General features: G+C 45.2%; 80 protein-coding genes (2 of these 80 cut by a window edge). 63 read left to right on the top strand and 17 right to left on the bottom strand.

Annotation, left to right across the window (positions count from 1 at the left end; translation table 11 throughout):
• On the top strand, positions 1-540 hold the 3' portion of the coding sequence (locus MKY63_RS02735; protein ID WP_038569477.1) for a class II aldolase/adducin family protein. The gene continues 111 nt to the left of window position 1, outside the view; only the last 540 of its 651 coding nucleotides appear in the window; the start codon falls outside the window, past its left edge; it ends in the stop codon at positions 538-540.
• Between the two features lie 11 nt (positions 541-551).
• Entirely contained in the window at positions 552-980 is a 429-nt protein-coding gene (fucU, locus tag MKY63_RS02730) for an L-fucose mutarotase (RefSeq protein ID WP_036675675.1), read from the top strand.
• A 75-nt stretch (positions 981-1,055) separates the two neighbouring features.
• On the opposite strand, the gene MKY63_RS02725 is transcribed toward fucU, so the two are convergent.
• The gene (locus tag MKY63_RS02725; RefSeq protein ID WP_076215884.1) at positions 1,056-3,047 is read right to left on the bottom strand and encodes a beta-galactosidase; all 1,992 of its coding nucleotides are present in this window, start codon (positions 3,045-3,047) and stop codon (positions 1,056-1,058) included.
• Positions 3,048-3,311: 264 nt separating this feature from the next.
• Between MKY63_RS02725 and MKY63_RS02720 the strand changes: the two genes are divergently transcribed.
• From MKY63_RS02720 to MKY63_RS02680, 9 genes are read left to right on the top strand one after another with little or no spacing between them, the layout of a single operon-like run.
• Positions 3,312-4,283, top strand: coding sequence for a sugar ABC transporter permease (locus tag MKY63_RS02720; RefSeq protein ID WP_036675672.1), 972 nt, complete (start codon positions 3,312-3,314; stop codon positions 4,281-4,283).
• Between the two features lie 17 nt (positions 4,284-4,300).
• On the top strand, positions 4,301-5,185 hold the full coding sequence (locus tag MKY63_RS02715; RefSeq protein ID WP_076130713.1) for a carbohydrate ABC transporter permease: 885 nt from the start codon (positions 4,301-4,303) through the stop codon (positions 5,183-5,185).
• A gap of 34 nt (positions 5,186-5,219) precedes the next feature.
• The gene (locus MKY63_RS02710; protein ID WP_076215887.1) at positions 5,220-6,806 is read left to right on the top strand and encodes an extracellular solute-binding protein; all 1,587 of its coding nucleotides are present in this window, start codon (positions 5,220-5,222) and stop codon (positions 6,804-6,806) included.
• Positions 6,807-6,857: 51 nt separating this feature from the next.
• Positions 6,858-9,284 carry a helix-turn-helix domain-containing protein gene (locus tag MKY63_RS02705; protein WP_081388181.1) on the top strand — a complete coding sequence of 809 codons (2,427 nt, stop codon included), beginning with the start codon at positions 6,858-6,860 and terminating at the stop codon, positions 9,282-9,284.
• Between the two features lie 37 nt (positions 9,285-9,321).
• Positions 9,322-11,949 carry a hypothetical protein gene (locus MKY63_RS02700; protein WP_076215890.1) on the top strand — a complete coding sequence of 876 codons (2,628 nt, stop codon included), beginning with the start codon at positions 9,322-9,324 and terminating at the stop codon, positions 11,947-11,949.
• A 27-nt stretch (positions 11,950-11,976) separates the two neighbouring features.
• Entirely contained in the window at positions 11,977-12,684 is a 708-nt protein-coding gene (locus tag MKY63_RS02695; protein WP_256721533.1) for a DUF1961 family protein, read from the top strand.
• A gap of 21 nt (positions 12,685-12,705) precedes the next feature.
• Positions 12,706-13,515 carry a polysaccharide deacetylase family protein gene (locus MKY63_RS02690; protein WP_076215894.1) on the top strand — a complete coding sequence of 270 codons (810 nt, stop codon included), beginning with the start codon at positions 12,706-12,708 and terminating at the stop codon, positions 13,513-13,515.
• Between the two features lie 27 nt (positions 13,516-13,542).
• Positions 13,543-14,814: an FG-GAP repeat protein gene (locus tag MKY63_RS02685; RefSeq protein ID WP_076215897.1), complete on the top strand. Its 1,272-nt coding sequence runs from the start codon at positions 13,543-13,545 to the stop codon at positions 14,812-14,814.
• 15 nt (positions 14,815-14,829) lie between these two features.
• The gene (locus tag MKY63_RS02680) at positions 14,830-17,049 is read left to right on the top strand and encodes a glycoside hydrolase family 88 protein (RefSeq protein WP_179086399.1); all 2,220 of its coding nucleotides are present in this window, start codon (positions 14,830-14,832) and stop codon (positions 17,047-17,049) included.
• A 595-nt stretch (positions 17,050-17,644) separates the two neighbouring features.
• Here the strand turns inward: MKY63_RS02680 and MKY63_RS02675 are convergent.
• Complete coding sequence (locus MKY63_RS02675) at positions 17,645-18,472, bottom strand: helix-turn-helix domain-containing protein (RefSeq protein WP_076214006.1); 828 nt, start codon at positions 18,470-18,472, stop codon at positions 17,645-17,647.
• Positions 18,473-18,619: 147 nt separating this feature from the next.
• Between MKY63_RS02675 and MKY63_RS02670 the strand changes: the two genes are divergently transcribed.
• A complete protein-coding gene (locus tag MKY63_RS02670) occupies positions 18,620-19,909 on the top strand; it encodes a Gfo/Idh/MocA family oxidoreductase (RefSeq protein ID WP_076214009.1) in 1,290 nt (429 codons plus the stop codon).
• 189 nt (positions 19,910-20,098) lie between these two features.
• On the opposite strand, the gene MKY63_RS02665 is transcribed toward MKY63_RS02670, so the two are convergent.
• The gene (locus MKY63_RS02665; protein ID WP_076214012.1) at positions 20,099-21,361 is read right to left on the bottom strand and encodes a TraB/GumN family protein; all 1,263 of its coding nucleotides are present in this window, start codon (positions 21,359-21,361) and stop codon (positions 20,099-20,101) included.
• A gap of 258 nt (positions 21,362-21,619) precedes the next feature.
• Here MKY63_RS02665 and MKY63_RS02660 point away from each other — a divergent pair, with 258 nt between their 5' ends.
• From MKY63_RS02660 to MKY63_RS02600, 13 genes are all read left to right on the top strand, one after another.
• Positions 21,620-22,741, top strand: a complete 1,122-nt coding sequence (locus MKY63_RS02660; protein ID WP_076104903.1) for a glycoside hydrolase family 88 protein — start codon at positions 21,620-21,622, stop codon at positions 22,739-22,741.
• Positions 22,731-24,893 (top strand): alginate lyase family protein, encoded by a 2,163-nt coding sequence (locus tag MKY63_RS02655; RefSeq protein WP_339811451.1) that lies wholly within the window; start codon positions 22,731-22,733, stop codon positions 24,891-24,893. Before MKY63_RS02660 ends, MKY63_RS02655 begins: the two co-directional genes overlap by 11 nt.
• A gap of 67 nt (positions 24,894-24,960) precedes the next feature.
• A complete protein-coding gene (locus tag MKY63_RS02650; RefSeq protein WP_076184730.1) occupies positions 24,961-26,682 on the top strand; it encodes a histidine kinase in 1,722 nt (573 codons plus the stop codon).
• The gene (locus tag MKY63_RS02645; protein WP_076224472.1) at positions 26,682-28,265 is read left to right on the top strand and encodes a response regulator; all 1,584 of its coding nucleotides are present in this window, start codon (positions 26,682-26,684) and stop codon (positions 28,263-28,265) included. The genes MKY63_RS02650 and MKY63_RS02645 overlap by 1 nt, the downstream gene beginning before the upstream one ends.
• Before the next feature lie 169 nt (positions 28,266-28,434).
• A complete protein-coding gene (locus MKY63_RS02640; RefSeq protein WP_051490863.1) occupies positions 28,435-29,364 on the top strand; it encodes a sugar ABC transporter permease in 930 nt (309 codons plus the stop codon).
• Positions 29,365-29,379: 15 nt separating this feature from the next.
• On the top strand, positions 29,380-30,216 hold the full coding sequence (locus tag MKY63_RS02635; protein ID WP_339811447.1) for a carbohydrate ABC transporter permease: 837 nt from the start codon (positions 29,380-29,382) through the stop codon (positions 30,214-30,216).
• Positions 30,217-30,357: 141 nt separating this feature from the next.
• The gene (locus MKY63_RS02630) at positions 30,358-31,755 is read left to right on the top strand and encodes an extracellular solute-binding protein (RefSeq protein WP_076192894.1); all 1,398 of its coding nucleotides are present in this window, start codon (positions 30,358-30,360) and stop codon (positions 31,753-31,755) included.
• Positions 31,756-31,870: 115 nt separating this feature from the next.
• On the top strand, positions 31,871-33,145 hold the full coding sequence (locus MKY63_RS02625) for an alpha-L-fucosidase (RefSeq protein WP_339172434.1): 1,275 nt from the start codon (positions 31,871-31,873) through the stop codon (positions 33,143-33,145).
• A gap of 25 nt (positions 33,146-33,170) precedes the next feature.
• Positions 33,171-35,003 (top strand): beta-galactosidase family protein, encoded by a 1,833-nt coding sequence (locus MKY63_RS02620; protein ID WP_339811445.1) that lies wholly within the window; start codon positions 33,171-33,173, stop codon positions 35,001-35,003.
• Positions 35,004-35,044: 41 nt separating this feature from the next.
• Positions 35,045-43,012 (top strand): polysaccharide lyase family 8 super-sandwich domain-containing protein, encoded by a 7,968-nt coding sequence (locus MKY63_RS02615; protein WP_339811443.1) that lies wholly within the window; start codon positions 35,045-35,047, stop codon positions 43,010-43,012.
• A 162-nt stretch (positions 43,013-43,174) separates the two neighbouring features.
• A complete protein-coding gene (locus MKY63_RS02610; protein ID WP_339811439.1) occupies positions 43,175-43,882 on the top strand; it encodes a DUF421 domain-containing protein in 708 nt (235 codons plus the stop codon).
• 108 nt (positions 43,883-43,990) lie between these two features.
• Entirely contained in the window at positions 43,991-45,487 is a 1,497-nt protein-coding gene (locus MKY63_RS02605; RefSeq protein WP_339811437.1) for an alpha-N-arabinofuranosidase, read from the top strand.
• A 12-nt stretch (positions 45,488-45,499) separates the two neighbouring features.
• Complete coding sequence (locus tag MKY63_RS02600; protein ID WP_339811436.1) at positions 45,500-45,781, top strand: DUF6171 family protein; 282 nt, start codon at positions 45,500-45,502, stop codon at positions 45,779-45,781.
• 49 nt (positions 45,782-45,830) lie between these two features.
• On the opposite strand, the gene MKY63_RS02595 is transcribed toward MKY63_RS02600, so the two are convergent.
• From MKY63_RS02595 to MKY63_RS02585, 3 genes are all read right to left on the bottom strand, one after another.
• Entirely contained in the window at positions 45,831-46,745 is a 915-nt protein-coding gene (locus tag MKY63_RS02595; RefSeq protein WP_076100540.1) for an ArsR family transcriptional regulator, read from the bottom strand.
• 191 nt (positions 46,746-46,936) lie between these two features.
• Positions 46,937-51,808: a LamG-like jellyroll fold domain-containing protein gene (locus MKY63_RS02590; RefSeq protein WP_339811433.1), complete on the bottom strand. Its 4,872-nt coding sequence runs from the start codon at positions 51,806-51,808 to the stop codon at positions 46,937-46,939.
• 480 nt (positions 51,809-52,288) lie between these two features.
• Entirely contained in the window at positions 52,289-53,194 is a 906-nt protein-coding gene (locus MKY63_RS02585; RefSeq protein ID WP_076126270.1) for an ArsR family transcriptional regulator, read from the bottom strand.
• A 276-nt stretch (positions 53,195-53,470) separates the two neighbouring features.
• Between MKY63_RS02585 and MKY63_RS02580 the strand changes: the two genes are divergently transcribed.
• The 4 genes from MKY63_RS02580 (at position 53,471) to MKY63_RS02565 (ending at position 57,688) form a co-directional block, all read left to right on the top strand.
• The gene (locus MKY63_RS02580) at positions 53,471-54,715 is read left to right on the top strand and encodes an extracellular solute-binding protein (RefSeq protein WP_339811430.1); all 1,245 of its coding nucleotides are present in this window, start codon (positions 53,471-53,473) and stop codon (positions 54,713-54,715) included.
• A 79-nt stretch (positions 54,716-54,794) separates the two neighbouring features.
• Positions 54,795-55,673 (top strand): sugar ABC transporter permease, encoded by an 879-nt coding sequence (locus MKY63_RS02575; protein WP_038569498.1) that lies wholly within the window; start codon positions 54,795-54,797, stop codon positions 55,671-55,673.
• A gap of 54 nt (positions 55,674-55,727) precedes the next feature.
• Positions 55,728-56,624 carry a carbohydrate ABC transporter permease gene (locus MKY63_RS02570; protein WP_036675639.1) on the top strand — a complete coding sequence of 299 codons (897 nt, stop codon included), beginning with the start codon at positions 55,728-55,730 and terminating at the stop codon, positions 56,622-56,624.
• Positions 56,625-56,728: 104 nt separating this feature from the next.
• A complete protein-coding gene (locus MKY63_RS02565) occupies positions 56,729-57,688 on the top strand; it encodes a family 43 glycosylhydrolase (RefSeq protein WP_076184723.1) in 960 nt (319 codons plus the stop codon).
• Between the two features lie 334 nt (positions 57,689-58,022).
• On the opposite strand, the gene MKY63_RS02560 is transcribed toward MKY63_RS02565, so the two are convergent.
• Both MKY63_RS02560 and MKY63_RS02555 read right to left on the bottom strand, forming a co-directional pair.
• A complete protein-coding gene (locus MKY63_RS02560) occupies positions 58,023-58,835 on the bottom strand; it encodes an ABC transporter permease subunit (protein ID WP_076281115.1) in 813 nt (270 codons plus the stop codon).
• Positions 58,835-59,719 carry an ABC transporter ATP-binding protein gene (locus tag MKY63_RS02555; RefSeq protein WP_339191141.1) on the bottom strand — a complete coding sequence of 295 codons (885 nt, stop codon included), beginning with the start codon at positions 59,717-59,719 and terminating at the stop codon, positions 58,835-58,837. The genes MKY63_RS02560 and MKY63_RS02555 overlap by 1 nt, the downstream gene beginning before the upstream one ends.
• Before the next feature lie 165 nt (positions 59,720-59,884).
• Here MKY63_RS02555 and MKY63_RS02550 point away from each other — a divergent pair, with 165 nt between their 5' ends.
• A complete protein-coding gene (locus tag MKY63_RS02550; protein WP_076126280.1) occupies positions 59,885-60,478 on the top strand; it encodes a TetR/AcrR family transcriptional regulator in 594 nt (197 codons plus the stop codon).
• Positions 60,479-60,515: 37 nt separating this feature from the next.
• On the opposite strand, the gene MKY63_RS02545 is transcribed toward MKY63_RS02550, so the two are convergent.
• Positions 60,516-62,012: an amidase gene (locus tag MKY63_RS02545; protein ID WP_339811426.1), complete on the bottom strand. Its 1,497-nt coding sequence runs from the start codon at positions 62,010-62,012 to the stop codon at positions 60,516-60,518.
• Positions 62,013-62,160: 148 nt separating this feature from the next.
• On the opposite strand from MKY63_RS02545, the gene MKY63_RS02540 reads away from it, so the two are divergent.
• Positions 62,161-62,628, top strand: a complete 468-nt coding sequence (locus MKY63_RS02540; RefSeq protein WP_076126284.1) for a MarR family transcriptional regulator — start codon at positions 62,161-62,163, stop codon at positions 62,626-62,628.
• 74 nt (positions 62,629-62,702) lie between these two features.
• Here the strand turns inward: MKY63_RS02540 and MKY63_RS02535 are convergent, their stop codons facing one another.
• Entirely contained in the window at positions 62,703-64,298 is a 1,596-nt protein-coding gene (locus MKY63_RS02535) for an MDR family MFS transporter (RefSeq protein ID WP_339811423.1), read from the bottom strand.
• Positions 64,299-64,551: 253 nt separating this feature from the next.
• On the opposite strand from MKY63_RS02535, the gene MKY63_RS02530 reads away from it, so the two are divergent.
• The 5 genes from MKY63_RS02530 (at position 64,552) to MKY63_RS02510 (ending at position 69,485) form a co-directional block, all read left to right on the top strand.
• Positions 64,552-65,073, top strand: a complete 522-nt coding sequence (locus MKY63_RS02530; RefSeq protein WP_076126288.1) for a MarR family transcriptional regulator — start codon at positions 64,552-64,554, stop codon at positions 65,071-65,073.
• Positions 65,074-65,142: 69 nt separating this feature from the next.
• Positions 65,143-65,889 carry a metallophosphoesterase family protein gene (locus MKY63_RS02525; RefSeq protein WP_339811420.1) on the top strand — a complete coding sequence of 249 codons (747 nt, stop codon included), beginning with the start codon at positions 65,143-65,145 and terminating at the stop codon, positions 65,887-65,889.
• A gap of 80 nt (positions 65,890-65,969) precedes the next feature.
• Positions 65,970-67,007, top strand: coding sequence for a helix-turn-helix domain-containing protein (locus MKY63_RS02520; protein WP_339811417.1), 1,038 nt, complete (start codon positions 65,970-65,972; stop codon positions 67,005-67,007).
• A gap of 3 nt (positions 67,008-67,010) precedes the next feature.
• Positions 67,011-68,273, top strand: coding sequence for an FAD-dependent oxidoreductase (locus MKY63_RS02515; RefSeq protein WP_076184718.1), 1,263 nt, complete (start codon positions 67,011-67,013; stop codon positions 68,271-68,273).
• A gap of 294 nt (positions 68,274-68,567) precedes the next feature.
• Positions 68,568-69,485 carry a DUF5692 family protein gene (locus tag MKY63_RS02510; protein WP_076134042.1) on the top strand — a complete coding sequence of 306 codons (918 nt, stop codon included), beginning with the start codon at positions 68,568-68,570 and terminating at the stop codon, positions 69,483-69,485.
• An 84-nt stretch (positions 69,486-69,569) separates the two neighbouring features.
• Here MKY63_RS02510 and MKY63_RS02505 read toward each other — a convergent pair whose 3' ends face one another.
• Positions 69,570-70,430: a type II CAAX endopeptidase family protein gene (locus tag MKY63_RS02505; protein WP_339813425.1), complete on the bottom strand. Its 861-nt coding sequence runs from the start codon at positions 70,428-70,430 to the stop codon at positions 69,570-69,572.
• A 519-nt stretch (positions 70,431-70,949) separates the two neighbouring features.
• Between MKY63_RS02505 and alaS the strand changes: the two genes are divergently transcribed.
• From alaS to MKY63_RS02440, 13 genes are all read left to right on the top strand, one after another.
• The gene (alaS, locus tag MKY63_RS02500) at positions 70,950-73,583 is read left to right on the top strand and encodes an alanine--tRNA ligase (protein ID WP_076104917.1); all 2,634 of its coding nucleotides are present in this window, start codon (positions 70,950-70,952) and stop codon (positions 73,581-73,583) included.
• A gap of 315 nt (positions 73,584-73,898) precedes the next feature.
• Complete coding sequence (locus MKY63_RS02495; protein WP_036675601.1) at positions 73,899-74,174, top strand: IreB family regulatory phosphoprotein; 276 nt, start codon at positions 73,899-73,901, stop codon at positions 74,172-74,174.
• Positions 74,171-74,590, top strand: coding sequence for a Holliday junction resolvase RuvX (gene ruvX / locus MKY63_RS02490; protein ID WP_036675598.1), 420 nt, complete (start codon positions 74,171-74,173; stop codon positions 74,588-74,590). The genes MKY63_RS02495 and ruvX overlap by 4 nt, the downstream gene beginning before the upstream one ends.
• A gap of 13 nt (positions 74,591-74,603) precedes the next feature.
• Complete coding sequence (locus MKY63_RS02485; protein WP_038569507.1) at positions 74,604-74,912, top strand: DUF1292 domain-containing protein; 309 nt, start codon at positions 74,604-74,606, stop codon at positions 74,910-74,912.
• Entirely contained in the window at positions 74,905-75,213 is a 309-nt protein-coding gene (locus tag MKY63_RS02480; RefSeq protein ID WP_076104918.1) for a DUF1292 domain-containing protein, read from the top strand. The genes MKY63_RS02485 and MKY63_RS02480 overlap by 8 nt, the downstream gene beginning before the upstream one ends.
• A gap of 174 nt (positions 75,214-75,387) precedes the next feature.
• Positions 75,388-76,437 (top strand): endolytic transglycosylase MltG, encoded by a 1,050-nt coding sequence (gene mltG, locus MKY63_RS02475; protein ID WP_254924546.1) that lies wholly within the window; start codon positions 75,388-75,390, stop codon positions 76,435-76,437.
• A gap of 56 nt (positions 76,438-76,493) precedes the next feature.
• Positions 76,494-77,426, top strand: coding sequence for a peptidase U32 family protein (locus MKY63_RS02470; protein ID WP_036675589.1), 933 nt, complete (start codon positions 76,494-76,496; stop codon positions 77,424-77,426).
• 99 nt (positions 77,427-77,525) lie between these two features.
• On the top strand, positions 77,526-78,857 hold the full coding sequence (locus tag MKY63_RS02465) for a U32 family peptidase (protein ID WP_076214032.1): 1,332 nt from the start codon (positions 77,526-77,528) through the stop codon (positions 78,855-78,857).
• A 319-nt stretch (positions 78,858-79,176) separates the two neighbouring features.
• Complete coding sequence (locus tag MKY63_RS02460) at positions 79,177-81,363, top strand: methyl-accepting chemotaxis protein (protein ID WP_256721464.1); 2,187 nt, start codon at positions 79,177-79,179, stop codon at positions 81,361-81,363.
• Between the two features lie 169 nt (positions 81,364-81,532).
• The gene (locus MKY63_RS02455; RefSeq protein ID WP_036675579.1) at positions 81,533-83,413 is read left to right on the top strand and encodes a sensor histidine kinase; all 1,881 of its coding nucleotides are present in this window, start codon (positions 81,533-81,535) and stop codon (positions 83,411-83,413) included.
• Between the two features lie 22 nt (positions 83,414-83,435).
• Positions 83,436-84,746, top strand: a complete 1,311-nt coding sequence (locus MKY63_RS02450; RefSeq protein WP_051490861.1) for an ABC transporter substrate-binding protein — start codon at positions 83,436-83,438, stop codon at positions 84,744-84,746.
• A 45-nt stretch (positions 84,747-84,791) separates the two neighbouring features.
• Positions 84,792-85,856 (top strand): LacI family DNA-binding transcriptional regulator, encoded by a 1,065-nt coding sequence (locus tag MKY63_RS02445; protein WP_339811410.1) that lies wholly within the window; start codon positions 84,792-84,794, stop codon positions 85,854-85,856.
• Between the two features lie 40 nt (positions 85,857-85,896).
• Entirely contained in the window at positions 85,897-86,457 is a 561-nt protein-coding gene (locus MKY63_RS02440; RefSeq protein WP_036675574.1) for a GNAT family protein, read from the top strand.
• Between the two features lie 62 nt (positions 86,458-86,519).
• Here the strand turns inward: MKY63_RS02440 and MKY63_RS02435 are convergent, their stop codons facing one another.
• The 4 genes from MKY63_RS02435 to MKY63_RS02420 all read right to left on the bottom strand — a co-directional run bounded on the left by MKY63_RS02435 (position 86,520) and on the right by MKY63_RS02420 (position 91,276).
• On the bottom strand, positions 86,520-87,422 hold the full coding sequence (locus MKY63_RS02435; protein ID WP_036675571.1) for a manganese catalase family protein: 903 nt from the start codon (positions 87,420-87,422) through the stop codon (positions 86,520-86,522).
• A 495-nt stretch (positions 87,423-87,917) separates the two neighbouring features.
• Positions 87,918-89,090, bottom strand: coding sequence for a glycosidase (locus MKY63_RS02430; RefSeq protein ID WP_038569513.1), 1,173 nt, complete (start codon positions 89,088-89,090; stop codon positions 87,918-87,920).
• Positions 89,090-90,304 (bottom strand): AGE family epimerase/isomerase, encoded by a 1,215-nt coding sequence (locus MKY63_RS02425; RefSeq protein ID WP_038569515.1) that lies wholly within the window; start codon positions 90,302-90,304, stop codon positions 89,090-89,092. Before MKY63_RS02425 ends, MKY63_RS02430 begins: the two co-directional genes overlap by 1 nt.
• A gap of 21 nt (positions 90,305-90,325) precedes the next feature.
• Positions 90,326-91,276 carry a 1,4-beta-xylanase gene (locus MKY63_RS02420; RefSeq protein ID WP_038569516.1) on the bottom strand — a complete coding sequence of 317 codons (951 nt, stop codon included), beginning with the start codon at positions 91,274-91,276 and terminating at the stop codon, positions 90,326-90,328.
• 296 nt (positions 91,277-91,572) lie between these two features.
• On the opposite strand from MKY63_RS02420, the gene MKY63_RS02415 reads away from it, so the two are divergent.
• From MKY63_RS02415 to MKY63_RS02380, 8 genes are all read left to right on the top strand, one after another.
• Positions 91,573-92,352: a response regulator gene (locus MKY63_RS02415; RefSeq protein ID WP_036675560.1), complete on the top strand. Its 780-nt coding sequence runs from the start codon at positions 91,573-91,575 to the stop codon at positions 92,350-92,352.
• 319 nt (positions 92,353-92,671) lie between these two features.
• A complete protein-coding gene (locus tag MKY63_RS02410) occupies positions 92,672-94,039 on the top strand; it encodes an extracellular solute-binding protein (protein WP_038569518.1) in 1,368 nt (455 codons plus the stop codon).
• Between the two features lie 128 nt (positions 94,040-94,167).
• Positions 94,168-95,049 (top strand): sugar ABC transporter permease, encoded by an 882-nt coding sequence (locus MKY63_RS02405; protein ID WP_036675555.1) that lies wholly within the window; start codon positions 94,168-94,170, stop codon positions 95,047-95,049.
• A gap of 3 nt (positions 95,050-95,052) precedes the next feature.
• Positions 95,053-95,886: a carbohydrate ABC transporter permease gene (locus tag MKY63_RS02400; RefSeq protein ID WP_036675551.1), complete on the top strand. Its 834-nt coding sequence runs from the start codon at positions 95,053-95,055 to the stop codon at positions 95,884-95,886.
• A 76-nt stretch (positions 95,887-95,962) separates the two neighbouring features.
• Positions 95,963-96,994: a glycoside hydrolase family 130 protein gene (locus tag MKY63_RS02395; protein WP_038569519.1), complete on the top strand. Its 1,032-nt coding sequence runs from the start codon at positions 95,963-95,965 to the stop codon at positions 96,992-96,994.
• Between the two features lie 1,517 nt (positions 96,995-98,511).
• The gene (locus MKY63_RS02390; protein ID WP_143767773.1) at positions 98,512-99,474 is read left to right on the top strand and encodes an alpha/beta fold hydrolase; all 963 of its coding nucleotides are present in this window, start codon (positions 98,512-98,514) and stop codon (positions 99,472-99,474) included.
• A 47-nt stretch (positions 99,475-99,521) separates the two neighbouring features.
• Complete coding sequence (locus MKY63_RS02385; protein ID WP_052096882.1) at positions 99,522-101,594, top strand: methyl-accepting chemotaxis protein; 2,073 nt, start codon at positions 99,522-99,524, stop codon at positions 101,592-101,594.
• Between the two features lie 164 nt (positions 101,595-101,758).
• Positions 101,759-103,576, top strand: a complete 1,818-nt coding sequence (locus MKY63_RS02380; protein ID WP_076141366.1) for a penicillin-binding protein 2 — start codon at positions 101,759-101,761, stop codon at positions 103,574-103,576.
• Here MKY63_RS02380 and MKY63_RS02375 read toward each other — a convergent pair.
• Positions 103,534-104,727, bottom strand: a complete 1,194-nt coding sequence (locus MKY63_RS02375; RefSeq protein WP_038569524.1) for an AI-2E family transporter — start codon at positions 104,725-104,727, stop codon at positions 103,534-103,536. The genes MKY63_RS02380 and MKY63_RS02375 overlap by 43 nt on opposite strands.
• A 210-nt stretch (positions 104,728-104,937) precedes the next feature.
• Here MKY63_RS02375 and MKY63_RS02370 point away from each other — a divergent pair, with 210 nt between their 5' ends.
• Positions 104,938-106,338 carry a polysaccharide deacetylase family protein gene (locus MKY63_RS02370; RefSeq protein WP_038569525.1) on the top strand — a complete coding sequence of 467 codons (1,401 nt, stop codon included), beginning with the start codon at positions 104,938-104,940 and terminating at the stop codon, positions 106,336-106,338.
• A 177-nt stretch (positions 106,339-106,515) separates the two neighbouring features.
• Here the strand turns inward: MKY63_RS02370 and ilvD are convergent, their stop codons facing one another.
• Entirely contained in the window at positions 106,516-108,201 is a 1,686-nt protein-coding gene (gene ilvD, locus MKY63_RS02365; protein ID WP_036680967.1) for a dihydroxy-acid dehydratase, read from the bottom strand.
• Positions 108,202-108,695: 494 nt separating this feature from the next.
• Between ilvD and MKY63_RS02360 the strand changes: the two genes are divergently transcribed.
• The 5 genes from MKY63_RS02360 to MKY63_RS02340 all read left to right on the top strand — a co-directional run.
• Positions 108,696-109,649 carry a glycoside hydrolase family 43 protein gene (locus MKY63_RS02360; RefSeq protein ID WP_036680969.1) on the top strand — a complete coding sequence of 318 codons (954 nt, stop codon included), beginning with the start codon at positions 108,696-108,698 and terminating at the stop codon, positions 109,647-109,649.
• A 405-nt stretch (positions 109,650-110,054) separates the two neighbouring features.
• A complete protein-coding gene (locus MKY63_RS02355) occupies positions 110,055-111,800 on the top strand; it encodes an extracellular solute-binding protein (protein WP_036680971.1) in 1,746 nt (581 codons plus the stop codon).
• 11 nt (positions 111,801-111,811) lie between these two features.
• Entirely contained in the window at positions 111,812-112,783 is a 972-nt protein-coding gene (locus tag MKY63_RS02350; RefSeq protein ID WP_036680973.1) for an ABC transporter permease subunit, read from the top strand.
• 15 nt (positions 112,784-112,798) lie between these two features.
• Complete coding sequence (locus MKY63_RS02345) at positions 112,799-113,734, top strand: carbohydrate ABC transporter permease (protein ID WP_036680976.1); 936 nt, start codon at positions 112,799-112,801, stop codon at positions 113,732-113,734.
• A gap of 58 nt (positions 113,735-113,792) precedes the next feature.
• Positions 113,793-115,343: the 5' portion of a sugar-binding domain-containing protein gene (locus MKY63_RS02340; RefSeq protein WP_326047054.1), read on the top strand. It continues 231 nt past the right edge of the window; the window shows 1,551 of its 1,782 coding nt (coding positions 1-1,551); the start codon lies at positions 113,793-113,795; the stop codon falls past the right edge of the window.

Here is a 115,343-nt window from a genome sequence, read left to right as displayed (position 1 = left end):
GAGAATGTAATTCTGACTACCCCCAGAGCGGTGAGTAAGGGATATTTAGAGCCTCATATGCTTGTGAAAGTGAATTTGCAAGGTGAAGTCCTTGAAGCAGCTGAAGGCTACAGACCCTCAACGGAAGCGAAAATGCATCTAAGAATTTATAATGAGCTGCCAGAGATGAAGGGTGTGGTCCATGCACATCCCCCGTATGCTACTGCATTTGCCATAAAAGGTGAGGCGCTCGACAAGATGATGATGCCAGAGTCGGTGATCATGATCGGAGATATTCCATTGGCGGAATATGGAACACCATCGACGGAAGAAATTCCAGATTCACTGATGCCTTTCCTGGGCAAAAAAACTGCGGTCCTGCTCGAGAATCATGGAGCCCTTACTTGGGGAGAAGATGTTATGGAAGCATATCTGAACATGGAGCGGCTTGAGTATACCGCCAAGCTCACCTTCATTACCCGGATGATTGGCGGGGAGAGAGAATTGCCGCAGCATCGGATTGATGAGCTGGTAGCGTTGCGATCATTTTATGGGAAGTAAAGAGGTGCCTTATGTTAAAAGGAATTCCTAAGCTGCTGTCTCCGGAGCTGGTGCGCATTCTGATGGAAATGGGTCATGGGGATGAGCTTGTATTGGCTGATGCGAATTATCCCGGACATTCGTTGAATCCGAGGGTACTGAGATATGATGGCATCGGTATTCCTGACCTGCTGGATGCCATCTTAGAGTTGTTACCTCTGGATCATTATGCAGAGCAACAGGTGGCTTTTATGGCAGTGGTGGCTGGAGATCCAACTGTACCGGTCATCTGGTCCACATACGAGACTATCATTGCCAAACATGATGCTGAAGCGACGATTAAACATGAGGAACGTTTTGATTTCTATAACCGTTCTAAGCAAAGTTATGCGGTTATAGTTACTGGTGAAGAAGCATTGTATGGGAATGTTATTCTTAAAAAAGGCGTTATTAAAAGTTAAAATAACGGAAATGAAGCCGCTAACCGCTTGGGTGACCAAGGAGTTAGCGGCTTTTTATGCTGTAAGGATAAGTATTTATAACCGGATTACTCTGTACTCATATGCACCAAGGGAGAGGGGGCCGCAGGCCACGGATTTGCCTGAGAGAACATCATGTCCGTCCCGCGGGAGTGTGAGACTTCCCCCGTGTCCATCCATATTTACAATGGTCCACACTTCGGCACCTTGGTCATTGCTTCTAGGGCAGACAAGGGTTCCCTTAGTGACATCACTGCGTACGGTAACACCAGTACGTTCTGCATAATGATCAATAAGTTTACATAACATTAGGTCACCTTCTTCACCGGCAGGCATTGAACCCAGCATAACAATAGTACCTTGTCCGTAAGGCTGCTCCGTCAGGAAGGACAAACCCGGCGTCACCCCCTCCGTAATCATTCCGAGACTGGAAGCGGACTCTGAAACGGGTTCAAAAACAGAACTCCACATGGACAAGGGAGCAGATACCCCAAAAGCGTGTCCAATCGTGCCTGTTAATTCCAGCGGATAGATAAACTTAGTTTTGACTCCTGCTAATCGCTCCAATTCCCCAAGTCCGGCATTCCTATGAAGGGTATGCTCCTTCGTTCGTCCTCCGGTAAGAGGACCGACAATCCAAATCCCGCCAGCTGCTGTGAAGGCCAGCGCACTTTCCACATACTCGGGGGACAAATAATGTACGAATGGAGTGAATAACAGCTTGTATCCGGTTAAGTCACCGCCTTCGGGCAGCAGATCCCGGTGAATACCCATATGTAGAATTCTTTTGTAGAAATCGCCCAGCAGACTACGATAATTTAGCTTTCGATGAGGTTCAGTTGCGAGATAAGCTTTGGTTCTGTCCGAATAGGTAATCGCAACATCTGCCCGAAGGGGCCGGGTGGAGAGCATAATTTGTTCAATTTCTTGCCGTGCTTGATTGGCCTCCAGCACATTATCGTACCCTAGAGCGGGTTCTCCCCAGGCACTAAGGATCGAGCTATGTGTTTGTTCACTTCCGGAAGTATGCTGGCGCCAGAGCCAATAGCAAAATGCACCTGCACCCAGCGCATAGGCGGCAACCGCTTCTGCCTTCAGATATCCGTTCGGATGTGGCACACCAAAACTTACTAGAGATGCGGCAAACGAGGGTCCTGTCTCCATTATCCAGAAATCTTTTCCCGGCTTGAAATTTCGCCATAGATCACAGTTAAGCAGATAAGCATGCATATTTTCCTGTGAGGCATAAGTGTCGTAGGCGGCAAAGTCGAGATTCTGAAATAGCCGCTTATTATCTAGATGAAAAGCGACACTGCTGTTGTGGGTAATTGGTGCAGAGGAGTGGCGGCGGATAATATCAGCCTGCTCATCGGCGAATTCAGCGATTTTTTCCATTGAAAATAAGCGGTACATCGTCCGCAGAGATGAATTGTGGAGGAAAGGTGCGGGTCCTGGCTGTGGCACCTGATCAAAACGTTGATAAGTTTGGCTCCAGACAGCTGTTCCCCATGCCTCATTCAACTTTTCAATGGAGCTGTAGCGCTGCTGCAACCAGATATGCCATAAGCCTTTACAGGTCTCACACATGCACTCCGCCACATGCGCTTTGAATTCGTTATCGAGCTGCCAGGCGGTTAACCCCGGAAGTGCTCCGGTCTCCTTGGCAATATGCTCCGTAATGATGGCAGCCCGCTCACGAAAATAAGGATTGTTCGTACAGATATGCTGCCGTGCTCCATGTCCCATTACCGTTCCGCTCTCATCCACATAACAGCGCTCAGGATGTCCATGGGTAAGCCAAATGGGGGGTGTAGGTGTCGGCGTACACATTACTGTGTCAATTCCGTTTCTATGTAACCTTTCGATATATTTCACGACGGGACGGATATCAATCTTATCTTCTTCTGGCTCCAAGGCAGACCAAATGAATTCTCCGATTCGTACGATATTAATCCCCGTTTCTTTCATTAGAAGGATGTCCTGCTCAAGCACCTCTTCACTCCATAGCTCGGGATACCAAGCAGCACCATAGTATAACTTGTTCTTCAATTCAGCTCCCCCTTTAAGGCAAACATTTGCTGGAAATCATCACTTGGAATCATAGGTTGTTAGGGTCTTGCGGGCAATAGTAAACTTTTGCGCGGTTTGGACTTTTTAGATAAAATGGGATTTTTAGCTTATATAGAGCGTTCAAAAAAGTCCGATTGCTGGAAAAAATCACTAGCAGCATAATAGGAGTCGCAGTAAGGGTGATTGCAGTAATCCATGGCTACAGTAATCGCGAGCTGTACATGACAAATGGAGGTGAACAGGATGAAGCACGTAACAGTTCCGGGAACTGCAGAACAACAGCCAAAGCCGCAGACCTATCGAAATATCCGGGTAAGAAGATGGAAACGTTTTAAACGTGATAAATGGTTATATATTCTGCTGCTCCCTGGAGTCCTTTATTTTCTTGTTTTCAAATATGTTCCGATGTGGGGCGTACTGTTGGCTTTTAAGAATTACCAGCCGTTTCTTGGTTTTCAGAAAAGTGAATGGGTAGGTTTTGAGCATTTTCGTGTTTTTTTCCAGAATCCCGATTTCTTTATGCTGCTGCGCAATACGTTATTGTTATCTTTTTATAATTTGATTTTCTTTTTTCCGGCGCCGATTATTCTGGCACTGCTTCTAAACGAAATACGGCTTTCCTTCTATAAAAAGACGATACAAACGATGATTTATGTTCCGCACTTTATATCCATGGTCATTGTGGCCAGTATGAGCTATGTATTTCTAACTACGGAAGGCGGGACTGTAAATGAGTTTTTGTATACGTTTACAGGCAGGAAAATAGACTTTCTAGCTAATCCCGACTGGTTCCGTCCATTGATTATTCTCCAGACGATCTGGAAGGAGTGCGGTTGGGGGACAATTATATTCCTGGCAGCGCTGGCCGGTGTAGATGTGGAGCAATATGAGGCTGCGGTAGTAGACGGTGCGAACAGGTGGCGGCAGATTTGGCATATTACGTTGCCTGCTATTCGCAGTACAATCGTTATTTTACTTATTCTTCGGATGGGAACGATTTTGGATAACGGTTTTGAACAAATTTATTTAATGATGAATGCTCTTAATCGTGAAGTAGGGGAGGTGTTCGATACCTATGTATACGCACTGGGAATCACCCAGGGAGCTTTTAGTTACAGTACGGCTGTTGGATTATTCAAATCAATAATCGGTGTGACGCTTGTGCTCGGGACGAATTGGATCGCCAAAAAATTTGGTGAATCCGGACTTTATTGAGAAGGGAGAAGCTTGCTGTGGCCAAACAATACAAGAGTACGGGTGGAACTGCATTTGATATATTCAATTATATATTTTTAGGGATTATTGGAATCGTAGCGATTCTCCCTTTCCTCTTTGTGGTTTCGGGCTCCTTCGCTACAGATGCGGAAATTACTAAACGTGCCGTATTCCTGATCCCAACCACGATTTCATTTGACGCCTACCGATTTATCTTTTCAACAGATACGATTATGCGCAGTATAGGGGTTTCTATTTATGTTACGGTAATCGGAACTGTCGTTAATTTATTCTTCACGGTAACTATGGCTTATCCGATGGCAAAACGATATCTGATGGGCCGTAATTTGGTACTCAACCTTGTTATTTTTACGATGCTTTTCGGTGGAGGAATGATTCCAACCTATCTCGTCATTCGGGAACTGCATTTGCTGGATACGCTCAATTCTCTCATTTTACCGGGAGCAATTAGCGCCTTTAACCTGATTATTGTCAAAAACTTTTTTCAGGAGCTGCCTATAGAAATGGAAGAAGCGGCGCGTATTGATGGTTGTTCTGAGCTGGGCTTGTTGTGGAAGATAGTCCTTCCTTTATCCAAACCGGTTCTCGCTACATTTACGTTGTTCTATGCTGTGGGACATTGGAACAATTTCTTCTCGGCACTGCTCTACATTACGGATCCGACAAAATGGCCTTTGCAGGTGATGCTGCGACAGATCGTAATGTTGTCCCAATCTGCGGCTGGCGATATGAGTTCTATGGATCCGAGCTTTGTGCAGCCACCGGAGCAGTCGATTAAAATGGCGGTCATTGTAGTAGGTACTCTACCAATTTTATGTGTGTACCCATTCCTGCAAAAACATTTCGCTAAAGGGGTGATGCTGGGTTCTGTTAAAGGATAGCAAACTTAACTTATTCCAATTTGGAGGTATAATAATGGAAGCTAATCGTTCGGTAAAAAAGAAGCGCTGGTTGTTATCTTTACTTGTGGCTATGATGGTTACAACTGTTGTTGCAGGTTGCTCAGGTGATGAATCTGCAGGTTCTAACAGCAAAAGTGAGGGGAGTAGTAATACTGGAGAAGAGAAAAGCGAGTCCCCGCTGGATCTGACCCTCATGCTGCCGATATTCAAAACAAATTATCCGAAGGATGGCAGTCCGGTTGCTGCTGAACTGGAGAAACAGACCCACACAAAAATCCACTTTGAGTGGGTCCCGAACGCATCTTATGCAGATAAATTTAATATTACGCTAGCTTCTGGGAAACTGCCGACTATTATCTACGTGGGGGATGTTAAGGCTTCTAGTTTTGTGAACGCTGCCAAATCGGGCGCATTCTGGGAAGTAGGGCCTTATCTTAAGGATTATCCGAATTTAAGCCAAGCGAACCCGGTTATTCTGAAAAACTCGGCTATTGATGGGAAGAATTACGGAATCTATCGGGGGCGTGTACTCGGCCGTAACGGTATGGTTTTCCGTAAGGATTGGCTGGAGAAGGTGGGGCTGCAAACACCGCAGACGGTAGATGATTTCTACAATATGCTGAAAGCGTTCAAGGAAAAAGATCCAGACGGCAATGGTAAAGAGGATACTTATGGCATGGTGCTGGTCAAATGGAGCGGCCAGTGGGCCAGCGGTTTTGATACCATTAAGTTATGGTTTGGAACACCGAATAAATGGGGCGTGCAAGATGGCAAGCTGGTGCCTGAGCATGAATATCCAGAATATTTGGAAGCGCTTAAGTTCATGAAGAAGCTGTATGATGAGAAATTGATCAACTCCGACTTCGCAGTTATGGATAGTGCCAAATGGACAGATCCGATCGTGAACAATAAGGCAGGAGTAATCGTCGATGTGGTCGATACAGGTGCCCGGGTGGATGATAAAATTCACGCTGCGCTAGAAAAAGAAGGCAAAGACGAACCGGATAAACATTATGTAGATGTAAGCGGGGGCGTAACAGGTACGGATGGCAAGCTACATACATTGCCGACCTCTGGTTTCTCGGGCATGCTGGCTATTCCAAAATCATCTGTGAAGAGCGAAGAAGAATTGAAACGGGTACTGGCTTTTCTAGATCAAATCAATAATCCGGAATTACAAACGATGTTAGGTTTTGGTTTGGAAGGTACTCACTACACTATGGTGGATGGTTTTATTGAACGCTCCAAAGACACTGTCCTTCTGGAGTCAGAAGTGGAAGGGTTAAACCAAATTCTGGCCTTTATACCTGAGGACAAATCCAAGACTGTAGCTCAGACACCGCTGCGGCTTAAACAAATCGAAGTTCAGAAAGCAAATGAAGCTTCGATCGTGGTTAATCCGGCAGAGGCCTTTATTTCCACAGTATATTCGCAAAAGGGCGCTCAACTTGACAATGTAATTAATGATGCACGCATAAAGTATATTGTAGGACAAATTGATGAAGCTGAATTGAAATCAGCATTTGATGTATGGAGAAAAACAGGTGGAGATGATTTAGTTAAGGAAATGAACGAGTTATACGCTAAGGCTGACCACTAGATCCTTCCTAGTGCTTTTATCCGGCTGGAAAGGATCTGAGGAGCAAAACGAATGTGGTTCGATTGCACTTCAAATTTATCTGATTCGGCTGGTGAGGGCATAGTGATGAGAAATGTGGCGAAATGGAAGCGTTATACAAAAGGCTGGTCAGGCTGTAAGGGCCGATATTATCGTAAAAACCTGATCATTATGCTGGTGGTGTCATCCATTCCGGGGTTTATTATTGGTGCGCTTGTCTACTGGATGGCAGGGGGACGCCTGGAGAGCGAGCTGCTGCAGATGCATAACAGGCAGATTGAACAGCGGGCGGCTAATATTGATGATCAACTGTCCAATCTGGAGCTGATGCTGGCACATTGGGCCTTTGATCCCAAGTTTGATTACAGCTTGAATGGCCTTGATTTTATTCAGGATCATGAGCGGGCTTGGGATATTACGAAGACACTCGTAGTGATGCAGGGCTCGAACACGATGACGAGTAACGTTGAACTCTATCTATCAGGAGATCATCCATTACTATTTAATCCCGAATATGGCACGATTGACTCCAGCGCGATATCGGGTCAATATGACAGATTAATTGAAACTGAACAAAGCACTTATTGGACGCAGTGGGCATTCGATCCCAATAAACCAAATGTCAAAGAATTAACGCTTGTCCATCATATTCCGGGCGGAAGCTTGAAGCCCTTCGGGGCTCTTTTGCTCCGCATGGATACGGAGAAAGTAGCTGCGATGCTACGAACTATGACACCTTATAATAGCGGCGAGACATTTTTGCTGCAGACGACGGGGGATTTGTACGTATCTGCTGGAGACAGTGCCGAGGATTCTCCCTTACTTACCGCATTGCATAATGAGCTTGTGGAACGGGGCGCGAACCATGAGTCAAATCTTGAGTCAAATCTTGAGTCCTCTTTTCTCTTCGACTGGGGTAAGGCTACATATGCAGTGACTTATGGTGAGTTTTCCCGACTCTCCGCAGATTGGCTCTATGTGTCCGCTTCACCGATAACCAGCATAACTTCACCTGTCGTCTTCATTTCGAGACTGATATTTTTAGTTAGCTTTAGTGCTTTGCTGCTGGCGGCGATTCTGTCTTGGTTTGCTTCCCGCAAAATCTATTCACCGATAGGACGGTTGCTGCAGACTTTGTTGCCTGACCAAGCGGCGGCTGCGAGTAGGGAGGATGAGTTCATTCTGATTGAACGGCATTGGCAGAACTTGCACGGGGAGAGCCATGCCCTGAAGTACACTCTTTCCGAGCAGCTTCCACATGTGAAGGAAAGCTTCCTGCATCAGCTGTTTCAGGGGTATTTATATTCTTATTCTGAGCAGGATCTGCAAAGCCGGATGCGGCGTTTTAAGTGGGAAGTAGAGGATTGTCATTATATTATTCTTTATATTCAGCTTACAGGCATCTCCAGCCAGGAGGGGAAGTTCCGCAACGGTGATGAAAGTCTTGTATCATTCGCCGCCGTCAATATTATCGGAGAATTGTCTGCCGAGCACTTTAAGCAGGCTGATATTATCAATTTCCATGATCTCACGGCAGGATTACTTCTTATCGAACCCGTTGCGAATCCATCGCTGGAAGCGGTGCAAGCCTTTAGCGAAGAACTGACAGGAACGATTAATCGCATGTTAAAAATGAGGGTAACAGTGGCGTTTAGTGCACCGGTTGGAAGGATATCCGGTATTCCGCTAGCGTTCGAGGCTGCGAAGCAAGCCGCTAGTTATCGCCAGTTTGGTGGTGAGAACCAGATTATTAATATGGAGCTACTGGATCGTGAGGGGCAAAGTACGCCAGAACCGCAATATTCGTTCACTTTGGAGCGCGGAATGATTCAGGCCCTGCGCACAGGAGAAGCGGAAGAGGCTTACCGGCTGTTGGAGGAATTTCTGGAGGCACTGTGTGCCAATGGGGCAAAAGTGATTGATGTGCAGCAGGGCATGCTTCATTTGTTAGGCAGTATTCAGCACGCCATTATGGTCTCAGGCATTCATCCAAACCAACTGTTCAAAGGGGCTAATCTGTACGCGGCACTGTCGCAAATTCATGAGCCGAAGCTTATCCTTGCCTGGTTTCAGGAAAAGGTAGTCGCACCGTATCTGACGGAGCTGAGCGAGCGTTCTGATGCCGGAATCAAACGGACGATTGAGCATGCCATGATGTATATCAATGAGCATTATATGGATAATATTTCGCTGGATGGATGTGCGGATTATACAGGGATCAGCCCATTTTTACTGAGTAAATCATTCAAACGGGTCACCGGGAAAAATTTCATCGATTATCTGACCGAATTACGGCTTGATAAAGCCAAGGAGCTGCTGCGTGATACCTCGCTGCGAATTAACGATGTAGCTGAACAGGTGGGTTATCAGCATAGCTATTTTAACCGGATTTTTAAGAAACAAGAGGGAATAACCCCAAGCCGCTATAGAGAGCTAAGCCATAATAATGAAGCTCTTTAAAAGTAAGAGGACGTGCGGCGAAGAAGGTATAAAGGAGATGGTTGTTGTGCCTACGGCTCTGCCGATTAGCCTGCATTGGCTAAAAAAGCCCGCTATTGATGTGGGTGTTACCTGGGGGGTTCCTTGGAAAAAAGGAGCGCTCAACAGGGAATCGTTAAAGAATCTCTGCTTAAGTATGCCGAAGAACGAAAAGCATGTGCCGCTGCAAAGCTGGCCGGCAGCTTTTTGGCCAGACGGGAGCATCAAATGGTCCACGCACTCGGCAGTAAACAAAAATTCGGATATTCAGCAGGATTCCATAGCGACAATGACAATAAATCAAGCGACTCCAGCTACGGAAGTGACTGAGCGACTAACTGTGCAGGAAACAGAGGAAGCTTTCATTATAGATACAGGTGTTATTATTTGCACGGTTAACAAGCAGGGGAAGGGTCTTATCCGCAGTATTGTGCGCAGAAATCCGGCGGACACGGAAGGAACCGAAGTATGCAGTAATGGCGAGCTTGTATGTATACGTGAACAGAGAGATGAGGGTGCTGGCACCCTGAGCATACGTGAGGAGCGATTCGCAGGACGAACGTTAAGTGCCATCCTTGAACAAGACGGACCCGTTCGCGCAGTGGTGAAGCTAGAGGGACTCCACCAAGCTTCGCACAGTGCTCGTGAGTGGCTTCCCTATACGTTACGTTTATATTTTTATGCTGGGCTGGAGTCTATTCGATTAGTTCATACGTTTCATTATGACGGTAATCCACAGGAGGATTTTATTAAAGGATTAGGAATAGAATTCACAGTGCTGCTGCGTGGACCGCTTTACAACCGCCATGTTCGTTTTGCCGGAGATAGCGGCTTGTTTAGCGAGTCTCCTAAGACGTTGCATACACGGCGAACCAAAGGTAAGTACCGTGATTTATTCGTCGATCAGGTAGCAGGATGTGCTGTGAAATTTGATCCAGAAGAGGATGCCTATTTCCTTAGTTTATTGGATGACTCCGCGACTTGGGGCAGCTTTCGGCTGGTTCAAGATTCTTCCGAGCATTATGGGATCTGGAAGCGGACAGAGGATGGGTGCGCTTGGATCAAGGCAGCAGAAGGCCGCCGGGCAGGTGGGCTTGGTTATGTTGGAGCAGAGGGTGGAGGGCTAGCCGTCGGGATGAAGAATTTCTGGCGTAAGCATCCGGCAGGAATGGAGATTGGTTCCACTGCCACAGACGCGGCAGCTCTTACTGTCTGGTTCTGGTCACCTGATGTGGCAGCTATGGACTTGCGGCATTATGATACAAAAACACATGTGGAATCCTCGTATGAAGGTGCAGAAGAATTACGGGCCACTCCATTTGGTATCGCTAATACTAGCGAGCTAACATTCTGGTGTACGGCGCAGACTCCCGGGCCTGAATTGTTGCAGCGGATGCAGGCAGAAGCTGAAGAACCTTCATTGCTGGTTTGTGAACCAACTTATTATCATGAAGCGGGTGCTTTTGGTTTCTGGAGTTTGCCTGATCGGAGCACGCCAGCCAAAGCGTATCTGGAAGAGCGGCTGGACGGGATCATCTCCTTTTACAAGGAGGAGATCGAGCAGCGCAAATGGTACGGTTTTTGGGACTACGGAGATTTCATGCACAGCTACGATCTGGTCAGACATGTATGGAACTATGATCTCGGTGGCTGTGCCTGGCAGAATTCTGAGCTGGTGCCAAATATGTGGTTGTGGGTAACGTTTCTCCGGTCCGGGAGAGCGGATGTGTTCCGAATGGCCGAAGCTATGACCAGGCATACGAGTGAGGTAGATATATATCATTTTGGCGAATACGCCGGACTAGGCTCGCGGCATAACGTCATCCACTGGGGCTGCGGCTGCAAAGAGGCTCGTATCGCCATGGCGGGTCTGCATCGCTACTATTATTATCTGACCGGAGACGAGCGGGTCGGCGATATTATGGACAGTGTAAAGGATGCTGATTATTCAACAGTTACTCTGGACCCGATGCGGGCGTATTTTCCGAAGGATGAATTCCCGACTCATGTTAGGGTTGGTCCGGACTGGGCGGCCTTTAGCTCTAATTGGATGACCCGCTGGGAGCGATTCGAGGATACCGCTTATCGTGACAAGATTATAACAGGCATGGATTGCATCAAAAGGGCAAATTTACGGCTATTATCTGGTCCCACATATGGGTATGATCCGGCAACTGGCCTATTGTCGGGAATGGGCGACGATAACTGGGGGCGTCATCTAGCGATTAGCATGGGAGGTCCACAGGTGTGGTTCGAGCTGGCGGCAATGCTGGAGGACCCGGACTGGGAAGATATGCTGGCTGAGTTCGGCGTATTTTATAATTTGCCACAAGAAGAGAAGGACACATTTACAGGAGGGTTGATTTCAGGAAAACTCCGTTTTGAGCATCCTGTACTCAGCGTAGCCATTGCGGCATATGGAGCATATTACCGCAAGGATCCAGCGACGGCAGAGCGGTGCTGGTCGATTTTGCTGGAGAATCCGTTTGGTTGTGTGAATCTACAGGAGGAAGCTGATCGGGTCACTTATATGACTGAGTTAAATGAGATCGATTGGATAAATACAAATGAAGCCTCGCAGTGGTCTTTAAATACGATCATTGCCTTGGAATTAATCGGTAGTGCTATACCGGAACTCGCGAATTGAAGGCTTCATTGTGGGGAGGAATGATTTATGGCTAGGCCGATGCAGGACACGGGTATAGGTGGTTTGATCCCTGAAGCATGGAAACCAATCTACCATAATCCCCTCGCTTCAACTAGTGATATCGCTGGATTCCAGATGGAAGGAGAGGGAACGGTTTCCTTCCCTTTGCAACGAATGAGATTAGAGAGCACTATCCATGCCGAGGCCGGACAACAAGCAAATGTCGTTCTCTGGTGTCCAGAGGAGTTCCCGGCAGACCTCGCGGTATCGTGGAATTTCCGCCCATTGTGTGAGCCGGGTTTGGCGATTTTGTTTATAGCGGCCAAAGGAGAGGGTGGGAAGGATTTATTTGATTCCACGCTTGCTCGCCGTACGGGTGAATATGATCAATACCATCACGGGCAGATAGACACGTATCATATCTCGTATTTTCGCAGGCGTTGGGTGGAAGAACGTGAATTTCACACCTGTAATTTGCGCAAAAGTTATGGTTTTCATCTCGTTGCGCAGGCAGCCGATCCGCTTCCGGACGTCAGCGACATGACTGAGCCCTACCGGATGTTAGTGGTGAAACGTGGCCCTATGCTGTCTTTTGCAATCAATGAACTGCCGATTTTTACATGGATAGATGATGGTGAAACCTATGGGCCGCTACTGACAGGTGGGAAAATTGGGTTCCGACAGATGGCACCCCTGATTGCTGAATACTCGAACCTCACGGTTTATGGACAGTAATGCGAAGGAGGCTTCAGATTGATGTCTATTATTTATTATTGTTACCCTGAGGGCAGACATAAGGCGCTTACAATGAGCTATGATGACGGCAGACGGGCTGACGAAAGATTGGTAGGACTATTTAACCGCCATGGGATTAGAGGAACATTTCATCTCAATTCTGGCCTGCTGGGTAAAGGTGATCGTATTACGGCAGATGAAGTAACTGAGCTGTACCAGGGACATGAAGTATCTGTCCATACGCAACACCATCCGACGATGGCCCGTTGTCCGCAGGAGCAAATCATCCATGAGATTATGGAGGATCGAAAATATTTTGAGACGCTGCTCCAGGTGCCGATACGGGGAATGTCTTATCCTAACGGTTCATTTAACAAGGAGATAAAGAAGCTTTTGCCTCATTTAGGCATGGAATATGCCCGTGTGGTACAGACCACTGGCGGCGGCTTTGGGCTGCCGGAGGATTGGCTGGAATGGCGGGGGACTTGCCATCATAATGATCGTTTGCTGGAGCATGCGGAGCAGTTCGTGAAGCTGCATAAACGGCAGTATTTATATCTGATGTATGTGTGGGGCCATAGTTATGAATTTGATAACGATAATAACTGGGAGCTGATGGAAAGCTTCTGTGAAGCAGTGGGAGGACTGGAGGAAATCTGGTACGCCACAAATATTGAACTCGTTCATTATATGAAGGCTTGTGAAGCCCTTATTTTCTCCGCTGCTAGGGATTTTGTATATAATCCGGGAGCGGTATCTGTCTGGCTGGAAATCGACGGTGTGATTATAGAAGTAGCAGGCGGACAAACCGTCCGTTTCCCTGAGATCTAATCGAAGAGAGAAGACAGGAGGATTCTAATGAGAACGAAGGACACACAATCAGTCTATCAGCTGGCAAAAGTAGATATTTCCGCTGCTGGTCCACGCTGTAAAATGCTTATTGGCGATCTGAATGGGGATGGACGTGCAGAAATGCTGCTGGTCCAGCCGGATAATCGCCAGGATGTTCGTTATATTCCCCATCAGGTGCAATGCCTGACCGCTTTTGATATGGATGGCAAGCTGCTGTGGCAGGTGGGCACACCCGATCCTGACGCTGGCAGCCAAGGCTCGGACTATCCAGCGCAAGTTTATGATATAGATGGTGATGGGTCGCTGGAAGTATTATGTGTAATGGATGGACGTTTTCATATTTTTGAAGGTTCAACAGGAACGGTTAAGTCCATATACGACTTACCTGCTGAACATGCACATGATTGTATTATCATTGCCAATCTAACAGGGCAAGAACATGCTTCCGACATCATTCTGAAGGACCGTTATCATCAACTGTGGGCCTTGGATAAGGATTTCAATTTATTATGGACGCATACAGGCAATGTAGGACATTATCCGTGGGTTCACGATCTTTATGGAAATGGACAGGATCAAGTGATGGCAGGTTATGATCTGCTTGATTCTAAAGGTAATTTATTATGGAGCTGCCACGATCTGGATGACCACGCGGACTGTATTTGGGTTGGCGATGTGAATGGAGATGGTTATCCTGAACTGGTTGTCGGTGGAAGCGTAACGGTGATGTATGACCGGGACGGACAAGAGCTTTGGCGTTATGACGGCTCCATCGAGTCACAGCATTTGGCGTTAGGCCGATTCCGGCCTGAACTGCCTGGCCTTCAGGTTGCCGGGCTGGACCGAATGATCCGCGAAGATGACGGCAAAGGGCTAAAAGGTAAGGATGCGTTGTTCCTTTTAGACTGTAATGGCAAGGAACTGTGGAAAGAAGAACGTACAACCGACGGTTGGCTGACTATCGTTGAAGCCGTTAGTAACTGGCAAGTGGGTTCTCCAGATTATATTCTCGCGTACCGCCGGGGAGGCGGGGTATATCCTGCTTTGTACGATGGACATATGAGGGTTGTAGCTGAATTCAAGGAGGAAGGTTATGCCGTTCACGGCGATCTTCTGGGATGTGGCAGGGAACAGGTTGTAATTTATAATGATGAGTCAGCAACGGTATATTCAAGCGAGTGGATAGATATTAGTACATGTGCCTCTGAGAAATCGTTACCTCAGCCTAAAAGATTGTACAGCTCGACGCTGTATCCGGGTGGAGAAATAACTGTGTGAAGGAGGATACGTTTAGTGAGTACTTATATTCCAGAATACTTTCCTGATCCTGATTGTATTGCCAAATATAATGGGGGCAAAATCGAAAATGTACTGGCCGCTGTGGCCAGCCGTTTTATCGGTGCCTATCCCCCGCAGCCTCCGGTTTACCGGGTACATTCGCAGAGTGGTTTCAAACGGCTCCGCGACTGCCGTTATGATATGAATCTGGAAGAACGACTGCCGGAGCTAGAGGCAGGACAATTCGTATATGTGTGGGGAAAGCTGTGGAGCGACAATGAGGTAGAAGCCCCTTTCTCAGTTAGTTGCTACAGTCCAGTTAAGGTTTACATAAATGGACGGCTGGTGTTTAGCTCCAATCTAAATGATGATGTGTTTCCGGACCGGAGGACGTTTTTTCGGGCGAGCATGGATAAAGGCTGGAACCATCTTGTGCTGGAGTATGTAGCAACAGGTACAGGTTGCGGAGGGGTTTTTGGAACGGGCAGCGTCAAAGGTGCACCGGTACACTTTCTTACTCCAACGGCGCAGTTAAGCGGTTGTGAAGGTTGGATTTATAGTGGACCCCAACAGACGTCTTGGGCAGCTTGGCTGGAAGCTGAATTCACTGAAGAGCAGATGACAGCTCGCTGCGCTTGGTTTCCGACGCCGCAATGGTCGCCACAGGAACAGGCAACTGGCAACTGTTCGCGTATATTTGGGGAATTACTAGGAGCCAAGGCGTTTGCTTGGTGTAAGCTGGAAGTTAAGAGCCTACAGAAAGATGACATACGCCTGCAAGGTAGCTATCGTGGAATGGCTGAAATCTCTATCTATGTGAATGGGGAACTTGTAGCTGAGCACCAGAACGTGAACGGCACGCTGGATATCCAACTGGAGCTTGGTTATGGACTACATGATCTCGTCGTGGAGTCCGTCTGCGGAGAGGGGAATTGGGGATTTGAACTGGACGTACGGTCTGGTGGTGTTCAGAGTAGTCTCGTGCAACCTTATTCAGTTGAAGGATTAACTGATCCTTGGCTGTACCTTGGACTATTCACCTCGGGGACAGCGCCGAAAGTCTTAGAACTGACCTCTATGGATACTTTATTTGGGGAAGCGGATGAAGTAACCTTTTGGCGGGTGGACCAACCGAATAGCTGGGTTAGGCCTTATTTGGAGAGTGTTATGTTTGGGCGCTGGAATTACCCTCTAGGCGTAACCCTGTACGGATTGCTGAGAACAGGAGTAGAGCTTAAGGCCCCCCATTATGTCGAATATGCACAACACCATATTGAGCAATGTACAGGGCTGCACGAATATGCCTTATGGGACCTTGAACGTTATGGCGCTCCGGGCATCAATCATCAGCTGGCGCTGATGGATTCGCTGGACGACTGCGGATCCTTCGGGGCAACGATGCTGGAAGCAAATAAGCTTCGTCCACTACAGGGCGCACCGGAAGCTGCTGCTGAAATTGCCAATTACATTACTAAAGTGCAGAGCAGGCTGCCTGACGGAGCTCTGTATCGGACCAGTGGCACAGTTGATTTCATGCAGCAGACGATGTGGTGTGATGATCTGTATATGAGCACGCCTTTTCTAAGCAAATATTATAAATTGACCGGAAATGCGGCTTATCTTGATGATGCGGCGGCGCAGTTTTTACATTACAAGGAGCGGCTGTTCCAGCCGGAGCTTGGCATTATGCATCATGTATATGATTATAAGTTTAATAAACCCAATGGCGTGCCTTGGGGCAGAGGTAATGGTTGGGTGATTTTCTCACTGACTGAGCTGCTTGAAGTTATGCCTGAGCAACATCCGTTGCGGGCTGATTTGCTTGATTATTTCCGCGAGCTTAGTAAAGGCTATCTTAAGCTGCAAGATGAGCGTGGCTTATGGCATCAAGTGTTGACAGATCCTGAGTCCTACGCGGAGGCCTCTTGTACCTCTATGTTTATTTATGCTTTTGCTAGAGGCGTCCGCTGCGGTTGGCTGCTGGAACCAGAGTCATACGTAACCTCTGCACTCCACGGCTGGAGCGGCTTAACCCGTCATTGTATTGACAAACAAGGCAATGTTTACGGTGTCTGCCGCGGTTCGGGTTATTCGTTTAACAAACTGTATTATAAAGATGAATTGACCTGGCAATTAAACGATACACATGGGATTGGCATCGTGCTGCTGGCCGGAATTGAAGTTCACAGGCTCGTACGAGATTTGGAAATGAAATCACATAACGAAGCAAAATGAATGAAATGTTGAGGAATGAGACGACCGTATTAATCACAAAGTGACAGTTGAGCAACGATACTCCATTAGTGGGGATCGCTGCTCTTTGTTATGCGTTACAGTGCTACCTAAACCCCCGAAACCCCGAAACCCCGAAACCCCGAAACCCCCCGGCCCCCCCCCCCCCGAAACCGCCGATTACTCCTGCGAGACAAAGTTATGCGGACCCAGATGACGTTATTTGCAGATTTATTGCTTATTCGGCAGGGGTTCGGACTCCAGTGACGTTATTCCTTCGGAAACGCTCAATATAGGTAGCTTTTTATACCAATAGCGACTATGGGGTCCGATAAAATCCCAAAATAGCGATTATGCTGCGAATAAGGTCCACTGGGTCCGATAGCCTCATGAACTTTGTTCGCGCGAAAAGGTAATCTAGGGACGGGGTATTGTTGTTGCCTCAATGCTCCGGATGCCCCCGATGCCAGATGCCAGATGCCAGATGCTCCCGATGCCCCCGTCCCCGATGCCCCCATATGCCGACAACATTTCACATGTATACTTTCGGGCGACGGAGCGGCTACATAGAGAATCGGTTGTGATTTCTAACTGTGGATCAGCGGTTTTGCTTGCGATATTGCAAAGGCGAACATTTAACGATTTGCTTAAACACACGCCCGAAGTGGGCGATGCTGTCAAAGCCGGTATCCTCGGCGATGTTCGTAACTTTAGCGTTGGTGCTCTGCAAGAGACGTTGGGCTTCCTTGATCCGAATGTAGTTTAGATATTCTACGATGGTGAAGCCAGTTGTCTGCTTGAACACACGGCAGAGATAGGTGCTGCTGATGAAAAAGGTCTCAGATAGCCGCTCCAATGTAAGCTTTTCAGCATAATGTGCTTGTAAAAAATCGATAATTTCGTAGACTTTTAGCTGCTTCTCACTGCTCTCAGGGGCAATGGGCTCACGGCTTATTTCCTGTATTCTGTTCATTTCAATAAATAGTTGGATGAGCAGCGTCTGAAGATAGGAGATTTGCTGTGTCCGTGGTTCTGTTTGTTCTTTTAGCATGCTGAAAAGTAGATATTCAATGGCCCCCTGTTCATGTACTCCGGGCCGCAAAAGCAAGCTTTGTGAAGCCATAAATGGAAAATGCAGCTCGAAGTGCGCCAATGTTTTTTGCAGAAAGCTTTCCTCAAAGTTAATTAAGATCCGTTCATGGCTTGCAGAGCCTTTAGAGGTGGTACGATGGAGCTCGTTCTTGTTAATAAAAATCAGATCACCTTTTCGCAAGGTGTAGATCAGATTGTTAATGTAATAACTGCGTTCCCCGGCGAGTAAATAATAAATTTCATAAGTATCGTGATAATGGTCGGAATCCATGCTGAATGGACCGGCTCTTTTTATTTGCTCAATCATAAAAGGAGGCTGAGGCTCCTGTTCCATGCTAAATCTGCTCCTTTCAGATAATGAAGATAATATATGCAAAGTTTTTATTGTTTCTGCTAAGAATCGCTTAGATTCAGATGTATTTTATACTATACACTATAAGAAGAAAACGCTTTTAAATCAATAAGTGATGGAGTGATCCTGATGTCCAACAAGAAATATGCTTTCGTAGGAACTGGCGGCCGAGCGGAGTTTTTTTATGGGGAGATCACGACGAATTATCGTGAAACTTCTGAAATTGTAGGCTTTTGTGATGTGAATGGAGCAAGAATGGATTATGCGAACCGTTTGCTGGAGGAAAAATATAAATATCAAGCGGTTCCTACCTATAAAGCTCATGAGTTTGACCGTATGATTGAGGAAACCAAACCTGACACGGTTATTGTCACGAGTATTGACCGCACGCATCATCGTTACATTATCCGGGCGATGGAGCTTGGCTGCGATGTTATTTCGGAGAAACCGATGACAGTGGATGAAGAGAAATGTCAGGAAATTCTTGAAGCGATTGAGCGGACTGGGAAAAAGCTGCGTGTGACCTTCAATTACCGCTATGCACCACACAACACCAAAATCCGTGAACTTATTATTGACGGCGCGATTGGAGAAGTGCTTTCCGTCAACTTCGAGTGGCTGCTAAATACGCAGCATGGGGCGGATTACTTCCGCAGATGGCATCGTGATAAACGGAACAGCGGTGGTCTGTTGGTTCATAAATCCACACATCATTTCGATTTGATGAATTTCTGGCTGGGTTCGCGCCCAGATACGGTTTATGCGATGGGTGATCTAAGATTTTATGGCAGAGAAAACGCGGAGAAGCGCGGGGTGACTGAGTTTTATCAGCGTGCTCATGGTAGCAGTGCGGCGAAAAATGATCCGTTTGCCCTGCATCTTAAAGATAATGAGCAGTTAAAGCAGATGTATCTGGATACGGAGCATGAGGATGGTTACCTGCGAGACCAAAGTGTGTTCGGTGATAATATCAGTATTGAGGATACGATGGCGGTTATGGTCAAATACAAAAATAAGACGATTATGAATTATTCACTTAATGCTTATTTGCCTTGGGAGGGCTTCATTGTAGTATTTAATGGAACGAAGGGGCGGATGGAAGTAAAGGTCGTCGAACAGTCTTATGTAAATGCCGGAGGAAACAAGGAAGATGAAGGGGCGTTAAAAGACAAGCGGATCACGGTCTTCCCTCATTTCGGAGCACCTTATGAAGTGGAGATTGAAGAAGGAGTTGGGGGGCACGGGGGCGGAGATCCTGTGATGCTGCGTGATATTTTTGAATGTCCGCTAGAGGATCGCTTTAATCGTGCGGCTTCCCATGTGGACGGGGCGTTGTCTATTATGACCGGGATTGCGGCAAATCGTTCAATAGCTACTGGACTTCCAGTTAAGGTAGATCAGTTAATAAAATTGAAGTAGCCCGTTTATGAACAAGCGGCTATGGGTTCGGAGGGTGCGTTTCTCCAGAATCCCGGAGGGCCCTCCGCGCTGTCCGCACGTTAAGTCAACTTCTACTTTTAGATTAAGCTAAAAAAAGTAAAATACAAGGCTGTCTCTTAGTCATCTACGATGACTAAGAGACAGCCTTGTTTATTTTAGCTAAAACAATTATTGTTTGACGACGTTAAAGCCATCTTTTTGCAATTGGGTCACGATACCATCGTCACCGAGCATATGCAGCGCGCCAACGACGACAAGGTAAGTCGCTTTTTTATCACTATTCAAATATTCTTTTACATGCTTCACCATGTTGACGTTCCGATCGGAAACGAGGCCTTTATAATACTCTGGCTCTTGCGCGACCGCTTTTGTCATCGCTACGAGCGACTGCTCATCACCTTGCATCCACATTTGGGATAGTGCATCCAGTGAAGCTGCTGTGGAAGTATTGTCCGTTTGATTGAGGCTGCCGAGTGTGTCGACAAGAAGCTTTTCTTGCAATCCATCTGAGAACTGGTCGAACATATTCAGCTGCAATTGTGTGTTTTCCAGCTCAATAATAGGTTTGTTCAGCTTGCCTGCTTTTTGTAAAAAATATAAATCAATGCCGGTATCCGCCGTATAACTTGTAACTTGCATCTGTAGACTTGAGACACCTTGGGTAACGACCCACGGTTTGAAGGAATCGAATGCATTTTCCGCCAGACCATTTGCTTTTAGCAGTTGAGTCACTTTGTTATAGGTATCTGCGGATACATGATCCTTGAGCTTGGTTCCATCTGTATAAGAGCCTTTTTCCAAAATAAACTTTTGGATCTCAGCTTGATCAATCTTAGAGATATCTACTTCGACACCTAAATATTGCGAGGCTTCAAAGGCAGCTTCAATCTCCGGACGCAGCGGGTACATTTTGTCGTTAGCCACATGGATAGAACCAAGCAGATAGACGGTGTTGCCGTTGTTCTCCACTTTCCATAAGAATCCGGTGCTACCGGCAGCTTGAGTATTGGCCACAAAAGTGATGGTGCGCAGCGCTGGACTCCACTCCACCTTATAGCCGATCGTTTCTCCTATAAAGCGGACAGGAACATAGGTGACATTGTTGATGGTTTTAGGAGCCACCTCTAGTTTTTTCTTCTCCCCGTTTACCGTTGCGGTTGTGCTGCCAATGGTCAGTGAGAGGGCCAGTCCATTTTTGGTCCCTGTTACGGTTTGGGTTTTTTTATTCCAATTAATATTAACATTAAGCTTCTCTAGCAGGGGACGCATAGGAACTAGGGTCGTTCCTTTTTCTACAACAGGGTTAGAATTGCCTAACTTTATTTCGGTTCCATCAATCCATACACCGACAGGCTTTTCAGCAGCATGCGCAGTGGTAAAGACAGACATAACCATGAAAATGGATAAAAATAATGCACCTAGCTTTTTCATTAATAGGACACTCCGTTTCTAAAAAAGAATGAAAGATGTAAGTCACTCTCTGATTTTAACGTATTTTCCCATAAACAGTTATACCTTTTGTTACTATATTGATTTGATGCCTATGATTGGAAAGTAAACTTACAGTGCTTCACGTCATTCAGAAGTCAAAATAATGCACATCAAAGCAAAAATCGCCCCTATTAGATCCTGTTCACTCTCCTTATCATGAAACGTAAGAAACGGAGACCTGAAGGGAGCAAGGAACTTATGTGGAGCAGTGCGATTGAAGATGCGATAGAGAAGGTACGTAAGAACATAGACCGGTTCGGGGGCAGTTTCCCTCATGTCAGCAGGAATGGAACTTATCAGCTTAATAACAACGACGACTGGACTAACGGATTTTGGAGCGGCATGTTGTGGTTGTGTTATGAATATACGCGGGATGACAGCTTCCGTATTGCGGCATCCCATACCGTAGAAGATTTCCGCCGCCGTTTCGCGGCAAAGACCGTGCTTGATCATCACGACATTGGCTTCCTGTATTCGTTATCCTCTAAAGCCCAGTGGATTATAGATAAAGACGAATCTGCGCGTCAACTGACATTGCAGGCGGCAGACCTGCTGCTGAAGCGCTGGCGTACAGCTGGCGGTTATATTCAGGCATGGGGACCGGAGGGGGATGCTCAGGAAGGCGGGCGCATCATTATTGATTGTCTGTTAAATCTTCCCCTTTTGTATTGGGCAGAAGAACAGACCGGTGATTCCGTATACAGGGAGGTGGCGGTCATGCAGGCGGAGAAAACGAGACGGTATCTGGTACGGGGAGATGACAGCTCTTACCATACGTTTTTCTTCGACCCGAAGACCGGAGAGCCGATTGGCGGCGCCACACACCAGGGTTTTACTAACGGATCGACCTGGACGCGCGGGCAGGCTTGGGGTGTTTACGGTTTTGCGTTATCTTACCGCTATACCAAAGATCCGTTGTATTTGGAAACGTCCAAGCGGATGGCCCGCTATTTTCTGGAGCATTTGCCGCAGGATCATGTCGCTTACTGGGATTTTAATGCTCCGGTATCTCCGGATACTTACCGGGATAGCTCGGCCTCAGCAATAGTAGCAGCCGGACTACAGGAACTGCTGGAGCTAATGGATGGGGAGGATTCTGAGCGGGCTTATTTTCAGCAGGGATTAGTGCAGTCGATGACTTCGCTTGTGCAGAACTATTCCACGCTCGGCGAAGAGGCGGAGGGGCTGCTGAAGCATGGTTCTTACCATGTGCGCGGCGATCTGTCTCCAGATGACTTCATGATCTGGGGAGATTATTTCTATCTCGAAGCATTGATACGGCTGCAAAATGGCAACAAGGGGTACTGGTATGAACGCTGATGTCAGACAAATCTCCCCCTATGCCGTCTTTGCGCTGCTCGATCTTGAGTTGCCCGCTTTAGCTCTAGTGAAGAATGCGCTCAGCCAAGCTCGGCAGGACGATGCGCTGACTGAATTGCATCGGTATTTGACCCGCCGGACCACGCCGGGCTGGCGGATAGAGGATAACCGGAAGCAGCAGCTTATTGACTATGTACAGCGCTATTGTGCAGACGAGCGGGAAGCTGTAATGAAGACAGCGGATGAAGTTGTGGAGCAGACGTTTCTCTTTCGTTTTCCCTGGGATATGGAGCGCAGCCGCATTCCGGTTACCTTTGAGGAAGAAATTGACTGGCGTCATGTTCCAGACAAGGATGTAGAATGGGCTTATATGCTGAATCGCCACCGCTACTGGGTGGCATTAGGACAAGCGTATACGATAACAGGTAAAGAGGATTATGCGAGAGCATTTTGCTGCCAGCTTGAAGATTGGATAGACCGTAACCCCGTTCCAGACAAGCCTACGAATGATACGCTGACATGGCGTACAATTGAAGCGGGCCTTCGTTGTGCTAACTGGATTAAAGCGCTGTCTTATATACAGGATAGTCCGCTGCTCACACCGACGCTGCTGGCCAAAGTGATGATATCTCTCCATGAACACGGCCAATATTTAGCTTTATCGTTTACGGGCTGGAAGAAGATCAGCAACTGGGGGGTGCTGGAGACTTGTGGTTTGTTCCAAACTGCGCTCTACTTCCCTGAGTTCACTAGTGCCAATAACTGGCGACAGCTCAGTGAGGAGAGATTGGGAGAGACGGCGCGAATTCAGATTATGGCGGACGGCATCCACTGGGAGCAATCGCCCACCTATCACCATGAGGTTTTGGTATGTTTTCTCGACTTCATCCGCTTAGCCCGATTGAACGGACTGGAGCTTCAGGAAGAATTTCAGCAAAAGGTTCAGCAAATGGCTGTCGCTTCATTATATTGGGCCAAGCCGAATCACCGGCAGCCGATGCTTGGCGATAGTGATGACAGCGATATCCGTTCGCTTTTGACTTATGCGGGCTGGTTATTTCAGGATGCTGTACTCCGCTTTGGCGGATACGATCAAATGGATTATGACAATGCCTGGTTGTTTGGGATAAATGGAGTTGAGGGCTACGAGCGGCTGAATGCGGAGTTACCGCCAAACTTGTCACACGCCTATGCACATTCCGGACATTATGTGATGCGAACGGGCTGGGACGAGCAGGATTTGTACCTATATTTTCACTGCGGACCGCTTGGGGGTGGACATGGGCACGCGGATCTGCTACATTTCGATCTGTATGCCTATGGGCGGGATCTGCTTACCGATCTTGGCAGATACAACTATAGTGATCATACACCACTTAGAAAAGCGCTAAAAGAAAGCGCTGCCCATAATACGACCACTGTCGACGGAATTGGATTTACCGAAGTCACGGATACATGGTCCTTCTCTCAGATTGGGAAGCCAACGGGCTGCCAATGGATCAGCCATCCGGACTTTGATTATGTAGAGGGCAGCCATGACGGCTACCGTCATTTGGATGATCCGGTCTACCCGTTAAGGAGGATCCTATTTATTAAGCCTTTTTACTGGCTTCTGGTGGACAGCTTCAGTTCCCGGCAGGAGCATACATTTTCCCAGCATTTTCATTTTGCACCCGGAACGGTTCAGATGGAAGATGGAACGCTAATATGCCGTACCAAAAATGAGCGGGAAGCCAATCTTTGTATCCTTCCTGTTCATGTTGATGGTCTTCAGGGCAGGGTTGATGCTGGGGTAATCTCCCGCGAATATAATCTGCTGGAACCCAATCAGTATGCTGTGTACTCCCGAAAGGGGAAAGGAACGGTCTCGATCATGCAGGTGCTGTACCCGCAGTCTGCGGGCGAGTTGTTCTGTCCGCTCGTCGAACAGGTGCCGATTTACCGCCATACGGGTGAACCGGTGGCTGCTGCACAGGCGGAGGCCTGCCGTATCATCCTCCCCGAAAGGAATGAGGAGCATATTATCGTGATCAGCCACGAGATTCCATCCAGTCATTTAGATTCCTATGTAGTGGAAGGCGTACAAATTTTTGGAGAAGTAGTGCTTATTGTTTCTGCAGACGGTCAAAAGAAAGTCACGGTAATCAGATAATGTATGAATACTGGACAACGGGCTGATAGAATAAAAGAAAAGAGCATGAGAGAGGCGCGGAGAAAACATGTTCAAATTCACTTACTATAGACGTATCCAGGTTTCATTTCTTTTGCTGATTTTTATCCCGCTGATTGCAGTATCGATCATCTCCTTCGTGCTCATCCGGGATACGATGGTAGAGAAGCTGCAGCTCAGCAACGATAACTTCCTGAACGTTATGATTGACGAACTAAATAAAACTATTGATGATGTGACGTTCGCTTCCCATTTTATTGTAAACGATACCAATTTCCGCGCTAATCTGAAGTCATTTGCGGATACTGAGCGGCTAAATAGCTATCAGGATTATGTACATTTTACGCAAATTCAAGATGTGTTTTCGCTCATCAACTCTAAGCCGTTGAATAATAATATCCGCATGTATTTGGTCAACCGGAAACACTTTGTGATCTCCTCTGGGACGGAGAATTTATCTGTAATCAATGCTAACCTGGACAAGTTGATGAGCCGTGTCAATATCCACGAACCGGAGACCTTGCAATGGCTTGGGATGGCTGACAGCGGTTCCGGTAAAAGCAGCAGCTATTATATTGCCAGAGTAATCTATGACAGCCGGGAGAAACAGCAGGTGTCCGTGCTGCTTATCTCAATTCCTGAATCCTATTTCAATAAATTGCTCGGACCCGTCGAATTTGGCAAGGTTGCGTTATTTGATTCTGGAGGAGGCTTGATCGCTGGGAACTCAGAATTGGCTTCAGAAGGCAAGGAAGCGAGAGGAAGCGTTCGTACAGCCAGAGCTATCGACAAATCCAATTGGCAGCTGATCTATGAAGCTTCGGAGAAAGAATGGTCGGGCCAGATCTCGCGGACGTTTTATAGTGGCATTGGCTTGGTACTCCTCTTATTTATTGTCTTTTCGGCTACCTCCATGCTGATTGCCAAAAGATTGCATAGTCCGATCATGAAGCTGCAGCGCGTTGTGCGCCAGTTCGGGATGGGGAATCTTGATGTCAGGCTGGAGGTCAAGGGCAAGGATGAAATCGCTGAGCTGGGGCAGACGTTGAATACTATGCTGGACCAGCTGCAAGGACTGATTCACGACATCGAGCTGGAGCAGGAACAGAAGCGGGTGATGGAGCTGGAGGCGCTGTTTATGCAGATTCGCCCCCATTTTTTGATCAATACGTTGAATTCGATTAAATGTAGCCTTATTTTGGCCAAAGATAAGCTGCATAGCGGGATCATCGATTCATTAATGAGTCTGCTCCGGGCTTATTTGAAGGTCAATGAACCGGCTACCTTGCGGGAAGAATGCAAACTGCTTGGCCATTATATCGATATTATGAAGATCCGTAACGAAATCCCTCTTGAACTGGAGGTCGATCTGGAAAAGGATACAGAGAAGCTCATCGTCCCTAAGCTAATTTTGCAGCCCCTTGTAGAAAATGCAATCGTCCACGGATTGGTTGACCACCCGGCACCGCGTATTGTCGTTCGCTCGCGAACGGTCCCTGATGGGATCATGATTGAAGTTGAAGATAATGGCTGCGGTGCAGGGGCTGAAGTTCTGGCGGGCCTGAACCGCAGGTTACTGTATAAGGACGATGAACAGGATGAAGCTTATCAAAGGGTCGGTTTAATGAACGTGGTTCAAAGGCTGAGGCTGACCTATGGTCAGGATACCCGCTTGTCGCTGCATAATCTGCCGCAGGGAGGGGTTTCCGTTTCTCTGTATTTGCCGCAAGGCAATCATCAGGTTAATCTGTCAGAGAGAGAGGGATATTGATGTATAAAGTGATGCTCATAGACGATGATGTTCCTATGCTCAAAGTGCTTCAGCAGATGATTGACTGGGAGGCACATAGCTTGCAGATTGTCGGCAGCACCTATTCCAGTGCCAAGGCGTTATTAATGTTTGAGGAAGTGCAGCCTGACATTGTGATCACGGATATTGGTTTGCCGCAAAAGAACGGGATTGAGCTAGCCGATTGCTTCACCCGCATGAAGCCGGAGGTCAGAATTATTTTCCTGACCTGTCATGAGGATTTCCATTATGCTCAGCAAGCGGTAAAGCTGAAAGTGGATGATTATTTAATCAAGGACCAGCTTACAGAAGAGCAACTGGAGAAAAGCCTTGCCAAGTCCGTACACTTGCTTAAGTCGAAGATCGGGTTGATCAGCCATGGGGAGACAGGCTACAACAGCCAGCTCTTCCGGCAGAACCTGCTCCAAAGGGTGATTGGCGGTGCTCCGCCTGAAACCACACTGGCCTATGCGGCGCAAATCGGCATATCCTGGACGTATCCGTGGTTTATGCTGGGCACGGTCAGTATTCATTTTTCCAGCTTCGACAAGCGATACAAGCAGAGTGAGTATCCACTTATTTTATATGCTATTTACAATATAGCCTTGGAATTGTCCGAAACGTGTGAAGGGATTACGCCTTTCTTGGAGCAAAAGAATATTGTGATTTTATATAATTACCGTGTGAATCTGGCGCAGAATGCCAGTCTTCATTTTCATGATTATTTACAGCGGCTGTGTTCTGAATGCTCCCATCTTCTTAAGATTCAACCGGGCATTATTGCCGTCACAGAGAAAATGGAGCTACAGGCGATTGGTCAGATCCATCGGCAGATAGTTCAGGACAAATGCGAGTTCTATGCAAGTGCGGATTACACGGTTCTGGATACTTTGCAAATCGCTTCTCCACGTTTCCAGCCTGCTCCCCAAGGATTTCTGGACAGCTATATCCCGCAGATGGAACGGGCCGTGATTAAAAAAGACCTTGAAGCCATCCGTAGCACTCTACAGGAAATCGCTAGGACTGCAAAAGCAATGTCTATTCATCCTGGCGATTTCGCCCGGGATTTATCCTTTATGCTCCGCGGCATCGAGTTAATGTTTACGAGCCTGATGTTCGATGAGGATCTGTTCGTCTATCTCGTGCAGACCCGCACACTTGAAGATACGATGGAACTGGTGGAAAGAAAGCTTGTACAGATTACAGGCAGCAAGCAGCAGGTGACAGGAGCTTCTCCGCAGGAGCCCAAGCTGCAGCTTATCCAGCAGTATATCGACCAGCATCTTGGCGATAATATCACCTCAATTGATATGGCACGTTATCTGTTTCTGGATCCAAGCTATTTTTCGCGTTATTTCAAGCGCATGACTGGCCTGACCTTTACGGACTATGTACATCAGCACAAGATGAAGGTCGCTACCAAAATGCTGAAAATCTCCAGCCAGAACCTGGAGTCGCTGGCCGTCGGCCTGGGATATTCGGACAGAACCTATTTTTCAAAAGTGTTCAAAAAATATGTAGGAACAACGCCAAGCGAATATAAATCCAAACATTCGGTACGCTGAGAAGCACAATTGTTAATGATATGAACAGACGCGCCGCCCCTCTAGGGCGGTTTTTTGTTGTCGGCGGACAAAGGTCAAAATCTTGCACATTCCGGGTCATAATCACTCCTTCTTGCGGAAGGCGGATGTATTACTATAATGACAAATCAAATTGTCGAGGTGATACAACGTGGAGGCTGCAAAACAACCTGTGCCAAAAATTCTGCAAGAGAAGCGGAAATTCTGGACTCCGCAACGGAAAGAGGCTTTAACCGGGTGGCTGTTTTTGGCACCGGAAATTGTCGGGATGCTTTTTCTTAATGTATTTGCGCTTGGATTCTCACTTTATTTGAGCTTCTCGAAATGGGATCTATTGTCGGGAGTCAAAGGAATCGAGTTCATCGGATTGGATAACTATATCAAAATGTTCCATGATCCGAGTATCATTCAAGCTTTGAAGAACAATGCTTTTTATATGATTATGACCGTGCCGATACCGATTGCGATTGCGCTGGTGCTCGCGGCATTGATTCAAAACAGTGTGTTCCTCAAAAATTATTTTAAAGTAGCTTTCTTTATTCCTTATATTTCTTCGATTATTGCGATAGCTGCCGTATGGAGTGCATTGTTCCATCCGTCTCTTGGACCGATCAATCAGTTGCTGATGGAGTTTGGAATTTCCAGCCCTCCGAAATGGCTAGTTGATCCAAAGACGTCACTGTTATCCATTGCTATTATCAGTTCTTGGGCGAGTCTTGGCTACACCATTATTATCTATATGGCTGGCTTGACGAATATTTCCGATGAAATCTACGAAGCCGCCGAAATAGATGGCGCCAGCGCGCTGAAAAAATTCTTTGCCATCACAGTTCCGATGCTGCGTCCGACCACATTTTTCCTGCTTATTACCATGCTGATTGGCTCGTTTAAGGTGTTCGACATCATCGCCTTTTTGACCGAAGGCGGCCCGAATAATTCTTCTACCGTGCTTGTGTTCAGGATCTATGAGGAAGGGTTCAAATACTACAACATGGGCTACGCTTCTGCAATTTCCTGGCTGCTATTCGCTGTTATCGGCTTGATTACCGCAGCCACTTGGAAAATGAGAAATGAAGAATAAAGGGGGGAGATTAACATGCAACTGATTAGAAAAAATATGTCCAGAGTGATCACTACCTGCATCATGGGGGCTTTGTCCATTGTATTTCTTATTCCGCTGATCTGGATGATTACCGCAGCCTTCAAATATGAAAAAGATGTAATGCGCTTCCCGATCCAATGGATTCCCGAGAAGATCAATGTAGCGTATAATTTCAAGATGGTTTGGATGGGACGGGTACCTTTCTCCCATTTCTATTTAAACTCCTTTAAAGTTGCGATTATTACAACCTGCATCACACTGATCATTTCATCTATGTCGGCGTATGCCTTGACCAAAATCAAGTTTAAAGGACGGAATATGGTCTTTCTGGCGCTGCTGTCATTCATGATTATTCCTGACCAGGCCACGCTGATTCCGCGTTTTCTGCTGATTCGTTGGTTCGGCCTCTATGATACTCATGCTGCTATCGTATTAATGAGTATGTTCTCCATTTACTTCACGTTCTTGCTGCGGCAATTTATGATTGGTATCAGCGACGAATATATTGAAGCGGCGCGAATTGATGGTGCAGGCCATTTGCGGATATTCTGGTCTATCATTGTTCCGCTCTGCAAGCCGGTGCTCGCTACCGTGGCGATCATTAAATTTATCTGGACCTGGAATGACTACCAGAATCCGCTGATCTTCTTGCTAAACAAGAATCTGTACACTATCCCACTCGGTATGACACTGTTCCGAGATGATTATTCGAACAACTATGCGATTATGATGACGGCAGCCGTTTCGGCGATCATCCCATTGGTCATCGTGTTCATTGCCCTGCAAAAGCAAGTCATTAACGGAATCTCCTTGGGAGGCGTAAAGGGCTGACTTGCGAGTCTGCAAAAGAGGGTAAAAGTCAAAAATGTGATCCTACTACAGCAAAATTGTGCACTTGGCCTGTACAGCGGGTGCCTATAATAAGAAATGAACAAGGCACTATACTTAAATTTCAGTGCGGGGGGAAGTAAAATGAAAACAAAGGGCAAAAAAAGATTATCCGTTGTACTAGGCTCCATGCTGGCGGTTTCCTTAACGTTAAGCGCCTGTGGAAATTCCGGAAATTCAGAGAAGAATGGCGGTGCTGAAGCCAGTACGAATACCGGGAACACCAAGGTGGACAAGCAAGTCGCCATCAAATATTACAACTGGGACAATGAAGCCCAATCAGCAGGCACGGATGCCATGCTGCAGGAATTTATGGATCAGAACCCAAATATCAAGGTAGAGCATGTGACACTCGTTCCCGGTGATTCTGTGGAGATGCTGAAGAAACTCGACTTCCTGATTTCATCCGGCGAAGCGATTGACGTTGTTCAGGTACCAAGCCTTGGAGGCGTACTTGAACGGGCGACCCGGGGAGCACTTGCCCCGCTGAATGAATTCTATGAGAAGGATAACCTCGTTCCTGAGGATGAATATTATGTGAATGCTAAGGTAGACAACAACTATTATGGGATGCAATATACCAAGAGCAGCAACTATGTAATGCTGAACAAAGATGCACTGGATGAAGCTGGGCTGCCTGTACCTACTTTTGGCTGGACATGGGATGACTATCGCGACTATGCCAAAAAACTGACCAAAGGTGAAGGCGTAGACAAACGTTACGGCACATACTTCCACACCTGGGAGTTGTATATGAACGCTCCGGCCCAAACGATGATGAAAGATCCATTCGTGTATGATGACGGGACGACCATTTTCGCGGATCCAACCTATAAATACTTCTTCCAGCTGCGCAAAGATATGGAGTCTGCTGATAAATCTGCGAAAACTTATGCAGACGCTTTAGCGGCTAAGCTCAATTACCGCACGGAATTCTTTAATGAAGAAGCCGCTATGATTCTGGCTGGTAACTGGACGATTGCTGATCCGGGCAATACTGAGCAGTATCCGCATGATTTCAAGACAGCTTTTGCTCCGGTACCGGTGCCTCCGGCAGGATCGGAACCGAAAGAATACGAGGGCAAATACTTCACCAGCGGCAATATGCTGGCGATGGGCGCTACTTCGAAGAACAAAGAGGCGTCTTTCCAACTGATGAGATTTATGTCAACGGCTGTTAGTGATAACAGACTGGAATTCTCCGGTTATAAAAAAGCGGATAATGAAGCCTTGCTGACCAAACTGGTAGCTGGCAAAGAGGATATGTATGATATGGATTCACTCAAATATACACTCTTTGACAGTGCAATCCAGTTCCTTGATGGTGCGCAGGTGATGACGACGGCAACGTCCGAATTGACCAAAATAATCGATGACGGCTTCAGCAGATTTATGCTTGGAAATGAATCGATTGATAAGGTGCAGCAATGGATGGTTGATGAAGCAACAAAAATTATCAACGAAAAAGGTGTCATCAAATAAACAGGGAATAAGCAAGTATCACAAGTTGTGGACGAGGCTTTGGAAGGTCATCAACTGGCTTTCCAAAGCCTTATTTATATATTGGGTCTACACAAACATATGGGAGAGTGTAGAAATGATGGAAAGCAGATTTTCACAGAACAAGCCGGAAGAGAAATTGGCGCTGCCTTCTAGGGAACAGCTGGAGTGGCAGGACCTGGAGCTGGGGATGTTTTGCCATTTTGGCATCAATACGTTTTGCGATCAGGAGTGGGGAGAAGGCAATGATTCACCTGCGGTCTTCAATCCGCTTCATTTGGATGCCCACCAATGGGTTAGTACAGCCAAAGAAGCTGGATTCCGTTATTTTATACTGACAGCTAAACATCATGATGGCTTCTGCTTGTGGCCGACTGCGACAAGTACTTATTCTGTGGCTTCTAGCCCATGGAAAGAAGGGCGCGGCGATGTCGTCAAGGAATGCGCGGAGGCTTGCCGTGAACTTGGAGTTGGCTTCGGCATTTATTTGTCTCCGTGGGACAGACATGAGCCCTGTTATGCAGATCCGCAAGCGTACGATGATTTCTATGCCCTGCAATTGCAGGAATTGCTTACGGGCTATGGTCCGCTTACGGAAATTTGGTTCGACGGCGCAGGGTCGGAGGGCCGCAATTACGATTGGCAGCGGATTATGGATCTGATCAAGCGCCATCAGCCAGGCGCCATGGTGTTTAATATGGGGGCACCAACGATCCGCTGGGTTGGCAATGAGGATGGCGTTGCTCCTTATCCATGCTGGAACACTGCGAATTCTGCGCGGGGTAGCATGTTCAGTGAAGCTTCATTGAACTGGCTTCCCGGAACGCCGAGCTGGGTGCCTGCGGAATGCGATGTGCCCATCCGTAAAGACCGCTGGTTCTGGCATCCTGAGGAGGAGCATCTGCTGCTGTCTCTGGAGCAGCTAATGGATATTTATTATCGTTCGGTTGGACATGGGGCAACTTTGCTGCTCAATGTAGCTCCTGACAACCGCGGGCTGTTTCCGGAGGCTGATGTGCAGCGGCTTCTGGAATTCGGCAAGGAGATAAGACGCAGATTTGACAAGGCTCTGGCGGTAACAGCAGGTACTGGAGATATTGTTGAACTGGAATTGCCAGCAGCTACTGTGATTGATCATGTCGAGATTATGGAGGATATCGCTTACGGCGAAAGAGTAGAAGGATATATGCTGGAAGCGTACAGCAACGGAGCGTGGCTGGAGTTGAAGCGTGGCAGTTCGATTGGCCATAAGAAAATCGACGCCTTCCCTCCGGTTGTCGCAGAGAAAATCCGCTTACGGGTGTCAGAAGCTGCCGCAAGCCCCAAGATCAGACGGCTTGCCGTCTACCACTGCGGGGAATCGTTAGAATAAATATTAATAAAGGAGGTTGTCGATAATGAGCCTGCTCACCTGGAACGACGGACACTATTTGCTGGACGGACAGCCTTATCGTATCGTATCGGGAGCCATTCATTATTTTCGGGTTGTGCCTGAATATTGGAAAGACCGGCTGCTGAAATTGAAAGCCTGCGGATTCAATACCGTGGAGACCTACATCGCCTGGAATATACATGAACCTAAAGAAGGGGAGTTCGTATTTGATGGCATGGCCGATGTGGTATCTTTTATCGAGCTGGCTGGGGAGCTTGGGCTTCATGTTATTGTCAGACCGAGTCCATTCATCTGTGCGGAGTGGGAGTTCGGAGGCCTGCCGGGCTGGTTGCTAGCTTACGGGGAACTCCAGCTTCGCTGCTGTGACCCTCTTTATTTAAGCAAGGTAGACCGTTATTACGATGAGCTAATTCCTCTGCTGGTTCCGCTGCTCTCCACACATGGCGGACCAATTCTGGCCGTTCAGGTAGAAAATGAATATGGCAGCTATGGTAATGACAGTGGCTACCTGGGCTATATGCGTGATGGACTGGTCAGCAGAGGGATCGATGTGCTGCTCTTTACTTCCGACGGGCCAACTGATGAGATGTTGCTCGGCGGAACACTGGAGGATGTGCATGCGACAGTCAATTTCGGCTCCAGTACAGAGGAATCCTTCCGCAAATATCGGGAATACCGCTCTGAAGAGCCGCTTATGGTGATGGAATACTGGAACGGCTGGTTTGATCACTGGATGGAGGATCATCATGTACGCGATGCCGGGGATGTAGCAGGTGTTCTGGATGAGATTCTGACCCAGGGCTCCTCATTTAATATGTACATGTTCCATGGTGGAACCAATTTTGGTTTCTATAATGGTGCGAATCATATCGTCACCTACGAGCCAACGACTACAAGCTATGACTATGATGCCCCGCTCACGGAATGGGGAGATACGACGGCGAAATTTGAAGCTGTCCGGTCGGTACTCAGCAACCATGGATTTGCCCCGACTTGTCCACTCCCTGAGCCGATTCCGAAGATTTCTTACGGGAAAGTCGCTTTGACGGAAAGAGCGGAACTATTCACGGCTTCCAATCTGGAGAAGTTATTAGAGACGGTGAACAGCGTGTGTATACAGCCGATGGAGAAGCTCGGACAATCCTATGGTTTTATATTGTACAGCACTTTTGTGCAGGGACCGCGGTCCAGACAGAAGCTTTACATCGAGGGCGTGCGCGATCGGGCGCAGGTCTTCCTGGATGGACAGGTGCTTGGGGTGATTGAGCGCTGGAATCCGCTGCCACTGGAACTTTCCATCCCCGCTGGGGGAGCGCAGCTGGATATCCTCGTCGAGAACATGGGACGAATCAATTACGGGCCGCTCATTCGCGATCCGAAAGGGATTCTGGACGGGGTTCGGATTGATAACCAGCTGCAATATAACTGGACGATTCGTACTTTGCCGTTGGAACAGGAACAGCTGGCTTCACTAGCGTACAAGAAGCATCCGGTGGAGAAGCAGCAAGCTGCGCCCCTTTCGGGTCTGCCCGGATTCTACCGGGGGAGCTTCGAGGCGGAGGAGATTGGCGATACCTTTCTACGATTCGATGGATGGAATAAAGGGGTCGCCTGGATTAACGGATTTAATCTGGGCCGTTACTGGAACGTTGGACCGCAGCGGGCGCTATATATCCCTGGTCCACTCTTGCGCAAGGGGTGCAATGAGCTGGTTCTTTTGGAGCTGCATGGCCGTGCGGAGACTTGCGAGATTGAGCTTGTGAACCTTCCTGATCTGGGAAGAACTTCGGCCGTCGATGACGCCGTGTTGAATTTTGTGCAGGATGATAACTTGTAGATGCCTTTAGCTTTAACCAATTCTAAGATTGGGGTGAACAAATGCGTAAACCAAGTCTATTTTTAGTATTAGTTCTCATTGTTGATCTTTTTTCTTCCTGTGGGGGAGTTCTTTATCCCTCGCATAGCAGGGCATCTGCGGCTGCATCAAATCTTATGCTTAACGGAAGCTTTGAGAATACAACGACAGCCCTTGACTCAACCTGGACAGGGGTTACAGACGCTGCTCCGGTGGGCTGGAGCTTATGGGTCCCTACAGGTAGTGGGAAAGGCACGAATAAAACAGCGAATATCAAGATAGACGCTGGCACTGCGCATGAAGGAACCCGGTCCATGCTGTTCGATGCCTTTGCCACAAGCAGGATTTCCATCAATCAGGGGGTAACTTCGGTTATCCCCGGTAAATCCTACAGACTTAAAGTCTGGTTAAAGACGGACAACGTCACTGGACAGGGAGCCTACTTTAGAACACAGTATTACAATACTGCCAAAGTGGGAGATGGACCTTCCTCTCCCAAAATAACAGGCACACAGGACTGGAGTATGCAGCAAGTACTTCTAACTATGCCGGCTAACGCGACGAAGCTAGTCATCGAGCCTTTTTTGGAGACTGGAAAAGGAAAGCTATGGATAGATGATATCGCATTGGAGGAATATGCGGGTCTTACAGGAATTGCGCTAGACCGTACGGCCTTTTCTATGGTCAAAGGGGACACGGTTGCACTTCTGCCGACTTTATCCCCTATAACGGCGGTGGATAAAACGGTAGTGTGGACTTCGAGCAATCCAGAAGCTGCGACTGTGGACGCACTTGGTAATGTAATGGGTACGGGGATCGGTTCTTCGACCATCAAGATCGCCACACCGGATGGTAGCCTTGCAGCTGAATGTCTGGTTACTGTCGAAGCTCCCGACACGATACAGGCCTACAATAAACTGAGGCTGAAATGGTACGACCGATTAAGTGGTGGTCAATACGATGGGAGTGATCCTGATATAGCTGCTAGTATTAGCGCTCAGGCTGCATCGGCTGCTGCACTTTGGGAGAGTATGGATAAATCCTCCGGCCGCACTTCCTTGTGGAGTGATACCGCGAGCACTACAGATTCGCAGTTTATTACAAGCGCTTACAATCGCTTGAAGACTATGGCATTGGCCTATTCTGTGGAGGGATCGGAGCTTTACGGCAACAGCGCTTTGGCGAACGATATTGTAAGCGCAATCAATTGGATGTATACAAACCGCTATAATCCGAGCAAAAGCGCTTATGGGAACTGGTGGGACTGGGAGATTGGCACGCCGCAGATTGTGAATGATCTTATGGTGCTCATGTATGACTATCTAACACCGCAGCAAATCAATCAGTATCTTGCGGCTATTGATGCCTTCTGTCCAGACCCCAAAGTAGGGTCGGTTCTTGGCGTTAAGGGCACGAAGATGACGGGAGCAAATCTACTAGATAAAGCGCTTGTGGTCACGGTAAGAGGCGTGATTGGCAACAACAGTGCAAAGATCATTCAGGGCCGTGATTCCATTGGCTCCGAGTATGTGTACACGACTCATGGTGACGGTGTGTATAAGGATGGTTCCCTCGTTCAGCATAATAATATTGCCTATACGGGTGGATATGGTTCGGTCTGGCTCAAAGGGACGGCGGACATGTCTTATCTGCTGACCGATTCTCCATGGCCAATAACGGACCCGAATGTTCTGAACATTTACGAATGGGTGGCTCAGACTTACGAGCCGGTGATCTACAACGGTCATTTTATGGATTCGGTAAATGGCAGAGGTATATCTAGAAAAGGAAGCGGCAGCGCAAGAGGGTTAATTGTCACCTTGCTGCGGATGGCTGAAACTGCTCCGGAGAATATTGCAGTATCTATTAAGCAAGCGGCGAAAGAATGGATTTCAGCGAATATGACATCCGGCAATTATTATGAAGGGTTGTCGCTTGCCGATATAACGATTGTGAAAAAGCTGATGAATGACGGGAAGATCAATCCAAGAGGAGCTCTCATTAAGAATCAGGTATTCGCCGGCATGGACCGGGTGGTTCATCTACGCGAAGGTTACGGCTTCAGCTTGAGTCTGTTCTCGAATCGCATCTCGGCGTTTGAGAAAGGGAACAACGAGAACCTGAAAGGATGGTATACGGGGATTGGGATGACCTATTTATACAATCAGGATCTGACCCAATACCGCAATGACTTCTGGCCTACCGTCAATTCCTACCGCTTGTCTGGCACGACAACGGATGGATCGGGGCAGGGAATGGTGCCTGTGGAATGGAAAAGTTACATGAATCCGAAAACCTGGGTGGGTGGATCGTCGCTGGAAGGCCTATACGGTGCAGCAGGTATGGATTTCTCACTCTCCCAAGTGACCGGTAGCGATTTGCAAGGCAAGAAATCCTGGTTTATGTTCGATGATGAGATTGTGGCGCTTGGTTCGGGAATTTCCAAATCAACTGCCGGCCCGCAGTCTGTTGAGACGATTATCGATAACCGGATGCTTAACGAAGTGGGAAACAACAAACTTCTAATCAACGGAGCTGTAGAACCGTCACAGTCCGGATGGTCAGCGACGTTAAAGAACGTTCAATGGGCCCATCTGGAGGGTAATGTGTCAGGTGCCGACGTGGGCTACTATTTCCCTGAAGCTCCAAGTATACTGGCGCAACGTGAAGCCAGAACCGGCAGTTGGAAAGAGATTAATGCCACTCAATCCGATGTTCCCATTACGCGCAACTATTTAAGCCTGGCAGTTGAGCATGGAGATACGCCTACGAATGGCTCATACTCCTATGTTCTGTTGCCTAATCGTGACATTTCAGGTACTGAGGATTACAGTGGCAACCCGGATATCGAAGTGCTGCGCAATACAGAGGATGTGCATGCGGTCAGAGAGAAGAAGCTGGGCATAACCGCCGCTAATTTCTGGAATCCAGGAACGGTAGATTCCATCAAGGCACTCAATCCAGCTTCCGTGATGATTCGGCAGATCGATCAGGAGCTTGTCGTTTCGGTGTCTGATCCTACTCAGTCGCAAAACCTATTGTCCCTGGAACTGGATATACCGGGGTTGACACTGCTCAGCAAAGATAGCAAGACGGATGTAGTGCAAGCTTCGGGAAATACAGTTATAACGGTGGATGTGAAGAATTCTATAGGGGCAACGCATGTATTGAAATTTAATATTACTGAAGGAGAGACTCCAAAAGACGAATATGACGAGCTTCGTGGAAGATGGGTGGAGTATTTGACCGGAGGGCAATCCTTCGACCCGAATAACCCGGACATTGCCAAGTCTATAAAGACTTTATCCGATAAGATCAGTAATCAGGAGCGAACTGGATTCTGGGATACGATGAACAAGCAAATGAACCGTACTTATTTATGGAGCGATAAGCCGGGCAGCACAGCGGATGCTTTTGATACGGCAGCCTCTTATAACCGGTTGAAGGATATGGCTATTGCCTTTTCGACATCCGGCTCACCATTGTACGAGAATATGCAGTTGAAATCAGATATTCTGGATGGTTTAGATTTCTTATACGCGAATTGGTATAACGAAACTAAACTGGAGAAAGGCAATTGGTTCGAATGGGAGATCGGCATTCCGCTTGCATTGGGAGATACGATGACCTTAATGTTCGAGTATTTGTCAGCCGATCAGATTACCAAATATACCAAAGCCATTGATAAATTCTGCCCGGACCCAACCAAACGGACCAATCAACCCTCGTTGATGGAAACCGGCGCGAATCGGCTGGATAAAGCACTGGCAGTGGTCTTGAGGGGCATTTATAATCGTGACAGCGCGAAGATCAAACAAGGGCGGGATGCAGTTAGCCAAGTATTACCCTATGTGACCCGCGGAGACGGATTTTATGAGGACGGCTCCTTTATCCAGCATAATAATATTGCTTATACCGGCAGTTATGGGGCTGTATTGCTTGGCGATATGATGAAAATGATGACTTTGCTGACAGGGTCCTCTTGGCCGCTGACTGATACCAATATGAAGAATGTATACAACTGGGTAACGGATTCTTATGAACCTCTCGTCTACAGAAAATTAATGATGGATATGGTGTTCGGTAGATCGATAGCCCGGGGAAACCGGCAGCTCGTGCCTTGGTCGCATATTTTGCGGCTGGCTTCTTCCGCGCCACCGGAGCAAGCGGCCCGATTTAAATCGATGGTGAAGTATTGGTTCGAAGCCGATACGGTAGTAGAAAGTTATTACGACGGTCTAAGAGTAGCCGATATTGTTCTGCTCCAGACGCTTATGGACGATCCAGAGGTGCAGCCATCAGGAGACCTTACTGTGCATAAGCAGTTTTCGGCTATGGACCGGATTGTCCACCATCGGCCTGGATATGCCTTTGGGATCAGCATGTCTTCGGCCCGAATTGCCAACTATGAAGCGGGCACAGAGAATCTGAAGGGCTGGTATACAGGCGAAGGCATGACCTATCTGTATAATCAGGATCTGGATCAATATGCAGATGCATTCTGGCCGACCGTGAACGCTTATCGTCTGCCTGGGGTTACATCGGATGGGGCAAGTCGCGGTGCAGCCAAGACTACATCTAAAACATGGGTGGGAGGATCATCCATAGACGGCCTTTATGGAGCGGCCGGCATGGATCTGGATCCGGATAACAGCACATTGTCCGGTAAAAAGTCCTGGTTCATGTTCGATGATGAAATCGTAGCACTTGGGGCAGGCATTACAAGCACGGATAACCGCAAGGTGGAGACCATCGTAGATAACCGTAAGCTCAAGGCGAGCGGAGACAATGTACTTACGGTCAACGGAGAGGCCAAGCCATCCGCGCTGGGTTGGTCTGAGTCAATGAATCAGGTGCATTGGGCACATCTGGAAGGCAATGTTCCCGGCTCGGGAATCGGTTATTATTTCCCTGATGCCCCAACGATAGACGGTCTGCGTGAGTCTCGGACTGGCGCATGGAAGGATATTAATCAAGGGGGATCAACGGAGCCGATTACGAGAAATTATGCCAGCCTGTCGATTGCTCAAGGAACGAATCCGGTGAATCAATCGTATTCGTATGTGCTTCTGCCGAATCAGGATGAAACGGCGACAGCGCGCTACAGCAGTAGTCCTGACATCGAAATTATAGCCAACACGGATAGTGTGCAAGCCGTCAAGGAACAGAAGCTGGGACTTACGGCTATGAACTTCTGGGTACCGGGAATGATCGAATCCGTGCGCGCCAATCATCCAGCCTCCATTATTATCAAGGAGTCTGGAGATGAACTGACGATAGCCATTTCGGATCCGACACAGTCTCAATCTGTGGTGAATGTGGATGTCGGCAGAACCGCGCTGGAAGAGCTGATGAAAGATCCAACCGTAACGGTACTGCAGACCTCACCGAGGATTGAACTCGCAATTCATACCAGCGGGTCCAAAGGAAAAAGCCATGTTGTCAAGTTCAGAATTGATCCGAATGCCGAGCCTTCTGAGCCTTCCGATTCGGAACCAGACGAAGCGGCAATAACGAAGCTGTATGTTTCTGAAGATGCGTATGTCAATGGAGGATCGAAAGCTGCAGTCAATTATAGTTCGGTCAATTACTTGCAGATCAGAAATGGCAGCGGGGACACAGACAGAAGGGTTTATCTAAAATTCGATCTGAGTCCATTTCTCGGTGAAGTTGGTTCTGTGAAGCTGAATGTGTTCGGAAAGACAAATGACGGGGCAGGCACTTTGTCCGATATCGGTGTATTTGGAGTCCAAGATGATGATTGGACGGAGGCAACGCTAAATTACAATAATGCTCCAAAAATCGGTACTCAAGCTGCGCTGCAGACTTTTTCCGGACCGGAGCAGTGGCGGCAGTTCGATATTACCTCATGGGTTGGCACGGAGTTCCCTTCCGATCCGGTGATAAGTCTGGCTCTTAGGCAGGTAGGCTATAATCTCGCCACAGACATAAGAAGCCGTAAGAATGAGAATGGCAAATATGCCGCGTATCTGGAAATTTTGCCGGAAGATACAACACCTCCAGTCACGAAGGCTACCATACTTGGAGAAACAGGAGAAGGGGGCGCATATAAGGGCAAAGTCAATATCACTTTTGATGTCACCGACCAATCCAATGGGGGAGCTGTCGGCTGGGGAGTCAAGCGGACAGAATACCGGCTCAATGGTGGTGCATGGAATACGGTTACTCAGAGCGTATATATCGAGAACCCCGGAACCTTCGGGATCGATTATCGTTCGGTGGATAAGGCTGGAAATGTAGAGCCTTTCCGACAGCTTCAGGTGACAGTCATGGAGCCTACAGAAAGAGTCTCAACGGCAATTAGCGGCCCGGAAAGCCTGGCTGTCGGGGAGACCGGAACGGCGGTTACTTCGGTAGTGTACAGCGATGGCAGCCGTTATATAGTAACCGAAGGTATAGTCTATGAGAGCAGCGATCCTAACGTCGCAAGTATAGGCAAAGATGGCCATATTGAAGCTAAAGGACCGGGCGTTTCGGTTATTTCATCCGTATATGACAACATGACCGCTTCCTATTTATTAAAGGTGTATGGACAACTGCCGGAGCTCGTCTCTATTTCGTTAAGCGGTCCGACATCCTTGGAAATAGGGCAGAGCGGTAAGGTGGTCACAACGGCGGTATATAGTGATGATAGCCACCTTACGGTAACCGAGGGTGTGATCTACGAGAGCAGTAACAGGAAGGTAGCCACAGTAACGGCAACGGGGCAGCTGCAAGCACTTGATCCGGGCATGACTGTGATTACTGCAAGTTACGGAGGACGGCAGAGCAGTCTGAGGCTTCAGATTCTACAAGCGGAAGAGACTACTTCAACTGTTCCGAGTCCGCAACCACAAGTGCCTTCCGTACCGGAGGTAACGGCGGGGCGGCTGCAACTAAACGCAGCTTCGTTGAACGATCTTTCGGAAGCCATTGTCTACGAGGGTAAATTGAGAATGCTAGTATTGCCGGGGATGGCAGCAGACATGCTCAAACAGAAGCCGCTTCGGGTAGAGGCTTCTAACTTTAATGTGACCCTTCCGGCAGCGGTGCTTCAACAATTGCGGGGTTTGATTCCTGCGGAGCAATTGGCCGGCAGCCAGATCTTTCTGGAGGCTTCTGAGGTGAATGGGGAAGCGGCGCAGAGAATACTAGCTAGCGCAGAGAAGAAATCTGGTGCAGTGCTAAACCAGGCAGGAGAGTTCCTTCTCTTTAACCTGTATATTGTTGCTGGTGACGGTACAAGAAGCATACTTCCCAAATTTGTTGAGCCCGTTACATTAGAGCTTAACGCCTACCCTGAGGCCAAAAGGAATTTGCTCGGCGGCTATTATTTTCCGGATTCCGGAAATATAGAGTATGCGGGCGGTTCCTGGCTGAAGGGCAAGGTGGCTCTGCGCACCGAACACTTAGGCACATATGCCGTGCTGGAATACAACAAATCGTATGACGATGTTCCTTCTGGACATTGGGCGGCGGCGGTTGTACAAGAGCTAACGGCCAAACATCTGATTCAAGGAGTCAGACTTCGGAATTTCGAGCCGAACCGGTCAGTGACCCGTGCAGAATTTACAGCTATGCTGATCCGCTTGCTGGGACTTGAAGGGAAATCATCTACAGCATTTGCGGATGTATCTGCGGATGAGTGGTATGCGGAGGAAGTGGCGCAGGCTGTAGAGGCGGGGATAGTCCATGGGGTGAGTGAGACTCTCTTCGCTCCAGAAGCCCCTATTTCCCGCCAAGAGATGGCGGTCATGGTGATGCGAGCCTACGAATATGTCAGCGGGAAAAAGGTGGAACCGAAGCCTGTAATCCAATTCGGTGACTTGCGTGCGGCTGCCTCATGGGCCCGTGAATCGATCATTGCTGCCCAAGCCCTTGGACTTATCCAGGGTCGAAGTGACCAGCAATTCGCTCCGGGAGGCTCAGCAACTCGAGCTGAGAGCGCAATGGTTCTATACAATCTTTTAGCAATTAAGACTGAAAAGTAAGAATTTGAAGCCAGGGCTTTGGGTAGGTTCAGTAGAACCATTCCAGAGCCCTTTTGGCGTTTAGAGAAATCGGCAGATTTGGATGGGCAGAGCTTTCGTTGAGGTTTCATTTCTACTCGGTTTGTGAATAATGGAGGATTGAATAGGAAGGGAGCATTAGAGATGCAGGTATATATGGACATTGTGCTTAGGGCCTTTGTTGCTATGATCATGCTTTTGCTGATCGCCAAAATATTGGGAAAACAAACGTTATCTAACTTGACCTTCCACGATTTCGTGACGGGTATTATATTGGGCTCAATAGCCGCGAACTTGGCGTTTAATAAACAGCTGCATTCTTCCTACATGATCCTGGCGCTTATAGTCGTTACCGTTACATCTTTTTTACTATCTATCATCGCTTTAAAAAGTCGTAAAATGAGAAGCTGGATTTCAGGTTCACCCACTGTACTTATTGAGGATGGGAAAATTCTTGAGCAAAATATGAAAAAGGTAAGATATTCGTTGGATTCTTTGGATCAGGCCTTGAGAGAAAAGGAAATTTTTAATCTAGAGGTAGTAGAATACGCTGTGCTGGAAGATAACGGAATGGTGTCTGTATTAAAGAAACAAGAGTACCAATATGTTACCCGAAAAGATCTAAAGCTGTTGTCCGTTCCTCAGAGCTTTCCCGTTGAATTGATTATGGATGGAATAATGCTCGCAGATAATCTTAAGGATAATGGCCTGACCCAAGAGTGGCTGGAGAACGAGTTAAGACGTAAGGGGAAAAAAATTTCTGATGTGTTTTACGGGGTAAGAGGAACGCAGCAGCAGCTGATTTTTGACTATTATGAAGACGGGATAAAGAAACCTATTGATAAAGAATAGCTTTTGTTCATATTGGAGATTGACGGATACCTAAGCAGCGTCTTATAATGTTTATATAATTATTAATTAGTTAATAAAAATATAAACGTTGAGAGGCGGTATTTAACCATGGCAGAACGTGCGATCCTTAATACTGACATTCGCAAAGGGACGATTAACAGAAATATTTACGGACATTTTTCTGAGCATCTTGGCCGTTGCATTTATGAAGGGATTTGGGTTGGAGAAGATTCAACTATTCCTAACACCAACGGTATTCGTAATGATGTCGTGAAAGCGCTTAAGGAAATTAAAATTCCTGTACTACGCTGGCCAGGTGGCTGTTTCGCGGATGAATATCACTGGAAAGATGGTATCGGAGCCCGTGAAGGTCGTAAACGTATGATTAACACTCACTGGGGCGGAACGGTTGAGAACAACCATTTTGGTACGCATGAATTCATGGAATTATGTGAGATGCTGGAATGTGAGCCTTACGTTAACGGTAATGTGGGCAGTGGTACCGTTCAAGAGATGTCCGAATGGGTGGAGTATTTAACCTTTGGAGGCGTATCTCCAATGTCCGAGCTTCGCCAGCAGAATGGCCATCAAGAGCCTTGGGCTGTGACTTATTTTGGCGTGGGGAATGAGAACTGGGGCTGCGGCGGGAATATGCGTCCAGAATATTATGCAGATCTTTATCGCCAATATCAGACGTATGTACGAAATTACGGGGACAATCGTATTCACCGGATTGCTTGTGGTCCTAACGTGGATGATTATCACTGGATGGAGGTTCTGATGCGTGAGGCAACACGCTTTATGGACTCGATTACCCTGCATTATTATACAATTCCTGGTCCAGCATGGGAGAATAAAGGTGCAGCTACAGGCTTTGAAACGAGTGAATGGTTTAGTACATTAGAGAAAGCCCTTCGCATGGATGAGCTGATCACCAGACATGGCGTTATTATGGATAAATATGATCCGGATAAAAGAGTAGGTCTTATCGTAGATGAGTGGGGAACTTGGTATGATGTAGAGCCGGGGACGAATCCAGGATTCCTGTATCAACAAAATTCAATTCGGGATGCTCTTGTAGCAGGCGTGACCTTGAATATTTTCCATAAACATAGTGACCGGGTACGGATGGCAAATATTGCGCAGACGATTAACGTACTTCAGGCAGTTATATTGACCGAAGGGGAAAAGATGGTGCTGACCCCAACGTATCATGTATTCAATATGTTTAAAGTCCATCAGGATGCGGAGTTGCTGGATTTAGCACTGGAAAGTGGCACTTACAGCTTTGAAGGCCGTGAGATTCCTGAAGTATCTGCTTCGGCTTCCGTAACTGCTTCTGGAATCATCCATGTCAGTCTTTGCAACTTGAACCATGCTGCTTCTGCTGCTGTTCCACTTGAGCTTCGTGGTCTTTCCGGGAAGAAGGTTGAAGTGACAGGCACAACACTTGCCGGTGATAAAATTGATGCTCACAATACCTTCAGCCAACCGGAGGCGGTAGTGCCGCAAGCCTTCACTGCCTTCACTCTGGAGGGCGATCTTCTTAATGTTGAACTGCCTCCAATGTCAGTAACTGTGCTGGAGATTACGCCGAAGGCTTAAGGTGGTGTTACCATGTCAACAACATCAACATGCAAGGGATGCAGAGAGGATTATAAAGTTACGCCAACGCAGATTAATCGGATCTTCTCTTCTTCCATGTTTAAGCCAGAGTTTTGTGTTCCGGATGAAGTTTACGCTGAACGGGTTGCCCTTTGTGGGACTTGCCCTAAGCTGCACGAAGGGGTAACTTGCGTCGCTTGCGGCTGCATCATCCCCGTAGTAGCCAAGCTTAAGGAACGTAGTTGTCCATTGCCGGGGGGTGGCTTGTGGGGTCCCTTTATCGAAAAGAATTAAGCTAAAATAAGAGCCGCATTCGACTCTCCAATGGGAGGTGAATGCGGCTTTATTCTTGGTTATCCGTATAGAACAACTCAACGATTAGATCTTCATTATAATTTCCAAAACCTTTGCCAAAAAGAGTAATCCCGCCAATATGCTCGGCATCTTCATCTACGGAAAGCTTGAAAGACCACTGTTTGTCACGGATATTCACTTGATCAAGGGTAACTTCTGAGAGCTTCAAACCATCCATAAATGTACCTTTTGCTGTAATGCGCAGCTGCTTGAGCAAGCCGTATTGGTTCGTGAGTGCTGGCCACCAGGCCGGTGTATATTTACCACGGCTATCCCCGTAGTCACCTGGACTTGTCCAGAATCCAAGCTTCACTCCGTTCAGAGTGAATGTGATATCCGAAGGCCAATTATTATTAATGGAAGGTGCTTCGGAAGCAATTTCCATGGTTATAATCAGTTCCTCAGGATGCTGGCTGGAGAGGAGGAAATTAGGGATTTTATATTCGATAAATCCTTTGCCGAACCAAAGAATCCCCGCATTCATACGCTCAAGATCCCAGAAATAGCGGGGATCATCAAAACTGCCGATCACTTTCTCAGTAGTTGCAAGACCACAGGTTGGCTCGATCAGGAAGTCGGAGTAATGTCCAACCGGAATTTCCTTGCGATAACTTTTGCGCTCATTGATCTGTCTGCCTGGGAAGGTGATTTCTGCTCCTTCAGCAGCTAGAGTACAGATCTTTTGCAGACCACTTCGACCAGGTGCCATATGCGTCTGGATCAGTCCGGCAGCTTCCAGCTTACGCACATGCATAGTCATAATGGCGCTGCTCAAATTTACTGCTGCGGCCAATTCCTTAACATTCATAGGATTTTCGGCAAGCAAACGCAACATATGCAGGCGTACTGAGCTGGCTAAAGCTTCATAGACGGGAAGGGATTCTTCCGACAGGTCAAGTTTCATAAATGGCCTCCAATTAAAATTTATGGGCTAATCGCCGATGATTAAGAAATTTATTAATAACAATATAAAAATCGACGTTTATTTCGGATGTATAGTTAATGATTATATTAGTTAAATACTTTTTTTACAATATGGGACTTTAAAAAAGAACGGAGCCTGTGGCTCCGCTCTCTTTTCAAATCAAATCTTGCTTAATCTACGTTCGAGCTATACTCTTCCTGTACTTCATCTGACTTGAGCGCTCGGCTGTAAATCTTCAGTTCATCAATCATACCCTTAAATGGTGCATCCCAATAGTTGACGCCTAGAGCGAAAACGCCGTTTTTGTTCTTAAAGACATTCGGGAAGCCCTCACCAGAGAACTGCTCTACTCCGTTGAGGTAAACTTTTACGGTACCATTGCTGACCGTAAACGCAACATGTGTCCATGTATTTACTGGAATCTTCATGGCAGAAATAGCATCATACCAAGCTTCTCCGGACCATAACAACGTTTTACCGCCACCGTTCTGAGGAACGAAGCTAATCCAGCTATTTTTAGTGGCAGCGCCGAAGAAAGTGGTTGTTGCATCTGTAAGTTGTTCAGGATTTAGCCACATAGATACGGTGTAGGTATTGCTGTCAATTAATCCATCAGGCAAACGGATACCGGAGGTACCGTTGAATATTGCAGCTTGACCGAGGACACCGTTACCGTATGTGATATTGCCTACAGTTGGGCTATCTACTTTTGCTCCTGTAACTTCGCCTTTTCCGTTCAATTGGAAGGAGTCGTCCAGGTCGCCATCAAAAGCATAATGAGCTACTTTTCCATCAGTTACATTTACTGTGTAGCTGGCTGAAACTTCGCTTCCATCAGTCGCTGTTGCAGTAATTACAGCTTGGCCACCGACAGTTAGTGCTGTTACTATTCCGCTCGCTGCGTCAACAGCCACTACGCTGGAATCGCTAGAGCTCCAAGTTAGCGCCTTGTTTCCGGCATTGGTTGGAAGCACACTTACTTGAGGGGTGAATGTATTTCCTACAGCTACTGATTTAACAGCTTCACTGAATGAAATATTACTTACTTTAATGTTCGTATCAGGCTCACCGTTTACAAGCCAGCCCACAGCTTCCGCAGACAATGCTCTATCATACACGCGGAATTTATCAACCAAACCTTTGTATGGTGCATCCCAGTAGTTCACACCAAGAGCAAATACACCGTTTTCTGTATCAAAAATATCTGTGAATCCTTTTCCGGAGGATTTCAATATACCATTTACGTACATATTGACTGTTCCAGCATTGTAAGTGAAGGCAATATGCGTCCACTGGTTAACTGGAATTTGTAAGCCTGTATCAGCATCTAGCCAAGTATCGCTACCGAACCAGAGTCTGGTGGTTGTTCCACCGTTTCCATATGGCAGGAGACTGAACCAGTTCGTTTCGGTTTTAGCACCGAAGAATACAGGAGTAAAAGCTTTTAATTCGGATGGGTTCAGCCACATCCCTACCGAATATGCGCTACTTTGAATTAATCCGTCAGGTAGACGAACACCGGATTTACCATCAAACTTGGCTGCCTGACCGTCTTTACCAGCCTCAAAAGTGATGTCTCCATCCTCAGTGTTGTTGATCAGATTTCCGGTGACTATGCCGTCAGCTGTGCGATCCCCATTTTCTGCAAGGTCGCCATCAAAGTCAAAGGCAGCTACTAAGCCGTCTTCCAATTGCGTGCTCTTTTTTTCCATAACAACGGCGGTGAAGGTCTTAGTTACTGCGACTTCACCTAGCTTAATTGTAGCAGTCAGTTCAACTGTAGCGTTTCCAAGTCCAAGTTCAGGACGAGTAACCTTACCATTGTTAGCAATTACAGCCTCATTGGAAGAGGACCATGAAATTTCTGCTCCGCGCAAGCCTTCCGTAGGAAGGGTGATGTCATCGTATATTTTTCTTGTGTCACCAATACTCAAGCCTGCAGCAATATTGTTCAAAATCTGCTCAACGCTCATCGATTCCATCTGGCTGCCCCAGATAGTGATCCCTTGATCTGACATTGCGGTGAACGTCATAACATGCTGTTGGCGTGAGGAATCCCATTGCTTCACAAATACACCTTTGTAGAGATGTTGTACGGTGCTTCCATTTTCCGTTTCGTTAATGAGCAAATGAGCGAAGTACTCATCCTTCAATTCCCAAGTTCCGGTTAACGATCCAACGATCGTTCCGTCACTTTTTAGCTCGATATCTACTGTAGGTTTGATAATGCCTGAAACATCCTTGCCGTGGTTAACGAACTGATAAGAGCCGACAACATTATCCCGTGCTACAACCCCAATAGTTTCACCCGTGTAACGATGTACGGCAGTTACTGGCCAGCCATCTTCGTTAGTGAACATTTGATGCACACGAAGTTCATGGGTTTCACCACGGAGTGGGAAACGAGTGTGGAAGAAGTTAAATATTTTACCCGTTTCATCATCATATTGTACCGAGTTATGTCCTGAGGACACATAACCATACGTTTGGAAATTCGGGTCTGCATTTTGATTTGTAAACATGAAGTTTCCTAACAGCTTATTACCATATGGTGTGTTGTCACCATCGGTAGTTAGAACAGCATTCTGTCCTGCTGCATCCGTATAAGGGCCGTCCGGATTTGTTGAACGGAACTGCCGCATGCTGTAACCGCCTTTGGAGTCCAATCCACCGTAAGTTACATACAAGAAGTAGTAACCAGTCTCCTTGTCGTAAACGATATACGGACCTTCACCCGATTTGGTCATTCCGCCAGAAATATGGGTTCCGAAATAGCGGTCGATAAGACGTCCATCAGCGGTCTTTCCATCTTTGCCTGGATATTTAGGTTCTCCGGTAGCTGGATCAATCTCCAGAATGAATATACCACCTGACCATGAACCATAAGTCATCCAAAGCTTGTTGTCTTTGTCGTAGAAAATAGTTGGGTCAATTGCATTTGTATAGGTTTTGTTTTGATACAAACCACCTGCATTAAACCAATCTGGATTGACACCTTCCAACGTTCCATTGTCGATAAGGTCCTTGATATTTGTATTGTCCCATTTCTTATTTACTTTACTGTCACTGTCATAAGCCTCTTCCTTGGTGAAACCGGAATAAATTACGGTATTTCCATAAGTATAAGGCCCTTCGATATTTTGCGAAGTGGCGTAGCCAATCGCCGAACGGATATAAGTAGAAGAAGCGCTGTAATACATCATATAAGCGCCAGTTGTTCCATCAGCGTTCTTATAATCGTTATTCCAGAATACGTCCGGTGCCCAGATGGAGAATCCGCCTTTACTGTCCGAATCGTTCTCGCCAGCCCATTTAAAGGATTCTGCCAGATTCTTGGACAGATCACCAAAAATCACGTTGCCCGGTGTTGTATAACCATTAGTGAACTGTGTCCAGTTCATCAGATCATCTGATTTGGCCGCATCGATATGGGAGCCAAATACATAATAAGTTCCATTATCCACTACCACCGATGGATCATGTACCGAGACATTGGTGAGTGCTGGTGCAGTTGCTCCCGGACTAGGTGTAGCCGTCGGATTTGGTGTAGCCGTCGGATTTGGTGTAGCCGTCGGATTTGGTGTAGCCGTCGGATTTGGTGTAGCCGTCGGATTTGGTGTAGCTGTCGGATCTGGTGTAGCCGTCGGATTTGGTGTAGCCGTTGGATCTGGTGTAGCCGTTGGGGCCGGAGTAGCTGTAACTTCCGGAGCCGAAGTAGCAACAGAACCGCCGTTAGATCCACCGGTGCCAGTGGTTGCCGTAGCCGTTGGAGTTGGTGTTTCAAAATGGATTAACTGACTGTACTTGCTATCAAAGATAACCTTACCCGTGCCTTGGATGGTTAGGATATCGTTGAAACCAAGGATTAGATTCTTGATTTCTGTACCTGCCTCTACACGCAGCTTGGCTTTTTGCTTCAGTGTAACTTCAGCAATACTGCCTGCTGTCAGATGTAGTGTAGGCTCTCCCAACGCTTGAAGCTCAACGGAATCAAAGCTTCCTTTCAGCTTGAGGATGGAATCCTTAGGCAGCGTATTCTCAACAATAACCCGGCTGAAACCTGCCCCCGTTAGTGCATCTTCCTCTAGTATTGCACTGGAATGTACGCGTACGTTTGGTACGGCACTTGTGCCTCTAGTAACGACTCGCAGCTTGCCGTTATGCTTATCTACTACCATTTCAGCAGCATTGGAGTCGCTTAGTACGACACTGTTCTCACCGCCACCAGAAACGAATACTTTTCCCTTAACAGTGACATTATTCAGTGTGACATCGCCCTCAGCAATACCTTCGGTAAGGTAGAGATTCCCTGAGATTGTGGAGTTTTTCAACTCTACGCCTGGGCTGCTGATAACCATATTCCGAGTGTTAATCCCCGAATAGCTTCCGCTCTTAGGCGTGATTTCTCCGCCAAGCTTCTCAATCATGCGCAGTGCTTCCGCTCTTGTTACAGCCTGAGTTCCTTTAAAGCTGCCGTCAGTGTAACCTTGCAGATAACCTTCACCAAGTAAAGACAATACTGCTTCTTGGCTCCATTCTGGCAAATCAGCAGCATCCTTTGGTGCAGAAGTGCCAACAGATGAGTTGAGTTGGAACAGTCTGTATAACATTACTGCAGCTTCTTGCCGACTTACTTGCTGTGCGGGTCGGAAGGTGCCATCGCTGTATCCTGTTACATATCCTGCAGCGGTTGCTTTTTGGATATCGCTGTAGTAAGCACCTGTCGTGGAAACATCCGTGAAGCCTATATCGGCTTTTTCCTGCAAATTAAAGACCCGATTAACCAGAGTAACCCACTCTGCACGGTTGATTTCTTGATTTGGCTTATATATTCCGTTTCCGTAACCGAGAATCAAGCCCTTATCTACCCAGGTTTGAAAATCTTTTTGTGCCCAGTGGCCGGAATAATCGGCAGTTTGTTGCTGAGTGGATAATGCGACTGCTTTGGAATCGCTTGCAGAAGCAGCAGAAATTAATGGAGCAGGCACTAATAGAGTGAGGGCAAGCAGGGAAGCGGTTAGTTTACCAGTAGTTTTTCTCAAATGTATGTTCCTCCGATTCTAGTGATGTAGAGCTTGTACACGCGTATTTTTCCAATTCCTCCCTTCTTTACTGAAAAAAATGTAAAACGCTTACATAAATAGCTACTAAAAAAACGCTTTCGAATATGAAAATGGTTTTAATTTATGTATTACTAAACCATAACACGGAAAACGTTTTATAATGCTCTCATTTTAAGCATGATATCAGCAAATAGTCAAACAGAAATTTAATGATTTATGAATCTTTTTATATTTTTATAAATTATAAATTCAAAATAGAGGCAAATGATTTAACTACTGGTGATTACTGCTGAAGTGGATAAGAGTGAAATGTGGTGAATGGATGACTAGGCGGGATATATCAGCAAGATAAAGAGAGGGGATAGGGCATAACAGGTGGGGGGGAGCTAAAGAAGAATAGCTAATTAGTTGTTCACCCCCGCAAAAAAACCAGTTTTGCTTAGATCAGAAATGAAAAATTTACAGATAGTACAATTTGAAAATGATATCTTGATCATGGTTTCCGAATTTTTTTCCGAAAATCGTTGCTCCTCCTACGTGTTTTGCATCTTCCTTCACTTCGATCCGAAAGGTCCAACGATCACAATTGGTATCTAAATCCTCAATTGAAACCTGAGACAGCGGGTCACCGTCAATGTAAGTTCCATTGTGGTTTGTAATTCTAATCGTTTTTAGCAATCCGTATTGATTGATATTGTGTGGCCACCATTCCGGTGTGAATTTACCTCTAGCATCAGCGAAGTCTCCGGGGCTCGTCCAAGTCCCTAATTCCAAGCCATTCAAAGAAAAGGTGATGTCTGAAGGCCATACGTCATTAGCAAAGGGGAATTCGGAAGAAAGCTCTAAGCTAATTTCAAATTGCTGTAAGGTTTCCTCTTTTTTTAGGAAATTAGCAATATTATATTGCACATAACCTTGCGTGAACCAGAGAATCTCTGCGTCCACTCTTTTAGAATCCATGAAATACTTAGGTTCGTCTACTCTGCCGATAAACTCCTTATCCGTAGCAAGTCCGCAAGTAGGTTTCAGATCATAATCGGTATAATGACCAATCGGCACTGATGTCTCGTAGGAGGCAAAGGAGTGAAAGATTTTTTTCGGGAAGTTAATCTCAATATGATCCACCCTAAGGATTGAGATTTTTTGCATTCCTGATTTACCAGGCACCTTTTCAGTTTTTATGAGCCCTGCATCTTCTAGTTTTTTAATGTGTTTGGTAACGATAGGACTGCTTATTTTAAGTTCTTCTGCCAAATCTTTGATGTTCATCTTATTTTTGGAGAGCAACTGAATAATTTTGATGCGTACTTCACTCGCTAAAGCTTCGTAAACAACAAGAGAGGATTTGTCGATTTCCAACTGCATTTTACCCACTTCTTTCAAAGTTATTTCATATACTGTAAAGTTTATTAATCTATATATAAAGTAACATGAAAGGTAACCGAAGTAAATATAATATCGCTTTCATCTCCGAGAGATGAATCAAAAGGTTAATTAAACGAAAAAAAATTCTGTTAAGTTTATTTAAATGTTATTGACTACGCTTTCACAATGAATGTATACTAATCTCAAGTTAATCGTTTTCAAAGAAAGTGAACATGAATGGTTATCTTAACATTACAGCTGCAGGGGGAGAGAGTAATGAAAAAGAAATTTGGAGTTTTATTAGCAACGGTTCTAACATTATCGACAGTTTTGGCAGGATGCGGTGGTAAAGATGATAGTAAGACGATTACGTTCTGGACACCGCTGACCGGTGATGACGGTGCTTATATGGATCAAATTGTTAAAAACTACAATGCAACGAATCCCGAAATCAAAGTAAAACATGTTATTACGGCTGATATGTACACAAAAGTTTCTACAGTTTTGGCATCTAGCAAAGGTGTTCCTGATTTAGCAATTATCCACGCTGACCGTGTTCCTGGGTTTGTTAAACAAGGTGTACTGGAATCCATGCAAGATACCGTATTGCCAGCACAACCTGAACTGAAAGCTGAAAATTACTTACCACAAGCTTGGAACACTGGTAATATCGATGGAACTCAATACACAGTTCCTCTTGATATTCATAGTAACGTAATGTATTACAATAAAGATTTGCTGAAAAAATATAACGCTGAATCATTCTTGGATGATAACGTTGTTACTATTGATGAAATGCTTTCCTTACAAGGTAAATTGGATGAAGGCGATTACGTAGTTAATGATGCCTTGCTGGGCTGGGTTATCTTGGCTCAAATTCAAGATTTGGGCGGGGATATCCAAGTCGATGGAAAACCGGCTGTTAATACCCCTGTATTTAAACAAGCGTTTGAAAATGTTAAGAAAATCGCCGATGCTGGCCTGATGACTCCATTTGGTGAAGACGGTTACTTGATGTTCCAATCTCAAAATGTACTTTTCTCGACAGACGGAACTTGGAGTTCTACAGCACATGCTGGGGTTGAAGGCTTGAACTTTGGCGTGACCAATGTTTATTCTCCTACTCCTGATAAATTCACCAACAGATCTTCTTCTCACTTGTTCGCTATGTTGAAAAATGATAAGAGAACAGACGAAAAAGAAGTGGGTATTGCTAACTTCTTGGAATATGTTCGTACGAATTCGATGGAATGGGCAAAAGCTGGACAAAACGTAGCAAGTAACGTAGTTAACCAAAGCCCTGAGTACAAAGACTATATGCAATCCTTCTTTACATCTGATGAAAAAGAAATCGAATCCCTTTACATTTACACCTATGAATACTACCCATACATTGCGGAAGCTGTAGATACTTACTGTGCGGATATCGTGCGTGGCAACGTTGATATTGATGAGACCTTGGCAACGATGCAAAAATTTGTTGAAGATAAAATTGCGGAAAGCAGCAGTGCAGCAAAATAAAGCAAAATAGAATAGATTGTACGAAGTAATGTGCCATGTTATGGTGCATTACTTTGTGCAAAAGGAGAAATGAATTCCTATGAAAAAGAAAATCAATTGGGCACCTGCTTTCTTTGTAGGTCCGCATGTCATTTTGTTTGCTGTCTTCATTTTATTGCCAACGATTTATGGGATTTATGCTTCATTTACAAAATGGAATTTAATGAGTGATCCGGTATGGGTAGGCTTTGATAACTATAAAGCTATTCTTTTTGACGGCGGATCAACCTTTCATACTCAATTTTTCAGAGGCCTAAAAAACACATTGATTTTCGTTGCTATGTCTGTTCCGTTGCTGATTATTATTCCATTAATGGTCGCGGTGGCGTTGGAACATAAAAAAGTTAAAATGAAGAGCTTAATTCAATCTATTCTTTATATTCCTGGCTTGATTTCAATTTCTGCGGCAGCACTGATTTGGCTGTTGATCTTTAATAAGCAACTAGGGATCACTGGTAATCTGTTTGGATCACAAATTGCTTGGCCTGCAAATCAACCCTATGCGTGGATTATTATCATTGTAATTACTTTATGGGGTGGTATTGGGGGCAACATGATTATCTATCGTGCTTCCTTAAGTGGCGTGGCTCAAGAGTTATATGAATCAGCGGAGCTCGATGGTGCGGGTTCAATTAAAAGATTCACCAGTATTACCTTGCCATCTATTCGTTTTCCATTAATTTATACCTTTGTTATGACAACTGCGGGTGCCTTTAATGTATTCGGCCAACCGTTAATGATGACCGATGGTGGACCTCGACAAAGTACACACGTTCTAATGATGTATATTCGTCAATTAGCTTTCGGTAACGGTGAATCCATCGCCGGGATGGCATCAGCTATGGCAGTTTTACTGGGATTAGTTATTTTGGTGATCTCAGCACTGCAATATTATGTAATGAACCGAAATGCTTCATAGGGTTCGCAGAAACTAATTGACTAACAAGGAAATGGAAAAGGTAGGTGTACTAAAATGTCAAACCAGGCAGTAAATCCAGTTGTAAATACAACAGGCAAAATAAAAGGCTCCTCCAGTGTAAGTATTTCAAAATATATATCCTATATATTTCTAGGTATCCTATGTGTGATTTGGATCATTCCTGTTATATTCGGGATTTCCACCTCATTTAGATCACAAACGGAAGTAGTATCCTCGGGCTTTAGACTATTTCCTAAAGAGTGGGTCTTTGAGAACTACGTTACGATCCTAAACAATACTTCTACAGCTCCAATTCTACGTTGGTTAGGTAACTCATTGTTTATTGCTACATCTCACACCATTCTGGTTGTTATTGTTATTTCGATTACAGGTTTTGGTTACACCCGTATTAAGTTTAAAGGAAGAGACACATTGTTCTTTACTTTGCTGGGGATCTCCTTCTTCCCGGGTGTTGTTAACTTGATTCCTTCGTATAAAATCATTGACTCCTTTGGTTGGGTGAACACTTCCTGGGCTATGATTATCCCTGGTCTTGCGGGTATGGGTAATATCTTCTTGGTCAGACAGTTTATGAACGGTATCCCAAAAGAATTAGATGAATCGGCTAAAGTTGATGGTGCAAGTGACTTTAGAATTTTCGCGCAAATTATATTGCCGTTAGTTAAACCAATACTAATTGTTTGCGGATTGTTCTCCTTTACTGGATCTTGGAATGACTTCCTCTGGCCGGTTATCGTGTACACAGACGTAGACAAAATGCCAATTACCGCTGGTTTGCTCTTATTGCAAGACATCTACGGAAACTATCGTATGATCGGACAATTAATGGGCTCGGCAATCATGGCGATTATTCCAACATTGCTGCTATTCGTTTTTGCACAAAAATACTTCGTTCAATCCATCAACCTGAATTCGGGTATCAAAGGTTAGATCGAATGAACTTAAACTTAAATACACCTTGACTTCTTATAAGGAAGGGTGTGTTTTGGTGACCTGCAAATATAAAAAAAGAGATAAATATAGGAGTTGTCATTGTGAGAGAATTTAATGTAAAAAATCCACTAGTTGAGCAACGAGCAGATCCTTGGATCTATAAACATACTGACGGGTACTACTATTTCATAGCTTCAGTTCCAGAGTTCGATAGAATTGAGCTTCGCCGTTCTGAATCCATTCAAGGATTAGCTGAGGCTGAAGGGAAGACCATTTGGGTTAAGCATGAAACGGGCTTGATGAGTGCTAATATCTGGGCGCCAGAGATTCATTATATTGATGGGAAATGGTACGTGTATTATGCAGCTGCACATACCTCTGATACGAAAGATGGTTTATTTGATCATCGCATGTTTGCACTAGAAAACTCATCCGCAAATCCTTTAGAGGGTGAATGGGTCGAAAAGGGTCAAATAAAAACAAAATGGGAATCTTTTGCCTTGGATGCAACAACTTTTGAGCATAAAGGAGTTAGATATTACGTTTGGGCACAAAAAGATCCTGCTATCCCTGGCAATTCAAATATTTATATTTCCGAAATGGAGAACCCTTGGACACTAAAAGGCGAGCAGGTGTGCATCACCACTCCTGAATACGATTGGGAAAAAATCGGATTTTTGGTGAATGAAGGCGCAGCAATCCTTAAGCGTAATGGACGCATTTTCATGACTTTCTCAGCTAGTGCAACAGATCACAACTATTGTATGGGATTGTTGACTGCTGATGAGAATAGTGATTTGATGGATCCAAAATCATGGGTCAAGACACCTGAACCTGTGTTTACGACTTCTGAGGAAAACGGCCAATATGGTCCGGGACATAATAGTTTTACTGTCTCTGAGGATGGCACACAGGATATCCTTGTTTTCCATGCTAGAAGCTATAAGGAAATTGTCGGTGATCCGCTTTACGATCCGAATCGTCACGCACGTGTGCAAGTAATCCAGTGGAATGAAGACGGAACGCCAAACTTTGGTGTACCTAGACCGGATACGAAATAAAAAGGGATTTGTCGCATAAAACAACAGAGCAATGATTCTCCCAGAGGTGGAGAAACACTGCTCTGTTGTTTTTTATAAGAGTCATAGTTATAACCCTCCTGAGGCTTAAGGACTCAGCTGACGCTATTTGCAAATTTTTGGACATTTGAGCAAGGTTGCGGACCCCAGTGCAGCTATTCCTTTAGAAAAGGTTCATTTTTGCTGTTCTTCAAGCCAATAACGACTTTAGGGTCCGTTAGGTACGCAAATTTGTGATAAAGTTGCATTTAAGGTCAACGGTGTCCGATAGTTGCTTTGGGAATGCGTAAAAGCGAGTTGATCAAATGAGGTACTCTTATAATGGAAGATCCCGTCTTCTGAACAGCTCTACTCCCAAGGAAAAGGTGAACACTCCGATCAACAGCAGCCAACTGGAGACCTGAATAATCTCCACGTTGCCCTGAACGATTTCCCCGGGTTGATAGAAGGAGAATAAGGTTAGGAAACGCAGTCCTTCCAGTTTGTCGCTTATTTTACCGAGTAGATCCAGAGTGAAAAATCCGAAGGCGATGGCGCCGGAAATTCCGAGTGCTTTTTTCTCGTCATTACATACAGAGGACACGAGAAAGGTAAGGCCGCCTACCGCAAAAAACAATAAAAACGCCACGGTATTCAGCTGAGCGAAGCGACCACTGTTAAAGTCATATTCACTGCCAAGGAACCATGCTTTACCTAATAATCCGGCGAGGGTGGTTACACCCATAATTAAGAGTAATGCTGTAGTGAGAACAAGTGCCTGCGTGGTAGCGACTTTTCTCCGTGTAGTTGGGGCTATGAGCAGATAGGCCATGGAGCCGTGATCCACGAGTCGAGCCATAAGCTGCGTTGACATTTGCACACAAACTATGGATAGAATCAGAACTAGTATAAGTCCATAATATTCTCCGGAGATAAAAGCTTCTGCACTAGTAAAACCGCTATTTAGCCCAAAGGCTTTACCCACACCCTCTGGCATCGCCTTAATAAGGTCATCAATTGCTTGTGTACTCCCCGCAATCCCAGGATAAAGCCAGATCATAAACAGAATATAGAAGGCAGAACCAAAGGCGTAATTCAATATTCCTTTCAGGTTCACTCGCATCATTTCCTTATAGAGCGGAAGATTCATTACACTACCCCCTCGCGGTCATAATAGTCCATGAAGATGTCCTCCAGATTTTGCGTGAATACGTCGATGCTGCGGATATTGTATTTTCCAGTTTCCCGGATGAATCGGTCATAATTGCCCTGCACAGCTATGCGGACCTTATTTCCCTCATGAGCTTCCACTTGTAGGCCGGAGGCGGCAAAATCCACTGCATCTTCACTATTCGCAAAAATGACCTCAAACAGCTTCCGTTGCATCGATTGCAGTTCATGAATATTTTTTACGGTGATAATCCGTCCGTCTTTGATAATTGCGGCGCGGTCACAGGTGCGTTCAATTTCTTGAAAGCTGTGTGAGGACATGAGAAAGGTGGTTCCGGCTGATTTTTCCTCCAGTACCAGATCAATAAATACCTTTTGCATGAGCGGGTCGAGACCCGAGGTAGGTTCATCCAGAATAATAACGTCAGGACTGTGCATAAAAGCAGCGACGATTCCGACCTTTTGCTTCATTCCCTTTGACATTTTTCGGATCGGAGTGGTGGCATCAAATTGCAAACGTTCAATCAGCTGCTCGCGTTTGGTAGTATTTTTGATTCCCTGCATGGCTGAGATAAATTTAAGGAAAGAAAGACCCGTCATCCCATCAAAAAAGTTGATTTCACCGGGTAAGTAGCCGATATGCTTCTGGACTGTCCCTTGTGCCTTCCATACATCAAGCCCATGGATACTCGCATGCCCTTGATCTGGTTTCATAAAACCCATGATATGCCGTATGGTCGTCGATTTACCCGCACCGTTAGGACCCAGAAATCCAAAAACCTCGCCTTTATTTACGGTAAATGTTACATCTTCGATTCCTTTGCCATTCGAAAATCGTTTAGTTAAGCCTTCTACTACCAGCATGCTGCCACCCCCGCCGCAAAATAATGAACTATTATGAATCAGATATTTCATATGTTATATTATTCCTAGTGGTTAATGAAGTCAATATAATTATGAAATAATTGAAATGGAATATTTCATTAAATTTGAATATGCATACTTAATAACGAAGTTAGGGTGGAAGCTATGAATGGATTTGAGAAGAGAGCAGCACAGATTAAACTCAAAATTATGAAAACTACCATGGAGATGCTCAAGAACTGGGAACCGAAACGTCTACGGATCGCTGATATTGCGAAAGAAGCAGGGGTCTCTCAGGTGACGATTTATAATTATTTTGGCAGTAAGGAAGCGCTGCTTAGTGAGTCTTTTAAAGACTTTGTTCAGAAGGAAATTCAGGAATTTGAAGATTACATTTATCAAGAGCATTCTCTAAAGGAGATTATTGGTTACATTCTAACCATGGAGAGGGAAACTTACAGCGGTTTATCTCCCGCAACTGTGAAGGAGCTTATGGTTGAGGATCAAGAAATGTTCCATTATATTGAGGAACGATATGCGAATGACATTTTGCCGGTGCTGGTGAAGATGGTCGAGGATGGGAAAGCGCGGGGAGAAATCTCAAATAAAGTATCCACCAAAGGGATACTTTCACTAATGGGGATGTATATGCGTAATGCAGGTGAACTTCTAGACGAAGCTAGCAAACAGGAAGATATGGATGCCTTCATCGAGGAAGCCATCCATATTTTCTTCTATGGCATTTGCGGGAAAGAGTAAGGGGAACTTGAGCTGCGAGAGCATCACCCTTAATTGATCAGGTGAACAGCGGATTTCCATTCATGCCGACCCAAAGAGCGGATTGTTCAAGCTGGGCAGCAAGCTGAAGCAACAAATCTTCACGGCCTTTGTTCGCTATGACTTGAACGCCTAGCGGCAGGCCATTTGCTGACTTATGGACGGGCACACTCATTGCAGGCTGGCCTGTCAGATTTGCGAGCTGGGTGAACGGTGTATAGGTTAGGCTTGGCTCAAACATCTCGTAAATTAAGCGGCTCTGTTCTTCTTTTGGCAATTCATTTACGTGCAGCAGCTTTGCTATCTCTGCAGGTTTATGCGTTAATTCACCAATTTTGGGAGCAGAGTTTGCATTCGTAGGTGTTATATATAAGTCGTAATGATTAAACAGTTCCGCCATTTGGGCGGCTGCAACGTCCCATTCATCCAGACTATGTACGAATTCGGCCGCTGAAACATTTTTTCCGGTCTCACCAAGGACCCACGTAATGATATCGACATCGTCAGCAGTTATGGAACGTCCCATATTTCTCTCCAGGGAGACGAACATCGCTGCTACCTCTCCGGCATTCATCGTATAGTAGTTCTCCATCAGTCTTGTGCCATTCACAGGACTTTCTGTTTCTTCAACCGCATGTCCTTCAGCTTCGAGCCATTTCACGGTTTTGAGAACAGCATTTACGGCCTCTTCAGAGACAGGCGTACCTACTGGGGAAGCAGTCGTAAATCCAATTCGTAGTTTACGTTGCGTAGGCTTAAACAGGTCATCCAGATATACGCCCGGGTATAACGGGGTCTGGAAGGCGGCTTCCGGCTGCACAACCTGCAGCAGATCTAACATAGCAGCGCTATCGCGAACGGACCGGGTTAAGGCAAAATCAATAGAAGCCCCTTGCCATTGACGGCCGACTCCGGGTCCTACTGGTGTGCGCCCGCGCGTGGGTTTAAGTCCGAATAGGCCTGTGAATGAGGCGGGAATACGGATGGAGCCACCACCATCACTGGCTCCTGCTACTGGAACGATACCAGAAGCTACAGCCGCCGCGGCTCCGCCACTTGAACCTCCAGGAGAATATTCGAGATTCCAAGGATTACGAGCAGGGCCGTGGAGGACATTCTCTGTAATGTTTTTTAAGCCGAACTCGGGTGTATTCGTATGGCCAAGTGGAATAAAGCCGGCTTTCCTAATCCGTGCAACATAATTTGAATCCCACCGTGCGACATTGTTCTTCATCAGCATAGCCCCGCAAGTGATGGGCTCGCCAGCGATAGATTGGGAAATATCTTTTAATAGAAACGGAACGCCAGCAAACGGCCGAGTGTTATCCTGAACAGGCATCTCGTCGGCTTCTCTAAGAGCAGCTTCACGACGGGTGCGCACCACCGCATTTATGACCGGATTGATCTCATCTAACCGAGCAAAGGCGGCTTCGACCAGCTCACCAGGTGAAATTTCACGTGCTTTGACAAGTGAAGCAAGTCCTAGAGCGTCATAGGTAGAGTAAGAAAAGGACAAATTAGATACCCACTTTCAATTTAGGATGATTATTATATTATACATCCCATTAGTTATTTTTTGAAAATGGGTAATCTGACATCTATCAATTCTTTTTTACGTCATATTAGGCTATACTTAGTGTTAAATGATTTTATGGGGTGTACTGATGAACGAAGAGAAATATCAGAATGTGGATGGATTAATGGAGGCTTTCCAACAATTCGCTAGAATGAACTGGCGTAAAACCACGATTTGGGGCTTGAAGCCAAGTGAGGTCCGGATGTTGGTTTCTTTAAAGCTTGGTAAAGAACGGGAAGGGAAGAAGGGACAGACGGTTTCGGAGATTAGCAAGTTTCTGAAAGTCACCTCTCCTACGGTTACCCAAATGCTCAATAGTCTGATTGCACAAGGATATGTGGTGCGTACTTCTGATGCACAGGATCGCCGAGTTAGTGAGATCACGCTTACGGAAAAAGGGGAGCATCTGGCTGAGATGGCTGTAACGAAATCCCGGAATACCTTTAAAGGTATGATCGATTACATGGGCAAAGAACAGACGGATACGTTAATGGAGCTGTTAAACGGAGTCTATGTTTACTTCGAAGAATTGAACGATCAACCAAACGAATCCTAGCCCTTCATATAAAAAAAGAGATGCCGCACAGCCTAAGCTGTTTACGGACATCTCTAATGTAAGGTTATTTGTGATTAATGTGCAGCAGGCACAGATTTTTCGAGTTTTTTACTCCCGTTTTTATCCTCTGCGTGTGTCTCCATTTTTTTCTCTCCACTACGTAATGGAATCTCTTTAAGGAACAGAACGAGCAGTGCTGCGATAACTAACAGCGCCGTACCACTTAAGAACACAACTGTCAGGGAATCGCTTAGTGCGTTCCGCAGCATCTCAATCAATTGATTGAAGAGCGGCTGAATTTGCTCTGGCAGTGTTGCATGCAATTCTTTAAGCTTAGGCTGATCTAGCAGCATTTGAGGATTCATAAAGGCAGAAAGCTGTTTAGCGGATTCAGGATCAAGTTTGGATAAATCCGGACCTTTGCCAGAGGACACCGCTGCCTCTAATTTTTTCGTTAATGAGGAGTTCATAATGGTACCCATGATGGCAATACCTATGGTTCCACCTAAATTACGGAATAAAGTATTTGTAGCAGTAGCAACACCTAGCATTGAAGGCGCTACAGCATTTTGTACGGTTAGTGTAAATACAGGCATCGATAGTCCTAACCCAACCCCGAAGATAATCATGCTGACTACAGCCGTAGCAATGTTACTCATAAAGGCCATTAATATCATGGCTACAACCATGAATGGCATCCCCATTAGAGCATAACGTTTATATTTTCCTGTTTTGGAGATCCATCTTCCCACTAAAGTACTTAGTACAATCATAGTAAGTGACATTGGCATATTGATGAAACCAGATTTAGTTGGGGAGACGCCCTCTACCCCTTGCACGAAGAAAGGCAGGTAGATCATTGCGCCCATCATACCGGCATTCATCAGGAAGCCGACAATCATTGAGATGGATACGATGGAATTCTTAAATAAGGATAATGGCAATACTGGGCTTTTAGCTTTACGTTCAATCAGAATCAGGATAATCAGACCCAGAATGGAAGCCCCAAAAAAGCCGAGAATCTCCGGAGAACCCCAGTCATATTTTGTTCCTGCCCATGAAAAGCCGAGCAAGAGCGCAACAATGGTCAGGGAAAGGAAAATGGAGCCTAAGTAGTCGATGGACTCAGATGTAGAACGCGTGGTTTTAGGGAACATTTTCAAAATCATAAAGAAGGCCACGATCCCGAAAGGTAAGAAGATCCAGAAGATCCATTTCCAAGCCATGTGATCTACCATGAATCCGCCAAGGGTAGGACCAATTACGCTGGAGAAACCAAATATCGCCATCATAATTCCAGTCCACTTGGCTCTCTCTCTTGGAGCGAACAAATCACCTACAGCGGTTACGGTGGCCGACATTAGAATCCCGCCGCCTAGACCTTGAATCCCGCGATAAGTGATCATTTGAAAAATGTTGGTCGACAATCCGGATAGGAAAGCACCTATAATAAAAATGACAATCCCTGATAACAGGAAGGGTTTTCTTCCGTAAATATCGGATAACTTACCGACAAGTACGGTAGCAATGGTTGAGGTGAGCATATAGATGGTAATTACCCAGGTATAATGTTCAATACCTCCAAGCATCGCAATAATTCGGGGCATTGCTGTGCCCACAATCGTCTGGTTGATTGCTGCGAAAAACATAGCCGCCATTAAAGCAATCATAATTGTAACTTTCTTTTTCTGAGTGAGATGCTCCAGAGCAGTTCCTCTCCTTTAACTTCTATATATTGTAGTTTGGGAATTCATGTCGTAATAATTAGGTAGCCAAACTATCATTTATGTATAATACACAAATTCATCAATTAGCACAACAGGTTAATTATTAAATTTTAATTTAAAGAGAATTTGAATTTGACTTGATTTTTTGGGAATAGGTAAGTAATCTAATTAGATTGAGGTATATTGGAGGTGCCCTATGGATACCCATGACAATCAAGAGCAGAAGCTGATCATAGCCCTTGAAAATATAAAGCGTCTGACTGCTCGCCCCTACTCGATTGATGTAGTATCGTATAGAGAGTTTGTTATGATGTACGTCATTCACACTGTTATGAAGCAAAAGAAAGCCACTGAAGGTGACAAACAGCACCGGGGAGTTATGATTTCTAAATTAAGTGACCTGCTCCAGATAAGTAGACCTACTGCCACGCAAATGGCAAATACTTTGGAGGAAAAAGGTTACGTAGTGCGTACAACATCCGATACAGATCGTCGGGTCGTATATATCTGTCTGAGTGAGCTTGGAGAGCAGATTTATAGCAGGCAGATGGCATCCTATTCCGGCATTTTGAGTGAAATCACGCAAAAGGTCGGTAAGGAAGAGATCGACCAGCTGATCTTTTTGTGCGATCGTTTTCAAGAAGCGGTGCATGAGGTCAGAAGCCGTCATTTTTTTCCACAGTCGGATGAGGAGCCATTAGTTATAGATTCAGTATAGAAAGCCCAACATCAAAAGATATTCCTGCAGACCTGCGGGAACATCTTTTTTTGCATCTTAGAGCAAGGAGTGATTATCATCAGAATATTAGCAATTAGTGACATTCACGGAAGTTATGTAGAATTCAATGCCCTATTATCAAAAGTGAATTATCGCCCGGCGGAGGATAAGCTTATTTTAATGGGAGATTATGTGGATAGAGGTCTGGACAGTAAAGGAATTGTGGAGCAAGTGATGACTCTGCAGCAAGAATGTGGAGTGATAGTTCTCAAAGGAAATCACGATAAAATGGCTTGCGATGCGCTCACCAGCGATGATGATAAATTGGATACCCATTGGCTAACTAACGGCGGATTTCATACACTGATGAGTTATTGCGAGGCGGGCTACGAAGGTTTGCAGAAGGATTTTGGCTGGAAGGATTATATGCAGCTAAAAGAAAAAATTAGGCGGGACTATAGACATCATATAGACTTTCTGAGCACATTGCCGCTTTATCATGAGACGGAAGAACATATTTTTGTTCATGCAGGCATTAATCCATTAATAGAGGATTGGAAACAGCAGGACCCTTATGATTTTATCTGGATTAGAGAACCCTTTTATAAGAATCCGGTAGTTAGCACTAACAAAACGGTTGTTTTCGGTCATACTTCGACGATGGATCTGCATGATTCAGAAGAAATCTGGTTTAGTCCACTGGGAGATAAAATTGGCATAGATGGTGGCTGTGCATATGGCCAACGACTAAATTGCTTGGAGATTTCCGCAGGGAAATACATAACGCATTTTGTTCGGAATGGTGAGACGCTTTGAGCGTTCTCCCATTTTTTTTAGAATAGTAATGAATTAAACGTTAACTATGTATAAAATAAAGATAGGAGGGGTGCAAATAGGTGAATGCGAACAACAAATATCATATCCTCATGCAAGGGGCCGTCAGCAAGAATGTGAGCGAAACCTGTAAGGAGTTTGGCATTTCCCGGACGATCTATTATAAGTGGTCTAAAGCTTATCAACAACATGGAATGGATGGACTTGGGGAGAAGAAAAAAAAGCCGGTAATGCCTAATAAAGTAGATAAGAAAACGGAAAGATTGATCTTGGAGTACGTCGCCAGATTTCCTGAGGATGGGCCTAAACGCATCTTTTATGAACTGCAAGATGAAGGTATGCAAATAGGGGAATCCGGTATTTATAATGTACTACGTCGAAACGGACTAAATAAACGAATAGAACGTGAAGCTTACGCCAATCAAATCAAAGCAAAGAAGAGGAATCGCGCACAATCCACTCACACTAAAGGATTTAAAGAGAAACGGAAAATACTAGATTATAAGATGAAGAATCCGATAAATGCTCATCCCGGGTATATGTGTCAGCAGAGTATTAGCTATTTGGGAGTTTTACCGAGGGTCGGAAAGGTATATCAATATGTAATTTATGATGCCTACTCCAGACTAGGTCTAGTTAAGCTATACAATCGGAAATCTACCATTCATTTTATAGATTTTATGCATTTGAAAGTTCTCCCATTGATGAAGACATTAGATTTTCATATCGATAATCTGGTTACGAACAAAAGCCGTGAATTCATTACGAACTGGGACAGAGGAAAACATAAATATAGTGAATTTTTACATAAGAACAATATTAATCAAGTCGCTATAACGGTAGACCAAACAGAGATATTTCAGCCCTTGCAGCAATTTGCGGCGGTGTTGACCAAAGAATTCTACCAGCAGGCTTGGGTAGATGATACGATAGATTCTTTTGAAATTTTAGAAAAGCGCTTACATGAATACTTGAAAACCTACAACTTCAACAGGCAAATTACAGACGGACCTAATCAAGGTAAAATACCATCGGATGTCGCACTTTCCTATACGGGACAACGAGAAACTTTGCCATTATGGTTATTTACAAGGAGATAACGGATGATGACAAACACGAAGAATAAAGACCGAATTGGAATCATCGGTGCAGGGATTTCTGGGGTTACGGCTGCTTATGAATTAGCGAAAAAAGGATATACCAACATTACCCTCATGGAGAAGTCGGATAGAGTAGGAGGAAAGTGTCATTCTATTGAGTACAAAGGAAAAAGTTATGAAATGGGGACGCTAATCGGCCTGCCTACCTATAAACATACGATGGATTTTATGAGAGATTTTGATCTTATGGATAGGGGACCATTGTTAGAACGTGGATTTTTTGATAATAATGGGAGAAAAACTTCACAAATTCCCATGGAGCAGATAGAGGCGTTTACACAAGAATTCAAACGATTGCCGGATATTCTAAAACGCTATGAGTCTCTCCAAGAACCGGGTTTTCTCCACTTACCGCCAGATTTATGTCAGCCATTTTCGCAGTGGTGTGTAGAGAATAAGCTGTCTGTCCTTGAGCAGGTCTACATGCATTATTTTAATACTTTTGGATTCGGTGGTATCCATAATGTGCCCGCTGCATATGTGCTGAAATTTCTAAGCTATGATAATCTGTTGTCGTTTATTGAAATTACTCATATGATAACCTGGCCTAAGGGTGTTACTGAGCTGATTAGACGAATGGCCGACCAAGTAAACGATCTACGCCTGACTTGTGAAGTGCTTTTTATGGAGCAAGAACAAGATGGGCAGGTTCGAGTAGAGACGAGTCAGGACATCTTTTATTTTGACAAGGTCATTTATACAGCAGCTTTAGAGCAAATGGGCGATACAGTTAGCCTGTCAAGTGAGGACAAAACTTTATTAGCGAATATAACCTATGAATGGTTTAGGGTATATGCGTATAGAGTGAAGGGGTTGCCGGAGCTTTCTGGCTATATCCCCCGGAATATGTACCCTGAACGTAAAGGGCATATGATGGCATGGTACTATCGGTGGGCAGATATGGGAACTACGGATCTAGTTACGGTTTATGTAGCAGAGAATGAAGCTATGACTGATCTGGAAATGCGAGAGACGGTAGAAAATAAACTTCGCGAGCTGGGCGGAGAGAGCATTCGACTATATATGATGAAGCGTTGGAGGCATTTCCCACATGTGGATTCTAATGCGCTACATGAGGGATTTTATGAACGGGTTGATCAGATGCAGGGGAAAAACAATATCTATTTAGCTGGAGAAATCATGAACTTCCCTACACTTGAGAATTGTATTATATACGCGAAACACTTGGTTGAACGATTCTTTTGAATAACATTAATGAGGAACCTTGTCCACAAAGAAATTTGTCGACAAGGTTTTTTTACATTCAAGTTAGGTTTGCAGTATATAGTTCTATAGACATGTATTCTAATAGATTTCTCAGAAGAAAGGTAGAAAGTTTGGCGAATTCTAGTGCTAGGGTTGTGTAAACTCAACTTGAAATGAAACTAAAAAAACACTGATAAATCAACGTTTTAAGCGATTTGATCGTTTAAAGAGGGATGGGCTATATTGGACCTGAGACACAGATTACATACACCAACCTACAAGGAGGAGTAAAACATGTTTTTATTCGAATCGATTCCCTGGTACTCTGCGCTAATGTGGTTAGTAGTACTAGCAGGATTAATGTTTGTAAATGAAATCGCACGGAAGAGCAAGTGGTTCTCAATCATTCTGTTTATAGTTGTCCCTATTGTTCTTACCATAGCGGTTTGGCCAAATACGGCAGGAGAAGGTTCCAGTACTGGAACATGGTTTCACTGGGTAAAAGTATATTCTGCTTTGGCAGGATGTATAGGGTTTATGGCTATCCGTTATGTTAAAGGATGGGACAAAAATAAATATATATTAATGTTCCCGGCTATTATCCTTGCAGTTAACATTCTTGAAGCAGTTATTCGTGATTTCCAAGTGTACAGCTTGCAAGGTATGGTGGATGGCGTAATGATGGTAGGTGGTCCTTGGAACATTATGAACGGGATCGCAGGTATTCTGAACATTATTACGATTTCTGGTTGGATGGGTATTGTGATCAGTAAAGATAAGAGTAAAGATATGTTGTGGCCTGACCAGCTTTGGTTCTGGATCATTGCTTATGACATTTGGAACTTTGCCTATGTATATAATGCAGTTTCTGACCATTCCTTCTATGCAGGTGCAGCATTGTTGATCTCTTGTACCATCCCGGCGTTCTTCTTTAAAAAAGGGGCATGGCTGCAGCATCGTGCACAGACTTTGGCGATTTGGATGATGTTTACGATGTCGTTCCCGGCGTTTGTTGGCGAGTCAAAGTTCTCTGTACAATCCTCTCATAGTGAAACCGCTCTGTGGATAGTAAGTGCATTATCTTTAGCTGCTAATATTGCAGTGTTTGGTTATCATTTCTATAAAATCATCAAGCATAAACGCAATCCGCTTAAAGAGGAAGTTTATACGGATTTAGCTGCTTATAAAGCTATTGCAGAGGGTGCGAATTAATAGAGACATTATAGTAATAGTGATAGAAGTTCCTCCTGCTTAAAGGGGGGAACTTCTTTTTGTGAATAATTAAAGTTCTAATTATCAGAGCCCCATATCCGCCCGTTGCTGCGCACGAAATGTTTTCCTTTTTATACAAAGCAAAAGACAGGTCAGTAATAAGACACATAATAAAGTTGCCGTATATGTGAAATTGCTGTTCCAAAACACTATCTGAATATTCATTAATGAGTGAACGCCGATCACGAAAAATAAATTTCGGGTTAAGATATAGAGTAGAGCGAATATAATTCCTAGAATTAGAAGCATGATAAAATCATAAACAAACTCCATTCCAACTAATCCTGAGTAAATCCGGTTTGGGATATGTATGGCGGCAAAGATCGATTGTGAAATTAGCATTGCAGAGATCATCCGTGTAGTTTTGTTGTTGATTTTTTTTAAGTATAGATAGATATGAACGAGCAGGAAGCCGCGAAATAAGATTTCTTCCAATAAAGCATTTCCCAAGACTTGACCTAGAATTTCACCGAAAACTAAATTTGAATGGCTGAAGATAGCATTGTTAAGTGTTAGCTCTGAGTGATTCAAGTGTACCATACACAAATCTACTATATTTATAGCGAGCCAAAACAGAAAGGTACCCAGCAGTCCGGCTCGTAATTTTTCTATTTTTAACCCAAAATCCCGGGGCGAAACTTTAGCTATCAGAATCAAAAAAATAATTACTTCTAAGAGAAGCCCAACTAGATTGGCGGCTAACGTTTCATTGATCCAGTGGTTTGTGTTTTTGGCAATAAAACTTAAATATCCATGCTCAAAAAGGATGAGATTAACCGCAAGAGTAAAGATAATATGAATAAAAATGAGGCTCGCTATAAAAAGGTAGTGTGTAGGCTTTGCTTCAAAAATCGATGATGGATTGAACTCCTTGGCGTGAAGCATCAATGGCAGCTCTCCTGAATACAAAATATTCCAAATTAACCTTAGATTTCACTATATCCTTTTTGAGTCCAAGTTTACTGTTACAAAAATCATGTGTTATTCTTCACATTCGCCCATCCCCAGATTGACAGAAGCAAGGGCACTGGCTATACTTGAAATGTTAAAATGCAAATCGGACAAATCGTTGATGAAAATGAAGTACACCGGAGGATGGCTTGATCAGAGAAAAGGTTCCTTTACGAAACGTTTCGTAATGGCTGTGAGAACCTTGAAGACAGGCCGGTGGAAAGCTAATTTCGGAGTGTGAGCAATGCTCACCGGGGGCGCCCGTTATCAGCCGCGACAAGGCGATCGTCTGCAATTGTCCCATTAGTGGGGTCAAGGCGATAACCAGGGTGGTACCGCGATATTAATCGTCCCTGAATTATTCAGGGGCGTTTTTTTGTTTTTATTTTTTAGGTATTTTGTAATTTCCGGTGTAAATGCCGAAGTAAAAAGATGAGACGGGAGCTGTAAATGATGAAAGCAAGTGAAATTCGTTCCAAATGGCTTAAATTTTTTGAAAGTAAAGGTCACAAGATTGAACCAAGTGCGTCCCTCGTTCCTCACAACGATCCTTCGCTTCTGTGGATCAATGCGGGTATGGCACCTTTGAAAGTGTACTTCGATGGCCGGGAGGTTCCAGAAAATCCGCGCCTGACTAACTCACAAAAATGTATTCGTACCAATGATATCGAGAATGTGGGTAAGACACGCCGTCACCATACATTTTTCGAGATGCTGGGTAACTTCTCCATCGGCGATTATTTCAAAGAAGAAGCTATCACATGGGCTTGGGAGTTCCTAACCGGCAAAGAGTGGATCGGCTTTGACCCGGAACGTATTTCCGTAACGGTGTACGCAGAGGATGAAGAGGCATTTAAGCTGTGGAATGAAAAGGTTGGCCTGCCTGCTGAACGCATCATTAAGCTGGGCGACGATAATTTCTGGGATATTGGCGAAGGCCCATGCGGTCCTTGCTCGGAAATCTTTTATGACCGTGGTGAAGCTTACGGCAGTGATATGAGCGATCCGGAAATGTATCCAGGTGGAGAAAATGAACGCTGGTTAGAAGTATGGAACCTGGTGTTCTCACAATTCAACCATAACAAGGATGGCAGCTATACGCCGCTTCCGAATAAAAACATTGATACAGGGGCTGGCTTGGAGCGTTTTGCATCCATTCTACAGGATGTAGATTCCAACTTCGACACTGATTTGTTCCAACCTATTATTCAAAAGACAGCACAGCTCGCGGGTGTAACTTATAAAGATAACGTTGAGCAGGATATCGCGCTTAAAGTAATCGCTGACCATGTGCGTACCGTTACTTTTGCAGTAGGGGATGGAGTACTTCCTTCTAATGAAGGACGCGGTTATATTATCCGCCGTTTGCTTCGCCGTGCTGTTCGGTACGGAAAGACCTTGGGTCTGGATCGTCCATTCCTGTATGAGCTGACTGAAACCGTTGGCGAAATTATGGGTGTCTACTATCCATCCGTTGTGGACAACCGCGAATATATCGCAAAGATTATTCGTACTGAAGAAGAACGTTTCCACGAAACATTGTCTGACGGATTGGCTATTTTGGGTGAGATCAGTGCTAAAGCAAAAGCAGAGGGTCTCAGCAATATTGCTGGAGCCGATGCATTTAAGTTATATGATACTTATGGATTCCCATTTGACTTGACCGAAGATTTCGCAGCGGAGCAAGGATTAACTGTAGACCGTGAAGGTTTTGATGCGGCTATGCAGGAGCAACGTGACCGTGCAAGAGCTGCACGTCATGATGGCGGCAGCATGAAGATTCAGGGAGGCGCACTAGCAGACCTGACGGTTAAAAGTGAATTTGTTGGATATAATGACTCGGTAACAGAGTCGAAAATCCTGGCTATTGTTGTGGGTGATGAATTGGTAGATGTCGCCGGCGAAGGCGCAGAATGCCAAGTTATTCTTGAAGCAACACCGTTCTATGCTGAGAGCGGCGGACAAGTAAGTGACACCGGTGTGCTTACTGGGAGTTCAGTTACGGCTAAGGTAAAAGGACTCTTTAAAGCGCCGCACGGCCAACACGTACATTTGGTAACTGTGGAAGCGGGAGAATTGAAAGTGGGCGAATCTGTTCGCGCGGAAGTGGATCGTGCAGAGCGTGAAGATATCGTGAAGAACCACACAGCTACCCATTTATTGCACAAAGCGCTTAAAGAAGTTCTTGGCGGGCATGTTAATCAAGCGGGATCTTTAGTGGAAGGTGCTCGTTTGCGGTTTGACTTCTCCCATTTTGGAGCGATTACTCCAGAAGAACTGAGCGATATCGAACATCGCGTAAATGCACAAATCTGGCGCGGTCTAGATGTAGTGATTGAGAACAAGCCGATTGATGAAGCTAAAGCAATGGGAGCAATGGCGCTCTTTGGTGAAAAATACGGTAATATCGTCCGTGTCGTTCAAGTGGGCGATTACAGTCTTGAGCTTTGCGGTGGTTGTCATGTATCCAACACGTCGCAAATCGGAATTTTCAAGCTGCTTAGCGAAAGTGGCATTGGATCCGGAGTGCGCCGCATCGAGGCAGTTACCGGACGTTACGCTTACCAGTTCACTGAAAGCCAGCTAGATTTGCTCAAACAATCAGCAGGCCTTCTCAAGTCTTCTCTGAATGACGTTCCGAAACGGATCGAAGCGCTGCATAACCAGGTGCGTGAGCTTTCACGTGAGAATGAATCTCTGCAATCCAAGCTGAGCGCTACTTTTGCTGCTGAACTTACAAGCAGTGTGAAGACAGTTGGTGCAGGTACGCAGCTCCTGGCTGTTGCTGTTCAAGCAGGCAATATGGATGCTTTGCGTTCTACAGCGGATGAATTGAAATCCAAGCTTCCGGATGCAGTGCTTGTATTAGGTGCGGCGATGGATGATAAGGTGAACTTTGTAGTATCTGTACCGCAAGACCTTGTGAAGAAAGGTTTCCATGCTGGTAAACTCGTTAAAGAAATCGCAGCGGTTTGCGGCGGCGGCGGTGGCGGGCGTCCAGATATGGCGCAAGCCGGCGGTAAAGATGCTTCTAAGCTAAACGAAGCATTGGCAAAGGCTGAAGAATTGGTAGCTTCCTTAGCCTAAGTTAAAATTACGAAACCATTTCTCTAACTAAACGTATTACGAGAAAACATAGCGGTACTGAGAGTTTGATATCAGTACCGCTACTCTTTATTAGCAGGATGTTAGATTATTCATGAAGAATTGTGCTTGACAATAGCTTAAAAGCTAAAAATATCATAATTTTTGTAGAGAAAATGCCAAAAAAAGCGTTAATAACGGGCAGGATTTCCTCGTTGGGGCATGAATATGTTATGATAAAGGAAGCAAGCGAGCTGCACAGTAGCAACTTTGCGAAGCCGTCCCAAAAGGCGATTTTGCAGAAGGAAGGTGTCACAAATGGACTCCATGGACAAAACGGTCAAATTCAATGTGAAGGGCGACGAAAAGGAAGCTTCTCCCCAGGAAATATTGCTAGCAGTATACGATGCACTGGTGGAGAAAGAGTATCATCCGATCAATCAGATCGTAGGGTATCTTCTTTCCGGAGATCCGGCTTACATTCCGCGCCATAACAATGCGAGAAGTTTGGTCCGGAGAAAAGAACGTGATGAGCTGATTGAAGAGCTGGTTAGATTCTATCTCGTCAATCACAGGGTGGACAATCCGAAATGAAGAAAAAGTTAGGTTTAGATTACGGCGACCGTAGAATCGGTGTAGCCACAAGCGATGTTTTTGGCTGGACGGCACAAGCTCTTGAAACGATTGAGCGCCGAGGTACGGGTAATGAGTTCGAACGCATTCGTGAACTTGTTGCAGAGCACGAAATTGGAGAGATTGTAGTTGGTCTGCCGAAGAATATGAACGGCTCAGTAGGACCCCGGGGCGAAATTTGTATTGAATTCGCTGATAAGCTACGGGAAGAGTTAGAAATGCCCGTACACCTTTGGGATGAGCGTCTGACGACGGTATCCGCAGAGCGGGTGCTGATTGAAGGGGACGTCAGCCGGAAGAAACGCAAGGGGATTGTGGATAAAATGGCTGCAGCCCTGATTTTGCAAAATTTTTTGGATGCTAACAGTAAAAGGTGAGGGGTGCGAGGATATGACAAACGAACAGATTGGCCAAGAGGAAGAACCGGAAATTATCTATATTCCCGATGAGGAAGGTAATGAAGAGGAATTCGAGGTCATTATGAAGTTTGAGGTTGATGGCTCGGACGCTAAGTATATGATGGTGGTTCCGCTAGACTCCGAGGACGAGGAAACCGATGAGGTATACGCGTTCCGTTATGTGGAAGAAGGCGACGATCTTCAATTGTTCATGATCGATAATGATGAGGAGTGGGCGATTGTCGAAGAGACTTTCAACACACTGGTCGACGAGTTGGACGGAGGATCGGAGAATGACTGAGATATCCGCTGATCAAGCGGTGTGGACTTCACGGCTTAAAGAAGCATACGGAGAAACTGTAGAACTGGAAGATGAGCAAGGCAAATCTTCCATTTACGATATTATCGCCGAATTTGAAGTCGGTGATCGCGGATATGCGGTGCTGAAAGGCTCTGGCAAAGACGTGGAGTATGAAATCCTGCGTATCGTTGTCTCTTCTGACGGACTTCCGGAATTGGAGAGCATTATGGACGATGAAGAGTGGGAAGACATCTCTGAGCTATACGATGAGATGACTTTTCCAGCAGATGGCGCTGAATAAATCTTAAACATGTACGTTACATTTATGATGGGCACGGAAGAGGGCGGAGAATTCCGCGCTCTTTTTGCTTGAAATGCGAGCAATATCCTGTATAAACATCAATTTAAGGAAATATATATTGAATTTTAAGCAATACACTTTTATACTTTATAGTCGGAAAGTGAGGAACCAGACTTGAAATCCGCAATCCGTACTGTGTTAATCATTATTCTTTTGCTGGCAGCAGCAGGAGGTGGGGGAGCATGGTACATTTGGAACGGGATGCAGCCGGTAGAGCCTGCAGGTCCTGCTGTAACATTTACGATAGAGAAGGGCATGGGAAGTGCGGAGATTGCTGATCTGCTTGAGCAGAATGGCATTATCCGTAAGAGTCTTTTTTTTAAGGGATATTTGAAATGGACTAAAGAAGGCTCTAGCTTCAAAGCAGGTACTTATATCGCTAAGCCGGGTGACAGCTATGATGAACTCATTGCGAGATTAAATGCAGGTGATGTAGTTAAGGAAGAAACTGTGGTCTTTACCATCCCCGAAGGATATACTGCTGAGCAGATCGCTAAGAAGCTCGCTGAAGCTTGGAATCAGGATGCGGCTACTTTTCTTGAAATTATGGATACTGGTGCAGGTTTGAAGGGGATTGATATTCTGGGTATCCCGCAGGATAAGAATCTTCGCCACCGTCTTGAAGGATATTTATTTCCCGAAACCTATGAACTGACCAAGGATAGCACGCCCCAGGAAGTTGTAGAAGCACTTTTGGATCAGTTCCAGAAGAAGCTGGATACGATTCCCGACTGGCAGCAAAAGCTAGAAACGCGAGGATTGTCTCTGCATGAACTGTTAACCGTAGCCTCGCTGGTAGAGCGGGAAGTTGTGGTGGATAGTGAACGTCCGCTTGTGGCTGGGGTTATTTATAACCGCCTAAAGAAAGAACAGAAGCTGGAGATTGACGCTACCGTTCAATATTTACTCAATAAGCAGAAGGAAAGACTTTTGTATAAAGATTTAGAAGTTGATAATCCATATAATACGTATAAGAATATTGGACTTCCTCCGGGACCTATTAGTAATCCGGGGCTGGAGTCCATTCAGGCGGCTCTCGAACCAGAAGTTTCTGAATATTATTTCTATGTGACCAAAAAAGATGGTACACAGGGCCATTTGTTTGCTAAGACCTACAAGGAACATTTAGCCAATATCGAAAAAAGCAAGCAAGAATCGAAATAAACTATTAAAATGAAGAGTGGTGCGGTTGAAATAACTGTACAAGTAGGAGGTACAACATGACTAACAAACCGGAATTGCTGGTGACGGCAGCGTCCTTAGAGGAAGCTGCTGCTCTGCTGGATGCCGGAGCAGATGCGCTGCTCATTGGGGATGACCGTTTCGGGATGCGGCTTGCTGGACATTTCTCTCTGGAGGATACAGCGACTGTCGTAGAAATGGCGCATTCGCGAGGCTGCAAAGTGTATGCAAGCTTGGGTGGGCTGATGTCTAACCGTCTGCTGGATGAGCTTCCTGACTATGTGAAGGCTTTAGGTGAGCTTGGCATTGATGGTGTTGAATTCGGGGATCCAGCTGTGTTAACCACAGTGAAGAAAGAAGCGCCAGCAATGAAGCTGCACTGGAATGCGGAAATGACTTCCACCAACTATGCGACCGCGAATTATTGGGGACGCAAGGGGGCTTCTCGTGTCGTGCTGGCCCGTGAGCTGAATATGGATGAAATGACGGAAATGGTTCCGCTTTTGGAGATTGAGGCACAGGTGCAGGTTCATGGAATGACCAATATATACCATTCCAAGCGGAAGCTTGTTGAAAGCTATATGTCACATCAAGGCCGTCCTAGTGATGGAGGAAGTCTGGGGAAGGAACGCGGACTATTTCTGATTGAGGAAGAACGAGATGACCAGAAATTCCCGATTTATGAAGACGAGAACGGCACTCATATTATGAGCTCGGATGATATTTGTATTTTGGAGGATCTGCATATTCTGATGGCTGCAGGTATACACAGCCTTAAGATTGAGGGACTCTTGAAATCGATAGCGTATAATGTGACGGTTGTGAAGACTTATCGTAAAGCTATAGATCTTTATGCGGCTGATCCGGAAGGTTATGCCTTCGATGAGGAATGGATGGATGTAATCAGAACGGTGCAGGACCCTGAACGGGAGTTAAGCTTCGGATTTTTCTATAAAGAGCAAGTATATTAAGTTTGACAAAAATAAAGAGGTTATAGGTCCCCACGAAGATTAGGACAGCATTTATAGCATGTGACTTAGCTTTGTGGGGCGATGGAGGGGAGAACAGGAATGGGAACCATGACAAAGCCGCAATATAAGGGCAAACGTTACCGTCTGGACAAACCGGAGCTCCTCGCTCCGGCTGGTAATTTGGAAAAATTGAAGTTCGCAGTACACTATGGTGCGGATGCTGTTTATATCGGAGGACAACAATACGGCTTGCGTTCCGGCGCAGATAATTTCAGCTTCGAGGAAATGCGCGAAGGTGTTGAATTCGCCAAGAAATATGGCGCTAAGGTATTTGTTGCAACAAACATTTATGCTCACAATGAAGATGTCGCGGGAATTGAAGAATACCTGCGTAACTTATATGAAGCTGGCATTGCTGCTATTATCGTAGCTGATCCAATCATTGTAGATACAGCACGCCGGTTAGTGCCTGGACTTGAAGTGCATTTGAGTACACAGCAGTCTACATTGAACTGGCAAGCGGTGTCCTTCTGGAAAGAAGAGGGGCTTCCGCGTGTTGTTTTGGGCCGTGAGACAAGCCTGGAAGAGATTGCTGAGATTAAAAAACATGTCGACATTGAAATCGAAAGCTTCATCCATGGTGCCATGTGCTCCTCATATTCGGGTCGTTGTGTATTGTCCAACCATTTCACCGACCGTGATTCCAATCGCGGGGGCTGTTGCCAGTCTTGCCGCTGGAAATATGATTTGTTTGAGGATGCACGTCCGGAAGGGACTTGGGTGTCTGAGGAAGAGCAGGCTGAAGCGAAATCTCCAGCTCCTCTGCTTCCAGGTGTAACTCAGATTCCACTGCATCAGCAAGGAGATAATCCCTTCTCCATGGGCTCTAAGGATCTGTGTATGCTGGAAAGTATACCTGAACTGATTGAAGTGGGCATCGACAGCTTCAAGATCGAAGGGCGAATGAAGTCAATCCACTATGTGGCTACTGTCGTAAATGCATATCGTAAAGCCATTGATGCTTATATGGCAGATCCGGAAGGGTATGAATTGAAGCAGGAATGGCTGGATGAGCTTAACAAAGCGGCTAACCGTCCGCTAAACACAGGATTCTTCTATGATACTCCGGATCATGAAGATCATATCTATGAGCCTGAAGAAAAAGTAGCTCCGTATGATTTTGCCGGACTTGTAATTGAATACGATGCTGAAAGTGGTACGGCACTAGTTCAACAGCGCAATCACTTTAAGCCAGGTCAGGAAGTAGAATTCTTTGGACCTAACGATACGTTCTTCAAGCAAACGGTTGGCGAAATATGGGATGAGAAAGGCAATTCGCTTGATGCCGCCCGTCATCCACTGCAACCTATTCGCATGAAGGTAGATCAACCAGTTGCATACTTTGATATGATGCGTAAGAAGAAGTTTTAATAAAAAACAGGGAAGCTTTTGGTCATCCAAGAGCCTCCCTGTTTTTCTTTTTGACAAAGCGAACAATAAGTTATATATATTAGGGATTAACAAATATATCCAAGGGAGGAGGTCCAACAAGCTATTTATTATGATTAAACATACATAGGTTAAAAGTTGTAAAAAAAGTCTCGTAAAGCTAAGGAAAAAGACCTAATACGCCGATATATATATTGGTTAACGCTTTCATGCGTATTCTAATATTAGCGGGTAGGTGATCAAGATGGGGGATCCTGATCAAGATAGTATTAGTGAAAAGCATAATGAGAGAAGGTTTAGCATGAATAAAAAGAATAAGAAATCGGCGATTACAGGAAACAAGGAAACAAGCAAGATTGAAGGGGCAGGCAAGACACCTAAGTTTAATTTGAAGAATGGAATAGATTTACGGGGACAGATCAAAAGAGTTAATCCTATGGAATCTGTTGGCGTGAAGATATTCCTGATATTTTTGTGTGCAATTGTAATTGTGGTAATGGCACTTGGACTGCTATCTTATTCAAAAGCCAAGAAGACAATTAAGAACAACGTATCGGAAGCCTACCGTCAGACTATTATTCAGACCTCAGAGAAGTTAGATATTACTTTGAAGCAGTACGAGAACTTGGCTTTACAGCTTTATTTTGATGCGCAGATGCAAGAAGATTTGAAGTCTTTAGTGACTGCACAATCTTCCTATGAGAAATTTGAAGCTACAAGCGCAGTAACTAAAAAGTTGTCCAGTCAGATTACAACGGATTCTAATATTCTTAGTGTTTCTTTGATCCCGGAGTCACCTGATCAAGACATTGTTACAAGTGGCAGTGGCGGCATTAAGTTAGATAACATTAGAGAACAAGAATGGTATAAGAAGATTGTCGACAACACTGCATCTTATGAATCCTACTATTCTAAAGGTGATGGTGATGCGGCCAAGAACATATGGTTCTCTACAGCTGTTCAAGGTGATGGAGACAAAAATATTGCTATGGCAAGATCTCTCAAAACCCTGGGCTCAGGTACAGGATACATAGTCATCCTTGTGTTGAAGAATACATTGCTGGAGGAATCATTCGCAAGTGTCCAGCTGGGAGATGGCTCTCGAATTCAACTTGTCACTCCTGATGGAACCGTAGTAGCTTCTTCGGATTCAAAAGACGATGGTAAACCTTCAGAGTTTGCTTTTATTCAGGCAAGTAAAAAAGATAACAAGAGTTTGGATGAAAAAGATACAAACGGGGAAGAAATCCTTGCTGTCTTTAATCCAATGATCCGGGCGGATTGGAAGTTGGCAGGGGTAGTCCCAACAGATGAGCTAGTGAAAGAAGCACGTCCGATTCTGTTGACTACTTTTATTGCGGCTGCTGGCGCGGCTCTTCTAGCCATAGTAATCGGGATTTGGATGGTGCGTATGATTGCTCGTCCTCTAGCTCGCTTGAAGGATCTTATGGTACAAGGTGCAGGTGGTGATCTTAGTGTACGTACAGAATATGTATCTAAGGATGAAATTGGCCAGCTGTCAGCTTCCTTTAACGTGATGATGGAGCGTATTACTGAGCTTGTATCGCAAACGACAGAAACCGCTCGGGATGTGCTGGAGACCGCTGGTGAGCTTGGTGAAGCCTCACGTAAGACAGCTATTTCTGCGAAGGAAATCGCAGCCGCTACGGAAGAAATTGCCGGTGGGGCAGGCAGCCTGGCGCTCGAAGCTGAACGTGGTAATGAGCTTACAGATGTGATAGCTACGCAAATGCAGACTGTGATTTATGCCAACACTGAGATGGATGAAGCAGCACGTGGGGTTGGTGAAGCTAGTGCTCAAGGTGCTAAGCAATTAACGGACCTGCTGGATCAGACCAGCCGCACTGGAGAAAAAACAAGTGCACTTGTCGAACGTGTCAACCACCTGAAGGAGACCGTATTCTCCGTAATTAAGGTGTTGGATGTGATGAAGAGTATCACGCAGCAGACGAATATTTTATCATTAAATGCGACAATAGAAGCCGCTCGTGCAGGAGAAGCTGGTAAGGGCTTTATGGTAGTTGCGGGTGAAGTGCGGCAGCTTGCTGACCAATCGAAGCAATCTATTGCCCTTGTTGCTGGAATTACGGATAAGATCATGGCGGAAATGAACGAAACGGAAGCTGTATTATCCGAAGTAGCACCACTGTTTAAAGAACAAGTAAGCTCTGTGAAGAGTACAAGTGATATCTTCTTGTCCGTAAAAGGACAGATGGATGAATTCATAACAAGCTTAGAATCGGTAACAACAGCGATTAGCAGTCTGAATCATTCACAAGGTGTGTTGTCAGAGGCTATGGGGAATGTTAGCGCCGTAGCAGAACAGTCTTCAGCAACTTCCGAAGAAGTAGCTTCCCTCAGTAATGAACAGCAAAATGTAAGTGATCAACTCGTTTCATTATCTGGCAAACTGGAAAGTGCTTCAGGTCAATTGAAGGACAAGCTGTCATTATTCACTATAAAATGAGTAGATTCATCACTAATCTCTAAATTGTTTACCTAACAAAACCGCTTCTTCAACATGAAGAGGCGGTTTGTTGTTGTGTAATGAAGAACTACACCGTATAATAACTTTGTTAGGTATTTGTTATAATTTAATAACAAGTTAGGTAAAAAGTATTAAGGAGAAGGACCAAATGAAAGGTAGACGCATCTCTGGCTGGTGGTCCGTTATCGGGGACATGAGCATGGAACGCAAGCTGCTCCTCGTCTTTTTAATTATCATTACCCTCCCGCTATCCTTCATCAGTGTATTTACCTTCAAGAGCTACTCAGAATCTATTCAGGGGAACACTATTGCTTATTCTGAGAAATTAATCGATCAAATGATGGATGGAGTAGACGATTATATCGAAGATATGAAGCGTATTTCATCTATGCCCGCCTATGTGAATGATATCAAACTTAATTTAATACGTTCAAACCGCTACCATGAGCAGAAAAAGATTATGGGAGGCGCAACTGGGAGTGCTACTTTATCACCCGGTGATTTTGATCTACTGTTGTCCATTCAACGGGGGATAGAGGGCAACATTTCGTTTATTAACAATATTAAGCGAGGCGCGAACTCGGTTTATATTTTTGACGCTTACGGAAATGGTTATTATTCTGCGAAGGATGGTGGCGTACGGCTCGATCTCGAGCAAAGCTATAAATACTGGAGCCAGCAGACTAAGGATTCCAGCGGAGAAGCATTATTGTTCGGTACTCAGGCGTATACAAGTAATCTGCAGAGCACCCGATATGCTTTTACCGTTGTTCGCAAAATCGTGGATGGCTTGTTAAATCCAATCGGGCTGATTGCGGTTGAAGCGAATATCAGCAATTTGGAGAATCAAGTTACGGAGCTGGATAAAGTCACCCATGGGAAGTCGTTGATTGTGGATGAGAAGGGAATGGTCATCTACGACAGCGACAAGAAGCTGCTGGCCACAGATATTTCTGATTCAGACTTGTTCAAAAGAGTTGGGGGAATTTCTGGAAGCTTCTATGATACAGTCAACGGAAAAGAGCGCTTAAATATATACTCTGGTTCTGCCAAAACCAATTGGAAGGTAATTATCTCTATACCTGTTGATGTACTGATGCGTGATGTGAAGGTGACCCGTAATACAACACTTGCTGCTACATTAAGTATCATTGTACTGGCGTTAATTATTTCGATTATTCTTTCCGTTGCCCTTACTAAATCGCTGACTCAAATGATTCAATTGATGAAAAAAGTTCAGGGCGGCGATCTGGATGTGATGTTCAGAGTTAAACGGCGTGACGAAATTGGTCTGCTGGGGCATCAATTCAATCGTATGTTAGCCCGAATCAGGCAGCTAATTCAGGATATCTACCGCATAGAAGAACAGAAAAAGGAAGCAGAGCTTCATGCGCTGCAGAGTCAAATCAATCCTCATTTTATCTATAACACACTGGAGTCGATCCGAATGACCGCTGAGCTGAATGATGATGTCGAAGCTGCGGATATGATCTCTATTCTGGGCAAACTGCTACGGTATAGTACAAGTGATCTGAGCGGTAATACGACATTGAAGCAAGAGCTTGGATATGTGCGTAATTATGTTGAGCTGCTTAACTATCGTTATCCTAACCGGTTTTTGCTGGATATTGATGTGCCGAAGGCGTTAGATAATTACTCTATTATCAAGCTGGTCTTCCAGCCCATCATTGAGAATGCTGCTTATCATGGCTTAGATGATAATAAGCCGCAAATGCATTTAAGCATCCACTGTGAGATTACAGAGCAAATGCTGTTGTTTCATATCAAAGACGACGGTATCGGAATGGATGAGAAGACTTTGGAGAAATTGAATGATGGGCTGCAGAACGAAAGTCCTCCTAAGAAAAGCATTAACGGGGGCATAGGCATGAAAAATGTACAGCAGCGAGTGCGTCTTCATTATGGAGCGGCATTTGGGATCCAGGTATATAGTGAGCTTGGACGAGGGACCGATGTTATTTTGTCGCTGCCATTACTGGAGCCGGAAATGATTGGCTTACCTGAGTAACGAAATAAGAGGGGGCTGTCCGTTGAAGGGGTTGAAATTAGAATGGACTATGCGAACCATACTGTTACTTCTCTTGGTGTTATTGAGTAGTAGCTGTGCCAATAACAATAAGCAGGCGCAATCCACTCCGCCTCCAGTTGGAGACGAGGTGATGTCTGACTTGTCCGGCACCATAGTCATGATGACCAATCGAATAGATCTGATTGAGAACGGAACTTTTCAAGGATACGCGGACCAGTTTAAACAGAGATACCCCGAAGCCAATGTGGAATTTGAAGGTTTGTCCAATTATGCAACGGATATTCTGGTACGGCTGTCCACGAAAGATGCCGGTGATGTACTGCTGCTTCCGGTGAATCTTCCGGCAAAGGAGCTGGATTATTTTTTCGAACCGCTGGATGAAGAAACCGCTGCTAGTGAGCGTTTCACTTCTTTTGCTACGTATAACGGGAAACGTTATGGGCTGTCCACTGGGACTACTACGGTTGGGATTGTCTATAATAAAAGGGCATTCGAAAAAGCAGGGATAACTACTGTTCCGAAGACACTGGATGAATTCTACGAAGCTTGTGCGAAATTAAAACAAGCGGGTATTATCCCCCTATATATGAATTATGGGGCCGTCTGGCCTTTACGTGAATGGGGGAACAGTCTGGTTAACTATATGACAGGCAATCCAGAGTATCTAAATAATATGGTAAATGAGGATAGCCCATGGCAGCTTGATAATGAGTGGGGGAAATCAATTTCCATTGCTCGAACTTTAATTGGTAAAGGCTACGTAGAAGATGAACTATTCTCGAACAATTGGGAGATATCAAAGACTAGGCTAGCTAAAGGTCAAGCAGGAATGTATTTACTGGGGAATTGGACGATTGGACAAGTCCTTGATGTGGGGGCTGACCCGGATGATATAGGATTCTTCCCGTTTCCTTATGATAATGGCAGCACTCATTATGCACCGATCAATCCAGATTGGTTCATGGGGGTTAGTAAATACACCAAGAACAAAGAGCTTGCTATGGCGTGGTTGAATTTTTTTGTAAAGGAGACTTCCTATCGGGATGACTGGGGATTCCTTCCGGCTGATGGAAGCTTGAATTCCTCTATGTCGCAGTACCGTGAGTTTTTATCTTATAAGCCTAAGCTACTTGATGCTACCGTACAAAGTGATGCGTTCATCGATCTGGCGAATAGAGCCAAGCTGTCCTTTTGGTCCGGGGATTACATTCAGGAGTTACTGGCTGCGCCTGATTTACAAAAGGCTTTTGACGAATTGAATGCAAAATGGAAGGAAGCGCGGGCAGGAACATCAGAAACTTCTCAGCCTTAAAGTTAGTACTACATAAATTTGATGACATTCTCTGGAGGGTTATATATGGCTAAAAAGGTCACTATGCAAAAAATCGCTGATCATCTCGGCGTATCCAAATTCGTTGTTTCCAAGTCACTTTCGGGTAAAGGCGGCGTTAATGAGACGACAAGAGAACGAGTGATTCAAGCGGCATCGCAGCTGGGTTATTTTACGCAAAAAAATGCTTTTGTCCAAGGCATAAAACGCACCCCTCCGATAGGTGGCGGTGATCGGAATAAGCAATCCGTGCTGGTGTTAATGCCGAATATTCGTTCTCAGACGCAGGATTCCTTGTATTGGGGGAAAATTGTGGATGGTATTGCTATTGCGCTGGATCAGGAAGGGCTTGGGATGGTCATTATCTCTGAGAATCGTGCGGATAATTTCGTCAATATTTTGAATCCAAATGGAATCCTTGGCTTAGTAGGTGTGGGACAAATCTCTACTTCCTTACTGCTTGAGGTGCATCGTATTGGTCTGCCGATGGTGTTGATTGACCATGAAGATCCGCTAATTCCAAGTGATACCGTGTTTGCAAATAATGTGGATTCCATGGCTCGACTTACGAATCATTTGATGGGAACAGGCCATACCCAAATGCATTTTATCGGCAATATTGGATTCTCACGCAGTTTCCGCGACCGGTGGATTGGCTTCCGGAGTGCGCTGGAGGAGAGCGGAATAAGACTGCCTTTGGAAGATGATGCGAATCTTTTTCTGGAAGGGGTGGAGGAAGACTTATTTCAGGAGGATTTTAAAAGCTGGGTGAATAAGCGTAAAAAAGCCAAAACACTCCCGACAGCCTTGGTCTGCGCTAACGACTCCACAGCCCTTTCGGTCAGTGACATTCTTAAGGAAGAAGGGTTTAATATTCCGAAGGATATCTCAGTTACAGGCTTTGATAATATTGAGGATGCCTTAAGAGGAGTTCCCCCGCTTACAACTGTTCATGTTCCTAAAGAAGCGATGGGCCGAGCCGCAGTGGAGAAACTTCTGAGCCGTATTCATAATCCTTCTGCGCCGCTTGAGAAAATACTTATCGCAGCGGACATTGTTCATCGTGATTCTGTGGATAAGCCGCGAGACTAGAACTATGTTGTGATTTGCTTGAGTAAGGGGGAGTTTAGCTATGACAGAACCAGTTGTCATGCCAAGGATTGAAGGCGAACAGATTCAACTACGAGGTGTACAAGTATCCGATCTGGAGGCTTATTATAATTTTTTGCTTGATGTTGAGATGGGGCAATTAACAGGATCACAAGGAGATTTCTCCCGTGAGCAAACAGCAGCTTGGATTCGTAAGATTAGTGTTCCAGCCGAGGATCGTGTAGATCTTATGATTATAGTAAAGGACACGGGTGAGCTCATTGGAGAAGTGGTACTAAATGAAATAGATCCGGACAATCGTAGTGCAAATATCCGAATCGGCATTTGTGGACATGAACATCGGGGTAAGGGTTACGGTACTGAAGCTATGACTCAAATGCTACGATATGGCTTTGAAACTTTGAAGCTGCACCGCATCCATCTCGGCGTATATACTTTTAACCCCAGAGCCGTTCATGTCTATGAGAAGCTTGGTTTTCAACGCGATGGTGTGGAGCGGGATGCTCTTTATGTAGACGGAGAGTTTCATAACATGATTCTGATGTCCATGCTTGAGGAGGAGTTCCGCAGTTTGTACAATTAAAAAAAGTGAATCTACGGTAAGGAAGATTGTAAGTAACTTCCTCACCAGATTCACTATGAATATTAGTCTGTAATATTTCCAGCCATTTTGAGGCGTTTGGCAATTTCTTTAAAGTCTTCGGGGGAGATTCCTGGAGCGAATTCCTCTTCGACTGCCGGAGCAACGGGGATCGGAAAACCTTTAGGGGCTCCCTGAATGACTTCAAGCGGAAGATTATCCTCCGGGTGGGTTCCCTTCCAAATCTGATCGATGGCGCCGAAGTCACTTTCACTCCAGGTGTATAGCTTGGTGTGCACGCCTTTTTCTTCATATTTTTTTGCTTCACTGAATGATTTATTATTTAACGAAGGAATCGGCACGAGCTTAGTTACATTAACACCTGTTGCCACTTCGATTGCTTTGGCATAAGCGACCACGTGGACACCACCACGGACTAAAAGGAATCCGACTACAGCGCGTGCAGCTGGATGGTCTGTCATTTCGTAGACCTTCATTTTATGTGTTCTGGCTCCGCATTCGAGGAAGAAGTTATGTAGCAGATCTTCCACTAGGTTGCCGCTATTAAATACGTTTGCTCCGGTCCACGGGTTCCCCGTTGAATCAAAAGGCATAGCCCCTTGTGCACCAGCCAGAAAGTGATAGGATAGACGCGCATCTTTTGCGGACCCTAGAGGGGTGGAATCGGGCTCTTTATAACTTGTTGACCCTCGAAGACATTTGTTGATGGCATGAGAAACCAGCTCGACGTGGCCAAGCTCTTCCGCTGTTATGCTCATCACCAAATCATAAAAGGGCTTCAGTTTGTCTTTTGAACGGAAATTAAAGGATTGAAAGAGGTAATTGTTAAGGGTCGACATTTCTCCGAACTTTCCGCCAAGCAATTCCTGAACAGCGGCAGCAGCATTGGGATCGGGCTTCTCAACTTCAGGAATCTCGATCATGATTTCATCCATACGTTTGAACATTAATATCTCAGCCTCCTTGAGGTTAGGGGTTACTGAGCTATTTTGAGCTTAATCTATAGGAATTACTCATGAATGGGTTGAAAAGTATGGATGTGCGTCATGTAAATGGCTTTTTGTGTCGAAAAGGCAAACTGCAAATACTATCAAATACGCAATCAAATACGCAATCAAATACGCATAGTAACCCGCTAACGGACACAGCTGACCCTATATGCAGTATTATCCGATATTTGCAATACTAACGGACTCCACAGCAGCTATCGTCCTAGAAAAAGCCCCAAATGGACCTCTTTTCAGGGAATAGCTTCATTGGAGTCCGAAAACTTACAATAAAGGCTAAATACATATGAATAACGTCAACTGAGTCCGTAAGCCATGTTGGATAATAGATATACGGTTAAGCAGACAAAGAATGATCAAAAAACGCAGAGCAGCGATCCTCCAATAATAGGAGAATCGCTGCTCTGTTGATTTCTAGGGTTTATGAAACCTTATTTACAATGCTAAATTACGGTCAATAAGAGCAATACGTTGCTGTACACAAGCATAAGAGCGAAGTGGATCCTCTGGAGTGTTCAGCACATAATCTAACATTTGGTCAACGGTAGTTGTAGCCACGTGGATACGAGTGTCGGAGGAAGCGTAGTAAATATAGATTTCACCGTTATCACGTGCAATCACGCCATTACAGAACACGACATTGGAGACATCGCCGACACGTTCTTCACCATCTGGTGCGATGAAATGACCGCCAGGTGAATGAGTGACTTTGTTTGGCTCATCCAGATCAGACAAGAAAGCATATAGCACGTATCGGAGTCCAGCAGCTGTGTTGCGTACACCATGAGCAATATGCAGCCAGCCTTTTGCAGTTTTGATTGGAGCCGGACCTTGGCCGTTTTTAACTTCCTTGATGGTATGGTAGTGGCGTTCATCCATGATGGTCTCACTAGTAATTACGGCATCTTCAATTGTATCCGAGAGTCCCCAGCCGATACCGCCACCTGAACCTGCATCGATAAAGCCATCTTGTGGGCGAGTGTAGAAAGCGTATTTTCCATCTACAAATTCAGGGTGGAGCACGACATTACGCTGCTGAGCAGAGCCTGTTTTGAGATCCGCCAGACGTTCCCAGGTTTTCAGATCTTTGGTGCGAACAATACCACACTGTGCTACTGCGCTAGAAAGGTCACCATGTGGAGCTTCTGGATCTTTGCGTTCTGTACAGAAGAGGCCGTAGATCCAGCCATCTTCATGGCTTACGAGGCGCATGTCGTAGACGTTGATATCAGGAACTTCTGTCTCAGGCAGCACAACTGGATGATCCCAGAAGCGGAAGCCGTCTACGCCATTGTCGCTTTCTGCTACAGCGAAAAAAGATTTGCGGTCATTGCCTTCAACCCGAGCAACAAGATAGAATTTGCCGTTCAGTGCAATAGCACCCGGGTTGAAGACGCCGTTGACGCCAATTCTTTCGGCAAAATTAGGGTTGGTGTCTGGGTTAAAATCATAACGCCAGATTAAGGGCGCATGCTCAGCAGTTAGCAGTGGATGAGTATAACGGTCATAAATGCCGTTTCCATAAGGAAGCTTTTCGTTCTTGCGGGCGATCAGGGCTTCATAACGTTCTGTTAATTGTTGTTTGCGTTCTTGGAATAATGATGACATTAGATAGTCTCCTTTATAGTTGATTTCAGTCGTGCGATCATTTCGAAGCAGGCTCTGCTGTTATGATAAGGACATTTCCAGGCGCTAACCTTTGATCCGTGAGGCAGGGGCTGAAGGTTCTCGTCCACGCCCCAGTACCATTCACCGAGCTTGTGATCCACCATGTATTTATCGATAAAAGTCCAGGAGGCTTGGGCAGCCTCATTAAATTTGCTGTCACCAGTCAGCTGATAAGCATTATAGAATCCAACAACCGCCTCAGCTTGCGGCCACCAATCTTTATCTTTGCTCAGCAGCCCGCTTGGGTCAGCTTCATTCCATATCCCACCATCGCTATCTATACCTTCCGCAAGAACGGCTTCTGCCATGGAGACAGCGACTGTTCGCACACGCTGCAGCAGCAGCTCTTCTCCAAGGGTTTCAGCAGCTTCCACCAGCAGCCAGCTTCCTTCGATGTCATGTCCGTAGGAGATAATATCTGATTTCACATTCCATGCCTCATCTAAGAAAAGATGAAAATGCTGGCCTTCCTGATCAATGATATGATCCAGCATCGTTTCGATTAGCTCGGTTAGCGTGCTCTTTAGCTCCTCCGACTTCCATACTCGATAGAGACCGGTATACGCTTCCAGAACATGCAGATGGGTATTCATAGATTTTTTTTCATTCATATCCTTGCTGCTGAGACTGAGGTTATCAGTGATTTGCCATTCCCGTGATAAAGCTTCGACATAACCTTTATAAATAGAATCATAGCCGTATTTCTCAACTAGCTGGAATAATTGAATCGCATCCTCTAAGACTTCTGGACGTCCGGTCGCATGGTAGAATTCAGCCAGTGCGTAGATAGCAAAGGATTGGCCATAGATCTGCTTTTTCTCTTGAGAAGGTCTGCCCTCAGCATCCACCATCCAGTATAATCCGCCATACTCTTTATCAATGAAGTGTTCCATCAGATAGGTATAAGCACGTTCTGCCATCGCCAGATATTCCGGTTTACCGTAGATCCGGTAAGCGCTCGCAAAGGACCAAAGGATCCGGGCATTAAGCACAAGGCTTTTCTCTGCGTTAGGAGTAATGTTCAGCTGATTGTCGATCTCACCTACAAAACCGCCGTTTACTTCGTCCTTCGTCTGTTTCATCCAAAAACTAAGAATATTATCCTGCAGCTCATCCTCAAGTTGGGTCAACCATAATTCTGGTGAATTAATCATTGTAATCAGTCACTCCTCACATTATTTGGTGATTTTTGAGGTGAAATATTCGTTGATGATCCCAGCGGCTTGCTTACCGTACATACAGTAATCATCATTCTGTGCTGCTTCTTCAATTGGATAAAGATGAGTAGGCCAATCCCAGAGCATAAAGCCCTGAACCCAATCTCTGTGCTCACAGCCTTGAAACATTGCCTGATAGAATTTACTTTGTTCTTCTTGACTTGGTTCGCCCTTTAAGGTCCAATCATTGGGAATCGCAGCGCTCCCGCTCCGGCTTGGGCAACCCGCTTCCATGAAAAAGAACGGCTTATTCTGTGAGCTCACCACTTGCTCAATCCGGTCGAGCTGAGCCTCCCAATCACTAGCTGGATAATACCCACTTGAAGAAATCACATCGAGCGCATCCCACCAGGTTACGTTATCCTCCTGATACTTATCGCAATTATAAGTAAGAATACCTGAGTAGACCTTCCGCACCTCGGCAATAAGCGAACGCCATTCGGCTTCGCGTCTATCCGTCTGTACAAGCTCACAGCCAATACAGAACATTTCACAGCCTGTTTCCTCAGCGATAGCGGCATAGTGCAGAATAAATTTAGTATAAGAGCTGAACCACTCAGACCATTTAGGCTCGCAAGGGACATCCTTATCAAAAAAGTTAATATGGGCACGCCAAGTTCCGTCAGCACAATTAACAATCGGCTTCAGGCATACTTTTAGCTGGAGTGACTTCGCTTTGCTGATAGCCCATTTCACTTCTTCGTCGCTAACGGTTGGAGCCTCCCAGTAGGGAATTTCCGTAGAATGAGCGGTAGCTTGAAGCGCACTGAGCGCAATGGCCGTCCAGTTCGCTCCGGTGACAGAGGACATTAATTCCAGCGAACACTCAGCTTCTTTTGTTGTCCATGAACCACGTCTACCTGAGAAACCCCAGGTTACGCCTGCAATGTATTCGTTGTTTAACATCATCGAGGATCCTCACTTTACAAATGGAAATAGATAAATTAGCAAACTTAATTTTGTTAGATAGTTATTATTGTTTTGTTAGTTTATAATAACAACTTAATTTAGTTATATACTTTTTCGTAGATGATTTCAAGGACAATTTGTAGTTGGAGCTGGGAAATTTGAATAACTTTAGTTATAGTAAATATAAGACTATAAAAGGGCGCAATCGTACATTGACGTAATGCATGGGGAGATACTATTCGTGATGATAGCGCAATCATAATAACTGGCGGATACAACTGGAGGGAATTACTTAAATGATAAATGTTATGATTGCGGACGACGAGGAAGTCATTCGCAGGGGGCTCGAAAAAATCACATCCAGAATGGAAATAGACGTACATGTAATTGGATCTTACGGAAACGGGTTGGAAGCCTGGGAACATTTAGAAAAGTTATCCCGAGAGGATATAGATCTGCTTATTACAGATATCAAAATGCCTAGGATGGATGGTTTTAAGCTGATTGAACAGGTTAGAGACCATATGGAGGATATACCTATTGCTGTCCTTAGCGGTTTTAGTGAATTTGAATATGCCCGTCGAGCGATCCGCCATGGGGTGATGGATTATTTGCTTAAACCGATTGATAAGACTCAGCTATATGAGCTGCTTAAGAGAGTAGAGGATGTAAAGAAAAAGAACGTGACGGAGCATGAGGAGATTTTCTCACAAGCTGCGGATGGTGGGGAACATTATGTAGTTGAGCAGACAAAAAGCATTCTGGAGAGAGAGTATGATCAGAACTTCGAGCTAGAACGCTTAGCGGAGATGGTGGGCATGAATGCGAGTTATCTCAGCCGTTTGTTCAAATTAAAGACGGGGCAGACGATCACAGACTATCTGATTCGGATTAGAATTTCTAAAGCTAAGGAACTGCTAATGGAGCATCCTGACCTGAAGAATTATGAAATTGCCGAGAAGGTGGGTTATAGCGATCCGGTATATTTTAATAAATTGTTCAAGAAAATGTGTGGTATGACACCTAAGGATTATAAAAGCGGCTGTAAATTCCCGAAAATTGAACGAGAGTTTTAGGCATATATAGGAAGCTATTTATTAGGAGGGCGAAAAGCTCTCTTTTTTTGTAGATATTTTTATAAATTAGATAACAAAATTATTATAAGTAAAACAAAAATAACAAATACAAGACCAGAAAAAGCAATTGAAACCATCGTTTTGCGTCAAAAATAGATTTATAATGGGTTTGTAAGCGATATCATCACTTGTTTTCAAGAGTAATTCAGATAATCCGGTATTAATGACTACTCTTTCAAGTTATGAGTGATGATAAAAGTTATTATATTTGTTATTTACCTAAAACTAGAGTTGAATTGAAGAGAGGGGTCGTAACAGCATGAAAAAAGGCAAAACAATGATGGGCTTGATGGCACTAACACTTGTGGCGGGATTGTTTAGCGGTTGTTCCTCAAACAACAACACTAACAATGAAGCTGCTAAAAACACAGGAAACAATGGTTCTTCAGCAGAGGCAACTGCTCCAGCTGATGGTACAGCAGCCAAGGATATCAAAGGGGATATCACAGTCATAACGCAAAGAACAGATATTGTTGATACCGTATTCAAAGAGTATGCGGCTAAATTCAATGAGAAATATCCTGATGTAAAGGTGAACTTTGAAGCGCTAGCTACTTACGAAGACCAAATTAAAATTCGTATGAGCACTAGTGATTATGGCGACGTTCTTTTGTTACCTACTAGCATAGCTGTAAAAGATATTCCTGATTTCTTCGAACCTCTTGGCAAGCTCGAAGAAATGAGCAAACAATACACAGGGCTGGAAGAACGTGCAGTAGACGGAGTTGCCTATGGTATTCCGATGACCATCAACTTTAACGGGATTATTTATAACAAACAAGTCTTCAAAGATGCCGGAATTACAGAGGTTCCCAAAACCCCTGAACAATTCTTGACTGCCCTGCAGACTATTAAAGACAAAACACAAGCTGTTCCTCTTTACACAAATTACGCAGCAGGCTGGACATTGACGCAATGGGAAGCGGATCTGGCTACAGTAGCTGGTGACCGTGATTATGTAAACATTGCTCAAGTGGCTAGCGACGACAACTATGTAGCGGGTCAACCACACTATGAATTGTACAAAATTCTGTACGATGCAGCACAAAAAGGTTTGATTGAAGAAGATCCAACTACAACAGACTGGGAATCTTCCAAAGCTGATCTAGCCAACGGAAAAATTGGGACTATGGTGCTTGGATCTTGGGCGATTGGCCAAATCAAAGGCCTGGCTACAAATCCAGACGATGTTGGATTTATGCCTTTCCCAACCAATGCGGATAAAATCCTTGTGCCGCTTGCTGGTGACTACAATCTGGGTGTCAGCATTCACAGTAAGAACAAAGAAGCTGCTAGAGCTTGGGTGGATTGGTTCATCAACGAATCTAATTACCCTACAACTGAAGGCGGCGGTATGAGCCCGGCTATCGGTGCAGAGCTTCCAGAAATCCTGAAACAATATGAAGGTACAGATGTAACCTTTGATACTCTTGCTCCTGCTAAAGCTGGTGAAGAAGGCTGGTCTGATGAAATCGACAAACAAGCTGAGATCGGTGCTTGGCAGCCAGACTTCAAGAAACGGATTATTGAAGCAGCGATTGGCAACAGAAAAGAATCCTATGATGACATCATGAAAGACCTGAACGACAAGTGGAAAGCCGCTCGCGCTAAAGTCACAGCACAGTAACAACTATAAGCTTCTTAGATGCTATAGGCGGTAGTGAATGTGGGAGGGGATATGCTAACAAGCATTTCCCCCTTCACATTTAAACGAGTCTTAAATAAATGAGGATGCTTTTTCTGGAGGTGTATCGGGTGTTTAAGTTTTCAAATTTGAGCTATAAAAATCAAAGAATCGCTATCATCATCTTATTCTCATTAGTGCCGATATTATTGCTGCTCACATTCGCTTATTATCCAGTCATCAGTATGTTTCGGTACAGCTTCACCAGTTGGAATGGATTGAGCAAAAATATGGAATATGTCGGTTTAGAAAACTACAAGACCATTTTTACAAAACCTGAGTATTTTTCTGTGTTTAAGGTCAGCTTGTATTATTTCTTTACCACTTTTATCCAGATGGCACTTGCTTTGTATTTTGCAACCATCTTAAGCTTTAGTGTTCGCATGAAAAACTTGTTTAAAGGGATTTTGTTCTTCCCGACCTTGCTAAACGGTGTAGCGATCGGTTTTATCTTTCTCTTCTTCTTCAAACCAGATGGAACGCTAGATACGATTCTTAATCTGATTGGGCTTGGCAGTCTGCAGCAGAAGTGGCTTCTGAATCCTAATTTGATTAACTTCTCGCTCGCAGGTGCATCACTGTGGAGATACATGGGAATGAACTTCCTGATTTTCCTTGGAGCTATTTCTTCTATCGGTAAGGATATCTATGAGGCCGCTGAAATTGACGGTGCAAACAGATGGCATCAGTTTATGCATATTATTTTGCCAAGCATTAAACGTATTCTGCAATTGAACTTGATTCTTGCGGTTAGTGGCGCCATTGGGGTATTCGAAATTCCATACGTCATGACAGGCGGATCAAACGGAAGTAGTACATTCGTTATTCAGACGGTCGATGTAGCTTTCAAATACAGCAAGGTTGGTTTGGCATCGGCGATGGCCGTGGTATTGCTGGGTATTGTTATCATAGTTACTATTTTGCAGCGCGTTCTGATCAAGGAGGAGAAATAAACTATGCATTCTGTAAAATATACCACTGCTAGTATATTCAAATATCTCACCTTGATTTTGGGAGCACTTGTAGCTTTGATACCTATCGTGGTCGTGTTTTTCGCTTCATTAAAGACCGGAACGGAATATGCTTCTACCGGACCGTTAACGCTGCCAGAGAATTGGTTGAATTTCTCCAACTACACAAAGGCTTTTGTAGACGGGAAAATGCTGCTCGGTTTTAAAAATACTGTCATTATCGTTGTGATTTCTATTGCGGGTGCCACGTTGACGGGTTCGATGATGGCTTATATTTTATCGCGCTTCAAATTTAAAGGCAGTAAGATCCTAATTAGTATGTTCCTGATTGCTACTCTGATTCCAGGCGTAACTACACAAGTGGCTACTTTCCAAATCATCAATCACTTGGGATTATTTAATACCAGATGGGCGCCAATCGTTATGTACTTGGGCACGGATATTATCGCTGTTTATATCTTCATGCAGTTTTTGGATTCGATCTCCGAGTCACTGGATGAATCCGCGATGCTGGACGGAGCTTCGTATTGGACGATTTATTGGAGAATTATTTTGCCATTGTTGAAGCCGGCGATTGTAACTGTAGTGATCGTGAAGGGTGTTAATATTTATAACGATTTTTACACCCCTTTCCTTTATATGCCGAAAACAGATCTGCAAACGATCTCCACAGCACTCTTTAAGTTTAAAGGTCCATATGGATCGCAGTGGGAAGTAATATGTGCGGCGATTATGATCGCAATTATACCTACATTGGTTGTGTTTACCGCCTTGCAAAAATATATCTACAATGGTTTTTCGCAAGGTTCTGTAAAGTGAGCTCAACAGTAAATTTAATAACAGTACTAGATAAAATAGCATACTGAAAAGTTGCATACATTTGGAGGGAATACTAATGAGTGAAGTAAAATTGGTTGGAGCAAGTGCAATTAACATCCCGAACATGCCTTGGCAAGAAAAGCCTGCTGGCTACGAGAATCCGATTTGGAGACATAATGATAACCCGGTTATCAAAAGAAATCCTGCAAAAGGTGTAGCCCGTATTTTCAATAGTGCGGTTGCTGCGTATGAAGGCAGTTTTATTGGTGTATTTCGTGTAGAAGATAACACGACTCGTCCGCATCTGCGTATGGGACATAGTGTGGATGGTTTGGATTGGAAAATCGATGATGAGCCGATCCGATTTATAGATGAAGAAGGTAATCCTTATCAGCCGCGTTATGCTTACGATCCACGTCTGGTGAAGGTTGAAGATACATTTTATATTATCTGGTGTACAGATTTCTACGGCGCAGCTATTGGTGTAGCTAAAACACAAGATTTCAAAACATTTATCAGCTTGGAAAACCCATTCCTGCCATTCAACCGGAACGGCGTACTGTTCCCTAGAAAAATCAACAATAACTTCGTGATGTTGTCCCGTCCAAGTGACAGTGGCCATACGCCATTTGGTGATGTGTTCCTTAGTGAGAGCCCTGACTTCGTATATTGGGGAAAACACCGCCATGTAATGACCAAGGGTGGTCAAGGCTGGTGGCAAAGTGTCAAAATTGGTGGCGGACCAGCGCCGATTGAAACTACTGAAGGCTGGTTGATGTTCTACCATGGCGTAACTGGAACCTGCAACGGTCTTGTGTATAGCATGGGGGCGGTTATTTTGGATATCAATGAGCCCTCAAAAGTAAAATATCGCTCGAAAAACTTTGTATTAACGCCAGAAGAATGGTATGAGGAAAGAGGTTTTGTGAATAACGTCCTGTTCCCATGTGCCACACTGCATGATGCAGAAACCGGCCATATCGCCATTTATTATGGCGCTGCTGATACTTATGTAGGCGTTGCTTATACAACGGTTAATGAAATCGTCAACTATGTCATCGAAACTCATGAAGAGGTTGGCGATGATGCAGGTTTAGGCAAAATCTAGTTGGACTTAATAACCTATATTTGCAGAGAGCTTGCTTGTCCGGAGAATTGCGTAGCGTAGAGTTCGAAAGAAGTGTTGGGATTGGTGTTGTTAAGTGTGCTCAGTGCGGAGGTTGCCATGTGCGGCCTCCGTTCTGTTGCAGAATGTGCAACAGAACAACTCAATATTGCTTGTAATAGATAAGTAGCAGGTGAGGGGGAATTCGTCTCTGTTGGCGGCTTTGTCAGTCTGTTGCTTAGTTACTCTGTGGCTTGGTTACTCCATGGCTTTGCTACTCAATGGCTCTAACGTAAATAGTTGCACTCTGTGCACTTAAACTAACATTTCTTTGGTTACTAGGTGATATAGTTGCACTTTGTGCAACTGTATCAGCCAAGTAACCTTCAAAAGCTCCTTTTAATGTTTTTTAGTTGTACAAAGTGCAACTAAAAGGGGAAAAAGACATATTCCGCTGTAATAGCTGCACAAAGTGCAACTCTATGGCTCTGACGTAAATAGTTGCACTTTGTGCACTTAAACTAACATTTCTTTGGTTACTAGGCGATATAATTGCACTTCGTGCAACTATATCAGCCAAGTAACCTCCAAAAGCTCCTTTTGCCGTTTTTTAGCTGTACAAAGTGCAACTAAGAGAGAAAACACACATATTCAGCTGTAATAGCTGCACAAAGTGCAACTATCCAGCCAGAAGCTGTTACTGTGCCGATTATAAAGAAGTTAATGGGCAAGGTGGAAAATGTGGGTGTTGTGGAGGTAAGAGGAAGATAGCGGATAAGTGGAATGTGAGTGGTTGTAGAGGTAATAAGAAGGTAGTAGGTACGTGGAGTGTGATTAGTTGTGGAGGTAATAAGAAGATAGCGGATAAGTGGAATGTGAGTAGTTGTAGAGGTAATAAGAAGGTAGTTGGTACGTGGAATATGATTAGTTGTAGAAGTAATAAGAAGATAGCGGATAAGTGGAATGTGAGGGGTTGTAGAGGTAAAAAGAAGGTTATAGGCACGTAGAATATGATTAGTTGTGAAGGTAATAGGCAAGCAGCGAGTGAGTGGTGAATGTGGATCTGTTGGTGATTCTGCTACTCTGTTGCTTAGTTACTCTAGGACTTCGACGTAAATAGTTGCACTCTGTGCACTTAAACTAACATTTCTTTGGTTACTAGGCGATATAATTGCACTTCGTGCAACTATATCAGCCAAGTAACCTCCAAAAGCTCCTTTTACTGTTTTTTAGTTGTACAAAGTGCAACTAAGAGGAAAACACACATATTCAGCTGAAATATAGCTGCACAAAGTGCAACTATCCAGCCTCGGAGCTGCAATTAAACTATTCAGTCGCAGAAAACGCAACTAACCCATCCCACTATCCCGTCCCACTATCCCATCGCAAATATCCATACACCAACGGAAAACCCATATTGGGTTTTCCGTTTCTATCTAGCATAGTAACTGTAACGATGCTTCGCGGTTACGAACAGTAAGCGAACAATATCGTTACATAACTTAAGGAGGAACAATATTTTGGGAAGCGACATGAATTTGTCACAGTTAAAGGAATATAACGGAAGTAGTCCAAAGCCGGGTGATTTCGAGCAGTTTTGGGAGCGGGCATTACGTGATCTGGATGCACAGCCGCTGGATTATGAGCTGGAGCCGGCGGAGTTTGTCAGTGAGCTTGCGGAGTGTTTCCATTTGTATTTTACCGGAGTTGGCGGTGCAAGAATCCATTGCAAATATGTAAGACCGAAGAAAAACGTACATAAAAAAGGCCCCGGTCTAGTGATGTTCCATGGGTACTCCTGTGACAGCGGGGATTGGATGGAGAAGGTGGCTTATGCTGCCCACGGGATTAGCGTCCTGGCGATGGATTGTCGCGGACAGGGCGGCCTCTCCGAAGATAATCTTACCGTAAAGGGCACCACGATACGTGGACATATCATTCGAGGGATTGATGATCCTAATCCAGATAACCTTTATTATCGCAATGTGTTTTTGGATACGGCACAGACTGCCCGAGTTCTGATGTCTATGGATGAAGTTGATCCTGAGCGTGTAGGTGCCTTTGGACTATCTCAAGGTGGAGCGCTGACTGTCGCTTGTGCAGCATTAGAGCCTCGCTTAAAAATAGCCTTGCCTGTGTATCCCTTCCTTTCAGATTATAAACGTGCTTGGGAACTGGATATTACCACCTCAGCTTATGAGGAGATCAACTATTATTTCCGGTTTTTTGATCCCCATCATTTGCGTGAGGATGAGATTTTTAATAGGCTCGGCTATATCGATATTCAGAATCTTGCGGAAAGAATTCAGGCTAAAGTACTGTGGGTTACCGGGTTATCCGATACGATTTGTCCACCTTCAACTCAATTTGCCGCATACAATAAAATACTAGCGTCCAAAGAGCTTATGGTTTATTATGAGTACGGTCATGAGTATTTACCATATCTTGCCGATCGGGCGTTGGAATTGTTCATGACCTTGTAAGAGATAAGCCAGCAGGCATAACTGAAGACAACGGTGGTGAACAATTGATGAAGTCGCAAGCAAAAAAAGAAAAGGCGCATTTCCAGCTGCACCCTGCCAAATCGATTGGGGTGCGGCTTTTTCTCATCTTCTTCATCTCAACAATGGTGCTCGTTCTCTCACTTGGCTACATTTCCTATTCCGTAGCTGAGCAAACGATCGAGAATAACGCGCTGTCAGCCAATCAACAGACAGTCGTCCAAGCTGCAGAGAAGTTTGATGTTGAATTATTGCGTTATGAGGACGGCCTAGGAAGAATTCTTTACAACAATGAGATTCAGGATGCACTCAAACAAGGGAATAATCCCACTACAAGTAATGAGGAACGTAATTTGCAGTCTAACCAGATTAGCGCCGAGCTGAATGCCTGGCTGACCGCATCAAAGGGGGTAGAAGCTGTATACCTCATCCCGATGAATCAGGAAGTCCCCACTTCTTCAGCGGGATCAAAAGACAACGCTTTTATCAAGGAATTCAGAGAATCATCATGGTTCAAGCAGCTTGAAGAGGAACCACAAACACTGTGGATTCCCCGGACAGTACAAGAACAAGAAGGAAATACTTCGGGTATGTTTCATTTGGCACAATCGATAGCTGGGGATACACAAAGCCCGGGATACATAATTATCTGTGATATTAGAATTAGTGAATTAGAAAATCAGCTTCGTAAAGTTGATCTCGGACCCAGCTCTTACATGCAATTGCTGACGGATAAGGATGAATTGATCGCATCGTCCCAGCAAGTAGGAACAGATACTTATCTCAGTCTGGGAGGGACCCTTCTTCATGGTTTGGAGCATGAGGCGGGGTCATTGCCAACGAAGGATGAGAAAGGGAAATCCATACTAGCTGTGTATGGGACGATGGAAAGCTCCAGCTGGAGATTGCTTGGTGTTGTTCCGGCTGAGAATCTTACGAAAGACGCACTTCGTATTCTAAAAACTACATATATTATTGTTGCGGTGGCTGCTATTGTCGCCATTCTAATTGGTTACTGGATGTACAGAATGGTATCCAAGCCCTTGACCCGGCTTAAAGATTTAATGTCTAAGGGGGCAGATGGGAATCTTGGAGTACGCACGGAGATTACCTCACGAGATGAAATAGGTCAGTTATCGGGTTCCTTTAATAGGATGATGGAACGGATCACAGAACTGGTTATCCATACTAATGAAACGGCTCGAAAGGTAATGGAAACGGCCAATGAACTTAGTGGGGTATCGCGTAAGACAGCGATGGCCGCCAAAGAGATTGCCGCTGCAACAGAAGAAATTGCCGGAGGTTCAGGCAGCCTGGCTTTGGAGGCGGACCAGGGCAACGAGCTTACGGGGCAAATTTCGGTGCAAATGAACAAAGTGAACTCAGCTACGCATGAGATGGATCATACCGCACATAGTATCGGCGTGCTTAGTGAAGAAGGTTTTAATGAGTTAAAAGAGCTGCTTGGCAAAACCAATAAGACGGGCGATATGACGAATAAGCTCGTGTTGAAAGTGAATGAGCTGCAAGACACCACATCATCAGTGATGAAGGTGCTTGATGTTATGCAGAATATTACACAGCAGACGAATATTTTGTCTCTAAATGCAACGATAGAAGCGGCAAGGGCAGGGGAGTCCGGCCGGGGATTTATGGTAGTGGCCGATGAAATACGCCAGCTTGCAGATCAGTCCAAAGATTCCATTGCTGTGGTGGCTAATATAACAGACACCATTATGAAGGATATGAACGAGACCGTAGGTGTTCTCTCGGAAGTAGCCCCTCTTTTTAATCAGCAGGTGACTTCAGTGGAGAGCACTAGCGATATCTTCGTATCTGTACAGGATCAGATGCGTCATTTTATTACACGTTTGGAATCTGTTGCTTTATCGATGGATAGCTTGAGCCAATCCCAAAAGGTGCTGTCAAATTCCATGGGCAATATCAGCTCCATTGCAGAGGAATCATCAGCAGCTTCGCAAGAAGTGGCTTCGCTTAGCGGAGAGCAACAAAGTGTGAGTGATCATTTAGTGGAGCTGTCTGAGCAGCTTGAGCATGCGTCCCGGCAGTTGCAAGAAAAACTGTCCAAGTTTAATTTGTAACCTTGCATAACCTCAGTAATTATTTTCAATACAAAGACCAGTCTCCAATTATTTGGGACTGGTCTTTGTGCTATTCAAAAGGTTATAAAATAGCTAACTAAGCATGAGTGTAAATAATCCAGCGGGTGGGACATAATAAAGGCTATGAACGTCAGTCAGGAGGAATGGGATTGCACAATAATGTCCACAGACGCATACTCGGCGGACTGATTATTTTAAGTTCAGTGGTAGCCGTGTTGGTCCTTAGGCTGGCGTGGATTCAACTGTTTATGAAGGAACAGACGGTCCCTGGAACGAAATATACACTTGCAAAGATGGCGGAAATTCAAAGCGAACGGGAGACTGTATTGGATACTGGGCGGGGGCGCCTGTATGACCGAAAGAGTGAACCCCTTGCCGGGGAAACCATTTGGACGGCTGCTTTTTTTCCTCAAGAGGCGAAGGCTAGGAATACCGTGACGAAGGTTGTATACGAAGAAGCTGAGTCCATGCACCGATTGGCAGCTATCCTTGGAGTGAGTTATGAGCAATTGCTAAACAAGCGCTCTTCCCTTAAAGAACCTCTGCTTTGGCCATCCTCAGTGGGAAAAGGACCGCTCGCACTTACATCCGCACAAGCAAAAGAAGTGAGTGCGCTGGGGATCGACGGAGTAGGCGTGCTTCCCTTTGCTCGCAGATATGATGGAAATTCAACTGGACGGCAGTGGCTTGGATATTTATCGGAAGCGGTCCCAAACACTGATGGGAAGGCATCGCCATCGGGGCTGAGAATTCCGATGACAGGAACGGACGGGTTAGAAAAGACCCTGGAGCCGTTGCTTCGAGGCGTCGGGCATACTGAGGCATACGCTCAGGTTGATGCGCGCGGGCAACGTGTCCCGGGCAGTCCCATTCAAGTGCGGGCCCCGGGCAATCCGTATTATCCGCTGTCTTTATATACAACGATTGATAAAAAGCTTCAGGAACAAATAGAGGAGTTAGCTGTCAAAGCTGGAATGGAGGAAGGAGCCGTGGTGGTGTTAGACACCGGAACGGGAGATATTGAAGCCATGGTATCTTTACCTTTTTACGACCCAGAGAAGATATCCCCTGAAGGGGGAGAGTGGAATAACCGGGCGCTGCAGGCTGCTGTACCTGGATCAATCTTCAAAATCGTCACAGCAGCCGCGGCACTAGAAGCCGGGGTCACCTCAGCGGATGAGCTCTTCTATTGTTCAGGGCAATATGAGAAATATGGATTATCTTGTCTAAAAGGAAAAGGACACGGCGCCCTCACGCTGGCGCAAGGGTTCGCCGTGTCCTGTAATACAGTATTTGCTGCGCTGGCAGAGCGCTTAAGTGGGGCGCAGCTTCAAGCGACAGCACTCGCGCTGGGGCTCGGAAGAGATATTAGCTGGCAAGCGGAGAATACGCTTGGTTTTCCAGTTCTTAAGCCACTATCCGGTGAGCAGAAGGGGACGATCTTCACTTCTTTGCTGCCGGATGATCCAGGCGCCAGAGTGCAGACGGCCATTGGGCAGCGAGATGTGCAAGTGACACCACTTCAGGCAGCCAACCTGGTAGTGACGTTACTGCATGGAGGGGAAGTGAGAGCGCCAAGAATTCTCCAGCGTGTGACCTTTGCAAATGGTCAAAAGCTAGAGGATCTGCCGGGTCATCTTTCCCCTTCAACTGCAGGGAGGATCTCAGAATCTACAGCCCGCCAGCTGCTGTCCTGGATGCGTAAAGTTGTTACGGATGGAACCGGCACAAGTCTGCAGAGTACGAAATGGCCGGTTGCCGGGAAATCAGGTACGGCACAAACCCTTGTTAAGGGTGTGCCGCGTAACAATCAATGGTTTATCGGCTATGGGCCGGTGGATCATCCCAGATATGCTGTGTCGGTAGCGGTTGAGAACGTTGCTCCGGACAGTTCACATCTAGCGGTTAAGCTGTTTGGTCAAGTGTTGGATTTACTATCATCGGTTCCCTCTGGAGCTTGAGGTTCAGGTGGTGGCGCAGAGCTGGTATGATTGGAAGCTGGACCGTTAGCAGCAAAGGGCGAAACGATAAATTCCTCTTGCGGAAGATAGATCCAGCTCTGAAGATACCCTTGTTGAATCAGTTCTTTTATCAGAATAAGCAGAATCGGCGACAGGATCAGACCGGCCATACCGAAAGCAGATGTGGACAGAATGACGAACGACAGCATAAGGAAAGCTGAGGATACGCCAATCGAATTCCCGGTAATCTTCGGCTCAAGCAGCTGTCTAACAATTAGTACAATGGCAAGGAGGATAATTAATCCGATAGCCAGTGAAGTATTGCCCACGATGAACAAATAGATGATCCAAGGGACTAAAATTGTCGTCACGCCAAGAAGCGGCAAAACATCAAATACAGCGCAGACTAACGCCATTGTGATTTCGTTGCCGGTTCGCAGAATAAATAAGCCAACCAGAACTATGGCAAAAGTAATGCTGATCAGAATAAGTTGTGCTTTTAAATAGGACCCGATGGCTTTAAAAACATTGCCTTGTAAAAAGGCAAAGGCGTTCTTAAAAGTTTTTGGCATTTTGTCATGCGCGATTTTACGCCAATCTTTGATCTCCATGCTAAGGAAAAATGCCAAAATGATGGCTATCCCGAAATTGGCCATGAAGGTGGAGAAGGAGCCAAGAATACCGGCCATATATTTTAGAAAAGTAATCAGCCATCCTGTTAGGACATCCGTGGCATCTTTAAAGTAGCCGTTGACCTTGTTCGTAATATCGGGTGGCAAGTTATCTATTTTTTGCTGCAGGTAGGTCGTGGTCTCCACAAAATGCTGCTGCACCACATATGTATATTTAGGGAGGTTCTCTTGGAAGTGAAGGGCCTGGATCGTAATCAGTAGACCGGCACCAAATAATGTACCTAACAGCACAATCAGAAAGAGCAACACTGAAATAGCGGAGGCGAAAGGTTTACCAAGACCACGGCGGTTCAAGAAGCGGGCCAAGGGTTCGATAAGCAAAAATACAAAAAAAGACAGGAATACAGGTGCAGCTAACTGGTACAGTTTACTAAAGGAGAACATAATTAAATAAACCGTGAGGACAATTAATCCGATGTCAAAAAATGTGCGCCAATATTTTTTGTATAACGGCAGCATAGATATAAACAACTCCCTTTTTTTTATAAGTGGATATGCCAGGTTGATTACATTGTACATGATTTTACTTTAAAAGCGTCTATTTCTTTGATACATGTGTTAAAATAGGGGGTAACGTTTTTTTTATTCTACTTCACTTGGCCGTTTCACAGGTTCTGCTTGCAGACATTAGGCGAGCCAAAGTCAACTCTGGAAAAGCGGGGAATTAATATGCAGACTTTGCTGCTCTGGTTATTTTACATCTCATCATTTTATGCTTTTATCCCTGGTATGATCAGCCGGATTTTTGGTTACCGTGTCTTTCGTAAAGGAACTGGGCGAAATGAATTCGCTCTGACCTTCGATGATGGACCTGATCCTCGATTTACACCATTACTGCTGGAATTACTGAAGAGGTATGATGCAAAAGCGACCTTTTTTGTAGTAGGCTCTAATGCTGAACGTTATCCTGATCTTATTCAGCGTATCCATGATGAGGGACATCTCATCGGGATTCATAATTATGTTCACAAGACGAACTGGCTCATGCGGCCAGCAACCGTCCGCCGGCAGATTCAACGTACGAATGATATTATTTATAATATTATTGGCGAACGCAGTACGTATTACCGTCCACCTTGGGGCATTGTCAATTTATTTGATATTTCCAAACGACGCCAAGTTGAAATTGTGCTTTGGTCGGCAATGTTTGGCGATTGGCGTGAGAAGCTCGGCGCCGAAAAACTTACTGAGAAGATGCTGGCCCGTCTAAATCCCGGGGAAGTGATGTTGTTGCATGATAGCGGCACAACGCTGGGTGCAGATGCGGATGCTCCAGGGAATATGCTTGTGGCTCTTGAGCAGACACTGGAGGAAGCCCGTAAACGGGGACTCCGCAGCATTCGGATTGACGAAATGATTAAGATGGCTGAGACGTCACCTATCCGGCGCTTATCTTTTGGTAAACGGGTGCTTGTAGGACTTTGGTTAGCTTGGGAACAGGTATTTCAAGCTCTTTTTCATCTCCAAACGATTACTCCGTCAGATCCTTTCCTGCATTATCGGATGCGGAAATATCAGGGCGAACCGGTTGAACTCGAGGGTGGAGCACTGCTCCGTAAAGGTGACAAAGTCATTGAGCTGCACATCGATAATAAACAGCTGTTCGAATTAGGAATTCATTCACGTTCTTCCGCTCAACTTGCGATTCGAATGATCCGCAGAATGGAAAAGGATCTGCCCATTCTTGCTGAGATCATTGCCAAAGATGTGGATCTTGCAGAAGCCAAAGCGCTTTACGGGGTCAGCATGATTAACCGGGGACCGGAGAAATTCGGCTTTACCGTACGCGATTTGCCGGATGGCTTATTCGCACGTTCCTCTAAATTTTACTTAAGGATCCTGTTAAGTGTGATTCATCCAGCAGGTGGGGCAAGGCTTAAAGAACGGAGCGAGGTCCTTGTGCCGAAGCTTATCCTGATGCCTGTCTCAGAGCTGCTCAAAAAGATGAATCAACAGCTGCCTCATCATCCGAAAACTGCAAAAAAACGCAAATCGCAACAGGAAGAATCGTTGTCACTTAATGATTCGGTTGCGGAAGTAGAAATGCCAGGTGCGACAGTAACAAATTGATTCATGATCTTATTGATAAATATTATACAGTGGACGTGTAAAGAGATGTTCTACAATCCAACGTTGGGTTGTGGAACATTTTTTTGTTGGGATAATTAAAAAAAGAGCAGCCCGCCAGTAAAAATACTAAGGTGGGACTGCTCTTGCTTGTTTTAATATTCTTTTCTGCTAAAGGGATTAGATCTTCAGCACAGCGCCGTTACTTGCGTTGGTAACCATTTTGGAGTAACGAGCCAGGTAACCAGTTTTAACTTTAGGTTCGAATTCTTTCCAACCTGTACGACGAACTGCTAATACTTCTTCTTCAACCAGCAATTCAATCTTCCGGTTGTTGAGATCCAGTTCAATGATGTCTCCATCCTCAACAAAAGCGATCGGACCGCCTTCAGCTGCTTCTGGAGAGATATGACCGATACTGATTCCGCGGGAAGCCCCCGAGAAACGACCGTCTGTAATCAGACCGACCTTAGCACCCAGCCCCATACCCACGATTTGTGAAGTAGGCGCCAGCATTTCCGGCATTCCAGGTCCGCCCTTAGGACCTTCATAGCGGATAACGACTACATGGCCTTCTTTAACTTTACCGTTGGCGATACCTTCCAGTGCAGCTTCTTGGGAATCAAAGCAGATCGCAGGACCTTTATGATATCCGCCTACTGAAGCATCAACTGCACCAACCTTGATGATAGAACCCTCAGGAGCCAAGTTTCCGTAAAGTACGGCCAGACCGCCTCTTTCGGAGTAAGGGTTGTCGATAGTATGAATTACGGAAGTATCTTGGATCTCGTGTCCGATTACGTTCTCGGCTAATGTTTTGCCGGTAACGGTCATACATTCCCCGAACAGAGCACCTGGTTTCTTCAGCAGTTCATTCAATACAGCACTAACGCCGCCCGCACGGTCCACATCTTCGATAAAGATATCAGAAGCTGGAGCCAGCTTAGCCAGATATGGAACACGGTTTGCAACTTCGTTAATGCGTTCAAGCGGATAATCGATACCTGCTTCTTGAGCTAATGCAAGGGTGTGCAGCACTGTGTTAGTAGAACCACCCATTGCCATATCCAGTGCAAATGCGTTATCAAGGGATTCTTTAGTTACGATATCTCTTGGTTTAAGATCCAGCTTAATCAATTCCATCAGTTGTGTTGCGGATCTGCGAACAAATTCTCTACGCTCATCAGCAACAGCCAAAATTGTACCGTTACCTGGCAATGCCAGTCCAAGTGCTTCTGCAAGGCAGTTCATGGAGTTGGCAGTGAACATTCCGGAACAAGATCCACAGGTTGGACAACCGAATTGTTCTAATTCAAGCAACTCTGCATCGTTGATTTTGCCGACTTGGTGAGCACCAACGCCTTCAAATACCGAGGTCAGAGAGAGCTTGTTACCTTTACTATCTACGCCGGCTTTCATTGGGCCGCCGCTTACGAACATGGTTGGGATGTTAACACGCAGTGCGCCCATCATCATGCCCGGTGTAATTTTATCACAGTTAGGGATGCAGACCATGCCATCGAACCAATGCGCGGAAACTACGGTTTCCAAGGCGTCAGCGATGATCTCGCGGCTTGGCAGTGAATAACGCATGCCGATATGTCCCATAGCAATTCCGTCATCTACGCCGATCGTATTGAATTCAAAAGGAACGCCACCAGCTTCGCGAATCGCTTCCTTAACGATTTTACCGAACTCTTGCAAATGCACATGCCCTGGAACAATATCAATATAGGAATTGCAGACCGCAATAAACGGCTTTCCGAAATCTTCTTCTTTTACTCCGGCTGCTCTCAGGAGACTACGGTGTGGAGCACGGTCAAAGCCTTTTTTAATCATGTCTGAACGCATTTTCTTGGCTGCCATAATGACATTCCCCCCTAAATGAATTTCAATCAAATATAGTGTCGCATTAACGCAATGAACTCCAAAGACCTGCGTATATACGGTTTATAGAAAGAACGGGGACCTGCTTCCTGAATAAGAAAAGCGATGCCGTTTCTATAAAAAAAGCCGCTGTTTTGGTATAAACAGTTACCGCCTAAAATGAACGGAGAAGTCATTGTTATTAGTGAGTCTATCACAAAGAGCACGTTTTTTCTACCGGACAATGTGAAGTTTGTCGATTGACGCAAAGCGTGGGAAGTGGAGGAAAAGCTCATTTTCGAAAGGAAAGTGCTTTATTTGGAAAATGGATCAGGGTTCGGATGTATCTATTTACCACTCTAGACAACTTTAGGAGAGCTGAGTATGATGGGAGTTATTATTTTATGGGAGGTGCTGGAAAATCGGGATTTGTGTATTATTATCGCCGCGGTGGATCGTTTTTACGGGGATGAAAAGCTAAGGAGGGAAAGGGAATGTCACAGCGTACAACTTATTTAAATCCAATTGTAGCAAGCTCAGGAGACCCATGGGTATTCAAACATACCGATGGATATTATTACTTTATGGCCACAAAAGCTAAATGTCTGGAGCTGACGAGATCTAGAACCTTGACCGGCCTTGCGGAGGGCGACAAGAAAGTGATCTGGTCTCCCGAACCGGGGGGCAGCTACAGTTACAATCTGTGGGCGCCGGAAATTCATCATTTGGACAACAAATGGTACATTTACTACACTGCGAATGACGGAGGAGGCGACGATTCACGACGGATTTGCGTGCTGGAGAATGAAGAGGCAAACCCGCTGGAAGGGCAGTGGGTATGGAGAGGTGCTTTGCAGACACCTGTCCCAGGGTTGGATGGAACAGTAATGTCATTGCGGGATCAGCTGTACTTTCTGTATGCGGGATATGGTCATTTCCCTGATTATGGGTCGGCTATTTACATTATGCGAATGAGTAATCCTTGGACCTTGGAAGGGGAACATCACCTGCTTACCGCTCCAACTCTGTCATGGGAGAAGCAAGGTGGCATGGCGATTAACGAAGGTCCGGTAATTTTGCGGCGCAACAATCGTATTTTCATGGTTTATTCGGCAAGTACGACTTGGTCTGAGGATTATGCACTAGGGATGCTCACCATGAGCGAAGCGGCAGATCCTTTGCAACCGCTGTCATGGGAAAAATCAATGTCGCCTGTATTTTGCAAAAGTGTAGAGAACGGGATTTTTGCCACGGGGCACAATAGCTTCACACGATCTCCTGATGGCAAGGAAGATTGGATAGTCTATCATGCGCTTCCTTCCGCTGGAGCGGATGTGTCTTTGCGAGCAACCCGTATCCAGAAATTTGGGTGGAAGGTGGATGGGACACCGGATTTTGGGGTTCCTTGTAGGGATACGCTTGCTCAGACCGTACCGTCGGGAGAATAAGAATAAAACAGAAAAACAAGATTGAAAAGGCCATTCATTACAGAAAAACTGTAATGAATGGCCTTTTCATGTAATGCAGATATTTTTATTCGCTGTCGATAATAATTGACGAAAAACGCCTGTGTTATAAGGGTTTTTTCGCCAAAATACAGGGTGTTTAGTACGTTTTTTTAATAGGTTTGTAGTTGGTGTAGCCATATATTTGTTTGAGAAAAGTTCGTAAGATTACAAAATTATTGTATGAAAGCGTTGACATATGGATTTTGGATGCTTATAATTCGATCTGAGATACAGAAAAACTGTATTAATCAAGGGGAGTTATCTACAGGGCAAAAAGGAGCGTGGTTCCAAGCTTTGGATTTGCTTAAGGCGTTGTGGCAAATATTTTATAGTGGGAGGTTAAGTATGAAGAACAATGCAAAGCGTTTTTTTAGTCTTTTATTTGTGTTAATACTGATCATTTCGACTGTAACAGCATGTAGTGGCAACAGTGCAAACAATGGGGCTGATAACGGTGGCTCCAACAACAAAGAGAACGAGAGCACAGCCAAAGACCCGGTTGAGTTTACAGATATCAGCGCAGACATACGCGGCAATACAGCCCCAACGCAAGAGCAAATCGACGAAGTGAATCATTCCTTGAATGATACATACCTCGGCGACGTTTTCGATGAAGTCATTCCAAATGATTACTCAGCTTATCCTGTTAAAGGTGATGTGGTTCTGGATGTATGGATGCCTGCGAATTCCAATATTCCGGATATGAACAATCATGCTGTCCAGAAGCAGGTGGAGCAATTAACGGGAATCAAAGTAAACTTCATCACGCCGCCAATCGGCCAGGAAGCGGATGCCTTCACGCTGATGATCTCCTCCGGTGAACTGCCTGACATTATCATTGAGCCGGGACGTTATCCGGGAGGTTTTGAAGCGGGCGTAAATGACGGCGCTTATATCGATCTGACAGATCTGATGGAGAAAAATGCTCCGAACTATACGAAGTGGCGCAATTCGGATGAATCAAGAAGAAAAACCACGGTCACGGATGACGGCAAGCTGCTTGGCTTTTATGGCATCGCCCCATATTCAGAGTGGACTTGGTTTGGAACGTTGATTAAGCAAGAGGCGCTGGATAAAACAGGGCTTGAAGTTCCAAATACGATTGATGAATGGCATACCTTCCTGACAAAAGCAAAGGAAGTCGGATACAAAGCACCACTTAATTACGGCTCTACTTACGGCCAGATTTTTACCGGCATCATAAATGGCGCATATGGAGTATGGGATTGGACGTTCCTTGATGAGAATGGCAAAGTGGCCTGGGGGCCAGCACAGCCGAAAGCTAAGGAATATTTGACCACCATGCAGCAATGGAACAAAGAAGGATTACTGAACCCGGACTGGGCAACGGCAGACTTTAACCAGAGAATGGCGAGTGCCATTTCGGGAGATACCGCGATGATGATGGACTCTCCGGATACGATGTGGAGTTATTGGAAAGAGCAAAGCGGTATCGACTTTGTGGGGGCACTGAACCCGGTTCTAAACAAAGGAGATAAGTCCGCAACCACGTACAAAAATTTCAAAAGAGCGGGGATCGAAGCTGCGATCACAACGCAAAGCAAAAATGTAGAAGCGGCAATGGCTTGGCTTGATTTTAATTACAGTAAAAAGGGCTGGGAATTGATTAACTTTGGTGAATACGGCACGGTCCACCTGATTGATGACACGGGAATGCCTTATTATCCAGAGAACAGTTATATCTTTAAAGACCCTGAAGGTCAGCCCGTATCGACAACCTTATGGAAATACCGGATGCACAACTGGCCGGATATCCGGGATGAGCATCATTCCAACCCGCTGATCGCTGCCAAAGGAAGTTATTCGGGAGACATTCGCAAGAATTGGACAGAAAATATGGACACCAGTATGGCTATGCCACCTATTTCCTTTACCAAGGATGAAGCTTCGCGGGAAGCCGAGCTTGGAAACCAGCTGTCGACACTGCGCGGAGAGTATTTTGCAAAAATCATAATGGGAGACCTGCCGGTAGATGCCTATGATAAATTTTTGAAAGAAGCTCAGAGCATGGGACTGGAAGAGTTTTTGAGTATCCATCAGGCAGCCTTAGATCGATATAACAAACGATAGGTGGTTGTTTTATGGAAATATTACGAAAAAACAGAGCGATAAAGCCCATTCCTCAGGACGCCAAACCTAAAAATACCAAGCTAGTGATTAAGAAGGATTTGAAAAAGAACTGGTTTGTCTATCTGTTGGCCGTCCCTGTTGTAGCATGGTTCCTGATTTTCTGCTACGGGCCGATGTGGGGGGTTATGATCGCCTTCAAGGATTTTAAACCCCTGCTGGGGTTTGGCCAGAGCGAGTGGGTAGGGTTTAAGCACTTTATTGATTTTTTCCAAGGGCCTTATTTCTGGCGGGTCGTTAAAAACACCCTTCTCCTCAATGTTTGGGGGATTGCCTTTGGATTTACAGCCCCGATTATTCTGTCCTTGATGCTGAACGAAATCCGTGGGGTTAAGTTTAAAAAAGTGGTCCAAACGATCACCTATATGCCGCACTTTATTTCCCTGGTGGTGGTATGCGGGATCATTCATATCTTTGCCGCAGATGAAGGGATTATCACGCAAATCCTGCAATTTATTACCGGAAAAGAGTACTCTTCACTGCTCGGCTACTCTTCGTTCTTCCGGCCGATTTATACCTTCTCCGGCATTTGGCAGAGCATCGGCTGGGATAGCATCATCTACCTTGCGGCGATGAGTTCCATCGATACTTCATTATATGAAGCTGCTGAAATTGACGGAGTGGGACGGATTAAAAAAATGTGGCATATTACGCTGCCGCAGATCAGCCCAGTTATCATCATTCTGTTTATTTTTGCCATCGGCGGGTTGATGTCATCCGGGTACGAGAAGATTATCCTGCTGTACAATCCTCTGATCTATGATACGGCGGATGTTATTGCCTCTTATGTTTATCGTCGCGGTTTAAGAGAAGCCAGTCTTAGTTATTCTACGGCTGTGGGCTTGGTCAGCTCAATCGTTAACTTCGGGCTGCTCTGGATGACCAATACAATAGCCAAACGCAGGTCCGAGGTCAGCTTATGGTAAGAAAGAGGGACAGCTATGAAAGATAATTTGCAGCGTAAAACGAAAAAAAGACGAAAACATAAATCCATCGGCGACAGAGTGTTTGACGGCACGCTTTATACTCTGCTGACCGCATTAACCTTGGTGTGTTTTTATCCGATCCTGCATATCCTGTTTGCTTCCGTCAGCGACCCCGGCATGTTGATTGCTCATAAAGGGATTTTGCTGAAACCGCTGGGGTTCACTTTGGATGGCTATAAGCTGGTGTTTAAAGATAACAGTCTGATCAACGGCTATAAAAACACGATTATATATGTAGGGTTAGGCACATTAGTCAACATGATCATGACCATTCTGGGAGCTTATGTATTGTCCAGACGAGGTTTGTATTTCAAAAACTTTATCATGATCCTGATTACAATCACCATGTTCTTTGGTGGCGGGTTGATTCCTTGGTTCTTATTAATGAAGGATATTGGTTTGTACAATAATTTGTGGGCCATGATTTTGCCAAGTGCTTTAAGCACATGGAACATTATTATTTTACGAACTAGCTTTCAAGCCATTCCGCAGGAATTGGAAGAGGCGGCTACTATTGACGGGGCAAGTCAGGCCCATATTTTAACGAATGTGATTCTACCGCTGTCCAAAGCTACGCTGGCCGTAATCTTTTTATACTATTTAGTTGGGAACTGGAACTCATGGTTTAATGCGATGGTGTTGTTGAAGGACAGACAGCTGTTCCCGCTGCAGCTATTAATGAAGGAAATATTAGTAGCTAATGATGCAACCGCAACCTCGATCGGCAGTGCAGGCGGGGTAGTCATCGATAGCGCCCAGAGCCAGACGGCTTTCCGCGAGCTGGTTAAGTATTGCGCGATTGTCGTTTCTACGCTTCCTATATTAATGGTATATCCTTTCTTGCAAAAATATTTTGTTAAAGGTGTTTACGTAGGTTCGATTAAAGGATAGCGGGCAAAAAAACAAGTTCATCTTATATAGAAATTATTTAATAGGAGTGAAGTACACCATGTTGACAGAAGCAAGCAGCACATCCGTTCCACGTCCAGAATATCCAAGACCCCAATTTGCCCGTAAGGATTGGCTTAGCCTAAATGGAGAATGGGATTTTACGTTTGATGATGAAGATGTCGGTGAGGAAGAACAATGGTATCGGGCGGACACAAAGGGTTTATTTTCACAGGTTATTCAAGTGCCCTTTGCGTTTCAGAGCAAGCTGAGCGGAATTGAAGATCCTTCATTTCATGATGTTGTGTGGTATAGAAGAACTTTCGAAGTTCCTGAGGGTTGGAACGGGAAGCGGATTGTCCTCCATTTCGGCGCCGTTGATTATTTGGCAAAAGTCTGGGTGAATGGTCAGCTGGTGGCCGTGCATGAAGGTGGACATACGCCATTTCAGGCCGATATCACTCCTTCGCTGATCAAAGGAAATAATACCATTATACTGCGCGCAGAGGATTTCAGCCGCGATGTCACCTTGCCGCGGGGCAAGCAATATTGGCTGGAACAGTCTGCTGCCATCTTTTATACCCGCACAACCGGAATCTGGCAGAGTGTCTGGCTTGAACCGCTGTCTGCAGTGCATCTGAATAAAACCATGATGACACCAGATATTGACCGCAATGAAATCCGGCTTCGGACCTTTCTGCAAGGATTTAAGTCTGCTGATCCGCTCAAGCTGCGCATAACGGTATCGTATGACGGTGAAGTGATCGCAGAGGATCAATATATGATCAAGAATGCAGAGCAGCTGCGGACTATCGGCTTGGGGGATTTTGCGGATCATGGTCTTGGACGTTTATGGAGCCCTGAGCATCCGAATTTGTATGATATTCAATTCCAATTGCTTCGGAATGAGGAAGTAATTGATGAAGCGGCGAGTTATTTCGGCATGCGCAAGGTGTCGATTGAAAATGGCAAGCTATGCTTGAATAACCGCCCATATTTCCAGAGACTGGTGCTGGATCAGGGGTACTTCCCTGACGGGATACTAACCGCACCTACAGACGAAGAGCTGAAACGTGATGCCCAGCTGACGAAGGAAATGGGCTTTAACGGGGTGAGGAAACATCAGAAGACAGAAGATCCCCGGTTCCTGTATTGGTGTGATAAGCTCGGCCTGCTGGTATGGAGTGAGGCAGCCAATGCTTACGAATATTCCGAGGAGTATGTCCGCCGCTTCACGAAGGAATGGCAGGAGATCATCGAGCGCGACTATAACCATCCTTGTATCGTGACCTGGGTTCCGCTTAATGAGAGTTGGGGGGTTCCCAATGTCCAGATTGATACACGCCAGCAGCAGCACGGATTGGCAATGTATCATTTAACGAAATCCTTGGATGAGATGAGACCTGTTGTGTATAACGATGGGTGGGAGCATATGACTACAGATTTGGTGACTATTCATGACTATGAGAGCCATCAGGAAGTGCTGGAGGATAGATACGCCACGGTTGAATCTTCTGTAAATGCGATGCCGGCCAACCGCAAAATATTTGTCGGTGGAGCTTCGTATCAAGGCCAGCCGATTCTCGTATCCGAGTTTGGTGGAATTGCCTTC

Origin of the sequence: Paenibacillus sp. FSL R7-0189, assembly GCF_037969925.1 — a bacterium.
In the GTDB taxonomy this organism is placed as follows: Bacteria; Bacillota; Bacilli; order Paenibacillales; family Paenibacillaceae; genus Paenibacillus_AQ; species Paenibacillus_AQ odorifer.
This window is presented reverse-complemented; position numbering and strand designations above follow the sequence as displayed.

Coding starts and splice junctions, on each gene's coding strand:
- MKY63_RS02625 (WP_339172434.1), top strand. CDS start 31,871: ATGATGGAAAGCAGATTTTCACAGAACAAGCCGGAAGAGAAATTGGCG.
- fucU (WP_036675675.1), top strand. CDS start 552: ATGTTAAAAGGAATTCCTAAGCTGCTGTCTCCGGAGCTGGTGCGCATT.
- MKY63_RS02605 (WP_339811437.1), top strand. CDS start 43,991: ATGGCAGAACGTGCGATCCTTAATACTGACATTCGCAAAGGGACGATT.
- MKY63_RS02700 (WP_076215890.1), top strand. CDS start 9,322: ATGGTTGTTGTGCCTACGGCTCTGCCGATTAGCCTGCATTGGCTAAAA.
- MKY63_RS02575 (WP_038569498.1), top strand. CDS start 54,795: ATGAAAAAGAAAATCAATTGGGCACCTGCTTTCTTTGTAGGTCCGCAT.
- MKY63_RS02655 (WP_339811451.1), top strand. CDS start 22,731: ATGAACGCTGATGTCAGACAAATCTCCCCCTATGCCGTCTTTGCGCTG.
- MKY63_RS02415 (WP_036675560.1), top strand. CDS start 91,573: ATGATAAATGTTATGATTGCGGACGACGAGGAAGTCATTCGCAGGGGG.
- MKY63_RS02440 (WP_036675574.1), top strand. CDS start 85,897: ATGACAGAACCAGTTGTCATGCCAAGGATTGAAGGCGAACAGATTCAA.
- MKY63_RS02530 (WP_076126288.1), top strand. CDS start 64,552: ATGGATACCCATGACAATCAAGAGCAGAAGCTGATCATAGCCCTTGAA.
- MKY63_RS02410 (WP_038569518.1), top strand. CDS start 92,672: ATGAAAAAAGGCAAAACAATGATGGGCTTGATGGCACTAACACTTGTG.
- MKY63_RS02470 (WP_036675589.1), top strand. CDS start 76,494: ATGACTAACAAACCGGAATTGCTGGTGACGGCAGCGTCCTTAGAGGAA.
- MKY63_RS02435 (WP_036675571.1), bottom strand. CDS start 87,422: ATGTTCAAACGTATGGATGAAATCATGATCGAGATTCCTGAAGTTGAG.
- MKY63_RS02505 (WP_339813425.1), bottom strand. CDS start 70,430: ATGCTTCACGCCAAGGAGTTCAATCCATCATCGATTTTTGAAGCAAAG.
- MKY63_RS02425 (WP_038569515.1), bottom strand. CDS start 90,304: ATGATTAATTCACCAGAATTATGGTTGACCCAACTTGAGGATGAGCTG.
- MKY63_RS02585 (WP_076126270.1), bottom strand. CDS start 53,194: ATGCAGTTGGAAATCGACAAATCCTCTCTTGTTGTTTACGAAGCTTTA.
- alaS (WP_076104917.1), top strand. CDS start 70,950: ATGAAAGCAAGTGAAATTCGTTCCAAATGGCTTAAATTTTTTGAAAGT.
- MKY63_RS02560 (WP_076281115.1), bottom strand. CDS start 58,835: ATGAATCTTCCGCTCTATAAGGAAATGATGCGAGTGAACCTGAAAGGA.
- MKY63_RS02455 (WP_036675579.1), top strand. CDS start 81,533: ATGAAAGGTAGACGCATCTCTGGCTGGTGGTCCGTTATCGGGGACATG.
- ruvX (WP_036675598.1), top strand. CDS start 74,171: ATGAAGAAAAAGTTAGGTTTAGATTACGGCGACCGTAGAATCGGTGTA.
- MKY63_RS02620 (WP_339811445.1), top strand. CDS start 33,171: ATGAGCCTGCTCACCTGGAACGACGGACACTATTTGCTGGACGGACAG.
- MKY63_RS02510 (WP_076134042.1), top strand. CDS start 68,568: ATGTTTTTATTCGAATCGATTCCCTGGTACTCTGCGCTAATGTGGTTA.
- MKY63_RS02630 (WP_076192894.1), top strand. CDS start 30,358: ATGAAAACAAAGGGCAAAAAAAGATTATCCGTTGTACTAGGCTCCATG.
- MKY63_RS02610 (WP_339811439.1), top strand. CDS start 43,175: ATGCAGGTATATATGGACATTGTGCTTAGGGCCTTTGTTGCTATGATC.
- ilvD (WP_036680967.1), bottom strand. CDS start 108,201: ATGGCAGCCAAGAAAATGCGTTCAGACATGATTAAAAAAGGCTTTGAC.
- MKY63_RS02370 (WP_038569525.1), top strand. CDS start 104,938: ATGCAGACTTTGCTGCTCTGGTTATTTTACATCTCATCATTTTATGCT.
- MKY63_RS02445 (WP_339811410.1), top strand. CDS start 84,792: ATGGCTAAAAAGGTCACTATGCAAAAAATCGCTGATCATCTCGGCGTA.
- MKY63_RS02375 (WP_038569524.1), bottom strand. CDS start 104,727: ATGCTGCCGTTATACAAAAAATATTGGCGCACATTTTTTGACATCGGA.
- MKY63_RS02345 (WP_036680976.1), top strand. CDS start 112,799: ATGAAAGATAATTTGCAGCGTAAAACGAAAAAAAGACGAAAACATAAA.
- MKY63_RS02540 (WP_076126284.1), top strand. CDS start 62,161: ATGAACGAAGAGAAATATCAGAATGTGGATGGATTAATGGAGGCTTTC.
- MKY63_RS02645 (WP_076224472.1), top strand. CDS start 26,682: ATGTATAAAGTGATGCTCATAGACGATGATGTTCCTATGCTCAAAGTG.
- MKY63_RS02600 (WP_339811436.1), top strand. CDS start 45,500: ATGTCAACAACATCAACATGCAAGGGATGCAGAGAGGATTATAAAGTT.
- MKY63_RS02465 (WP_076214032.1), top strand. CDS start 77,526: ATGGGAACCATGACAAAGCCGCAATATAAGGGCAAACGTTACCGTCTG.
- MKY63_RS02595 (WP_076100540.1), bottom strand. CDS start 46,745: ATGAAACTTGACCTGTCGGAAGAATCCCTTCCCGTCTATGAAGCTTTA.
- MKY63_RS02685 (WP_076215897.1), top strand. CDS start 13,543: ATGAGAACGAAGGACACACAATCAGTCTATCAGCTGGCAAAAGTAGAT.
- MKY63_RS02635 (WP_339811447.1), top strand. CDS start 29,380: ATGCAACTGATTAGAAAAAATATGTCCAGAGTGATCACTACCTGCATC.
- MKY63_RS02710 (WP_076215887.1), top strand. CDS start 5,220: ATGGAAGCTAATCGTTCGGTAAAAAAGAAGCGCTGGTTGTTATCTTTA.
- MKY63_RS02580 (WP_339811430.1), top strand. CDS start 53,471: ATGAAAAAGAAATTTGGAGTTTTATTAGCAACGGTTCTAACATTATCG.
- MKY63_RS02690 (WP_076215894.1), top strand. CDS start 12,706: ATGTCTATTATTTATTATTGTTACCCTGAGGGCAGACATAAGGCGCTT.
- MKY63_RS02720 (WP_036675672.1), top strand. CDS start 3,312: ATGAAGCACGTAACAGTTCCGGGAACTGCAGAACAACAGCCAAAGCCG.
- MKY63_RS02615 (WP_339811443.1), top strand. CDS start 35,045: ATGCGTAAACCAAGTCTATTTTTAGTATTAGTTCTCATTGTTGATCTT.
- MKY63_RS02430 (WP_038569513.1), bottom strand. CDS start 89,090: ATGTCATCATTATTCCAAGAACGCAAACAACAATTAACAGAACGTTAT.
- MKY63_RS02550 (WP_076126280.1), top strand. CDS start 59,885: ATGAATGGATTTGAGAAGAGAGCAGCACAGATTAAACTCAAAATTATG.
- MKY63_RS02660 (WP_076104903.1), top strand. CDS start 21,620: ATGTGGAGCAGTGCGATTGAAGATGCGATAGAGAAGGTACGTAAGAAC.
- MKY63_RS02460 (WP_256721464.1), top strand. CDS start 79,177: ATGAATAAAAAGAATAAGAAATCGGCGATTACAGGAAACAAGGAAACA.
- MKY63_RS02535 (WP_339811423.1), bottom strand. CDS start 64,298: ATGATTGCTTTAATGGCGGCTATGTTTTTCGCAGCAATCAACCAGACG.
- MKY63_RS02515 (WP_076184718.1), top strand. CDS start 67,011: ATGATGACAAACACGAAGAATAAAGACCGAATTGGAATCATCGGTGCA.
- MKY63_RS02695 (WP_256721533.1), top strand. CDS start 11,977: ATGGCTAGGCCGATGCAGGACACGGGTATAGGTGGTTTGATCCCTGAA.
- MKY63_RS02400 (WP_036675551.1), top strand. CDS start 95,053: ATGCATTCTGTAAAATATACCACTGCTAGTATATTCAAATATCTCACC.
- MKY63_RS02355 (WP_036680971.1), top strand. CDS start 110,055: ATGAAGAACAATGCAAAGCGTTTTTTTAGTCTTTTATTTGTGTTAATA.
- MKY63_RS02670 (WP_076214009.1), top strand. CDS start 18,620: ATGTCCAACAAGAAATATGCTTTCGTAGGAACTGGCGGCCGAGCGGAG.
- MKY63_RS02360 (WP_036680969.1), top strand. CDS start 108,696: ATGTCACAGCGTACAACTTATTTAAATCCAATTGTAGCAAGCTCAGGA.
- MKY63_RS02350 (WP_036680973.1), top strand. CDS start 111,812: ATGGAAATATTACGAAAAAACAGAGCGATAAAGCCCATTCCTCAGGAC.
- MKY63_RS02705 (WP_081388181.1), top strand. CDS start 6,858: ATGTGGTTCGATTGCACTTCAAATTTATCTGATTCGGCTGGTGAGGGC.
- MKY63_RS02480 (WP_076104918.1), top strand. CDS start 74,905: ATGACTGAGATATCCGCTGATCAAGCGGTGTGGACTTCACGGCTTAAA.
- MKY63_RS02495 (WP_036675601.1), top strand. CDS start 73,899: ATGGACTCCATGGACAAAACGGTCAAATTCAATGTGAAGGGCGACGAA.
- MKY63_RS02385 (WP_052096882.1), top strand. CDS start 99,522: ATGAAGTCGCAAGCAAAAAAAGAAAAGGCGCATTTCCAGCTGCACCCT.
- MKY63_RS02420 (WP_038569516.1), bottom strand. CDS start 91,276: ATGATGTTAAACAACGAATACATTGCAGGCGTAACCTGGGGTTTCTCA.
- MKY63_RS02665 (WP_076214012.1), bottom strand. CDS start 21,361: ATGAAAAAGCTAGGTGCATTATTTTTATCCATTTTCATGGTTATGTCT.
- MKY63_RS02650 (WP_076184730.1), top strand. CDS start 24,961: ATGTTCAAATTCACTTACTATAGACGTATCCAGGTTTCATTTCTTTTG.
- MKY63_RS02395 (WP_038569519.1), top strand. CDS start 95,963: ATGAGTGAAGTAAAATTGGTTGGAGCAAGTGCAATTAACATCCCGAAC.
- MKY63_RS02485 (WP_038569507.1), top strand. CDS start 74,604: ATGACAAACGAACAGATTGGCCAAGAGGAAGAACCGGAAATTATCTAT.
- MKY63_RS02675 (WP_076214006.1), bottom strand. CDS start 18,472: ATGGAACAGGAGCCTCAGCCTCCTTTTATGATTGAGCAAATAAAAAGA.
- MKY63_RS02570 (WP_036675639.1), top strand. CDS start 55,728: ATGTCAAACCAGGCAGTAAATCCAGTTGTAAATACAACAGGCAAAATA.
- MKY63_RS02555 (WP_339191141.1), bottom strand. CDS start 59,719: ATGCTGGTAGTAGAAGGCTTAACTAAACGATTTTCGAATGGCAAAGGA.
- MKY63_RS02380 (WP_076141366.1), top strand. CDS start 101,759: ATGGGATTGCACAATAATGTCCACAGACGCATACTCGGCGGACTGATT.